The organism is Streptococcus sp. 27098_8_75, from assembly GCF_041432475.1.
Classification (GTDB): Bacteria; Bacillota; Bacilli; order Lactobacillales; family Streptococcaceae; genus Streptococcus; species Streptococcus gordonii.
Genome location: NZ_JAPVZR010000003.1, coordinates 1 through 115,343, shown reverse-complemented (window position 1 = coordinate 115,343; position 115,343 = coordinate 1). Strand labels below are relative to the sequence as shown.

The 115,343-nt window shown below is 41.1% G+C and carries 108 protein-coding genes, 1 tRNA gene and 1 riboswitch (1 of these 110 running past the window's edge); of the genes, 12 read left to right on the top strand and 97 right to left on the bottom strand.

Features of this window, described 5'->3' with window-relative positions; all coding sequences use genetic code 11:
- The 13 genes from cas5c to O3640_RS05955 form a co-directional block, all read right to left on the bottom strand.
- Positions 1–300 carry the 5' portion of a type I-C CRISPR-associated protein Cas5c gene (cas5c, locus tag O3640_RS06015; RefSeq protein ID WP_227221381.1) on the bottom strand. Its footprint begins 429 nt before the window's first position, so only the first 300 of its 729 coding nucleotides appear in the window; the start codon lies at positions 298–300; its stop codon lies off the left edge, out of view.
- Between the two features lie 244 nt (positions 301–544).
- The gene (gene cas3, locus O3640_RS06010; RefSeq protein ID WP_227221382.1) at positions 545–2,956 is read right to left on the bottom strand and encodes a CRISPR-associated helicase Cas3'; all 2,412 of its coding nucleotides are present in this window, start codon (positions 2,954–2,956) and stop codon (positions 545–547) included.
- Positions 2,957–3,196: 240 nt separating this feature from the next.
- On the bottom strand, positions 3,197–3,913 hold the full coding sequence (locus O3640_RS06005; protein ID WP_227221383.1) for an alpha/beta hydrolase: 717 nt from the start codon (positions 3,911–3,913) through the stop codon (positions 3,197–3,199).
- A 49-nt stretch (positions 3,914–3,962) separates the two neighbouring features.
- Positions 3,963–4,034: transfer RNA gene (locus O3640_RS06000), tRNA-Arg, on the bottom strand.
- 39 nt (positions 4,035–4,073) lie between these two features.
- Positions 4,074–4,421, bottom strand: coding sequence for a 50S ribosomal protein L19 (gene rplS / locus O3640_RS05995; protein WP_008809321.1), 348 nt, complete (start codon positions 4,419–4,421; stop codon positions 4,074–4,076).
- A gap of 115 nt (positions 4,422–4,536) precedes the next feature.
- Complete coding sequence (gene crcB / locus O3640_RS05990; RefSeq protein ID WP_061594515.1) at positions 4,537–4,863, bottom strand: fluoride efflux transporter CrcB; 327 nt, start codon at positions 4,861–4,863, stop codon at positions 4,537–4,539.
- On the bottom strand, positions 4,860–5,234 hold the full coding sequence (gene crcB, locus O3640_RS05985; protein ID WP_371586798.1) for a fluoride efflux transporter CrcB: 375 nt from the start codon (positions 5,232–5,234) through the stop codon (positions 4,860–4,862). The genes crcB (O3640_RS05990) and crcB (O3640_RS05985) overlap by 4 nt, the downstream gene beginning before the upstream one ends.
- Positions 5,231–5,497, bottom strand: a complete 267-nt coding sequence (locus tag O3640_RS05980) for a chorismate mutase (protein ID WP_371586797.1) — start codon at positions 5,495–5,497, stop codon at positions 5,231–5,233. The genes crcB (O3640_RS05985) and O3640_RS05980 overlap by 4 nt, the downstream gene beginning before the upstream one ends.
- Before the next feature lie 387 nt (positions 5,498–5,884).
- A complete protein-coding gene (gene sufB, locus O3640_RS05975; RefSeq protein ID WP_045635193.1) occupies positions 5,885–7,267 on the bottom strand; it encodes a Fe-S cluster assembly protein SufB in 1,383 nt (460 codons plus the stop codon).
- A 189-nt stretch (positions 7,268–7,456) separates the two neighbouring features.
- Positions 7,457–9,754 (bottom strand): type I pullulanase, encoded by a 2,298-nt coding sequence (gene pulA / locus O3640_RS05970; protein ID WP_371586796.1) that lies wholly within the window; start codon positions 9,752–9,754, stop codon positions 7,457–7,459.
- An 18-nt stretch (positions 9,755–9,772) separates the two neighbouring features.
- Positions 9,773–10,729: a diacylglycerol kinase family lipid kinase gene (locus O3640_RS05965; RefSeq protein ID WP_008809327.1), complete on the bottom strand. Its 957-nt coding sequence runs from the start codon at positions 10,727–10,729 to the stop codon at positions 9,773–9,775.
- Positions 10,730–10,738: 9 nt separating this feature from the next.
- Positions 10,739–12,697, bottom strand: coding sequence for an NAD-dependent DNA ligase LigA (gene ligA / locus O3640_RS05960; protein WP_061584893.1), 1,959 nt, complete (start codon positions 12,695–12,697; stop codon positions 10,739–10,741).
- 146 nt (positions 12,698–12,843) lie between these two features.
- Positions 12,844–13,353 carry a QueT transporter family protein gene (locus O3640_RS05955; protein ID WP_045635190.1) on the bottom strand — a complete coding sequence of 170 codons (510 nt, stop codon included), beginning with the start codon at positions 13,351–13,353 and terminating at the stop codon, positions 12,844–12,846.
- A riboswitch (PreQ1 riboswitch) is annotated at positions 13,351–13,485 on the bottom strand. It overlaps the preceding gene by 3 nt.
- Positions 13,486–13,513: 28 nt before the next feature.
- Here O3640_RS05955 and O3640_RS05950 point away from each other — a divergent pair.
- Positions 13,514–13,951 (top strand): GtrA family protein, encoded by a 438-nt coding sequence (locus O3640_RS05950; RefSeq protein ID WP_371586795.1) that lies wholly within the window; start codon positions 13,514–13,516, stop codon positions 13,949–13,951.
- Between the two features lie 31 nt (positions 13,952–13,982).
- On the top strand, positions 13,983–14,405 hold the full coding sequence (locus O3640_RS05945) for a GNAT family N-acetyltransferase (protein ID WP_371586794.1): 423 nt from the start codon (positions 13,983–13,985) through the stop codon (positions 14,403–14,405).
- A 96-nt stretch (positions 14,406–14,501) separates the two neighbouring features.
- On the opposite strand, the gene O3640_RS05940 is transcribed toward O3640_RS05945, so the two are convergent.
- The 29 genes from O3640_RS05940 to O3640_RS05800 form a co-directional block, all read right to left on the bottom strand.
- Positions 14,502–15,209, bottom strand: a complete 708-nt coding sequence (locus tag O3640_RS05940) for a B3/4 domain-containing protein (RefSeq protein ID WP_096755123.1) — start codon at positions 15,207–15,209, stop codon at positions 14,502–14,504.
- 17 nt (positions 15,210–15,226) lie between these two features.
- Positions 15,227–15,676 (bottom strand): MarR family winged helix-turn-helix transcriptional regulator, encoded by a 450-nt coding sequence (locus O3640_RS05935; RefSeq protein WP_061584895.1) that lies wholly within the window; start codon positions 15,674–15,676, stop codon positions 15,227–15,229.
- A 238-nt stretch (positions 15,677–15,914) separates the two neighbouring features.
- Entirely contained in the window at positions 15,915–16,808 is an 894-nt protein-coding gene (locus O3640_RS05930; RefSeq protein ID WP_096755122.1) for a YihY/virulence factor BrkB family protein, read from the bottom strand.
- Positions 16,809–16,956: 148 nt separating this feature from the next.
- Positions 16,957–17,814 carry a methionyl aminopeptidase gene (locus O3640_RS05925; protein ID WP_268723222.1) on the bottom strand — a complete coding sequence of 286 codons (858 nt, stop codon included), beginning with the start codon at positions 17,812–17,814 and terminating at the stop codon, positions 16,957–16,959.
- A 21-nt stretch (positions 17,815–17,835) separates the two neighbouring features.
- The gene (spxR, locus tag O3640_RS05920) at positions 17,836–19,113 is read right to left on the bottom strand and encodes a CBS-HotDog domain-containing transcription factor SpxR (protein ID WP_008809336.1); all 1,278 of its coding nucleotides are present in this window, start codon (positions 19,111–19,113) and stop codon (positions 17,836–17,838) included.
- Positions 19,106–19,657: a GNAT family N-acetyltransferase gene (locus O3640_RS05915; RefSeq protein ID WP_046165386.1), complete on the bottom strand. Its 552-nt coding sequence runs from the start codon at positions 19,655–19,657 to the stop codon at positions 19,106–19,108. The genes spxR and O3640_RS05915 overlap by 8 nt, the downstream gene beginning before the upstream one ends.
- A gap of 47 nt (positions 19,658–19,704) precedes the next feature.
- Positions 19,705–20,967, bottom strand: coding sequence for a UDP-N-acetylglucosamine 1-carboxyvinyltransferase (locus O3640_RS05910; protein WP_371586793.1), 1,263 nt, complete (start codon positions 20,965–20,967; stop codon positions 19,705–19,707).
- A gap of 212 nt (positions 20,968–21,179) precedes the next feature.
- Positions 21,180–21,929: a PHP domain-containing protein gene (locus O3640_RS05905; RefSeq protein ID WP_111723865.1), complete on the bottom strand. Its 750-nt coding sequence runs from the start codon at positions 21,927–21,929 to the stop codon at positions 21,180–21,182.
- A gap of 33 nt (positions 21,930–21,962) precedes the next feature.
- Positions 21,963–22,277: a phosphoribosyl-ATP diphosphatase gene (gene hisE / locus O3640_RS05900; protein WP_227955632.1), complete on the bottom strand. Its 315-nt coding sequence runs from the start codon at positions 22,275–22,277 to the stop codon at positions 21,963–21,965.
- 112 nt (positions 22,278–22,389) lie between these two features.
- Complete coding sequence (hisI, locus tag O3640_RS05895; RefSeq protein ID WP_111723867.1) at positions 22,390–22,734, bottom strand: phosphoribosyl-AMP cyclohydrolase; 345 nt, start codon at positions 22,732–22,734, stop codon at positions 22,390–22,392.
- A complete protein-coding gene (hisF, locus tag O3640_RS05890) occupies positions 22,734–23,492 on the bottom strand; it encodes an imidazole glycerol phosphate synthase subunit HisF (RefSeq protein ID WP_223349894.1) in 759 nt (252 codons plus the stop codon). Before hisF ends, hisI begins: the two co-directional genes overlap by 1 nt.
- Before the next feature lie 2 nt (positions 23,493–23,494).
- Positions 23,495–24,217, bottom strand: a complete 723-nt coding sequence (gene hisA / locus O3640_RS05885) for a 1-(5-phosphoribosyl)-5-[(5-phosphoribosylamino)methylideneamino]imidazole-4-carboxamide isomerase (RefSeq protein WP_223349893.1) — start codon at positions 24,215–24,217, stop codon at positions 23,495–23,497.
- Positions 24,195–24,818, bottom strand: a complete 624-nt coding sequence (gene hisH / locus O3640_RS05880) for an imidazole glycerol phosphate synthase subunit HisH (protein ID WP_223349892.1) — start codon at positions 24,816–24,818, stop codon at positions 24,195–24,197. Before hisH ends, hisA begins: the two co-directional genes overlap by 23 nt.
- Before the next feature lie 34 nt (positions 24,819–24,852).
- The gene (gene hisB / locus O3640_RS05875) at positions 24,853–25,437 is read right to left on the bottom strand and encodes an imidazoleglycerol-phosphate dehydratase HisB (RefSeq protein ID WP_223349891.1); all 585 of its coding nucleotides are present in this window, start codon (positions 25,435–25,437) and stop codon (positions 24,853–24,855) included.
- Positions 25,438–25,448: 11 nt separating this feature from the next.
- A complete protein-coding gene (gene hisD, locus O3640_RS05870) occupies positions 25,449–26,741 on the bottom strand; it encodes a histidinol dehydrogenase (protein ID WP_223349890.1) in 1,293 nt (430 codons plus the stop codon).
- Entirely contained in the window at positions 26,738–27,382 is a 645-nt protein-coding gene (gene hisG, locus O3640_RS05865; protein WP_223349889.1) for an ATP phosphoribosyltransferase, read from the bottom strand. The genes hisD and hisG overlap by 4 nt, the downstream gene beginning before the upstream one ends.
- Positions 27,379–28,368, bottom strand: coding sequence for an ATP phosphoribosyltransferase regulatory subunit (locus tag O3640_RS05860; protein ID WP_223349888.1), 990 nt, complete (start codon positions 28,366–28,368; stop codon positions 27,379–27,381). The genes hisG and O3640_RS05860 overlap by 4 nt, the downstream gene beginning before the upstream one ends.
- 55 nt (positions 28,369–28,423) lie before the next feature.
- Complete coding sequence (gene hisC, locus O3640_RS05855) at positions 28,424–29,482, bottom strand: histidinol-phosphate transaminase (protein WP_268723224.1); 1,059 nt, start codon at positions 29,480–29,482, stop codon at positions 28,424–28,426.
- Between the two features lie 473 nt (positions 29,483–29,955).
- Positions 29,956–30,261 (bottom strand): DUF4298 domain-containing protein, encoded by a 306-nt coding sequence (locus tag O3640_RS05850; protein WP_061601354.1) that lies wholly within the window; start codon positions 30,259–30,261, stop codon positions 29,956–29,958.
- Positions 30,262–30,294: 33 nt separating this feature from the next.
- Positions 30,295–33,945 (bottom strand): helicase-exonuclease AddAB subunit AddA, encoded by a 3,651-nt coding sequence (gene addA, locus O3640_RS05845; protein WP_223349886.1) that lies wholly within the window; start codon positions 33,943–33,945, stop codon positions 30,295–30,297.
- Entirely contained in the window at positions 33,942–37,223 is a 3,282-nt protein-coding gene (gene rexB / locus O3640_RS05840; protein ID WP_268709748.1) for an ATP-dependent nuclease subunit B, read from the bottom strand. Before rexB ends, addA begins: the two co-directional genes overlap by 4 nt.
- A gap of 394 nt (positions 37,224–37,617) precedes the next feature.
- Positions 37,618–39,717 carry a CocE/NonD family hydrolase gene (locus tag O3640_RS05835; protein ID WP_268709749.1) on the bottom strand — a complete coding sequence of 700 codons (2,100 nt, stop codon included), beginning with the start codon at positions 39,715–39,717 and terminating at the stop codon, positions 37,618–37,620.
- 1 nt (position 39,718) lies between these two features.
- Positions 39,719–40,786 (bottom strand): hypothetical protein, encoded by a 1,068-nt coding sequence (locus tag O3640_RS05830; RefSeq protein ID WP_268709750.1) that lies wholly within the window; start codon positions 40,784–40,786, stop codon positions 39,719–39,721.
- Positions 40,787–41,424: 638 nt separating this feature from the next.
- Positions 41,425–42,786: a HAMP domain-containing sensor histidine kinase gene (locus O3640_RS05825; RefSeq protein ID WP_061596816.1), complete on the bottom strand. Its 1,362-nt coding sequence runs from the start codon at positions 42,784–42,786 to the stop codon at positions 41,425–41,427.
- The gene (locus O3640_RS05820) at positions 42,783–43,439 is read right to left on the bottom strand and encodes a response regulator transcription factor (protein WP_008809355.1); all 657 of its coding nucleotides are present in this window, start codon (positions 43,437–43,439) and stop codon (positions 42,783–42,785) included. Before O3640_RS05820 ends, O3640_RS05825 begins: the two co-directional genes overlap by 4 nt.
- An 18-nt stretch (positions 43,440–43,457) precedes the next feature.
- Entirely contained in the window at positions 43,458–44,675 is a 1,218-nt protein-coding gene (locus tag O3640_RS05815; protein WP_061596813.1) for an ABC transporter permease, read from the bottom strand.
- Positions 44,676–44,682: 7 nt separating this feature from the next.
- Positions 44,683–45,363 carry an ABC transporter ATP-binding protein gene (locus O3640_RS05810; RefSeq protein WP_061596811.1) on the bottom strand — a complete coding sequence of 227 codons (681 nt, stop codon included), beginning with the start codon at positions 45,361–45,363 and terminating at the stop codon, positions 44,683–44,685.
- Entirely contained in the window at positions 45,350–46,603 is a 1,254-nt protein-coding gene (locus O3640_RS05805; protein WP_061582989.1) for an efflux RND transporter periplasmic adaptor subunit, read from the bottom strand. The genes O3640_RS05810 and O3640_RS05805 overlap by 14 nt, the downstream gene beginning before the upstream one ends.
- A 30-nt stretch (positions 46,604–46,633) precedes the next feature.
- Positions 46,634–46,897, bottom strand: a complete 264-nt coding sequence (locus O3640_RS05800; RefSeq protein ID WP_061593287.1) for a hypothetical protein — start codon at positions 46,895–46,897, stop codon at positions 46,634–46,636.
- 275 nt (positions 46,898–47,172) lie between these two features.
- Between O3640_RS05800 and O3640_RS05795 the strand changes: the two genes are divergently transcribed.
- Together O3640_RS05795 and O3640_RS05790 are read left to right on the top strand one after the other, a co-directional pair.
- Positions 47,173–48,183, top strand: coding sequence for a lactonase family protein (locus tag O3640_RS05795; RefSeq protein ID WP_061593288.1), 1,011 nt, complete (start codon positions 47,173–47,175; stop codon positions 48,181–48,183).
- Between the two features lie 73 nt (positions 48,184–48,256).
- A complete protein-coding gene (locus O3640_RS05790) occupies positions 48,257–48,442 on the top strand; it encodes a hypothetical protein (protein ID WP_045503673.1) in 186 nt (61 codons plus the stop codon).
- 120 nt (positions 48,443–48,562) lie between these two features.
- Here O3640_RS05790 and O3640_RS05785 read toward each other — a convergent pair whose 3' ends face one another.
- The 3 genes from O3640_RS05785 to eno all read right to left on the bottom strand — a co-directional run bounded on the left by O3640_RS05785 (position 48,563) and on the right by eno (position 51,042).
- On the bottom strand, positions 48,563–48,967 hold the full coding sequence (locus O3640_RS05785) for a PaaI family thioesterase (protein ID WP_045503675.1): 405 nt from the start codon (positions 48,965–48,967) through the stop codon (positions 48,563–48,565).
- Between the two features lie 99 nt (positions 48,968–49,066).
- On the bottom strand, positions 49,067–49,657 hold the full coding sequence (locus O3640_RS05780) for a hypothetical protein (protein ID WP_371586792.1): 591 nt from the start codon (positions 49,655–49,657) through the stop codon (positions 49,067–49,069).
- An 80-nt stretch (positions 49,658–49,737) separates the two neighbouring features.
- The gene (gene eno, locus O3640_RS05775; RefSeq protein WP_045503682.1) at positions 49,738–51,042 is read right to left on the bottom strand and encodes a surface-displayed alpha-enolase; all 1,305 of its coding nucleotides are present in this window, start codon (positions 51,040–51,042) and stop codon (positions 49,738–49,740) included.
- Between the two features lie 204 nt (positions 51,043–51,246).
- Between eno and O3640_RS05770 the strand changes: the two genes are divergently transcribed.
- Positions 51,247–51,696: a YueI family protein gene (locus tag O3640_RS05770; protein ID WP_061596953.1), complete on the top strand. Its 450-nt coding sequence runs from the start codon at positions 51,247–51,249 to the stop codon at positions 51,694–51,696.
- A gap of 1 nt (position 51,697) precedes the next feature.
- Positions 51,698–52,036: a nuclear transport factor 2 family protein gene (locus tag O3640_RS05765; protein WP_061599438.1), complete on the top strand. Its 339-nt coding sequence runs from the start codon at positions 51,698–51,700 to the stop codon at positions 52,034–52,036.
- On the opposite strand, the gene O3640_RS05760 is transcribed toward O3640_RS05765, so the two are convergent.
- From O3640_RS05760 to O3640_RS05720, 9 genes are all read right to left on the bottom strand, one after another.
- Positions 52,033–53,151 (bottom strand): glycerate kinase, encoded by a 1,119-nt coding sequence (locus tag O3640_RS05760; RefSeq protein ID WP_268709752.1) that lies wholly within the window; start codon positions 53,149–53,151, stop codon positions 52,033–52,035. The genes O3640_RS05765 and O3640_RS05760 overlap by 4 nt on opposite strands.
- Before the next feature lie 9 nt (positions 53,152–53,160).
- Positions 53,161–53,808: a phosphoserine phosphatase SerB gene (serB, locus tag O3640_RS05755; RefSeq protein ID WP_223349880.1), complete on the bottom strand. Its 648-nt coding sequence runs from the start codon at positions 53,806–53,808 to the stop codon at positions 53,161–53,163.
- A 292-nt stretch (positions 53,809–54,100) separates the two neighbouring features.
- A complete protein-coding gene (ezrA, locus tag O3640_RS05750; RefSeq protein WP_125392421.1) occupies positions 54,101–55,825 on the bottom strand; it encodes a septation ring formation regulator EzrA in 1,725 nt (574 codons plus the stop codon).
- Positions 55,826–55,910: 85 nt separating this feature from the next.
- Positions 55,911–57,860: a DNA topoisomerase (ATP-hydrolyzing) subunit B gene (gyrB, locus tag O3640_RS05745; RefSeq protein WP_082307532.1), complete on the bottom strand. Its 1,950-nt coding sequence runs from the start codon at positions 57,858–57,860 to the stop codon at positions 55,911–55,913.
- 1 nt (position 57,861) lies between these two features.
- Positions 57,862–58,440, bottom strand: coding sequence for an HAD-IA family hydrolase (locus O3640_RS05740; RefSeq protein WP_048779846.1), 579 nt, complete (start codon positions 58,438–58,440; stop codon positions 57,862–57,864).
- Positions 58,441–58,592: 152 nt separating this feature from the next.
- Positions 58,593–59,141, bottom strand: a complete 549-nt coding sequence (locus O3640_RS05735; protein WP_227955644.1) for a DJ-1 family glyoxalase III — start codon at positions 59,139–59,141, stop codon at positions 58,593–58,595.
- A gap of 13 nt (positions 59,142–59,154) precedes the next feature.
- A complete protein-coding gene (locus tag O3640_RS05730; protein ID WP_045503701.1) occupies positions 59,155–60,387 on the bottom strand; it encodes an FtsW/RodA/SpoVE family cell cycle protein in 1,233 nt (410 codons plus the stop codon).
- A gap of 12 nt (positions 60,388–60,399) precedes the next feature.
- Positions 60,400–61,377 carry a YeiH family protein gene (locus tag O3640_RS05725; protein ID WP_082307529.1) on the bottom strand — a complete coding sequence of 326 codons (978 nt, stop codon included), beginning with the start codon at positions 61,375–61,377 and terminating at the stop codon, positions 60,400–60,402.
- A 111-nt stretch (positions 61,378–61,488) separates the two neighbouring features.
- On the bottom strand, positions 61,489–63,963 hold the full coding sequence (locus O3640_RS05720; protein ID WP_105165130.1) for a bifunctional DnaQ family exonuclease/ATP-dependent helicase: 2,475 nt from the start codon (positions 63,961–63,963) through the stop codon (positions 61,489–61,491).
- 188 nt (positions 63,964–64,151) lie between these two features.
- On the opposite strand from O3640_RS05720, the gene O3640_RS05715 reads away from it, so the two are divergent.
- Positions 64,152–64,787, top strand: a complete 636-nt coding sequence (locus O3640_RS05715) for an MBL fold metallo-hydrolase (RefSeq protein WP_125376873.1) — start codon at positions 64,152–64,154, stop codon at positions 64,785–64,787.
- 41 nt (positions 64,788–64,828) lie between these two features.
- Here the strand turns inward: O3640_RS05715 and ftsX are convergent, their stop codons facing one another.
- From ftsX to prfB, 3 genes are all read right to left on the bottom strand, one after another.
- Positions 64,829–65,755, bottom strand: a complete 927-nt coding sequence (gene ftsX / locus O3640_RS05710; protein WP_020992596.1) for a permease-like cell division protein FtsX — start codon at positions 65,753–65,755, stop codon at positions 64,829–64,831.
- Positions 65,748–66,440 (bottom strand): cell division ATP-binding protein FtsE, encoded by a 693-nt coding sequence (gene ftsE, locus O3640_RS05705; RefSeq protein ID WP_008809379.1) that lies wholly within the window; start codon positions 66,438–66,440, stop codon positions 65,748–65,750. Before ftsE ends, ftsX begins: the two co-directional genes overlap by 8 nt.
- A gap of 22 nt (positions 66,441–66,462) precedes the next feature.
- Positions 66,463–67,558 (bottom strand): peptide chain release factor 2 gene (prfB, locus tag O3640_RS05700; protein WP_012130522.1). Its coding sequence is split into 2 segments (ribosomal slippage): positions 66,463–67,485 and positions 67,487–67,558, totalling 1,095 coding nucleotides; the frame shifts between segments, so codons are not numbered across the junction.
- 294 nt (positions 67,559–67,852) lie between these two features.
- Between prfB and O3640_RS05695 the strand changes: the two genes are divergently transcribed.
- Complete coding sequence (locus O3640_RS05695; protein WP_268723226.1) at positions 67,853–68,716, top strand: metallophosphoesterase; 864 nt, start codon at positions 67,853–67,855, stop codon at positions 68,714–68,716.
- Positions 68,717–68,785: 69 nt separating this feature from the next.
- Here O3640_RS05695 and O3640_RS05690 read toward each other — a convergent pair whose 3' ends face one another.
- From O3640_RS05690 to rplK, 14 genes are all read right to left on the bottom strand, one after another.
- Positions 68,786–69,481: a TIGR02206 family membrane protein gene (locus O3640_RS05690; RefSeq protein ID WP_045773219.1), complete on the bottom strand. Its 696-nt coding sequence runs from the start codon at positions 69,479–69,481 to the stop codon at positions 68,786–68,788.
- Between the two features lies 1 nt (position 69,482).
- Positions 69,483–70,193 (bottom strand): TIGR02206 family membrane protein, encoded by a 711-nt coding sequence (locus tag O3640_RS05685; RefSeq protein WP_045773218.1) that lies wholly within the window; start codon positions 70,191–70,193, stop codon positions 69,483–69,485.
- A 56-nt stretch (positions 70,194–70,249) separates the two neighbouring features.
- A complete protein-coding gene (locus tag O3640_RS05680; RefSeq protein WP_268723227.1) occupies positions 70,250–70,861 on the bottom strand; it encodes an NUDIX hydrolase N-terminal domain-containing protein in 612 nt (203 codons plus the stop codon).
- On the bottom strand, positions 70,851–72,221 hold the full coding sequence (murF, locus tag O3640_RS05675) for a UDP-N-acetylmuramoyl-tripeptide--D-alanyl-D-alanine ligase (protein WP_268723228.1): 1,371 nt from the start codon (positions 72,219–72,221) through the stop codon (positions 70,851–70,853). The genes O3640_RS05680 and murF overlap by 11 nt, the downstream gene beginning before the upstream one ends.
- 75 nt (positions 72,222–72,296) lie before the next feature.
- Positions 72,297–73,343, bottom strand: coding sequence for a D-alanine--D-alanine ligase (locus O3640_RS05670; protein ID WP_045773216.1), 1,047 nt, complete (start codon positions 73,341–73,343; stop codon positions 72,297–72,299).
- Between the two features lie 128 nt (positions 73,344–73,471).
- Entirely contained in the window at positions 73,472–74,068 is a 597-nt protein-coding gene (recR, locus tag O3640_RS05665; protein ID WP_008809387.1) for a recombination mediator RecR, read from the bottom strand.
- 10 nt (positions 74,069–74,078) lie between these two features.
- Entirely contained in the window at positions 74,079–76,145 is a 2,067-nt protein-coding gene (pbp2b, locus tag O3640_RS05660) for a penicillin-binding protein PBP2B (RefSeq protein ID WP_061584928.1), read from the bottom strand.
- Between the two features lie 164 nt (positions 76,146–76,309).
- Positions 76,310–77,164, bottom strand: coding sequence for an RNA-binding virulence regulatory protein CvfB (cvfB, locus tag O3640_RS05655; RefSeq protein WP_061584929.1), 855 nt, complete (start codon positions 77,162–77,164; stop codon positions 76,310–76,312).
- A 99-nt stretch (positions 77,165–77,263) separates the two neighbouring features.
- A complete protein-coding gene (gene frr, locus O3640_RS05650) occupies positions 77,264–77,821 on the bottom strand; it encodes a ribosome recycling factor (RefSeq protein ID WP_008809390.1) in 558 nt (185 codons plus the stop codon).
- Positions 77,822–77,842: 21 nt separating this feature from the next.
- A complete protein-coding gene (pyrH, locus tag O3640_RS05645; RefSeq protein ID WP_008809391.1) occupies positions 77,843–78,568 on the bottom strand; it encodes a UMP kinase in 726 nt (241 codons plus the stop codon).
- Between the two features lie 190 nt (positions 78,569–78,758).
- A complete protein-coding gene (locus tag O3640_RS05640) occupies positions 78,759–79,964 on the bottom strand; it encodes a glycosyltransferase family 8 protein (RefSeq protein ID WP_268723229.1) in 1,206 nt (401 codons plus the stop codon).
- 266 nt (positions 79,965–80,230) lie between these two features.
- A complete protein-coding gene (locus O3640_RS05635) occupies positions 80,231–81,697 on the bottom strand; it encodes an APC family permease (RefSeq protein ID WP_008809393.1) in 1,467 nt (488 codons plus the stop codon).
- A 237-nt stretch (positions 81,698–81,934) separates the two neighbouring features.
- Entirely contained in the window at positions 81,935–82,624 is a 690-nt protein-coding gene (rplA, locus tag O3640_RS05630) for a 50S ribosomal protein L1 (RefSeq protein WP_008809394.1), read from the bottom strand.
- A gap of 97 nt (positions 82,625–82,721) precedes the next feature.
- Entirely contained in the window at positions 82,722–83,147 is a 426-nt protein-coding gene (rplK, locus tag O3640_RS05625; RefSeq protein ID WP_082307522.1) for a 50S ribosomal protein L11, read from the bottom strand.
- Positions 83,148–83,311: 164 nt separating this feature from the next.
- On the opposite strand from rplK, the gene O3640_RS05620 reads away from it, so the two are divergent.
- Positions 83,312–83,665, top strand: a complete 354-nt coding sequence (locus O3640_RS05620; RefSeq protein WP_008809396.1) for a DUF3397 domain-containing protein — start codon at positions 83,312–83,314, stop codon at positions 83,663–83,665.
- Between the two features lie 27 nt (positions 83,666–83,692).
- Here O3640_RS05620 and O3640_RS05615 read toward each other — a convergent pair whose 3' ends face one another.
- From O3640_RS05615 to O3640_RS05600, 4 genes are all read right to left on the bottom strand, one after another.
- Positions 83,693–86,035, bottom strand: coding sequence for an HAD-IC family P-type ATPase (locus O3640_RS05615; RefSeq protein WP_227955645.1), 2,343 nt, complete (start codon positions 86,033–86,035; stop codon positions 83,693–83,695).
- A 118-nt stretch (positions 86,036–86,153) separates the two neighbouring features.
- A complete protein-coding gene (locus O3640_RS05610) occupies positions 86,154–86,540 on the bottom strand; it encodes a VOC family protein (protein WP_045773210.1) in 387 nt (128 codons plus the stop codon).
- A 107-nt stretch (positions 86,541–86,647) separates the two neighbouring features.
- Positions 86,648–88,951 (bottom strand): DNA translocase FtsK, encoded by a 2,304-nt coding sequence (locus O3640_RS05605; protein WP_371586791.1) that lies wholly within the window; start codon positions 88,949–88,951, stop codon positions 86,648–86,650.
- Positions 88,952–89,094: 143 nt separating this feature from the next.
- Positions 89,095–89,292 carry a PspC domain-containing protein gene (locus O3640_RS05600; RefSeq protein WP_045773208.1) on the bottom strand — a complete coding sequence of 66 codons (198 nt, stop codon included), beginning with the start codon at positions 89,290–89,292 and terminating at the stop codon, positions 89,095–89,097.
- A gap of 332 nt (positions 89,293–89,624) precedes the next feature.
- Here O3640_RS05600 and O3640_RS05595 point away from each other — a divergent pair, with 332 nt between their 5' ends.
- From O3640_RS05595 to O3640_RS05585, 3 genes are read left to right on the top strand one after another with little or no spacing between them, the layout of a single operon-like run.
- Positions 89,625–90,041 carry an NUDIX domain-containing protein gene (locus tag O3640_RS05595; RefSeq protein WP_371586790.1) on the top strand — a complete coding sequence of 139 codons (417 nt, stop codon included), beginning with the start codon at positions 89,625–89,627 and terminating at the stop codon, positions 90,039–90,041.
- Between the two features lie 46 nt (positions 90,042–90,087).
- A complete protein-coding gene (locus tag O3640_RS05590; protein WP_118105847.1) occupies positions 90,088–90,891 on the top strand; it encodes a peptidylprolyl isomerase in 804 nt (267 codons plus the stop codon).
- Positions 90,892–90,925: 34 nt separating this feature from the next.
- Entirely contained in the window at positions 90,926–91,162 is a 237-nt protein-coding gene (locus O3640_RS05585) for a zinc-ribbon domain-containing protein (protein WP_008809403.1), read from the top strand.
- Positions 91,163–91,247: 85 nt separating this feature from the next.
- On the opposite strand, the gene O3640_RS05580 is transcribed toward O3640_RS05585, so the two are convergent.
- The 22 genes from O3640_RS05580 to O3640_RS05475 all read right to left on the bottom strand — a co-directional run.
- Complete coding sequence (locus O3640_RS05580) at positions 91,248–92,789, bottom strand: ABC-F family ATP-binding cassette domain-containing protein (RefSeq protein WP_227955647.1); 1,542 nt, start codon at positions 92,787–92,789, stop codon at positions 91,248–91,250.
- 97 nt (positions 92,790–92,886) lie between these two features.
- Positions 92,887–93,579: a 5'-methylthioadenosine/adenosylhomocysteine nucleosidase gene (locus O3640_RS05575; protein ID WP_082307516.1), complete on the bottom strand. Its 693-nt coding sequence runs from the start codon at positions 93,577–93,579 to the stop codon at positions 92,887–92,889.
- A gap of 51 nt (positions 93,580–93,630) precedes the next feature.
- Positions 93,631–93,939: a cell wall synthase accessory phosphoprotein MacP gene (gene macP, locus O3640_RS05570; RefSeq protein ID WP_020992595.1), complete on the bottom strand. Its 309-nt coding sequence runs from the start codon at positions 93,937–93,939 to the stop codon at positions 93,631–93,633.
- Between the two features lie 11 nt (positions 93,940–93,950).
- Positions 93,951–94,502 (bottom strand): NUDIX hydrolase, encoded by a 552-nt coding sequence (locus O3640_RS05565; protein ID WP_061583010.1) that lies wholly within the window; start codon positions 94,500–94,502, stop codon positions 93,951–93,953.
- Positions 94,503–94,510: 8 nt separating this feature from the next.
- Positions 94,511–95,890 (bottom strand): bifunctional UDP-N-acetylglucosamine diphosphorylase/glucosamine-1-phosphate N-acetyltransferase GlmU, encoded by a 1,380-nt coding sequence (glmU, locus tag O3640_RS05560; protein WP_061599364.1) that lies wholly within the window; start codon positions 95,888–95,890, stop codon positions 94,511–94,513.
- 86 nt (positions 95,891–95,976) lie between these two features.
- On the bottom strand, positions 95,977–96,426 hold the full coding sequence (locus O3640_RS05555) for an ASCH domain-containing protein (protein WP_227955648.1): 450 nt from the start codon (positions 96,424–96,426) through the stop codon (positions 95,977–95,979).
- Between the two features lie 68 nt (positions 96,427–96,494).
- Complete coding sequence (locus tag O3640_RS05550; protein ID WP_061603794.1) at positions 96,495–96,824, bottom strand: hypothetical protein; 330 nt, start codon at positions 96,822–96,824, stop codon at positions 96,495–96,497.
- Positions 96,821–97,579, bottom strand: a complete 759-nt coding sequence (locus O3640_RS05545) for a GNAT family N-acetyltransferase (protein WP_061603795.1) — start codon at positions 97,577–97,579, stop codon at positions 96,821–96,823. The genes O3640_RS05550 and O3640_RS05545 overlap by 4 nt, the downstream gene beginning before the upstream one ends.
- Positions 97,580–97,583: 4 nt before the next feature.
- Positions 97,584–98,282, bottom strand: a complete 699-nt coding sequence (locus O3640_RS05540; RefSeq protein WP_061603796.1) for a 3-oxoacyl-ACP reductase — start codon at positions 98,280–98,282, stop codon at positions 97,584–97,586.
- On the bottom strand, positions 98,275–98,511 hold the full coding sequence (locus O3640_RS05535; protein WP_002899859.1) for a DUF2829 domain-containing protein: 237 nt from the start codon (positions 98,509–98,511) through the stop codon (positions 98,275–98,277). The genes O3640_RS05540 and O3640_RS05535 overlap by 8 nt, the downstream gene beginning before the upstream one ends.
- A 134-nt stretch (positions 98,512–98,645) precedes the next feature.
- Entirely contained in the window at positions 98,646–99,602 is a 957-nt protein-coding gene (locus O3640_RS05530) for a hypothetical protein (protein WP_061603797.1), read from the bottom strand.
- 121 nt (positions 99,603–99,723) lie between these two features.
- Positions 99,724–100,179, bottom strand: a complete 456-nt coding sequence (locus O3640_RS05525; RefSeq protein WP_371586789.1) for a GNAT family N-acetyltransferase — start codon at positions 100,177–100,179, stop codon at positions 99,724–99,726.
- 18 nt (positions 100,180–100,197) lie between these two features.
- Complete coding sequence (locus O3640_RS05520; protein WP_061601315.1) at positions 100,198–100,623, bottom strand: GNAT family N-acetyltransferase; 426 nt, start codon at positions 100,621–100,623, stop codon at positions 100,198–100,200.
- Between the two features lie 199 nt (positions 100,624–100,822).
- Positions 100,823–102,220: an amino acid permease gene (locus O3640_RS05515; RefSeq protein WP_371586788.1), complete on the bottom strand. Its 1,398-nt coding sequence runs from the start codon at positions 102,218–102,220 to the stop codon at positions 100,823–100,825.
- A 66-nt stretch (positions 102,221–102,286) separates the two neighbouring features.
- Entirely contained in the window at positions 102,287–103,111 is an 825-nt protein-coding gene (locus tag O3640_RS05510) for a hypothetical protein (RefSeq protein ID WP_048774618.1), read from the bottom strand.
- Positions 103,108–103,431 carry a PadR family transcriptional regulator gene (locus O3640_RS05505; protein WP_048774617.1) on the bottom strand — a complete coding sequence of 108 codons (324 nt, stop codon included), beginning with the start codon at positions 103,429–103,431 and terminating at the stop codon, positions 103,108–103,110. Before O3640_RS05505 ends, O3640_RS05510 begins: the two co-directional genes overlap by 4 nt.
- A 158-nt stretch (positions 103,432–103,589) precedes the next feature.
- A complete protein-coding gene (locus O3640_RS05500) occupies positions 103,590–105,578 on the bottom strand; it encodes an ABC transporter permease (RefSeq protein ID WP_048774616.1) in 1,989 nt (662 codons plus the stop codon).
- Positions 105,571–106,338: an ABC transporter ATP-binding protein gene (locus tag O3640_RS05495; protein ID WP_020992593.1), complete on the bottom strand. Its 768-nt coding sequence runs from the start codon at positions 106,336–106,338 to the stop codon at positions 105,571–105,573. Before O3640_RS05495 ends, O3640_RS05500 begins: the two co-directional genes overlap by 8 nt.
- A gap of 10 nt (positions 106,339–106,348) precedes the next feature.
- Entirely contained in the window at positions 106,349–106,477 is a 129-nt protein-coding gene (locus O3640_RS05490) for a hypothetical protein (protein ID WP_260470079.1), read from the bottom strand.
- Between the two features lie 176 nt (positions 106,478–106,653).
- On the bottom strand, positions 106,654–106,785 hold the full coding sequence (locus tag O3640_RS05485; RefSeq protein WP_008809422.1) for a hypothetical protein: 132 nt from the start codon (positions 106,783–106,785) through the stop codon (positions 106,654–106,656).
- Positions 106,786–107,073: 288 nt separating this feature from the next.
- A complete protein-coding gene (bgaA, locus tag O3640_RS05480; protein ID WP_268709756.1) occupies positions 107,074–114,126 on the bottom strand; it encodes an LPXTG-anchored adhesin/beta-galactosidase BgaA in 7,053 nt (2,350 codons plus the stop codon).
- Positions 114,127–114,400: 274 nt separating this feature from the next.
- Positions 114,401–115,343 (bottom strand): SpaA isopeptide-forming pilin-related protein (locus O3640_RS05475; protein ID WP_371586787.1); only part of this gene is annotated, 943 nt, incomplete at its 5' end.

Here is a 115,343-nt window from a genome sequence, read left to right as displayed (position 1 = left end):
GTGGAATTTAACTAGATACTCCACATCACTTAAATATGAAACATAGCTCAAGTCTGCACTGTAATCATGTAACAAAGCACGAACGCCATGCAGCTCTGTCTGAATTTGATTGACGACCTTAACTTCAGTCACAACATTTGTGAAAGTCGGCTTGTAGTACACAGCATCAATTATTCCTTGGAGAGCTTGTCGAGTAGGAACAGAATATGATGATCTCTCTCCACCACCTTTAGTTGCAGGGTTTGTAAATAGAGCCATCTGTCCACTCACCCTTGCATAAAAATTTCTTGATCTGTACAAGGTTAAAACCTCCTTCTGTGATTTTATAAACCTATATTAGCACTTGAAACTTCAAAAGTCAATTATTCTATTTCTATATTTAGTGTTTATAAAAAGCTGTTGATTATATGAATCAATTTTGATATAATCCAAATATCATAGTCGTATCTATGTGGATTGAAATTATATTTAGTGGTTATTTATACTGAATTACAGGTCAACGAAGTCCTCCACTGACTCTCGTTGACCTGTTTTCATTTAACTTCTACATCAGGAAACTTCCTGACTCTATGATAACCCCCTTTTTCTCATCATAATAACCATCTGATAATATCAGAATTTGCCCATTCAGATACGATTTTGTTGCTTCAAGTACTTGGTCGTGCTGACGAACATTTACCGTATAAGGCTGCAATTCCTTTAAAAGTGCTTTTATTGTTTGATAGTCTTCGACAGATGGGTAATCATATTCACACAATTCTTCTAAAACCAACAACTTTTCAATAGCTTCTCCATACGGAACCAACACCCCTATTGTGTCATTGTTTATTAAATTCATCTTCAAACCGGCAGTTTTAAAGGCTTGTTTTAACTTTCCTTTAAAATCCTTTCTATCTTGATATGAATTTATACCTAAATAATCGTAAACTGATTCACCATGCGATAAAGGATAATCCATCGAACCTTGATTATTAGCATAATAATATTCAAAAAAATCCCGATTTAAAAGTGACATTTCAATAGGCGATGAGATTTTATGGATAATATGCTCTGTAGCGTCTTTCTTAGCTTTAATTTCTTTCAAGCGTGATAGATTTTCCTCTTCAGACGTAAGATTAACTAAGGTAACTTGACCTTTATCACGTTTACCTTCACGATTGCATCGTCCACTAGCTTGCACAATCGAATCAACTCCTGCATAAGATCTGATGACGCGATTAAAATCAATGTCAACTCCAGCTTCAATTAGTTGCGTACTAATACAAATAATAGGTATTCCTTTTTTAAGATGTTGTTTAATTTCCGATATAATGTCTAATCTGTGCTGAGCACACATATTAGTCGAAAGTTGATAAATAGGTCTATCAGTCAATCCTTCCAGCATCATATAGAATTTATCAACTGTCTTCTTGGTGTTAAAAATCGCAAGAATAGACTCGTCATTTTCCAGTACAAAATCTACTAAATCTGACAGGTTCGAATATCGATTTTTTTCATCAAATTTTCTAAGTTCTGTTCTTGTAAAGACTTCTTTTTCGTCATGAGTTAACTCGACTATATCAGTAGCTTCACCATATTTCCCACCATAAGAAAGTTTATGTTTGATAGAAGCGGAATCATAAGCAGGCTGTGTAGCCGTACATAAGATAATAGTCGTGTTCATAATTTTGTTTAAGAAATTCATGGTTAAATTAAATAAAGTTGTCACCTCAATAGGTAATGATTGCACTTCATCTAAAATCAAAACACTATTCGCTAAACTAGAAAAACGACGAATATTTGCCGATTTAGTTTTAAATAAAGTTTGAAAAAATTGAACCATTGATGTTAAAACGACTGGACTATCCCAACTTTCTATCAGGTACTCTGGTAATAAGCTCTCTTTTTCGTCTCCCTTATCCTCGTTCTCTTGTTTGTTCTGTACAACATTTGAATGATGCTCTAGTACCCCATCTTCTCCAATAACTTTTTTAATAGCTGTCGCATTTTGTTCTAAAACAGATAAAAAAGGCGTAATATAGAAAAATCTTGATTTATTTTGGTCAACTAATTGATGAAAGGCGTATCTCATACTCAGATTCGTTTTCCCAGCACCGGTAGGAAGATCTAAGCGATATATTCCCGTCGAATCCTTCTCCCCTCTACTCTTAACTCGTTCACCAATTTGTGTGCGAATTTCGTTAAGTCTTGTAGTAGGATGACTAAAGCTATCATATTTTTGCTCAATAGCTTCAAGATAAAACTCATTTAGCCTTCGTTTTTCTTCGTCTTTTATGGGTTCAATAAGTAAGCCATAAGCATTAATAGTATCTAATATATCCGCATTTTTCAAATAAGATAAATACATCCGAATAAAGCTGCCACTGTAATAATCTTTCTCACTTTCATCAGACCAACTAAGTTTAGACCAAGCATGCTGATAATTTTCAAAAGCTTTTTCGATTAAATCGTTTAAATCTCTATAACCATAGTTACTTAATTCATCTTCTAATTCTTGAGCAAAAGGTAGAATATCTTCTTGGTAGGCAAGATTATTCATACATTTTGTCATTCTATGTCTTAATTTATTGAATGCAAATTGCTCTGCTTGAACACCTTCATCCTCCAGAAAAATATTATACATACCATGGTGAGCTGAAATAACATAAGCACTGATCTCCTGAAAAAGTATCCTATCCTCCATTGGAATACTTGTTTTTTTAAAACATGCTTGTATACTCTGAAAGAGATAGATAGCTCCAGCAGATGAATGATCAACATGCTTATTAGATTGCATTTCCAATTTATCTTGAAAAGCTTTATTTGCCTTACCTAAATCATGATACAAGCCTAATAAAAATAAAATATCACCTTGCTTAATAATTTGTGCAATTTCCCTTGCTCGAACAGCAACGTTAAAAGAATGTTTTTCTAGAGATTGTTTATTCCCTCTGTTATCTTTATGTGCTAATATCATAAACTACCTTATCCACCCCAAAGAAAAAATTATTATATTAAATCCATTTTATAACCAAATCCAAAAAAACTCAACTAAAAATGTAACGCTTTCTTAATTATTTTCTAGGGAGTTATTTATTAGGCAGTAGAGGAGCAAGAATAGTTATTTCTATCTTAAGATTTAAAACACTAAACTAAATAATCCCTATCGAGAGACTTTCGACAGGGACTATTCTTTCTTTATTTTATACTCTAACCCTCAATCTAAAACAGACCTTACCATCTTAGCTAGCACCAAAGGATTGTCACCATAGATATTGTGTCCGCAATCTTTAACTTCTGCTAGTTGCACATAATCTGGAAGTTCTTGTAAAGCCTTAACTTTCCAACTAGGATCGGATTCAGATTGCTGAGGAATAATTAAATGGATTTGGCAGTCTCTAAGCTTAGATAAACATCCGTACATAAGTCGTCTCAGCGTCAGCAAATTCTTCACTATTTGCTGAGAAATTCCCAACTTCCATACCTGGGCCTTTTCATTAAAGACAAGATTGTCTTTAACAGCTTTGGAACAATTCTCTGACCAATGTTTTGCCTCGTATCGCTCCAATGAAACAGCTTCCTCAATACTGCTATAGGAAGTTTTCTCCAAATAGGTAAGAGCATCTGCTATTTCTTCTTCCAGATTACATATTTTGTCTAGGTTTAAGTAGCCACCATCCAGCAGAATTAATTTCTTAACAGAAGGAAAGACAGATGCCAAATAAACCGCGAAATCAGCTCCTAGGGAATGTGCAATCAGCGTCACTTCTTCAGTCAAATCAACCTGCAGAGCAAACCACTCTTCCAAGTCTGCTTCTTGGCGAATTTCTTGACCATATAAATCCAGATATACAATAGGAAGTTTTAGAGCTGTAAAAAAGTCTTGTGGGTAATAAACATTGCATCCCAGACCACCAATAAAATAATAAGTCATCACTTTCCCTCCTGAAAGTATAAAAAAAGCCTTAGACAGGCTTTTAGAATGTCCCCTGCCGGAATCGAACCAGCAACTACTCCTTAGGAGGGAGTTGTTATATCCATTGAACTAAGGGGACCTAGAGAAAAACTCTGCCATCTGACAGAGCTTTCTAAGATTAACGACGGATTTCTTTAATACGAGCCGCTTTACCTTGCAATGCACGAAGGTAGTACAATTTAGCGCGACGCACTTTACCGTAACGAACGACTTCAATCTTGTCAACACGTGGAGTGTGGATTGGGAAAGTACGTTCAACACCTACACCATTAGAAATTTTACGAACTGTGTAGTTTTCTGAGATGCCAGCACCCTTACGAGCGATAACGACACCTTCAAAGATCTGGATACGTTCGCGAGTTCCTTCGACAACTTTCGCGTGAACGCGGACAGTGTCACCAGGACGGAATGCAGGGATATCAGTACGAAGTTGACCTTCAGTCAAGCTTTGGATTAATGGATTCATTTTTTACTCCTATCTTACTAATCTTATGATTCATGACCAAAGCGGATTAGTCGTTTTTTTGTGCTCCATTTGCACAAAGAATATTATATCAAAATTCCGGTAAATGTAAAGATTTTTAGATAAAAATTCCTAAAATAATAGCTAAAAATCCTAAAAGATAAGTCAGCATCAGATAATGGATGAATTTCTTCTTATTAGAAAAAAGACCTACCAGCTCAGCATTAAAAGTAGACAGGGTCGTCAAGCCACCGCAAAAGCCAGTTGCTAGGATAGTATAAAGTTGCTTGTCTTGAACATGGTTATAGAAATACCCAATCAAAAAAGCTCCTAGTAAATTGGCCATCAAAGTCCCTACTGGCAAAACAGCTCTGCTATTGACCTTAGAAAGAAAATAACGGACGAGAGCCCCACCCCCGCAAGCTGTAAGCATAAGCCAAATCATAGGCCCACCTTCTTTCCAGCCCACAAGGCAATCCACAAACTACCGCCAATGCTCAAGACTAGATAGAGGATAAAGTCCGTGTATAGCCCTAGGTCCAGCAGTTTAATGGAGTCTAAAAGAAGACTTGAAAATGTAGTCAAACCACCACAAAAGCCTGTCGATATAGCCAGGATAAAACGTTTAGACACTTGCATGTTTGCTAGATAGCCCTTTACCAAATAAACCAGGATGAAGGTCCCCAGATAGTTGACCAAGAGTGTGGCTAAGGGAAAATGTCCAGTGAAGGTGACCAAGGAAGAGATTAAGTAACGAAGCCAGCCACCAAGCATAGCAGCTAAGCAGATGGCAAGAGAATTTTTCACTTCCTTCATGCTTTTTTCTGTTCCTGATAAGCACGGGAGTTCTTCAAGATATCCTTAAAGGTAGCAAGAATCGTATTTTTGTAGGCTGGATTTTCAACATGATCAGCCACTCGACACAAAATGACTTCTTCTCTCTTCGTGTCCAGCACTGCCTTGCCTGTCTCCTGCTTATAAGTAGCCACTTGGTTCACGAGTTTCATCCGTTTTTCCAGCAAGACTACGAGTTCATCGTCTATTTGATTGATTTCTTGTCTCAGTTCTTCTAGATTCATTCGTTACCTCCTTATATTTTACCTATCATATCAAAATTCTGGATGTTTTTCTAGTTTTCTTGGAAAGTGAGTCAAGTTTGGCAGTATTTTGTAAGAAAGAGGACCCTTAGCGCGAGCCCTCTTTTATCATCACAATTGATTCTTTTCACGCAAATTTCAAGGTTCCACGAACCTTAGATTAAAAAGGTCCACTGGACCTTGGATTAAGGGGAACTCGCTGGGGCGAGTTTTTATCTGCAACCTAAAAATACCCGTTAGGGTATTGTCTAGGTAAACCGACTACCGTCGGTTCTCATCCGCAACCTAAAACAGTCCCCTAGACCTTATTAAAGGGAACTCGCTTTTGCGAGTTCTCATAAGCAGATTAAAAAGGTCCAGTGGACCTTTTTAACCAACTGAGCCTTCCATGCTCATGTTGATGAGTTGGTTGAGTTCGACGGCATATTCCATTGGAAGTTCTTTGGTGATGGGTTCCATAAAACCATTGATAATCATAGCTGTGGCTTCTTCTTCACTGATACCGCGACTCATCAGATAGTAGAGCTGGTCCTCAGACACTTTGGAAACCTTGGCTTCATGCTCTAGGGCGACATTGGAATTATGGATTTCATTAAAAGGAATGGTGTCGGAACTGGACTCACCATCCATGAGAATGGTATCGCACTCAATATGCGACTTGGAGCCCGCACTATTCTTGCCAAAGCGAACCTGACCGCGATAATCAGTCTTTCCACCATCCTTGGCCACTGATTTGGAAATCAAGGTACTGGAAGTCTTGGGTGCATTATGAAAGACCTTACAGCCTGCATCCAAGTGCTGGCCATAGTTGGCAAAGGACATAGAGAGGACAGAAGTTCGTGCATTACGGCCGTTGAGAATACTGCAAGGATATTTCATGTTAACCTTGCTACCTAGATTGCCATCAATCCACTCCAAGGTACCACCTTCTTCGACAGTGCCCCGCTCCGTTACCAGATTATAGACATTATCCGACCAGTTTTGGATGGTCGTATAGCGGAAAAAAGCATCCTTTTTGACTATGATTTCAACAGTCGCAGCATGAAGACTATTGGTTGTATAGGTCGGTGCTGTACAACCCTCGATATACTGGATGGAGCCACCCTCCTCGATAATCATGAGGGAGCGCTCAAACTGGCCTGCGTTTTCTCCATTGATACGAAAATAGGTCTGAACAGGAATTTGACAGTGCACGTTTTTAGGAACATATATGAAGGTTCCACCTGACCAGACTGCTCCATTTAAGGCTGCAAACTTATGTTCAGCATTTGACACGACTGTCCCAAAATATTGCTTGACTAGCTCTGGATACTCTTGAACTGCTGTATCCGTGTCAGTAAAAATAATTCCTAACTTTTCGAATTCTTCCTTCATATTGTGGTAGACAACCTCAGATTCGTACTGGGCAACAGCACCAGATAGGAATTGCTTTTCCGCCTCGGGGATTCCCAAACGATCAAAGGTCCTTTTTATCTCTTCAGGAACATCATCCCAACTACGAGCTGGCTCACCGCTTAGTTTCTGGTAATAGATGACATCTTCAAAGCGAATACCTGACAAATCAGGACCAAAGTCCGGCATGGGCAATTTGTTAAATAGCTCTAAAGAGCGTAAGCGATAGTCTAGCATCCACTGGGGTTCCTTTTTGATTGCGGATATTTCACGAACAACTGCTTCTGTCAATCCTTTCCCAGTCGAATAAAGCGGTGCTATATCATCATGAAAACCGAAAGCATAATCACGTTGTGGCATAAAAGCCTCCTTTCTCCATACAGAAAGAATCACATGGGTTCCTACCCTTATTATACTCTTCTAGATTAGAATTGTCAGAAAATAAGAGCCGGTTGTTCCATTTGAAGTAGAAAAAAAGCAGAAGGGATCTAATTTTTCCCATTCTGCTTCAATGATTTTATAAAGTAAGGTCATCTAAAGTGAATCAACTCAAGCTAAGATTTCAAAAACGCTAGCAGTTAAGTTCTCAACTTCTGTATTAATCTTGCTTCGATTATTGCTGACGACTAGTTTGAGCTGGTCCGCATTTTCCAAGCGATAAGGTGTGCCACTAGCATTAAAGACGACTAAATAATGCTTCTTGTCCTTGACTTCAAAAATGATAAGACCACTATTTGTCTGTGCATGACGAACATAGACATGTTGGTATATTTCTTCGTAAGTCGAGTAAGAAAATTCTTTCCTGGTCGTTTTTAGTTGGATAATCTTGCGGATAAAATTGACACTGTCTTGATGTTTCGAAAGTAGATTCCAATCCACCTGGTTGACTTGGTCTGGCGCATTGTAGCTATTCATAGCTCTTTCTTTATCTGCTTGAGTCACCTGCCCATTTGGTCCTGTTGCCACCAACTTAGTTCGAGAAAACTCCTGCCCCAGCTCCATAAAGGCTAAGCCTTGCATGAGAATATTCATGGCAGTTGCCAGTTCAATCCGCTTGGTAAGCGTTTCTAGATCATCATGTGGATGGAATTCTTCTAGTAAGTCATGTAGATTATAATTATCATGAGCTTCGACATAATTGACGACCTGGTTTGGCATGAGGTAGCTACCTAATTCACTACTTCCTAAAATAGCCTTAGCAATAATATTTTCAGTCCCTTGTCCACTGACAAATCCAGCTTTCAAGGTTCCAAACACCTCAGCACCTTTGATGGCATCTCGCTCATTGTCGTTGAAAAATCCAATGTCTAGAAGCTGATAGGCATTGTCTTTCTTGGCCTTATCTTGAGGCAGGAGGCCTGTCCCCATATCCCATCCTTCTCCGTAAGTCAGGATACGTGGGTCTATCTTGTCCAACTCATCTCGAATGATCTGCATGGTCTCTACATCGTGGATCCCCATCAAATCAAACCGGAAACCATCCACATTATACTCTTTGACCCAATACAAAAGTGAATCAATCATATACTTACGGAACATCTCATGCTCGCTCGCGGTTTCACTCCCGACTCCAGTTCCATTCTGGAACGAGCCATCTGGATTCATTCGATAGTAATAATCGGGAACACTAGCTTGAAATGGGGAGTCAAAGGTAGAGTAACTGTGGTTATAGACTACATCAAGAATCACTCCGATACCAGCATCATGATAGGCTTGAATCAAGGTTTTTAAATCACGAATAGCCTGAGCTGGATCAGATGGGTTACTAGAAAGGCTAGTTTCTGGGGCATTATAGTTCTTCGGATCGTATCCCCAGTTATAGGTTACCTGCCCATTTTCATCATAGTCTTTATGGCGGTCTGAAATGGGCTGGAGCTGGACATAATTCACACCCAAGTCACGAATATGATCAAAGGTTGTCGCTTGACCATTGCCATTTGTCGTACCTGTTTGACAAGCACCGAGGAAGGTTCCGCGGTAAGCTGGTGTGACACCTGAGCTTTCTGACTGGCTTAGGTCACGGATATGCATCTCATAGATAACTGCTTGACAGGCATTCTTCACGCGCCAGTGGGCTTCTTGCCCTTGCTTAACCTGAAAACCAAGTGGATTTCGTTCTTGGTCTGTTACAATAGCTGTTCGTTTACCATCAGGACTAGTAGCCAGGCTATAAGGATCCCGAGTCAAGTATTCTTCGTGATCAAAGATCACACGATATTGGTAGGCACGCTTGGCTAAATCATCAGAAATGCTCCCTTGCCACACTCCAATTGTATTCTTTGTGTGATCTGTCGAAAAATCTCGGCCTCTCTTTAGAGAAATAGTTTTCCAAACGCTGGCTTGGTTGCTGGCATCTTTATAGATGACTACTTCAACCGCTTTTGCTGTCGGTGCCCAAAGTTTAAACTCAGTCTTATCAGCTTGGTAAAAGGCACCTAAACTTCCCTGATAGCCCCAATGGCGGTCAAATTCTTTGGAAGAAACTGCCATATCAAAAGCATGAGGATCTCTGTATTTGTAATAGTGGCTAGTGACTGCCGCCTGCCTAGAATAATAGACTTGATGGTCTCCCTCAAGAATCCAAACTTCTGTAACCAGGTGGGCTGGCAAGAGACGAATGGTATAATCAATGGTCTGGCTTGACCAGTCTGCTTTTTTTATAATCAAATGGACATAATCCAAGTTTGTCTCACTTTGGTAAGTAACAAGTCCACTTCGCCCAAAATAATCAAAATTAGAAAATGACGTTTCCTTTCCGATTTGGTTTTCCTGCCACTGCCATATATTGTACGAAAGGTAATCATCAGTGGGGTTGTGGTAATGGACTAAGACCTGGTAGTCTGGCATTTTTATCTCCTAGGTTCATCATGATTTTTCTGAACAAAGAGCATCATCGCTGATTTCATCGATATTGGCAAAAAATTCTAAGTGATTGTGGAAGACTTCTAATTCAACTGGGGTGTCTCCACCATATTCGCCATCAAGATTAAGCATAAATGGTTCTTTGCTGTCTAAAACTTCTAGTTTTAGTTTGCTTGTTTTTAAATATTCGACATTGACATCTGTCACGTGTTGGCCACCGTTAATGGCCTGAATCATTAGAGCTAACATTTCAAAAAGTTTGGCTGTTTTGACCAAGATCAAGGTAAAGTTGCCATCGTCTAATTTGGCATCAGGAGCGATTCGCTCAAAGCCTCCAATAGAATTGGTCAGTGCTGCAAACATGAGTGAAATCTTACCTTCAAAAACACCATGATCATGAGTAATACGCACCTTGCGGAATTTAGAACGTGGCAACATTTCCGCACCTTTGGCAACATAGGCAAAGTAGCCTAAGCGAGACTTGGCTTCACTTGGAACACGATAGGTCAGCTCACTTAAAGTACCGGCCGCTGCGATGTTAATGAAATATTTTTGCCCAAAGGCACGGCCGATATCCATTTTGATGGTCTGATTTTTAGCAATGATTCTCGCAGCTTCGACAGGTTTACCCATAGGAATCTTCAGCGCACGCGCATAGTCATTGGTTGTACCTGTCGGGATGAAGGCCAAGCGGGGCCGATTTTCCAAGGGGGCTACTCCGTTTACGACTTCATTGATGGTGCCGTCCCCTCCTGCTGCGATAATCAAATCAAAACCAGCTTTAGCAGCCCGCTCTGCTTCTTTTTGCGCAGAAAGAGGCTCTGGCGTCGTTTGATAAGCACTGGTTTCATAGCCTACGTCCTCTAAAACGTCCAGCACTTCCGCAATATTCTTTTTAATAATTTCCTGACCAGATGTCGGGTTGTAAATGAGTCTTGCTCTTTTTATTACATCTTTCATACAGTGCCTCTATAACTGTTCAAGCCATGCTTCATCTTGGATTTCGATTCCCAATTCTTGGGCCTTAGACAATTTACTACCTGCATCCGCTCCAGCAATAACCAAGTCCGTTTTCTTGGAAACACTGCCAGCAACATTGGCTCCTAAACGAAGAAGTTTTTCTTTAGCTTGTGTTCGTGTTAATGTTTCTAATTTTCCTGTTAAAACAACTGTTTTACCCGATAGGACTGCATCTGCAGCCACTTTTTCACCAAGGTAGGCCAGATTAACTCCTGCTTCTTCTAGCTCCTTCAGCAGGATCTGTGTTCCCTCTTGGGCAAAATAGCTGTGCAGGCTTTTTGCAATCACCATGCCAAGACTATCAATGCTGGCAATCTCTTCTTGCTCTGCCTGAGCAAGGCTTGGAATATCATGGAATTTCTCCAGTAAAATCCGACTAGCCTTGCTACCAACATGGCGAATACCTAAGCCAAACAAGAGTTTTTCAGCTGAGTTTGACTTAGAAGCCTGAATAGCATTATATAATTTATTAGCTGATTTTTCCTTAAAGTTCTCTAACTGGAGTAAATCTTCGATGTTTAAGCGGTAAATGCCTGCCACATCTCGAACCAAATCCTTATCAAAGAGCTTTTCCACCACTGCCGGCCCCAGGCCACTAATATTCATAGCATCACGACTAGCGAAGTGAGCCAAGCCTTCCATAATTTGGGCAGGACAGAGTGGATTGATACAACGCAAGGCAACCTCATCTTCAAAATGGAGCAAGTCCCCTTGACAGCTTGGACATTGGCTAGGAACTTCCAATGGTTCATCTGACGTACGCTTGCTCTCAACCACTCGCAAGACAGCTGGAATGATATCTCCAGCTTTATATACGATGACGGTATCCCCTTTGCGAATGTCCTTGTCCCTGATATAATCAACATTGTGTAGAGTCGCACGGCTAACAGTTGTCCCTGCCAACTGAACTGGTGTTAGATTAGCCGTAGGTGTTACTACTCCGGTCCGACCCACTGTCCAGTCTACAGATAAAATCTGGGCTTCCTTTTCCTCAGCTGGAAACTTATAAGCGATGGCCCACTTAGGCGCCTTAACAGTAAAACCAAGTTCTTCTTGCGCAGCCAAATGATTGACCTTGATAACGATTCCGTCGATTTCATATGGAAGCTTGTCCCGTTCCTGACCAACCTTTTCGATAAAGTCCCAGACTTGGTCTATAGTGCTAGCCAGTACCCGTTTTTCATTAACAGAAAAGCCAAGTTGACTCAGTTTTTCAAGGACATCTTCCTGAGTCGCTTCAGATGTTGGGCTGGCTTCCTGATAGAGAAATGTTGCTAGGTTACGCTTGGCCACAACTGATGTGTCTAGCTGTCTCAAGGTTCCTGCTGCAGCATTTCTTGGATTGGCAAATTCTGCCTCCCCATTTTCCTGACGAAGCTGGTTTACCGCATCAAAAGATGCCTTTGACATATAGCATTCCCCACGTACTGTAATAGTCAAGGGTTCTGGTAAGGTCAAAGGAATATCCTTGACGCGTTTGAGATTCTCCGTAATGTTCTCACCAATGGATCCGTCACCACGAGTCGCTCCTGCTACCAAAATACCATTTTCATATGCCAGTGAAATAGATAAACCATCAATTTTTAACTCGCATAAATAAGATACTTCAGGAAATTCTTTTCTTACTCGTTCATCAAAGGCAACTAATTCTGCACGTGAAAAAGCATCCTGCAAACTATAGAGAGGATACTGGTGTTGGTATTTTTCAAAACCATCTAAAACTTTTCCACCCACTCGGTGAGTCGGGCTCTCTGGTAAAATCTCGTCTGGATATTGCTCTTCCAATGAAACCAGTTCCCTGTAAAGCTGATCATACTCACTATCTGACACACTTGGCGCATCTTTTGTATAATATTCATGAGCATAACGATTGAGCAGGGAAACTAACTCAGACATTCTATCTTTCATACTCTTATTTTATCATAAATATCTCTATTCGCCCTATTTTTTCCCTTAAAAAGCGAAGAAAAAGGCCTATCAATCAAAGTTTCTCTTAGCTTTAACGACAAGAAAAAAGGCCTCAGATTTCACAAACCTAATAAGCCTTTTCGTTTTTATTGGGTTAGGTCAATGCGCTTACTGATTTTATCAATCAAGATAGCTCCGACAAGTAGAGATGCACATTCTCCAATAGCTGTTGTAAACCATGTAAGTAAGAATGGTGCTCCAGTAACAATATTCAATTCAATAGCAATTGTCACCATTGAAATCGAAAAGAAAATTGAGAATAAAAAGAAGTCTTTTCGAAGCCAACCGTTGAGCAGATAGCCCGGCTTAACTTTGCTGAATAGGACAACCCCAAGAGTTAGAAAAACTAAAGTTGAACCCCCTCCGACAAAAACATCTAAGATACCAAAGCTAAAGAAATTGGAAATCATACAACCGATTGTCACACCAATAATGTATTTACGATTATAAAAGGCCATAAAGTTCATCATTTCAGAAATTCTAAACTGATAAGCGCCAAAGCTAATCGCATTGAAGGGTGGTGTGATTGTAAGAGCAATGTAAATAGCTGCTACAAGAGCAATTTGCACCATATCACGGGCAGTTAATTTTTTCATTAAATTCTCCTTTAGCGGTTTTACCGCGTGTAATATGCTTGGCGAAAGAAGCTAAGCGCCAAGGGTTGCTAGAAATAAGAAGAAAGACAATCCTCTCCCTTACAAACTCGGCAACTCAACTAGTATAGCATAAATATTTGAAATATGATAGACTATCTTTATGAAATCCTTAATAAAAAAATTCTTTGATAATGAGATTCTATCCTATCTCTTCTTTGGTGTGGCAACAACTATCGTTTCTGTTGCCAGCAGGATGATCTGTTATGAATTAACTAGCAATGAAATCTTGGCAACCGTCATTGGTGATGTTCTTGGTATTCTCTTTGCCTTTGCAACCAATGACACCATCGTTTTTAAGCAAAAAAGAAAGGGCTGGCCTGCTAGATTAGTCAAGTTTTTCACAGCTCGATTGGCTACGATGGGTTTAAATTTACTCTTGACCTTTATCTTTGTGACTAGTTTTCCGCAGATTATTGGCCAGTTTGTTAATCATAATATCAAATTGGTCAATACCATTGAAACCCTTATCGCTCAGGTGCTTATTATTGTTCTCAACTACGTTTTCAGCAAACTCTTTGTCTTTGAGAAAAAGAACTAAAGACCTCGGAAAGAGCTCCATGGAGGCAGAAATGAACTTAAAATTTGAAAATGGTGACTCAGCTAAAAGAGAAGAACTGAGAAACTTACTCAGAACCTATAACCGCTCAAAAAGAGAACCGTCAGAAAGCCAAGCTCTGGACATTTATTTAGAGGATGAAGAAGGAAATCTCATAGCTGGCTTGACCGGAGAAACTTTTGGAAATTGGCTTGAAATCGAATATCTATTCGTGAAAGAAGACCTTCGTGGGCAAGGTATTGGATCAAAAATTTTGGATCAAGCTGAAAAAGAGGCTCGAGTCAGAAACTGTACCTATTCATTCGTCAATACCTATCAGTTTCAGGCGCCTGATTTTTATAAAAGACATGGATACCAAGAAGTATTTACCTTAAAAGAATATCCTTATAGCGGAAAGAGGTACTATTTTACGAAAGACTTAGGATCTGAGGACTAATGAGAAGGGGGGATTCTGGCAACTATTTATAAAAAAAGGATCCACCCTACATAAATTAATCTGGACCAGATAATTCTGATCCAGATTTTTTTATTTTTAAATTTCCAGATTGGGATGTTCAGCAGTCAGATGGGTGATTTCACCTTTGATGCCAAAATAGTCCTCAATCAAAGTTTGGAGTTCTGTCATAGCTGCTTGGGCACGCGTTGCCTGCTCTCCATTGATAGCCTCAATGACTAAGATGGCATCCTTGGTCTCCTCTGTTAACATAGTCCTCTGCGCTTCTCTCCAGTTAAGGCAACGGCAGACAGCTCCCTCTTTATCATAGTAAATGATTTCTTCTGGCAGTGCCGGTGCGTCACTCTCAGCACCCAATGGGAAAAAGGCTTCCCCACCCTTGGCTTTTCCTAAATAAAGACCTCCGACAATCTTATCCAAATCCTCACCGCCACATGGAACTGCATAAGAGAGCGAAACACTGTTGTAGATATCGACCAGAGGATTGATTGGCTGGAACTCTCGCCCCTGACTGACCCGCTTAAGCAGAGCTTCGATAGAGGATCGTGCTCCTTTCTTGGTCTTGAATTTGCTGAAGGCCTGCCGCCACTCTTGAATGACTTCATTTTGAGTGAAGTTCTCATCTAAGATAAAGTCCTCAGCTCGTTTCGCTCCCTTATCCAGCAGGGATTTGAAATATGGATCCTTACTTTCATCCACTCGATTATCCAGTCCTTTGACTACTAAAACACTAATCTGAGCTTCTGGAAATACTTGCCAAAATTCATGTTCAACTGTAACTTTCATGATGCACCTCTTTAATCTTAATAGTTTCTTTTTTGTCCTTTTTTGACTGCTTCCCAGTCACCTGTGATATTTTCACGCACTCGTACCAGCATTTTCTCCAAGGCTTTAACTTCCGCCTGAGAAAAGCCCTGCAGGGATGTCTCTTCAGAATAGTTATTCTCCGCTAGGATAAAAGGATAAAGTTTTTCTCCTTTTTCCGTCACAAACCATTCCTTGTTCTTCTTGTTGCCCTTGGCTGCCTTCTGCTGGACCAAGCCCTTGGCCTCTAGCTTCTTGACAGAGCGAGCAACCGTAGAGCGATCCACCTTGAGCAGCTCCGATAGCTCCTCTTGGATAATTCCTGGATTCTCCGCGATTCTTACCAAATAAAGATATTGCCCCCGCGCCAGCTCTATGTCACGGAACTCAATATTAGCAATGGAATCCAAAGCTCGGGCGATAATCCCAATTTCCCGCAATACTGACATATCCCCTCCTTTAAACTTTTATTTGAATCTATTATACCACCTTTTATTGCAAATGCAATAAAAAAGACTAAAAAAGAAAAGAGGAAAATTCCTCTTTAAAAAATCAATATCAAAATCCTTACAAGTAAAGGAGTTTCTTATTCTTATTAAGATTAGTAATGATACTAGAGAAAAATGCAGAATTCAATTCTTGACAGTAGCTAATATGTTCTTGAGTATCCTTTAGGTTGCCATTTAGCTAGTTCTTCTTTTTAAAGGAAAAACTTCCTATTCTGTCTAGTTGGAACTCCGACTCAGAACAACTTTGAATACTCGCATTGAGAATAGCACCGATAATCAATATTTTAGAAACAATGATAAACCATAACATAATGATGATCACAACTACTGATCCGAAAAAACGGACATTAATAAAGTGGTGCATGTACGCTTCTAAATAGGCACTAAATAAATTCAGTAGGCCAAAGAGAATTCCCACTACAAAGATGGTCCCTGGCAAGACGTACCGAAGTTTGTTTATCTTAACATTAGGCAAAAGATAATAGAGGGCAACTAAGGTTAGAAAGAGAACTAGGAAAACAAGTCCCTCAGTTATAGTACTGATTTGTCTATAGAAAGAGACATCTAAATCAAAAACATTGTAAACCACAGTTAGGATACTTCGACCAAAAACAGATAGAATCATGGAAAGGATCAAGAGTATCTGTAAACCAATACTCACTACAAAACTAAACAGGCGGTTTCGAAGCAGGCCATGGCCTTTTGTGACACCGTAAGCCTTATTAAATGCCTTTTGCAAAAATGAGATACATTTGGAAAAAGCCCAGAGAGCTGACAAGATGGAGAAACCTAGTAAACCAGAAGACGGCTGACCAAAAACGGCTCTTACAGCTTTAGCCACCATGGGGTAAAGCGAATCTGGTAGTATTTCGTTTAACAAATTCAAGAGGGCATCCGTTTGAACTTGAAAATAGGGTAAAATATTGGCTAAAACCAGCAATAAAGGAAGGGCCGAAATCAAAAAATAGTAGGCTACAGCTATACTGGTCATGCCTATCTCAGACTTATCATAAAAGCCAATAAAAGCCCGTAAAAACTGCTGTTGTTTCAGTTTTTCGACTATTTTTTTCATGAGCTTCCTTTCTAAAACTAGGGCAAAGGCCCATCATTTATTTCTCTTTGATTTTCTAGTAGCAAGGTTCATTTCTTGCTACTATTCTCATTCTATATCAGACAAAGTTAAGAGGCTAGGAACGCCTTATCCCAACCTCCTATGTTTTCTAATAAGTTCCTTCTTCACCCTGACTGGTCAAAATCACTGGACCGTCTTTGGTGATGACAAACTGGTGTTCGTATTGGCAAGACAAACCACCATCAAGAGTCTTATGGGCCCAGCCAGTTTTAAAATCTGTGTCAATTCCCCAAGTACCAGTATTGATCATAGGTTCGATGGTCAATACCATCCCTTCTCTTAGACGTAAACCACGTCCTGCTCGACCATAGTGGGGTACCATTGGTTCTTCGTGCATAGTCGGACCAACTCCATGACCAACCAAATCTCTCACAACACCATAACCATGACTTTCAGCGTATTCTTGAATCGCTGCACCAATATCGCCAATTCTATTACCAACTTGTGCTGCTTCAATTCCTCGGTAAAGACATTCTTTGGTCACATCCATGAGTTGCTGTGCTTCTGGACTGACTTTCCCAACTGCATAAGCCCAGCAAGAATCCGCAACACCGCCACGAAAACTTTCTGTGTATTTTTTAACTTCTGAGACCTTATTAAAATCCAGTTTTGAAACATCTAATTCAGCCTTATCAACCAATCCGACAACCATATCTACACAGATAATGTCACCTTCTACCAGCTTTTGATGACGGGGAAAAGCATGAGCCACTTCATCATTTAGAGAGCAGCAAGTAGCATACGGATAGTCCATGATGCTGCCTTCTACACCAATCTGTAAGGGCAAAGCATTTGCTTCTTTGCAGCGTTTGCGGACGTATTCTTCAATATCCCACATATCGATTCCTGGCTTAATCAAGTCTCTCAAACCTCGATGAATAGAAGCGAGAAACTCCCCACTTTTTGCCATTAAGTCAATTTCGCGTTGCGATTTTATTGTAATCATTCTTAGATTTTATTCCTCTTCTTAGTTTATTTTCACTGTCATAGTTGCCTTAGCTACTAATTGATGGTCTAAATAGACATCGTAATCTATAATTGCTGAACGTCTTGTTTCATGCACCACACGGGACGTCAAAGTCAAGTAGTCATCCAATTGAACAGCCTGTAAAAAGTATATCATCATCTGTTCAATAATTAAACTTCGTCCATTAGAAGCCACCAGCTGATGAGTTGCAGTATTTAAGATTTCTGTTAGAACTCCATGCGATAAAACCCCGTTATTTTCCAGCATAAAAGGCTCTACTGTAAAGGAGAAACCATTAGCGTTCTGGACTAACTTCTGAGCAATCTGGTCACTGAAGGTAGGTAGACTTGATACCTGCTCCCGACTCATTTTTTCCAAAATATCCCGCCGGGTAATGACTCCTAGCAAGGTTTGATTGCTTCGTATAACAGGAATCATCTCAAAATCTTCTGCAATCATCCTTTGACTAATATTGGCAATATTCGTCTTCAAACCTGTCATAAAAGGATTTTTTGTCATAATTTTATCCAGATTTGTATGGGGTGATTTATCTCCTGCATCCCGCATCGTCACTACTCCAACCACCATTTGATGCTGATTAATGACCGGAAAGCGACTGAAACGATTTTTACGCACCAGCTCCAAATAATCACGAACTGTATCCGTTTCCCTTAAAAAGCCATATTCATGACTAGAACGATAGACCTGTTCAACTGTTAAAATATCTGTTTTTATTTGAATATTGGAAAGCGCACGATTAATGATTGTCGCTACTGTATAGGTATCATGCTGGGTCCGCATGACCGGGATTCCCATCTGATCTGCAAGAGTTAAAATATCCTCTTCGACTCGAAATCCCCCTGTAACCAGGACAGCATTTTCATTCTTTAGCGCTAAGCGCTGAATCTCTGTCCGGTCTCCGACAATCAAGAGACCTCCTTCAGTCAGATAACGCATAATATTTTGCTCTGTCATGGCTCCGATAGAGAACTTACTGAATTCCTTATCTAAACCGGCCTGTCCAGCTAATACTTCTGAGCGAGTAATTTCAGCGATTTCATGATAGGTCAGATGCTCTAGAACAACTTTTTTAGATTTCACTCGAACAGTACCGCTACGAGGACGAGTCTCAACCAAGCCTCTGTTTTCAGCTTCCTTAATCGCTCGGTAGGCCGTTCCATCACTGACCCCTAGATAGTTCGAAATACTACGAACACTGACTCTTTTACCAATAGGAAGTTTCTCCAAATAAGCGATAATTTCCTGGTGTTTACTCATAAAAATCACCTCTTTCATAGCGAAATTCGATATAGTCTCTCATCTTGCGTGTATAGCGGTCACTTCCTTTAAATTGTCGACACATTTTAAAACCCGCCTTTTGAGCAACACGCTGACTAGCTAGATTTTCCTGATGAGTGACAATGCTTAGCCTTTTTAGGTCAAATTCGCTAAAAGATAGAAAGAGAATCTCTTTGACACATTCGGTCATTAGTCCCCTTCCCCAATAATCCTTTTTTAAAAAATAGCCCAGCTCAGCTTCTTGCTTAATTTCATCTAACTTCTCAAACTTGATAGAACCTATCATTTGCTGGCTTTCTTTATCACAGATTGCCCAAACACCAAGAGGATTCTTCATGAAAAAGTTAGCTACTACATACTGGCTCTCCTGCAGACTGGATTGACTTGGGAAGATGAACTCCAGATTCTGTGGATTAGACGCTATGGCATAGAAATCTTCTGCATCCTGGTAAGAGAAGGGTCTGAGTAGCAGGCGGTCTGTTTCAATAAAAGCAAATTCAGCTAGTTTTGTCCAAATATTCATAAGCTACCTTTAGACAATACTTTCGTATATATCCTATTCTTGTATCCTTACGCTTCTTCTACCAACTCAATATCGGCACCCAAATTTTTCAGCTTCTCAATAATATTAGAATAGCCACGAAGGATAAACTCAATATTGGTAATCTCCGTCCGGCCTTTAGCCATCAAACCTGCAATAACCAATGCCGCTCCCGCGCGTAAGTCAGTAGCTTTTACAGCAGCACCATGTAGTTGATTTGGTCCTTCATAGATAATTTGATGACTGGTTGATGAGATTTTAGCAGTCATTTTAGCAAGCTCAGGCACGTGATTAATTCTCTTCTCATAAATCGTATCCATTATTATCCCACGTCCTTTGGCTTTCAACAAAAGTGGAGTGATTGGCTGCTGTAAGTCAGTGGCAAACCCTGGATATGGAGCAGTTTTAATATTGATAGCTCTGAGTTCTCTTTGCTCTTCAACATAAATGCTGTCTTCTGAGACAGTCATTCTAACACCCATTTCTTCTAGCTTAGCGATAAAACCTTCCAAGTGCTCATACAAGACATTATTAATCTGAATCCCTTGGCCGACTGCTGCTGCCAGTGAAATGTAAGTCCCTGCTTCGATTCGATCTGGAATAACCTGATGACGAGTCCCATGAAGCTTATCTACACCTTCGATTGTGATAATATCCGTACCAGCACCACGAATATGGGCACCCATATTATTCAAAAGAGTAGCAACATCAATAATTTCAGGTTCACGGGCTGCATTTTCAATAACTGTCCGACCGGATGCTCGAACAGCAGCTAACATAGTATTAATCGTCGCACCAACACTTACTGTATCCATGTAAATGCTTGCTCCTCGCATGCGTCCAGTCTCGGCTTCCAGATGCATGGCATTGCCTTCTTGAGTCATCTGAGCTCCCATAGCTTCGAAAGCTTTCAAATGAAGGTCAATCGGACGCGGTCCAAGGTCACATCCGCCTGGAAGACCTACTGTTGCTTTTCCAAAGCGCCCTAAAAGACTTCCGTAGAAATAATAGGAAGCGCGGAGGCTGTTGATTTTACCATAAGGCATCGCCATACTTTGAACCTGACGTGGATCAATCTCAAGACTGTCTCCATCCCGCTTCACACTAGCTCCCATGGTTACCATGATATCAATCAAGCTATCAACGTCTGAAATAGCTGGCACTCCATCTAAAGTCACAATGCCATCTGCCAAAATAATAGCTGGAATTAAAGCTACAACACTATTTTTTGCACCACTAATCATAACCTCACCTTTTAAAGGACGGCCACCATTTATCACTATTTTTCTCATTTTATTTCTCTCTCAAGCTTTTTCATACATAGAATTCCTATCTATTATATCACAGATACCTGTTTTTGCCTATTCTTTTCGTAAGACAGAGATTTTAAAAAGAGAGAAGACTCTTTCTTCTCTCTTGAATAACAGTTAGGTAAACAGGCACTTTTTAGAACGTCCTATTTCATATTTTGTTTCTTTATTAGCATAGGCAGGTCTAACAGACGTTAGATGAGCTCATCTTCCCCAATTTCAAAGGCTTCCAAGATTTTCTGGATTTGATCAAAACCAAGTCTAAAATGCTCCAGCTTGTGGCCATCTGATCCCACTGAAAAGCGCTGGCCACCCAGCTCCTTGACTAGAGAAAGAGCGTAGATATAGAGTTCCTCATGGCCGTAAAGATACATGGACTTGCAGTTGAGCTCAAAGGCCAGATCGTGGTCAATCATCTTTTGAAAAAGATGTCGCAGCTCTGGTTCAAAAGTCTTTAACTCTTCTACGGTAAGCGCAAATTTTCGGAAACCATAGTCAAAATGAGCTAAGACATCTGCTGGTACAGCCTCAATAGCCTCTTCTAACTCTCTTAGGTAGCGGGGAATTAATTCCATCTTATCCAACTGCAGGACTGGCTCTTCCAGATAGTCAAAACTGCCATTGTGGTGGACAGATAGGAGTTTCAAATCGTAGTCCTTGTCCGCTAGGAAGGCTAGGATATCGTCCTTACGCGGAGCAAAATAGCCAATTTCAATGCCCTTTTTAATGCGATTGCCATATTGCTGGTTCAGCTCTGCTATTTTTGCTGAATAGGCCACATAGTCAGGCACATCATCGTGGGGCGAGGCAGCTTCGTAAGGGTAGGGATTAGACAAATCATAGTGCTCAGTGGTGACAATCTCGCCCTCGTAATGGTCCAGATAGTCACAGAAATCTGCCTCAGAATCATAGGAAAAATAGGTATGAAGATGGTTGTCGCGCATGCTGAACCGCCTTTCTGCAAATCTTGTGTCACTTTAGTATTGGTCAATTTCAGGTCGATCGTGAATCCGGCTCTGCTTGCCCTGACGGGCCTGGAGGACGGCTTCTACCTCTTTCAGACTGACACCAGTCTCGACGAGAGAGACCGCCAGATGGTAGAGCAAATCAGCTGTCTCATTGGCCATCTCGTCCTTGTCAGCATTTTTAGCCGCAATGACCACTTCTGTCGCTTCTTCACCGACTTTTTTGAGAATCTTGTCCAGCCCCTTGTCATAGAGATAGCTGGTATAGGAGCCTTCCTTGGGCTCTTTTTTGCGTTTGAGGGCTTCTTGATAGAGAGTTTTTAGCATAGTATCTCCTTGTTACTGTCCTTATTTTACTATAAAAAGCAATTCTTTCCAATGGCAGACTGATGTCGTAGTTTTATTTTTGCATTAACCAAGTACAAAAGTAAGGGAGCTTTTAGTCAGTTTTGCCGTCTTGTTCATTCCAGATTGTATGGAAAAAGCAGGATTTGGCACCGGTGTGGCAGGCTGCTCCCAGCTGGTCTACCTCGATCAGCAGGGTATCTTGGTCGCAATCAGTTGTGATTTTTTTGACAGTCTGATAGTGGCCGCTGGTGGCTCCCTTATGCCAAAGCTCCTGACGTGACCGGCTCCAGTACCACATCTGACCGCTGGTGCGGGTCAGATGGTAGGCTTCTTCATTGAGATAGGCCAGCATAAGGACTTCTTTGCTGGTGTGGTCTAGGATAATGGCAGGTATGAGACCGCCTTGCTTTTGAAAATCTAACTTTACTTCTGTCATCAGATGCGCACCTCCAATCCAGCTTCCCGCATGGCTTTTTTGGTCTCTGCGATGGAGACCTGACCATAATGGAAAATCGAAGCGGCCAAGGCACCTGTCGCTGCAGTCTTTTCAAAAACTTCTAGGATATGCTGGCTACTGCCAGCACCACCAGATGCGATGATAGGAACGGAAACCACTTGGGAGACGGCTTCCAGCATTGGCAAGTCAAAACCAGACTTGGTCCCGTCCTTGTCCATACTGGTCAAAAGAATTTCCCCCGCTCCAAGACTGACAGCTTCTTGGACCCAGTCTAACAGGTCGCGACCGCTGTCCTTGCGGCCGCCAGCCAGATAGACATGCCAGCTGCCATCCGCTTCTTTCTTAGCATCCACGGCCAGCACCACGCATTGACTGCCGAATTTCTCAGCGCAGTCAGCTAAAAGCTGAGGGTTTGCCAATGCTGATGAATTAACTGCAACCTTATCCGCCCCAGCCTGGAGCATCCGCTTCATGTCCTCAACCGTGCGAATGCCGCCCCCGACGGTAAAGGGAATGAAAACCTGCTCCGCCACGCGCCGGACCATCTCGACCGTCGTATCCCGCTCCTCATGGGTGGCGGTGATGTCCAGAAAGACCAACTCATCACAGCCGGCTTCATAGTAGGCCTTGGCCGCATCAACTGGATCGCCTACATCAGTCAGATTGACAAAGTTGATACCCTTGACCACCCGGCCGTCCTTGACATCCAGACAGGGAATGATTCGTTTTTTCAGCATGGCTAGCCCCTTTCTGCTTCCTTGATCTGCTCTAGGCTAATTCGTCCACTATAATAAGCCTTGCCCACAATGGCACCAGCCAAGCCCAGCTTTTTCAGCTCTTCTAAGTCATCCGCTGACTGAATACCACCTGAGGCAATGACTTGAGCATGCTTAAGGGACGCCAGCAATTTTTGATAATGCTGGATATTGGGGCCAGTCAGAGTCCCGTCTCTGTCCACATCTGTATAGACGAAGAGACGGACGCCGATTTTTTCCATGGCCAATGCCAGACTGATATAGTCCTGACTGCTGGTTTCCAGCCAGCCCTCAGTCGCAACCAGCCCCTCTTTCGCATCGATGCCAATCACGATTTTGTTGCTTCCGAAGCGCTCCAGCGCTTCCTTAACAAAATCAGGATTCTTAACAGCCATAGAGCCTATAATGACACGGTCAATGCCAACCGCTAGGTAATCTTCAATCTGCTCCAGACTGCGGATGCCACCCCCGACTTGGATAGCTAGGCCAGTCTGCGACTTAATCTGAGCAATCAAATCCCGATTGGCCGCCCGACCTTCTAAGGCTCCGTCCAAGTCAACCACATGAATCATGGTAACCCCGGCTTCTTTGAAAACTCGAGCTTGCTCCAAAACATCGGGATTGACTACCGTCTTCTGACTAAAATCCCCTTTAAAAAGGCGGACGGCCTGACCGTCTTTGATATCAATAGCGGGCAGTATTTTCATAGACATACTCCTTAAACTTCTCTAGGATACCGAGGCCTACAGCACCTGACTTTTCTGGGTGAAACTGACAGCCAAAGACCGATCCTCGGTGAATCATGGCTGGGATAGACAACCCATAATCAGCCGTCACATCCAAGTACTCCTTCGGAACATCTGTATAGTAGCTATGGACGAAATAGACTGACTGGCCCTCAAGACCAGCTGTCAAGACAGACGACTGACGGATTTGTAAGTCATTCCAGCCCATGTGAGGCACAGGCAGACCAGCCTGATCCGGAATCCGACGGCAAACACCGGGAATCAAACCCAGTCCAGAGCTTTGACCATTCTCCAATCCAGACTCCAGCAGGAGCTGCATGCCTAAGCAAATGCCCAAGAGAGGCTTGCCATCGGCCACAGCCTGCTGGATAACTGACACCAGCCCTCGTCTTTTCAACTCCTGCATGGCAGTAGGAAAAGCACCGACTCCTGGTAAAATCAATCCATCTGCGTCCAAAATTTCCTGCGGATTAGCTGACAGGCGCGCTTCTACTCCGACATGAGCCAGAGCACGGAGGACATTGGCAGTATTTCCCGCGTCGTAATCAATAACAATCATCATCTCTACATCAACTCCTTTCACTCAGAAGGACAAACTAGAGCAAGCCCTTGGTGGAGTTGACTCCATGAATCTCTGGATTTATGGTAATAGCCTCCCGCAAAGCTCGCCCAGTCGCTTTAAAGAGGCTTTCCGCCTTGTGATGGCTGTTCTTGCCATGAAGGATTTTCAGGTGCAAATTCATCTGCAGATTAAAGGCTAGGGCTTGGAAAAATTCCTCCACCAGCTCGGTATCAAAATTCCCTAGCTTGGGATTATCAAAATCCGCCTCAAAGACCAGATAGGAGCGACCGGATAGGTCCAGACTGGCCATGCCTAGCGTTTCGTCCATAGGCACAAAGCTAGTGCCGTAGCGGTTGATACCTGCCTTGTCTCCCAAAGCCTGACGCAGAGCCTGTCCTAATACGATGCCCACATCCTCAACCGTATGGTGGTTGTCCACCCATAGGTCGCCTTCAGCCTTAACCGTCAGAGAAATCCGACTGTGGCGGGCAAAAAGGGTCAGCATATGGTCAAAGAATCCGACACCAGTCTCAATGGCAACCGGCTCCTGTTGGTCGAGATTGACAGCCAGCTCAATATCGGTCTCCTGTGTTTTACGCTTGATTTCAGCTTGTCTCATGGCAACTCCTTCTATTTTTTCTGTCTGCGGGCTTCAATGGCCTTGGCATGTCCCTGCAGGCCTTCTGCATAGGCCAGACTGGTAATATCCTTGTCAGCCGCTCCTACAGCAGCACGGCTGTACTGGGTGTATTGGATGCGCTTGATAAAGTCATAAACTCCCAGCGCTGATGAAAAACGACTGGTGCTGGTTGTCGGCAAAACGTGATTGGCTCCCGCATAGTAGTCACCGATTGGCTCGCTAGTATAATGCCCCAGAAAGACAGAGCCAGCATTTTCAACCTGGTCCAGATAGCTGTAGGCATCATCCATGGCAATTTCCAAATGCTCAGGTGCCACCTGATTCATAAGCTCAAACATGGCTTCCTTGGAAGGCGCAAGGATAATGCGGCCGTTATTCTCAATCGAAGCACGCGCGATTTCCTCTCGCGGTAGCTCTTTCAGCTGTCTGTCCAGCTCTGCTTCGACTTGGTCCGCCAGCTCCTCTGAATCGGTCACCAGAATAGCCCGAGCCAGCTTGTCGTGCTCAGCTTGCGACAGAAGGTCGGCCGCCACATAGACTGGACTGGCTGAACGATCCGCAATGACTCCAATCTCCGAAGGACCAGCAATCATGTCAATTCCCACGACACCATAAACCATCTTCTTGGCTGTAGCCACAAAGATATTGCCCGGTCCAGTTATCTTATCCACCTTGGGAATGGTCTCAGTACCGTAGGCTAAAGCTGCTACACCTTGGGCTCCGCCAATTTGGAAAATCCGATCCACACCAGCTAGCTTGGCGGCTACCAAAATCGCTGGAGTAAAGTGCTCCTGGGGTGGTGTAATCATGATGATTTCTTTGACACCAGCAATCTTAGCTGGGATAACATTCATGAGAACGGAGGACGGATAGGCTGCGGTGCCGCCAGGTACATAGGTGCCGACCCGCTCAATCGGCCGAATCAACTGACCACGGATAACGCCCTCACTGGGACTGTCCTCAAAACCAGTCTCCAACTGCTGGCGGTGGTAGGATTCGATATTAGCTTGGGCATTTTTCAGGGCGACCAAGACCTCTGGGTCAATCTCCTCAAAGGCCTTGTCAATTAGCTCCTGCCCAATCTCAAAATCTGTCACCTCAACCTTATCAAAGAGCTTGGTATAGTCTCTTAAAGCTTGGTCACCGTCTTTTTTGACCCTTTCAATAATTTCAGCCACCGTTTCTTCCACATCTAAGTTCTGCTGACTAAGCTGCAACTGCTCTTCGTATAAAATCCGTGAAATTTCTTCGTTACTTCCGCTTAAACGTTTGATAATAGTCATTTAAAAGCTACCTCTCTTCTTCCTACTAGGGATTCAATCTTTGCCACAAAAGGCATGATATCCGGGTTATTTTTCAGGGAAGCCTGATTAGCAATGAGGCGGGCCGACACCCGGCAAATGTCTTCAAAAACCAGCAGACCGTTAGCTGACAGGGTATGCCCCGTCTCCACAATATCGACAATGGCATCCGCCAGACCCAACACCGGTGAAATCTCCACACTGCCTTGGATGGAGATGATTTCCACATCTTCTCCTTTTTGATTAAAATAATCAGTCGCTACCGTTGGGTACTTGGTCGCAATTCGCTTGCGCTTGTGATCATGGGGGTCATAGCTGGGTACTGAGGCCAGTGAGAATTTACAAAGGCCAAAGTTCAGATCCAGCAGCTCCAGATAGCCGGTCGGATGCTCAAAGAGAATGTCCTTGCCAACAATTCCTAGATCAGCAACTCCATGGCGCACATAGGTTGTCACATCAGGACCTTTGACCAAGAGAAAGCGAAAGCGACTGTCTGGGCTTTCAAAAATCAAGCTGCGCCCCTTGTCTGCCATGAAGGACATATCAAAGCCAGCCTGGGCCAAGAGCTTGACCGTATCTTCCTCGATCCGCCCCTTAGTCAGGGCAATAGTAATCTGACTCATCTGCCATCACCTTCCTTTCCGCCCTCGTCCGGCAGGTCATCATGAATGGCCTGATAGACACTGTCAATATCTAGGGACCAGCCGATAGCCGTCAGCTCTGTTGCCCCGAAGCGCTTGAAAAGCTGGTCATAGCGACCACCAGACAGAAAAGCATCTGGAACTCGGTCGCCAAAGACCTTGAAGGTCAGGCCAGTATAGTAAGGCATGGATGCTACCTGCCCCAAGTCCATGGTTGTCTGATCTAGCAAGTCTGACAGACTCTGCAAAACCTGCTCCACATCATCTAGAGCCGTCAATATCCGCTCGTTGTCAACTATCTCTCTAGCCCTAGCTAAAACCTGTTGGCTAGGTCCAAACAAATAGGGAAGTTCTTGTAAAAAATCATCAAATTCACTCGGTCTGGTCTGGGTGAATTCAAAGATCCCTGTCCTATTTTTCTTGCGAATATAATCTAGCAGCTGGGCCTCCTCCTGCGAACCCAAGGTCAAACTCTCTAGGATTGTCTGCAGGATTGCTGCATGGGAAAACTCAAACTGATAAGACTTAACCTGCGCCAAATCCAGCGACTGCTTGGCTGTCTTGATAGCCTCAAGCACTGCCTCGCGAGCTGGATAGCCGATAATCTCAATACCAGCTTGGCTGAGCTCGTTAGCAAGACCGCGCAGCTCTTCTTGATAGTGAAAGACCTTGCCCGAATAGGAAAACTTGGTCGGAGTATGCACCCTGGTCGAAGCAATAACCCGACCAATCTGGCTGGTCACATCTGGCCGTAGCACCAATAGCTCGCCTTTTTTATCGAAAAGATGATAATGATGGGGCTCCACATGGTCACTGAAGACCTCAAAGTGCTCCAAAGTCGGCGTGTCAATTCGATTGAAGCCCTGAGCCATCAGGAAATCACTGATGTCCCGTTCAATCTCATAAGTCACACGCGCCCTCTTGAAAAGCTTGTCGTGCATGCCAATCGGAAGGGTGATTTTATTCATAGGCTGCTTTCCTTTCTAGATCTATTTTTACACTAGCTGGCTTTGAGTCAAACTCTCAGCTGCTGCAACTGTCCTTGATAGCTTCTAGGACAGTTTCCATCTCCTCTCGCCGTCCGATAGAGATGCGCAGAAAGTCTTTGATTCGCTCTGCTTTTGGAAAATACCGTACATAAATCCGACGCTCCTCTAACTGCTGAAAAAGCTCTGCTGCAGAAATTCCACTAGGCTGGGCTAAGACAAAGTTGGTCTGACTAGGCAGGACTTGGAAATCCAGCACAGCCAATTCCCCAGCAAACCAATCTCGGGTCTCTTGGATGGCTCTGCCGGTCTCCAAATAATAATCCCAATCTTCCACCGCAGCAAGAGCCAAGCGCTCTGCCAACAGATCCACCGAGTAAGGATTAATGGAATCCTTGACAGCTTTCATGACAGCTATTAAGTCTGGATGACCGATACCGTAGCCCACTCGCAGACCAGCCAAAGCAGCATCCTTGGAAAAGGTCCGTGTAATAAAGAGGTTGGGATAGGTGTCTAGAAGAGGCAGGGCAGATTGACCGCCAAAGTTAATGTAAGCCTCATCCACCACCACTACTACATCCTGATTAGACGCCAGAATTTCCTCCAACTGATCCAGCGGCAGATAAATCCCTGTCGGAGCATTGGGATTGGCTAGGATAATGCCGCCATTGTCTCCAAAAAAATCTGACGGATGGACCTCAAAATCAGCTGACAGAGGGATTTCTCGAAAAGGCACTTGGTAGAGGTCCGCCCAGACCTTGTAAAAACCATAGGTCAAGTCTGGAAATAAGACCGACTCGCCACTGTTAAAGAAAGCCAGAAAAGCCATGGACAAGATGTCGTCACTCCCGTTGCCGATAATGAGCTGGTTGGGTGATACACCCAAATTTGCAGCCAAAGCCTGACAGAGCTCCGCCTGATCCAAACTGGAATACTTGCGCAACTCTTGGGCATCAAAGTTCTGCAGGGCCTCTGCCACCTTAGGACTTGGCCCATAAGCATTTTCATTGGTATTGAGCTTAATCATGTCTGGCTCATTGGGCTGCTTCCCCGCTACATAAGGATTGATTTGCCTGAGACCTTTTAGCTTAACCATTTTGCCACCTCTCTTTCACACACTAGCCATTATATGACTCTGATTATCTTTTAGAACTTCCAATAATTGAAAGACGAAATTTACCGCTTTGGTAAAGGAAAATAGGGGAATCTTCTGGTTTAGATATAATAAAAAGCCCTCGCAAAAAAACTTTGCAAGGACGTTGACACGTGGTTCCACCTTTATTCGGACCCCAGTCGCCTGAGGACCCTCTGGGAGTACGAGACTCCAGATTGATAACGGTAATCAGCCGTCGGACACTAGTCTCGGTCTACTGACAGATTTCGCACCCGCACTCAAGAATGTGTCGTCTAAGGATTGGATGCCGTCTCACCAATAGGCACTCTCTGTTTCTTGTCTTAGACTTTTTCTCTCATCGCTTTCAATTTATTGTTGAATATTCTACATGAATTTTAAATAAAAAGCAAGAGAAAAATGAAAATTATTAATTTTATTTGTATTTTTAAAACATACTATCGTTCTTTTAACATGGAACTGGACAAATCCAGCAGACTAATCGCTGTTTCAAAATGCTCCCCCATTAGGTCATAGACAGCATCTTCGCTTAAGACACCGCAAGCTATATTTTCAGGGAAATCCGGTCCATTCGAGAACTCTAAATCATCAAAAAATTTCTGACTAGTATAATAGTCCCTCAGCTGAATATATTCAGTTTGACAGCGCTCCAGTTGATCTAGAGCTTTCTGAGCATCTGCTAGGACTTGAGCATATTTATTCAGATGTCCTTCCATTTTTTGAATTCGTTCTAACTGCTCCATCTAATTCTTTCCTTTCTGAAATCAACCAACCAATCAATCCACCTGAACCACCTGAAGCTTCTCACCTCCCAACAGAATCAAATATTTTTCAATCTGAGAAATACCATATGAACGGCTGAGAGCTTGAGCATATAAGTCTAGCTGGCTTCGGTAGCGAGCAATCAACTCTGATGAATCCTTATATTTATCCGTCTTGTAGTCAAAGAGGATAATCCGATCCTCAAAGAGCAGATAGCCATCCAGAATCCCCCGAAGAACAAAGTCCTGACCACTGATTTCGTCCCTCTTGAGCATGGCAAATGGTGCTTCTCGATGCAACTTATCTGAATTAGCTAGCAAGATTTCACCAAGCTGAGTTTCAAAGAAACTTGCAATCTTGTTGAGGTCAATCTGTTTTTTCACAGACTCTTCTGCTTGGACCTGTTTTAGACTTGATTTTAAAACAGACAAGTCCGGCTTCTGATCTAAAGGAATCCTTTGCATAAGTTCATGAACAGCGCTACCGACTTGAGCCCCGGTCACCTTGGCTTTCCGGCCAAAATCAGGCAAGTCAAAGTTAGGCTGAGGCCGAAAAGCTACTCGCTCATCCATGATATCCAGGCCTTCCGTATCCATGATTGGCTCATAAAACTTCTTAATCTGGCTTGGCGTTCGAACACTAGGTAGCTCAATAGCAGAGCGGTATTGGCTATTTAGTCGATCTACACTTTCTAAGATATCCAGAGCCCTGCCGATATCATCGGACTGACGGTTGTCTGTCAAATCATCCGCATCAAAGGGATTTGAATGGTGGATCTGGCCAATCTTGTCAGCAGTCAAATCTTCGTCTCTGACAAATCTCAAATCAAAAGCAAGCTGATCTTCTGAAAAAACAGTCTGGATAGCATAAATCCAATCTTGGAAAGAAGTTAGCTGACTACGTATGGAAGTTGATAAACGTCCCTCTTCTACCTGTCCCCAGCTTCGTTTCTCAAGTTTTTCTTGACTACCTTTTCCAACTAAGTAAAGCTTGGTTTCAGCCCGTGTCATGGCTACATAAAGTAAGCGCATCTGCTCAGAAAGACTTGCTAGCTTGATCTCTTCTAAATTTTGCTGGTAGGGTAGCGTGTCCATTGACAAACGGATTGATCTTGGTTTTACTTCTTCTGGATATTCAACCTCTACATCAGCGATATATTTAATCCCAATCCCATTTTTACGACTCAAGATAATGCTAGAACTGGTATCTTGGCGGTTAAAGGCCTTGTCCATATTAAGCAGAAAGACATACTTGAACTCTAGTCCCTTACTCTTGTGAACTGTCATCAAATGAACCGCATCTTGCGGTGCGGCATAGGGAACGCTAGCCAAATCGTGCTGGTTCTCTAAAATCTTATTAATCATACTAATGAATCGAGACAACCCTTTAAAGCTTGATTTCTCGTAGTCATTAGCTCTGAGTGATAGGGCATAGAGATTGGCTTGACGCTGTGCTCCATTGGGCAAGGCACCAACATAGTCATAATAAAAGCGGTCTTGATAAATCTTCCAAATCAGATCGTACAGAGAATGAGTTTTAGCAAAGGTTCTCCACGATAAGAGCGTCTTTTTAAAGAGCTCTAGCTTCTTTTTAAGGTCTGGCAAGATTAAGTCTGGATGCAATCCTTGATTAGTCAAGGCATTTTCTAACTTCTCATAGAGATTTTCCTGCGATTTTTCCTGACTATTCTGAAGAGCTATTCGAGCCAGCTCATCTTCTCCAAAGTCAAACATTGCTGATTTGAGTAAGGCTGTCAAGGCATAGTCATTTAAGGGATTATTGATCGTTCGCAAAGTGTCCAACATAACCATGACTTCGACAGACTGGAGGTAATTGTCTTCTCCTCCATCTGGTACAAGAGGAATATTGTGCTTGGCAAACTCAGCCAAAATTATATCATTTCGAGTCCGAGAAGCCGTTAAAAGAGTAATGTCCTTAAAGGCAACCGCTTCTTCCTCATGCAGGCGAATGATTTCTTTGATAACTAGAGACACTTCTCCAGCTGAGATACTTTCCCCGCTTAGTTCCTCGCTTGCTACCGTCGAATCATAAAGGAGGAATTCAGCCCTATTTTTGGGGTTAGGTGATGCTTTCGTCGGATTTCCCGCCACCAAATAATGGGTCTCATCATAGTTGATTTCCCCGACCTGCTCATCCATCAGTCTCTTAAAGACATCATTGGTTGCTTCCAGTACCTCTACATGACTACGGAAATTCTCCTTGAGGACAATCAGTTTCCCTTGGCTTGGATCTGCTTGATAAAGCCGAAACTTATCATTGAAAATCTGAGGATCTGCTTGACGAAAACGATAGATGGATTGTTTGATATCCCCCACCATAAAGCGATTATGGCCGTTAGATAAGAGCTCCAACATTCGCTCCTGAGTGTGGTTGGTATCCTGATACTCATCGACCATGACTTCATGGTAACGCTCTTGATAGAAGCTTCTTACCTGTGGAAAGTCCTCTAAAATCTGTATCGCAAAATGGCTGATATCCCCAAACTCAAAAGCATTCTCTGTTTTTTTCCTCTCAAGATAAGTTCGAGTAAAATCACTCATGAAATCGCGCAACAAATCTAGGAGAGGCAGACTATCATCTTGATACTTCTCAAGGAACTCAAATTGATAGAGGCTGGACTCAAGAGCTCGCAAATGCTCGATTCGTTCTTTACGTCCTTGATTAAAGGTATCAGCCAGCTCTTTTAATTCTTCCTTGCGAGTAGTGATGGTCAAGGCTCGGCCACCGCTAGCCCGTGATAGAAGAACCACGTCTTTTAAAACACGGAAATAGTCTTGCTCAGAGGACAATTCCTGCAAACTCCCCAGTTTATCTAGCGCAAGCAACACATTTTCCTGGTATTTAGCTCCTGCAAATTCACGTCCCTCGTTATCCAAGTGAAAACGGAAATAATCTTCGAGGTCAAAAAGAGCACCTTTCACTTGCTGTAAAATTTTGTCTCTCTCACGCGAAAAATCTGTCTCCTCATAGCCTTTAAGGAAAAAGTCCCGCAACCATCTCTGAGGATTGCTGGTTGATTGGAGAAACTGGTAAATGGCGTAGACTTGCTGGCGAAAACCAGAGATGTTCTTTTTCTTGCCCGTGAAATTTTTGACTAACTTTTCAAAAATATCCTTCTGCTCACCAGAATAATATTGCTCAAAAAGCTGCTGAAAAACTTCATTTTTCAACATGGTCTGCTCGCTTGCAGATTGGAGAATACGAAAATTGGGAGCCAATCCAAGAAGATAGCCATACTTGTTGAGAACCTTTTGTGTGAAAGAGTCCATGGTCCCAATATCAGCCGTGGCAATAGCCGCTAACTGCTGGGCTAGGTGCTGTTTAAGTTCTTCATCCTGACTCTCTTTGAGGACTTTACTTAACTCTTTTTCTAGACGTTCCTTGAGTTCTCCTGCCGCTTTTACGGTAAAGGTTGAGATGAAGAGTTCCTGGATGGATACTCCACGGAGGATCTGGTCAATAATCCTCTGAACCATGACAAAGGTTTTCCCTGACCCAGCTGATGCAGAGACTAGGATGTTTTGACCTGAGGAATAAATAGCCTCAATCTGCTCAGCAGTCCGTTTTTGTTCTTTATTAGAAGTGGCTTCAAAATGCTGTAGCTGACTGATTTCTTCTGGACTTAAAAAAGACTTCTTCCTCATTTTTTCAACTCCTCCCTCATCTTTTCTATCCATGCTCGGCGCAGTTTCTCACCAACTGGACGTTTTTCAAATTTAGTCAAATCTAATTTATCTAACTGTCTAGCTTGGCCTAGGTGGCGATTGGCTTCAAAGCCTGTAATAGCCTTAAATTGATCGACGTAAGGTGCTATATTCCGGCCATTTTCTGTATAGGGATTGATCTCAAAGTGGCCAGCTAGAATGCCTTCAGCTACTTTTTTATAGAGAATTTCATTATAAGCTAGTAAAATAGCCAGTTCTTCTTGACTGAGACTATTAACCTTGCTCTTTTCATAAACAGGACCCAAAGAGACCAGCTTATCTGCTAAAAAGAGTCCCTTGTACTGCATGGTTTTCGCAACTTCCTTGACCGCATCTCCTAGCTCTTTGGTATCTTTAAGGGCAACAATAGGCTCTGTCATTTGCAAGTACATGGCACCGAAAAGATCTCTACCTTCCTGCTGACCTTGGAGTTCCTGGATAGCCGCTAGATAAGTCGGAAGCTGAGAATTCAGACCATTAAAAAATTTTTCATAGCTAAACTTAGTCTCACTGGACTTATAGTCCACGACTCCCAGACTCCCATCAGCTAGCAAACGGTCAATTCTATCCACCTTGCCTCGAACACTAACAGCTCTGCCATCTTCCAAGATAAGGAAAGGTTCTTTACTGTTCCCAAAGACTGTTTCTTCCCCAATCGTTTCAATATCAGCTGACTGAGCCAGAACTTGACCAGTTGACTTAGCAGTATCTAGCAGCAATTGACGAGTAAAGAGACTCTCGCTAGATTCATTGTATAGACTTTCAAATTCAGTCTCCCGCATAGTCTCGTCAATTGCCACTTCTAGTCGCTGGTCAAAGTCTCGACTAGTATCCTTCTGAAGTACTTTCTCAAAAATTCGATGCAGAAAATTCCCGTGGCTTCTATCATCCGGATGGATGGTCCACTCTTCCTGTAATCCTAGAATATATTTGATGAAATAGCCATATTGGTTTTTGAAGTATTCGTTTAAAGCAGAGGCGGAAAGTCGAAGGGGCTGATCTTTTGGATAAAGGGCTTGTAGAGTTTCCGGTTGCAGAGGCTCCGTTTTCAGTTCCTTGCTGATTTGTGGAATACTGATGCCTTCTGCTGCCAATTTCTTGCGGAGAACCCGCACAGCCACCGCCCAAAAAGTCTGCTCCTCTGCTGTCCACTCTCGGTCAATCTCCTCTTGGTTGAGTTCGATGATCTGAGACAAGAGAGCTCGGTAGCTACCAATATCGTCACTGGAAGCTTGAGGCTTTTTGACAATGATGGGCAAGGAAAGCGGAGCTGCAGTCAATTCCAGCAGATAGGTCGACATGCTGTCCTCTACTTCATTGACCAAGGCTGGCGCAGACAAGACCAGCTCTTCGGTAGCAGAATTTATCAGCGACAGCGCTGTGTAGCGATTCTTCTTGAGATTCTCAGAACTAGAAATCTGCAGTTCCGCCTGAGAATCCGTTGCGTCATTGATCCGAGCCCGATCTTCATCACTGAGCAAACTCTTGTTTTGCGCGATTTTAGGGAAACGCTCCTGGGTCAGTCCAATCGCATAGACATAAGGAGCTGCTAAAGGCTCTATCAGGTCATAAGACTGAACCTTGACCACATCTACTGTCGCTGGCACCGTCCGATAGTTGGACAAAAGCATACCCGACAGAATCAAGGCTAGAAAATCATCCAGTTTGACCTTGCTATCTGCAAAAACCTGAGCAAACTGCTCTAAGACATGGCTGAAAGCCTTCCAAACTTCCTCATGGCGCTCCTGCTCCTGCTGACTTGCTCCCTGTAGCAGAGCCGTCAAATTGTCCGACAAACGAGCTGCTTGGACGAACTCCGTAAACTTAGCTAAGAGTCCCGATGCCGTCTGACTGCGGGATTTGAAAAAGTCTTGCAGTGGAGCCATGACCCGGCGGCGAATGTGATTGAGACGGCCAAGGTCAAATTTTCCTTGGCTATTAGCCGTGAAATCCTTGGCTAGCTTGCCGGCTCCCTTAATGTCCGCAAAGCGCAGATATTGCTCAAAATGATCCAGCTCCTCCTGAGTCAAATCTCCGTAGAGACCTGTCTTTAAAAGATTGAGCAGGTCTTCCAATTGGAAGTTATAACGCTTGAGTCGCTCCAAGGACTCAACAAACTGAACCAGCGGATGCTGGGCCATCGACTCGCTCCTCCCAAGATAGTAGGGAATCTGATATTGGTCAAAAATGGTCTTGAGCTGAAGCTGGTAGGCTTCCACATCCCCCAAGAGTAGACGAATATCCTTATAACGCACACCATCATGAACCCGCTGCCGGATAGACTTAGCCACATACTCCAGCTCTTCTTTCTGATTCATAGTTGCCCAAATCTGAAGCTGCGAGCGGTCTGTCTCACTAAGACTCACCGTTGATTCTGAAAAGTCATAACGACTCTCCAAGATCTTGGAAATCCGTCCAAAGGCATCTTCTGCTTCCGCATGAGGGATATAGTCAGGCTTGACTTGATAGTCCTCGGCCAGCTTTCTCAGAAAATCCACGCTGGCCTGATAGAGATTGCCCTCACGAAAGGCTGCTCGATAGGCTTTTTGGCTGGCATAGGTTCCGATAATAATCTCCACACCTTTTCGATGCAAGAGACCGACTAGGTATTCCTCTTCAGCAGAAAAACGAGTGAAGCCGTCGATGACCAGAGCTAGATTCTCCAATTCCTCATCGGTATCGCCAGCCAGAATATGCTGGGCAAAAGCGGCAATCTGAGAAGACGAATCAAAATCGCCCTTATTCAGAGCAGCAGTCACCGCTGTAAAAATCTTGACCAGATCCTCCCGCTTCTCAGGCTCCTCAAGAAATTCCAAATCCGCAAAGGACATCTGGGCAGTCTGCAATTCATGGTAAAGATCCATCAGCTGCTGGATAAACTGGGGATCCTTCTTAATCCTACCATAGACCTTAAGCTCTCCATCATCTAACTCTGTCAAGGTCCGATAAATTAGCATTCCCAGACCAATATCGTCCAAACTTTGCCCTTTCCGTACATCATTGAGGACAAAATACCGAGCCATCTGGGCAAAGCGCGTCACCGTAATGGCAAAGGAAGCCTTGTTTTTCAGGCACTCCAAAACCGCCCGCTCCTTCTCAAAAGAAAGCGAATTTGGCGCAATATAAAAGACTCGCTTACCAGTTGCCACCAAACTCTCAGCCTCAGCCACTAAAACCTTGGTCAAAGAATGGCGAATATCTGTATAAAGTAATTTCATAGCCTGCCTTTTCCTCTAGAAAATATAGGTTTATTATATCATTTTTGCAGGAATTTGACTCCTAGCTTTACACATTCAACTACCCCATTTTCATTCTCTAACAACTAGCTGAGACATCTTGTATCTACTTATTTTTTCCTGATTTTTTCAAAAGCATAAACTTCAATTATTTTAAAATACTTCAAATTAAAACACCCCGAAGGTTAGATCATTTCTAACTTTCAGGGTGTGATTTATCGGCTAGACTGCTAAGAAAAATTTGCCTTTCTCAAGATGCTAGCTTCATAACACTAAAGGAGATACATTAGAGGTCAGTATTTCTTCTCCAGACTTTCAAGTTAATCCAGCAAGCAAGATGGGAAATGCCAAGTGTAAATAAAATGCTGAGATAGCATTATTTCTTTTCTTTACGTCCACCAATCACTTTCCATAATCCGGCTAAAAGTAAGCTTAGCATACCATAGATTGACCAAGAATTTTCTTTTTGACCAGTTTCAGGAAGTCTTGCTTCTCTTGAAAGAGCCACTTCTTTTGAAGAAGCATCATTTTCTTTGTGTTCAAGATTAGCGATTTCAACCTTTTGTTCCTTACGGAATTCCATAGAGTCCCGTCCTACTGGTGGTTGTTGATCCATTTGTCCTCCTGGCTTAAGATCAGAGCCACTTCCCTTGTCCTGCTGATTGTCCTTTTCTACCGCAGGGTTCTTTTTAGCAATTGCTAGGATGCGGTCTGCTAACTTAGCATACTCGGTATCTTTCTCATTTGGTTGGTAACGAAGTAAGAGAGATTGACTTTCTTCTACAATTGGTATCGTTGCAGAAATAGAATCTGTCTTAAACTTGACTTCGTATGGATCAGCATAATAAATGTAGTCTGGGTCAAAAGCATGTAAGGTTAGGACCAGACGATGACCCTTTTTAACAGTATACAAGTTTGGCTGCAAGTACATAGTATAGTTGTGGTACTCATTTTCTTTTAGATCGATTGAATGTCTAGAACTTGCAGAATTAAAACCTGAATCTGGGTTAGCCAAATTCATCCAGCCTCTAGAGATAACCACACTTTTCACTTTATGCGTCTTGTATTCTTTAACCGGAAGACTGTCTAGATTGCTACCATGCCAGTCCCCTTTTTCATCAACCGTTTCTTTTTCGAGTGTACGAGTACTATAACCGTCCTTATCATAAGTGATTTCTTCTTTGACAACATCAAATTCCTCATCAGATACATCCATCAAAGTCGCGCTGACATGGGCATGCTTCTTATCACCTTTCAAGAAGGCTGCACTAAAATGAAGAGGGATATGGCCTTTAATAGTAATATCACGATCAACTGGAGCCGCATATGAAGCACTGACAGCAGATGAATGAAAGGCTGCGTCTTGGTTTCTCGTAGTCCAATTTTCACCCGTGCCATAAAAATCACTAGATACAGTCACATCCTCTCTCTTGGAATAGGAACGAGCAGTGATTTTATTGCCTGTTTCCCATTTGTCAAATCGACGCCACTTGGTTGGATCTAGGTTGTCCTGAGCAGTCACCTGCGGAAGATGTTCAATGCCATTTTGAAGACCGAATAAATAATGACTATACCATTGATTCATTAAATCATTAAATGCTTGACCAGCCACTGTAGTTCCTGCCCAGCGAGTGGATGGATAAACGTGATTTCCTTGGTGGAGCAATACTTTTGGATCTATACCTGCCTTTTTATATGCTTCTAGCATTAATTCAAAATGTTTTGGTTTAACATTATCATCATTTAGACCTTGGATCAGCAAAGGAGCAGCTTTTAGATTGGCTGCATTTAAGGTATAGTCACGCTTAGCATATTCTTCATTATAATTATGACCATCCTTGTGTTGAAGCTCGTTGAGTTTTGTGATATAAGCAGCATAGTAGTCTTTAATTTTATCCCAGTCATCTTTGTCTAAGATCCTACCAGAGGTATAAACAGACAACCAAGATAGATCATTTGAGGCACCTGTATCAAGAGGAGAACCTTGACTATTAAAGTGATCATACCAACTGGCAATTCCCGCTGCCGGTACTATTGTTTTAAGACCTTCTACACCAGTAGATGCAACCCCAAAAGTAGTTGTTCCAGCCCAAGACAAACCAGTCATAGCAACATTGCCACTCGACCAATCCGCCTTGACCTCCCGATTGCTTGTTTTATCCGCATAGGCCTTGCGTTTGCCATTCAACCATTCGATAATACTCTTGTAGGCAGCAACTTCCAAATCAGAGCCAGTTGTATTGATTCCATCTGACCCTTTTGAGCCCAAGCCACTACTTGTTACAACCGCATAACCACGGACTAGGTAATAATTGTACCAGTTCAGGTTTTCATAATCATAATGAGTGTAATCTGCTGAACTTTCACGTGGATTGACATAGTACCAATCTTTAGGTTTAGTCGCTTTTGCAACCTCTTCTGTCGAAACTTCTTTGACTGCTTTTCTCTTGTCTGGCTTGGTATAGAGCTTAGCCATGTCAAATTTGCCACCCTCTTTGAGACCAAGCCCTTCTAGGGTACGTTCTTCTACCTGCAACGTATGGGCTAGCTTCAAAGATTGTCGGAGCTTTATAATCCCCTTTTACAGCAGCTTTCGGAACTTGGACGAAGGTCTTTACCAAGTCTGGTTTCCCATCTCCATCTGTATCATAGTCCGTTTCAACATAAACAACATAACGAACAATATCACTATTCTCATATGAATAATGTTCAGGATCATCACCACGAGTAAATGGGAAAATAGGCTGTGCTCTACCATTCATAAAGAGAGGTGTCTTGCGCTCTGCTCTGTAAGCAGCATGGAGTTTTTTAGCTGCAGCAACCATAGTAACAAGGTCTGTAACTGGATCGGATCCTTTCGCCTTTTGGTCAATCATTCCTAGACTCTTAGCAAAGGCTAAACGATCCTGGTCAGTTGAACCAACTTGTCCTTCTTTTGTCGATGCCCATTTCAAGAGTTGATTAACAGCTTCGCCAACTGTTGCTTCCTTCTTAGAATCTTCCTCAGTCCTTGCTTGACCAGTTACTTCTGACAAGTCTGCTAAGGTCGTCTTAGGTGGATTAGACACTCTAGTAGCACTTCTATCATTTCCTGGCTCTTTATTCGAAGTTACAGTTGCTGAATTGTTCTCTTCTCTTGGATCAACTTTCTTTTCAGTATCACTACCAGTATCTGCTACTGGCTTTTCAGGAACCGCTCCCTTGTCCGTAGCTGATTTATCTGATACATTTGAAGACTCAGAAACTGCTTTATCGAAATGATTTTCCTTCTCACCTATAGATTGATTGGAATCGATTGCTTCCTCAACGACCGCTTTTTGCCCTACATTTTCTGTAGAGCTTTCCTTAGACACTTCGGCATTCTCACTTGACGCTACTTGCTCAGATACCGATTTATCAGGACTAGACTCTTGATCCGTACTGGTCGCTAACACTGGCTCAACACTATTTGAGCCAACTTCGTCTGCTTGAACATAACGTGCCAAAACAAGAGGACTAATCAATAAACTTGCAGCTACAATCGAAACAATGGTTGATTTTTTCATAAAATGACTCCTTATACCATGTTTTCAAAATCAGCAGTCAAGGCTAGTAGATACAATTTCCTTCACTGCCGTTTGATAAACAAATAACGAAAAAATTTTTAAATACATTCAGGACTTTCAAAAGCTTGAAACGCTCCACCCCTCTTTCGCTTTATACAATGCCTCCTTTTAAAAAGGCAAGTTAACTACTTCTCTTTTTTGAAAATATCTACTCTATTTCTTAAACTTAAATAGAAAGCAAGATCATTAAAGAGGAGAAACAATTAGGAAATTAAACTATAATACACTATTTTAAAAGCCAATTAGTATCAGATACTGCAAAACATAAACTAGCAAATTACTGATAAATCAAGCCAAACTACTCATTATATTTTTCTAAGACTCACGTTTTACTGAAAACACCTCTTAATCAAATAAATCCTATTGGCGCAAATTTAACTACAGTCAAAGAGGCTTTCTGAGGGCCTCTTACTATTATTCTTCAGCAAACTACAGCTTCATTCTAGCACTATATGTAAGCGCTGTCAATCTATCTTTGTCTATTTTACACAAAATCAAAAAAAATAAGAACACCACATTGTTCTGTGGTGTTCTTATTAGATTGTAAAATCTATTCCTGCTTGTCTAAGAGTTTTCAATTAAAAGGAAATGCTAAATCGCATCCATTTACCATCAACAGCTTCAAACTTATAAGCAAACTGATGCTTATCTAAAATTTGCTGAACGATAAAGAGTCCCAGGCCAGTCCCTCCATCTTTCCGGTTTCGGCTATAATCCGGCCTGTAAAATGGTTGAAAGATCTGCTGGATCTGAGTCTCATCTAAAACACGCTCAGCCTGGTTTTCAATGACCAAGAGGTGTTCTTCAAGGCGGATTAAGATTTTCCCATTTTGAACAGTATAGTTAAAAGCATTATCAATGAGATTTTTGATCGCCTTGACCAAGTAGATCTTATTGCCCTTCATTTCAGCCTCTTCTAAACTCACTTGGAACTGATAGTGCTTCATGTCTGCCATCAGTTTGTAGGCGCCGAGATTTTCTTCTAGAACCTGCTTCAACGAAAAGACTTCCTCAGTCACCTCTGTTCCCATCTCCATTTTAGAGATAGCTAAGATGGACTGAACCAGAGCGGATTGCTCTTCTAAAATTTCTCGACATTTATGAAGGTAGGTATCTCGATCCTTGAATTCCCCTACGCCGTATATCATACCGTCAATCATTCCCATCATACTGGTTATTGGCGTCTTCAGCTCATGGGAAGTCATACGAAGGAACTCAGCCTTCTCTCTTTCACTCTCTGCAACCTTTTCATTTTCCACTCTCAACGCTTCCATACTTGTCATCAGGTTGGCATAAAGGTGATTGATATCCTGAGCGAGTTCAGCGATTTCATCTTTTCCTTTAGCTACACAAACAACATCCGGCGCTAAACTGGTCATCTGACGAGTTGCAGCCGATATATCCTTTATCCGCTGACTAGAGGTCCGGCTGTAAAGATAGGCAGAAAGTCCTCCTAGGCTAAGGGATACGACTAAAACAAAAGGATAGAGATTGAGCAAAATATGACTGGCATCACTGACGGGCTGCAGAGAATATTCTCCCTGCAGGGTCAAGATTTTTCCATCTGATGTTTTAAGCTTCTTACTGATACTTTTATGCTTAGCTGTTCCATCAGCCATGGTAGGAAGGATTGTTAGTTGTAAGGAATCTTGGGTTTCACTTACTTCAACAGTCGGGTAAATGACCTGATCTTTGGCGTCTGTCAAATTAAACCAGATTCGATTATTTTTATGACTATAATCAGTGAGAAGAGATTTCATTTCGTCAATCGACTTTCCCTTCATTTGCTGAGTCACTTGTTCAAATTCATGATTAGCTTCTCTACTCTTTACTTGCTCATAATAGATTGGCATAGCAAAATAGAGACTAGCAAGCACTACTGTGACAACGACAAAGATAATCGAACTGGTCAGCAGGAAATTCTTTTTTACAATCTTCACGCCTGATCTCCACCCAATTGATAGCCCATACCAGTAATGGTTGACAAAGGAATTCCAGGAACTTTCTTGCGAATATTCTTAATATGATTGTCCAAGACACGACTATCTAGCTCACTATAGCCCCAAATAGTATTCATAAGCTGGTCTCTTGTCACTAAATGGCCCTTACGTTTAGCAAGAACTTCTAGAATTTCATACTCCTTCTTGGTCAGAGCTAGCTTTTCTCCTTGCCAGAAAATCGTACAATCTTCTAAAACCACGCGCAAGTCACCGATGACAATTTCAGAATAAACGGCAGTTCGACGTAAAATATTTTCTATTCTTTTCACCAAAATGAGGGGTGAAAAAGGCTTAGTCACGTAATCGCTGATTAAGTGATTAAAACTCACTAGCTGGGTATATTCATCATCTAGAGCAGTTAAAATCATGACTGGGATCTGCGATGTCTTACGGATTTCCTTTAGGACATCTAAACCACTAACGGATGGCAACATCATATCTAAAATGACTAAATCAAAAGTCTCTTCTTCAAACTGACGTAGAGCCTCTGCCCCATCATAAACCGGTGTAACACTGTAGTTACTTTCCTTTAAAAATTCACATATGACTTGGTTGATAGTAGTATCATCTTCTACGACCAAAATCTTATACATAACGACTCCTTATTACTTCTATTCAAAGCGCAAAGCTTCGATTGGATCAAGCTTGGACGCTTTGACGGCTGGTAGCAATCCAAATACTACCCCTATTATACAACAAAATAGCAAACTTACAAAGACTGAGAAGAGGGAAAGAATGTAAGGATAAGCCAGTGACTGAGTAATAGCAAAACCAGATAGGATTCCAGCCACTACTCCTATAAATCCACCCATCAAGGTCAAGATAACTGCTTCAATTAAAAACTGCTTGAGAATGATTTTTCGTCTTGCTCCCAAAGCCTTCTTAATACCAATTTCACGAGTCCTTTCTGTAACAGAGACTAGCATGATGTTCATAACACCAATCCCTCCGACCAGAAGGGAAATACTGGCAATCCCTGCCAAAAGTACAAAGTTTGATTGGTTCAAATTATCCAATTGACGTTCAAATTCCTGTAAATTTAGCACCCCAAACATATAATCAGAACTAGGGACTTGTTGATTGAGATAATCTCCAACTTTTTTTGCCACCTTCTTCAGGTCATCTGCTTTATAGGTTTGAACTGTCACCTCTGGATTAACATTCAACTCCTCAAAAAGTCTGTGCCATTGTTGGAGTGGAATATAGGCAACCCGATCAGCTCCCGCTGTCAAGCCACTTTGTTCCGTAGACTCAAAAACACCAATTACCTTGAAAGGACTTCCCTTGACTTCAATGTATTTTCCAATACCATTTCCATTTGGGAAGAGACTATCATAGAGAGATTTTTCCAGATAAGTAACCTGCTCTTGGTTTTGGAAAGCAGGATCCGAAAAATCTGCACCCTCTATGGTCCGCATTTTCTTGATTTCTGCAATATTTTGAGAAACAGCCTGTACCTTACCAGATGTTTTTTGTTCCAGATGGTAAATCTTGTCATCCGTTCCATAGGTTAAAAGAGCATTTTTAACACCAGGAATTTCTCGAATCTTATTCAGTATATCTTCACCCATGAAAGGGATGTAGCCAGGTTTTTTTGCCTGAGCCTTTTCAGGTATACTAGGGTCAATCACATTCTTCTTGTCATAGACCACTTTGATGGTATTATTACTGCCACCGATCAACTGTCTCTTGGTATTTTCTGTATTTCCTTCGATAATTGAAAAGATAGCAATGATGGCACCGATCCCAATGATAATTCCCAGCATGGTCAGCATTGAGCGCATTTTATGCGATAAAATGGAATTTAGAGCTACAAAAATATCTTCCATAAATGTCTTAATTCCTTTCTACCTCTTTGTGTTCAATATTTCCATCACGTAAAACAACTGTTTTCTTGCACATTTGAGCCACTTCTGGTTCATGGGTAATAATCACGATTGTCTTTCCAGCTTCATTAAACTGCTTAAAAAGTTCCATGATTTGTACGCTGGTCTTGGTATCCAAGGCCCCAGTCGGTTCATCTCCAAGAATAAAACTTGGGTTAGTAACCAAAGCGCGGGCAATGGCTACCCGCTGCTTTTGTCCCCCTGATAATTCCATTGGCTTAAATTCGCTTCGCTCTTCTAAGCCTACCAAACGTAACATTTTCATTGCCCGTTCCCGTCTTTCCTTTTTGGGAATCTTCATATAGGTTAAAGGCAATTCCACATTTTGACAAGCTGTTAACTTTGGCATCAGATTGAAGTTCTGAAATACAAAACCAATTTTTTGATTTCGTAAATCTGACAATTGATTGTCTGATAGATTGGATACATCTGTACCTTCAATATGATAACTTCCAGCATTAGCCTTGTCCAAGCACCCTATGATATTCATCAGAGTTGATTTACCAGAACCTGACGGTCCCATAATCGCTAGAAAATCACCCTCTTTCACATGAAGATCGATTCCTTTTAGAATAGGAAATTCCTGACTGCCCTGTTGGTAAGATTTATGAATTTCTTTAAGCTTTAACATCTGCTCCTACCTCCATGCCCTCTTTCATGCCGTCCTTAACACTAGAGATACTGTCTTCCATCTTCAAACCTTCTGTGATTTCAACAAGCGAACCCTTAAGAGCCTTGGTCTTGACTTCTTGTTTTTTGATCTTTTTGTTTTCTACTTTCCAAACATAAGATTTACCGTTTTCTGTGAACACATAAGATTTATTCACGACAACCTTGCCAGCTTCAGGCGCATTTTCAATAACATTGACATAAGTATGAGAACCAATCAAAGGCATATTTTCGGCTTGGTCTAACTCTACTTTATATGGGTATTTAGCTTGATTTGGATTTTCCTGTTGTTGTTTGTTACCATTTGCTGCTGCATCCGCTGTAAGAGTACCGACTTGAGTTACTGTGCCTGTCCATTTTTTCTTAGGGTTTTTACGATCAACTACTTCAACTTTTTGTCCAACTTGTAATTTCTCACGATCAAATTCACTAACGTTCCCTTTTACAAAAGTCTTGGACTTGTCCATGATTTCGATAAAGTTTTCTTCTTCTTTCTTAGCTTTTGATTGAGTCGGTAAGTCTTCATTCATAGAAGTGATAGTGCCCGCTGTATCTGCTGTTACTGTATCATATTTCATTCGGTCTGATTCAGTTTGAGCAGTAGCCTGAGCTTTTTCTGCTTCTATCTGAGCATTTTTTACTTCATTATCAGCTGAATTCGCATCGCTTAAACTTTGTGCAACTTCATCTTCCGCAGATTTGATCTGATCTAGTAGGGACTCATCGTTATTCGCATTATATTTTTCACGCAAACTGTTCAAATTTGCTAATTTACGATTATAAGTCTCCCACTTAATTGAAGCATTACTTTGCGCCGTACTAATACTATTAGACTTAGCCTGAGCATCATATTGAGCTGATTGAGCTGTCAGCTCTTGGGAAGTTACATAGGAAAAGAGAGGTTGTCCCTGTGTGACAGTGTCGCCATTTTTGACGAATACTTCCTTGACCTCACCTTTTGATGGATCGATCTTAACCTTACTGCTATTATTCGGTGCAACTTCACCAGATAAAACCAAGCTTTTCTTCTTGGCTTCATCCACAGCTTCTTGAACTGTTTTAGAGTCAACTTTATTGTTGACAACAACAGATTGATTTTGACCTGGCTGCAAAAGGAAGTACCCTCCCACAGCTACACAAGTCAATAAAGCTACACTACTGATTAAAATAATTTTAGAATTTTTCTTTTTTCCTCGTAACATACTGCCTCCAAGTCTCACGACCACTCATTATTATTCTGCGCTTGAATCTGCTGTATCTGTATCTTCTTCATTATCAACCGGAATTTGAACAATATTTCCATCTGGCATAGTATATTCTGTCACTTCTTTCCCATCAACTACTTTGTTTTTCTTATCTACAGCATCCTTCTTGTAATCAATTGGCTTGCCATCTAAGGTCTCTGTTTTTTGCTTATCCTTATTTCCACAAGCTGCTAAAAATATAATTGAGAGTCCTAAGACAGTGATAAGAGTAGCTAATTTTTTAAAGTTCATGATGTTCTCCTTTTTAGTAAGTTATTGGGTTAAAATCTGTTGTAAATGTTTTTATCAACAAACATAAACAGCTTTTTAACCTTTTTGTTTTGTTTGAACAAATCTATTCTAACAAAGCTATCTAAGACCCTCCTACCTGCCATCTGTTTTTTTTGTGTTTTTTAAACTGATACTATTCTTTTGAATTTTTTGCATATCCTATCATGAAAACCAATCCAAGCTATTTTATGATATAATGACAATATCTTTAATAAACACCAATACGAGGTAAGATTATGACACAAACAGTTTACTTTGGTACCTATACCCGACGGGAGTCAAAAGGTCTTTACAAGGCAGATTTTGACTCAAATAATGGAATTTTGTCAAACTTAGCGCTAGTGGCCGAAGAAGCCAGTCCGACCTATCTTGCATTTGACGCTGCTGATCATCTTTATACTGTGGGGGCTGAAAATGGGCAAGGAGGAATCGCTGCATTTGATAAGGATTTCAAACTTTTAAATCATGTCGTTGAAGAAGGAGCTCCTCTATGCTATGTTGCAGTAGATGAAAAGCGTGATTTGGTATATGGAGCCAACTATCATAAGGGGCAAGTCCTAGTCTACAAACGTTTATCTGATGGCAGTCTGGAGCTAGCAGATTCAGACACGCATGAAGGATCTGGTCCACATGAGAATCAAGCTTCTGCTCATGTTCACTTCACTGACTTAACACCTGATCAATACCTAGTTACATGTGATTTAGGAACTGACCAAGTGGTAACCTATGACCTTTCAGAAGATGGGAAACTAAAAAAATTAGATACATACACTTGCTCGCCTGGTGCTGGAGCACGCCATCTAGTCTTCCATAATTATTACAAAATGGCTTATCTCATTTGTGAACTAAACTCAACGATTGAAGTTCTTATCTATGATGGTGTTGGCCAATTTGAACACCTACAAACTATCTCGACCCTACCTGAAGACTTCACTGGAGCAAATGGTACTGCTGCTATCAGACTTTCTGCAGATGGCAAATTTCTCTATGGATCCAATCGTGGGCATGATTCAATCGCCGTCTATAAAATTCTCAAGGATGGTAGTTTGGAGTTGGTCGAAATTACACCAACCAATGGAAAGAATCCACGAGATTTTAATATCACACCTGATCAAAACTACATTATCGCAGTTCACCAAGACTCTGACAATGCGACAGTTTTCAAACGTGATATAGAAAGCGGTAAATTAACAGAAGTCTCTCATGACTTTTATGTTCCTGAATCTGTCTGTGTCACCTTTAAATAAGCAGATTCCTTGCTTTCTATTTAAAAGTTTGATTAAATTATTACCGTATGAAAAAATGACTAAGGAGCCTATTATGAATCCCCTAGATTTATTTAACCAAGTAAAAGAAATGATCGAAAAGAAAGATTTCGATGCAGCTAAAAAGTTTGTTGAAGATAATAAAGACAAACTTGGCGAATACCTAGACCAAGCCAAAAAGTTAGTAGCTGGAAATGAAATGGCCAGTGACGCTATCGATAAAATCAAAGGTTTGTTTTAAGCAAACTAAAAAAAGCATCCTCATTGAGAGATGCTTTTTTATATATACTAAATTTCAGATACTGGCTAGGCATTTTAAAAAATAGGTCCCAGTTTCTAGTTAAAAACTGGGACTTAAGTACTAAATATTAATCTGACTTTCTTCTTTTCTTTGCCCTGTAACAAACATGGTAAATGTTGCCTTGCAGACATTTTCTTTTTCTTGATTGCTAATAACCACATCTACTACTCTCGTTTTACGTCCTGGATGAACACAGTTCCCTGAGATAGTAAGCTTATCACCTGCATGTCCTGCTCGCAGGTAGTTAATTGAAGACTGGAGCGTTACTCCATCTAAACCTTGTGATATCAAGACTAGACCAGAAATCTGATCACAGAGAGTAAAAAGGTAGCCACCGTGAGCATTACCATAATAGTTTAGAGAAGACGTCACCACTTCGGTCGTAACAATGACTTGGCCATCCTCCATTTTTTCAATTTCGTAGTTCTCAAATGCTGAAATCGCATCAAAGTGAAAATCTTTCATTTATTTCTCCTCACAATCTGTGTCTTATCATACTACTTTTCATCGATTCAAGCAAGGAAAGTTCCCAACAAATCTATAAAAAATCTGCTTCTAGCTAATCTATTTTCTTTGCTGATTTCTTTTATTAATAAAGTCTTTTAATTCTTCCAATCGTTCTCTTGTTAGCGATTGAGCAAGAAAACCATCTTCGTTAACATCTTTGCCTTCATTAAATTCATGCATAGGAACATTATCATACTGCTTTACATTTACTGGTATAAGCTTCCCTTCGCCATAAGTTATAATCTCTATATTACTATCACTAAAAAAAGCTCCATAGTAGTCTTCTCGAACTACTACTGTCTGCCCTTTTTCCTCAAGATAGGCATAATGGCTTACTGGAACATAAATTGTAAAAAGAAAGCCAATTATAGGAGAAACTGCCAACAGCAACAAACCTAAAGCAAGAGCAGGATAAAGAACCCATTTATATCTTTCAATCAATAAATAGAAAGCGAGGAATAAAAAGAGAAAAGCAAGCCACGGACTCAACTGAGGTTTCCACAATATACTGGTGACCAAAAAGAATAAAAGAACCGCTAAAAGTGCCAGATTCCTAGGCTTCCATCGATGAGCTACAAGAAGTCCAACAATCAAGAGAATAAGAGCTGGCCACTCTCTACTTAGAATATATAGAAGAAAATAAATCATCTCCCGAGTCTCCCTTTACTTTATTCAAAAATCCCTCAAGTCAAGCTTGAGGGATCCTTACTTCATTCAATCTGAATGAATTATTTTTTCAAGTTGTAGAAAGATTGAAGACCTTTGTATTGAGCAACTTCACCAAGTTGATCTTCGATACGAAGCAATTGGTTGTATTTAGCAATACGGTCTGTACGTGAAAGTGAACCAGTCTTGATTTGACCTGCGTTAGTTGCAACTGCGATGTCAGCGATTGTTGAATCTTCAGTTTCACCTGAACGGTGTGATACAACTGCAGTGTAACCAGCTTCTTTAGCCATTTCAATCGCTTCAAAAGTTTCAGTAAGAGTACCGATTTGGTTAACTTTGATAAGGATTGAGTTAGCAGCACCTTCTTTGATACCACGTGCAAGGTAGTCAGTGTTTGTTACGAAGAAGTCGTCACCAACAAGTTGTACTTTCTTACCAAGACGTTCAGTAAGAGCTTTCCAACCATCCCAGTCATTTTCATCCATACCATCTTCGATAGTGATGATTGGGTATTTGTTAACCAATTCTTCAAGGTAGTCGATTTGTTCTGCAGATGTACGAACAGCAGCGCCTTCACCTTCAAATTTAGTGTAGTCGTAAACTTTACGTTCTTTATCGTAGAATTCTGATGATGCACAGTCAAATCCGATAAATACATCTTTACCTGGAACATAACCAGCAGCTTCGATAGCAGCGATGATAGTTTCTACACCATCTTCAGTTCCTTCAAAACGAGGAGCGAATCCACCTTCGTCACCAACGGCAGTTTCCAAACCACGAGATTTAAGGATTTTCTTAAGAGCGTGGAAGATTTCAGCACCGTAACGAAGAGCTTCTTTGAATGTTGGAGCACCAACTGGCAAGATCATGAACTCTTGGAATGCGATTGGAGCATCTGAGTGAGATCCACCATTGATGATGTTCATCATTGGAGTTGGAAGTACTTTAGTGTTGAATCCACCAAGGTAGCTGTAAAGAGGGATTTCAAGGTAGTCAGCAGCAGCACGAGCTACAGCGATAGACACACCAAGGATTGCGTTTGCACCCAATTTACCTTTGTTAGGAGTACCGTCAAGAGCGATCATTGCACGGTCAATAGCTTGTTGGTCACGAACATCGTAACCGATGATAGCTTCAGCGATAACATTGTTTACGTTATCAACTGCTTTTTGTGTACCAAGACCACCGTAACGAGATTTGTCGCCATCACGAAGTTCAACTGCTTCGTGTTCACCTGTAGAAGCTCCTGAAGGAACCATTCCACGTCCGAATGCACCTGATTCAGTATAAACTTCTACTTCAAGTGTTGGGTTACCGCGTGAGTCTAGGACTTCGCGAGCGTAAACATCAGTAATAATTGACATTTCTTACTCTCCTTTGAGTTTTTTTATTTACTCTTCTATCATACTCTAAATAAGCGTTTTTTTCAAGAAAAAATCGTCTCTTAACCTTAAAAAATCTAGATTTATCAAGCAACCGCTTACACATTGCATACTTTTTCTATTTTGATGAAATATTATGAAATAAGTATTTTTGCAGCCCCTATGACTTTATGCTATACTAAACCTATGACAGATATTAATAAAGTAATCATGGAGAAAGCCCAAGGCGGTGCCAAACTTAAGCCTGATGAGCAACGTAAATTTTTAGGAACTTTTGAGGAACGAGTACTGGTCTCCTGCTCTGTTGAGCAAGCAAATGGCTCTCTCGTTCGTAGTCACTTCAAAGAAGTGCTCAGCAAAATTGTAGAAGAATATCAGCCTGTCCTAGTCAAAATTTCACCAGAAGTGGAGTCTAGCAATCAAATCTTTTATTTAAAAATATCTAAAGATCTTAGTTGTGAGGCAACAATTGTTTCTAGTGATTGCCAAACTTCTCCATTTGGCCTCATTATCCACAGTGACCATCTAGTCCAAGTGGATGATAAGGACATGTTCCAACAGTTTGCTAGTCTTTTTCAGCCAACAGAAAAGCCTACAAAAGAAAAGCAATCTATCTGGAAAAAGTGGTTTGGATAAGATGACTAATATAGAGAAACTTTTTGCTTTTTTTGATGCAGAAAATCAGCGAGATTGGCAAACCTATCAGACTTTTCTTTCTGATCAAGTAAGCTGGGAATTACAGGGTGATACAATCGAAATCATCAAAGGCAAGGCGGACTATCTAACTAAAATTCAAAAAGTCTACCAAAACAACCCCGTCCAATTTGCTTGCACTTATTATCAGCTTAGTCCCGACCAGAATCGGATTGTGACCCTTTTAGAAAATGACTTTGGGGACCTATCTTGTGATATCTTCTTCTTTGAAAAGGGCTTGATAGTTAAAGAAATTGAATACCTACTAAAAAAGGCGGACTAACCGCTTTTTTTCATTTTTAGTACATTGCCAATATTTCTCGCTGTGCGAATCAAATTTTGCTCAGCCTGTTCTAGTATCTTATCTAAACTATCTGCTCGCGCAATAATCGGAAATGCTGCTTGGATATTTTCAGCTGGAAAATCTGGTAAATCATCAGCCAGACTACCACAAATAGCCAGTACAGGTATTCCTTCTGGTGTTCGTCTTGCGATCCCAACTGGTGCCTTACCCGCCAAAGACTGACGGTCCATCCGCCCCTCGCCCACTATGACCAAGTCCGCTTTTTTTACTCTTTCATCAAAATCCAGTAAATCTAGACAGGTTTCAATACCCGAAACGATTTTTCCACCAGCAAAAGCGACCAGTCCTGCAGCCATTCCGCCTCCGGCTCCAGCTCCATCCATATCAATCACCTGAGGATCAACCAACTGATAGAAATCTGCCATGGCTTGATCCACTTGAGAGAATAATAAGGGAGCTAGACCTTTCTGACCTCCGAAAACAATTGTCGCACCTCGCTCTCCGCATAGAGGATTGTCAACATCAGTTAAAATCTCAATCTTAACTTCTTTCAAGAAAGCAGGAACCTGCTCAGCTGATATTCGAGCGACCTTTCCCAAAGACGAGCCAATGGGGCGCAATCTATGATTGTCCACATCGAAAAATTCATAGCCCAATCCAGCTGCCAATCCAATCCCACCGTCGTTACTGGCCGAGCCCCCAACACCCACTAAAATTTTTCTGACGCCGTCTTTAGCCAGTTGCAAAATCAATTCTCCCAATCCTTTGGTCTCTGTGGCCAAGGGATTTCGTTTTTCATGAGGAATAGAGGCGAGTCCGACCAAGTCAGCCATCTCAAACAGTGCTTGCTGACCGTTCCTAGCATAAGGCATATTTACTGGCTTGCCAAAAGGACCAGTCACAGTGTGGTAAAATTCAGTCCAGCCCAAGGCTGATGTCAGCGCAGCCATTGTCCCCTCGCCCCCGTCACCGACCGGCAGCAAGTCAAAGCTAGCATCTGGCAAGGCCTGAGAAAATCCGTTCTGCAGAGCCTGAGCAACCTGAGGAGCTGATAAACTTTCCTTGAAAGAATCTGGTGCAATTAGGATATGCATACTTCTCTCCTATTCTTTTCTATTATCCAAAAGATCAATGACCCGATAGAGATTGCATTCTTGAATCTGATAAGGAGCCTGCTCGCGCACGATTGGCTTGGCCATAAAGGCAATTCCCATCCCTGCCACCTGAATCATAGGTAGATCATTGGCGCCATCTCCCATAGCAATCGTTTGATTTAATTCCAACTTATTTTCAGCTGCCCATGATTTTAACATGGCAAGCTTGGTATCCTTAGTGACAATCTCTCCTAAAACTTGGCCTGTCAAAAAGCCCTGCTCAATTTCCAAACGATTTGCCTTGACGTAGTCAATTCCAAGTTGCTCAGCCAGTCTGTCCACCGTCTCATGAAAACCACCTGACACCAAGCCTACTTTATAGCCACGCTTATGCAGCTCCTTGACCAAGTCCTCGGCTCCTGGCGTGAAGTGGATCTTTTCTGCAATTCGAGCAAAAATATCCTCCGGCAGGCCTTTTAAAAGGGCAACCCGCTCACGTAAAGCAGCTTCAAAGTCCAACTCTCCTCGCATGGCACGTTCGGTAATAGCTGCAACCTGAGATCCCACACCCGCTTCTTCTCCTAGCAGGTCAATACCTTCTTCCATGATTAAGGTGCTATCTACATCCATGACTAAGAGACCTTTTATTTGCTCCATTCTTTCACCTCATTATATGCTTACTTCCTTTTATAATTTACTCCATTAATCAGGAAGTTTCTTCCCATTTTGTTCACATAAGATTTTTCCTACAGAAAAACTTTCTGCCTTTCAGGACATTCTTTTCTCAATCTTGAAGTCTATTGCTTAAAATGTAAGATATTCAAGAGCAAAAGCTTTTTGTTAAAGAGTCAACTAATGGGGAAAATCTTCAGCAAAGACCATCCTTACCCCCATTATAACATAAGAAAATGGAGAGAATAAAAATAAAAAAGTTCCCTTAGGAACTCTTTTAAAATCGAATATTTTCACGAGTTTTCTCATAAGATGTAACAAAACGACTTGTTACGCCAGGCTCAACAACCTCGAGAGCTTGAGAAATCACTTCGAATGAACTTTCGTAATCGAATTGATTTTCAAAGATATCCAAAGCTTTATTAAAAGCTTCCTGAATACTTTGATCAAAGGAACGATAACGATTAGAATACTGAAGAAGCTGTTCTGTCAAAGTTGCGTACTGAACAATCTGATAGGTTTCGGTTTCCAAATCATGAATGTCATTTGTAACATTTTCAAGTAACAAATTAACATTGTCAATATTTACTCGCAATTGCTCCAACTCTGTAAGCAAGGCCTCTGTATGGTCACTGGCTGTAAAGAAGAGACTTAAGAAACTCTTTGGAATTCCTGGTAAATTGCGTTTTTCCATATAGCGCTTAATTGTGTGAAGCTTGTTGATGTAGATGTTGACTTTTTGACGAGCATTGTCATCATCTTTTTCAATTCTCTCTAGACGCTCACCAAGAGTGATTTGTTCGTCTTCAATTTCTTTCAAGCGCTCTTGAGTTGCTTCAAGTGCTTCCTGAGTTAACGAATAAGCTTGTTTATTTTCAGCTGAGTCTTCTACAGTAGCTAAAACAACTGCCTCTAATGCAGACAATTCACTTTGTAAATTACGAACTTTCTCATCTTCTTCATCAGATAGAAGATACATCTTAGACAAACGATCCAACTCACTTTGAAGGTGTTGGTTGTTTTCTTTTGTGTGTTTCAAATAAGCTGGTAAGTTTTCTTGTAATTTTTCAACAACTTTCTGAGCAGCAATCTCTCGCGTAAAGATGTCATACAAAGCATTGATTTCTTCTTGAATTTGAGTATTTTCATATTGGGCATTATCCAACTCCAAAGCAGCAATATTCTCATAGTTTTGAGTGATATTAGAATGGAGTTGCGAGAAGCGAGACTCGATATCCGTTTCAACAAAATGATATCCAGCTTCCACCAATTTCCGATAACCAGATTCAAGATCTTCCAGCTGGTCTGGTAAAACTTCTCTTAGTTCAGTGACAATACTTGGCACTTTATCAACAATATGAGTTAAAGCAAGGATATGGTTCTCGGTTTTATCCAAAATATCCGCAGCTTCTACTGGGTCCCCAGAAGAATTAAGGGTAACAAATTGGGAGAACTCAGATTCAATATTTTGCAACTGTTTTTGAATCTCTTGAACTGCTGGTCCATACTTTTCTGTGTCTTCAGCTACTTTAACTTGTAGATTTTCAAACAATTCCAAAGCATGAAGAACACGTCCACTATTTTTTGCTTCTTGCTTTTCTAAGTCTGCTAAGGCCTCACGGATTAACTCAATATCTTCTTCAACCAGATTAATCTGACTTTCAATGTTATCAATCGCATGCTTTGCCTTTAGAAAGCGAAAGGAATTGTTATAACCTTCTGCTTCAAAGATATTATTTTCAATATCTGCAAAAGAATTAAGGGAAAGATCGACCCATTTTTGATTCCACTCACGGAAAGTCACCTGACTTTGACCGATGAGATGCATATTCTTAATCGCCTCTACTTCATCATTCACAGGAAGATTATATAGTTTCTCTTTACGTTCTTCCAAACTATCAAGTAGAGTCTCATTTCTCTTTCTTAGGACAACAGCAGCTACATAAGCAAGAATTAAAGCTACTGCAATCACTATGATTAGAATAATTAGTCCGTTAGACATATAAAACTCCTTCGTATTATTACTTGAGAATAAACATAATGATTATATCATAATTTCATTAGTCTTGTATACAATTTCTTCATTTCTATACATCTAATGTACTGTAAACAGCATTTTCTTCGATAAATTCGCGACGTGGTTCTACCCGATCTCCCATCAGCATATCAAAGATTTTGTCTGCTTCTGCAGCATCGTCAACTGAAACACGCGCCATCAAGCGGTGTTCTGGATCCATAGTTGTTTCCCACAGTTGGTGATCATCCATTTCTCCCAAACCTTTATAACGCTGAATTGTAGGCTTAGAGCGGCCTTCACTATACCTAGCTAAGGCTTCTTGAAGTTTTATTTCTTGATCAGCACCTGGCTGAATATATTCTTTTACTTCGCTTCCAACTTTAACACCATAGATAGGTGGCTGAGCGATGTAAACATAGCCTGCTTCCAAGACTGGCTTCATATAGCGATAAATCAAAGTCAAAAGCAAGGTACGAATATGAGCTCCATCGACATCGGCATCGGTCATGATAACCAATTTTTGGTAACGACACTTGCTAATATCAAAATCAGCACCAAAACCAGTTCCCATAGCCGTGAAAAGGCTACGGATTTCTTCGTTGGCCAAAATTTTATCCATGCTGGCCTTCTCAACATTGAGAATCTTACCTCGAATTGGCAAGATTGCCTGAAATTCACGGTTCCGTCCTGACTTAGCTGAACCTCCAGCTGAGTCTCCCTCTACGATAAAGAGTTCTGTTTCAGCAGGATTATTTGACGAACAATCCGCCAGTTTACCTGGCAAATTCGAAATTTCCAGACCAGATTTTTTACGGGTGACTTCTCTCGCTCTTTTTGCAGCTATTCTAGCTTTTGAAGCCAAAATTCCTTTTTCAACAATCTTCTTAGCAACTGCAGGATTTTCTAAAAGAAAATCTGAGAACGCTTCGCTAAATAGACGGTTGGTAATTTTAACAACTTCGCTATTTCCCAGTTTGGTCTTGGTTTGTCCTTCAAACTGAGGATTCGGGTGTTTAACAGAGATAACTGCAGTCAGGCCTTCTCGAACGTCTTCACCTGTAAGGTTATCTTCGTTTTCTTTGAGAAGTTTATTCTTCTTAGCATAATCATTGATGACTCGAGTTAGGGCTGTACGGAAACCTTGCTCATGTGTCCCACCTTCATGTGTGTGGATATTATTAGCAAAACTCATCACCGTTTCATGGTAGCCTGTCGTATACTGCATAGCTACTTCCACGGTTATATCTTCCATTTCTCCATCTGTATAAATAGGATTGTCGAAGATTACTTCCTTATTTTCATTGATGTACTGGACATAACTAGCAATCCCACCTTCGTAATGGTAGTCTTTACTTTGTTCCATACCATCTCGTTTATCAGTAATCGAGATAGACAAGCCTCGGTTGAGAAAGGCAAGTTCTTGGATCCGTTTATTGAGTTTTTCAAAATCAAATTCAACAGTCTCGGTGAAGATTTCTGGGTCTGGCGTAAAATGAACCGTTGTACCTGTCCGATCTGTTTCACCGATCACTTTCAAATCAGCCACGACCTGACCACGAGTGTATTCTTGGAAGTGAATTTGACCATTTTTATATACCTTAACATCTAGTTGGGTAGATAAAGCATTTACAACAGAAGAACCTACACCGTGAAGACCTCCTGAAACCTTGTAGCCGCCACCGCCAAATTTCCCTCCAGCGTGAAGGACCGTAAAGACAGTTTCAACAGCAGGACGACCTGTTTTTTCCTGAATATCAACCGGAATACCACGTCCATCATCAACAACTGTGATAGAATTGTCTTTTTCAATAAAGACTTGAATATGACTAGCAAAACCAGCCAAGGCTTCGTCGATCGAGTTATCAACGATTTCCCATACCAAATGGTGCAGACCTTCTTTAGAAGTTGATCCGATATACATACCCGGACGCATACGAACTGCTTCAAGTCCTTCAAGGACCTGAATCTGGCTGGCATCATATTCTTGAGATTGGATGTCTTGTTGCTTTTCTTCTGTCATTTTATTCCTTTTCTGTATTTAAATGTAAATAATTCTTTAGATGTTCCATGCTATCAAAAAGATAAGTATCAAAACCTGCGGCTTGACCAGCCTCTATATCTATCGGGCGATCACCAATAACTAAACAGGAGCTAATCTTGTACTTTTCCTTGAGATAATTCATGGATTCTGGGTCAGGTTTTCTCTTAAAACCATTATCAGCTGTGACAATTTCCGTAAAGAGGGAATCAATTCCTGTTTTAGAGATAATTTCTAAAACCTGATTGTCCCGATGGGAGACTAAAAAGTTTCTGCCACCTTGCTTAATTATGGTTGCTAATAGCTCTTTTGCTCCGTTAAATAAAACAGGATGCTGAAGTTCCTTAGCTTCATTGGCCTTGTAAGATCTCAAAAAATCTTTCACTCCCGGTGCAAACTGCTGCACTGCATGGTCCGTTGAAACTTTTAAAGCTTGATATACTTCATCATGGCTAGCTTCTATGCCTAATGACGCTAAAGTTCGTACAAATGCAGCTGTGGAAGTTTCATAATTATCGAGAAGCGTACCGCCTAAATCCCAGATATAATCTTGATAATCCATAGCTTTTATTATACCATATTTTTCCTGAAAAAGCTCTAATATTGGTAAAATATACTGATAAGAATCCTTTTAAACCAAATAAAAATAAAGTATAGATTTCTCATTTATATGAATAAATAAAAACCCACTTATTGATAAATGGGTTTCCTGGTTTATTCTCCAAAAACATCTGTATATAGCATGCCCTGGCGTAAGGAATCCGCGTCACCGCCTAGCTTCTCCACTATAGTATAAGCAAAAGCAAGCGCAGTTGAGGGACCCCGACTTGTAATAAGTTTACCATCAGTAACCACCGTTTCCTTCAGGTAATTCCCGCTCTTAATGCTCTCCTCAACGCCATTATAACAGGTGAATTTTTTATTCTCCAGTACTCCTGCTTTTTCAAGTGCTATGGGAGCGGCACAGATTGCAGCAATCCACTTATCTTCTACCTGCATCTTAGCTAGAGCTTTCATTAGGTCCTGATCATCTCTAAGATTAGCAGATCCAGGCATTCCACCCGGCAAAACAACCATGTCATAATCATCTAAATTTCCTTGCCACAATCGGTCAGCTTGAACACTGATTCCATGAGAACCTGTCACTACTTGCTCAAATCCAAGAATATGACAGGCAATATTGGCTCGACGCAAAACATCCACAACTGTGAGTGCTTCTATTTCTTCAAAACCATTAGCCAGTATAACAGCAACTTTCGCCATGTATCCTATCCTCCTATTTTAATTTTTTCAGAATAATTTTCTTTCGTCTTCTAGAATATCCTGTCTGTTGCTCTTCTAAAAGATTATTTTGATAACTAACAGAAAGCAAGAGACCTACTCCAATTAGGTTACTGATAATAGAGGAGCCTCCTTGGGAAATAAAGGGCAGGGGAATTCCTGTTAAAGGAAGTAAGCCCGTCACAGCTCCAATATTTTCAAAAATATGAAAAATCAGCATCATAGTGAGCCCAGTAGAAATGTAGGTATAAAATTGATTGTTCGATTTCAGAGTAATCCTTAACATGCGATAAATAAGCAAAAGGTAGAGGGCAATCAGAAAGATAGAGCCCATAAAACCAAAGTCTTCCGCAATTACCGTAAAGATCATATCACTTTCTCGCACCGGCACTAATAAATTGGATACATTAAAACCTTGCCCCCAGATTCCACCGCTACCGATAGCAATCTGGCCCTGAGCTTGTTGATAAGTAGTTGTTTGGGCATATTCAAAAGGATGAAGCCATGCTAAAATCCGATTAATTTGGTAAGTAGGCATGCCTAGATTGTGAAGAAATGCCCTACCACCTTCCCAGGTAAAAATTAGCATAAAAGCTAGAAAAAGTGAAACGCCCGTTAGAAATATAGGAAGAATAATTTTCCAAGAGACTCCAGATAAGAGAACAATTCCTGAAAAAATGGCCATAAAAACAAGAGCCGTCCCCAAGTCACTCTGTAAGGTCAGCAAAATCAAGACTGGCACAGTATAGAGAAAGAGCTCTAAAATCAATAGCCAATCCATTTTGATCGTCCTAATCTTGTCTTTATTTCGTTGGCTGAATTGAACAACTGAACGCGATAAGATCAGAATATAAGAGATTTTCATAAACTCTGACGGCTGGAAGAGAGTCGTACCACCAATAGTTACCCAGTTTTTAGCTCCTGTCGAAGCAACAAGAGACGGGCTATAAAAGACCAGGGGTAGAACCATGAGACCTAAACCGAAAACGTAGAGAAGGGGAGTGATCTTCCAAAGAAATTTGGTGTTAAAAAACATAACGACAAAACTAATCACAATCCCTAAAGCTATCCAAGCAATTTGCTGTCCAACTATTGCCCAGGCACTAGCAGGGTAGTCATGATTCACTGCTATATAAATGGCCATGATGCCAAAAATCAATAAACAAATAACTGGTAAAATTAAACTATAATCCACTCGAGAATCAATCGAGGGTTTAAAATAAGACATACTCACTCCTATCTAGAAAAAATACTGAATAATCAAGCTAGATACTGCAACAACAAACCAAGCAAAGGCACCAGTTAAAAGTGGAGCTGCTCCCGCTTGTTTAAACTGGGCAAAAGAGACCCGAGAGCCTATTCCTGCCAAGGCCATTGCCATCAGCCATTGAGATAGAATTTTTGTAAAGGAAATAAAGGAAGCAGGTAAAACACCCGTACTACTAATCAGAGATGCACAGACAAACCATAAAATAAACCAAGGGAAAATTTTCTTTAAATCTACTTTTTGTTTAGATGACTGGGACTTAATATAGCGAACACCTGCAAAAATGAGACAAGCTGGCACAATCATCAGAGCTCGACTTAATTTAACAATAGTTGCCAAATCACCAGCAGTCTGTCCATAGGTATAACCAGCAGCTACTACAGACGAAGTATCATTGATAGCTGTCCCTGCCCAGGTTCCAAAGGTTTCGGCCGACATCTGCATGACATGCCCAAGAAAAGGGAAAATGAAAACTGCCAAAATATTGAAGAAGAAAATAGTTGAAATCGAAAGAGCAATCTCTTCTTCTTTAGCTTCTAAAATAGGTGAAGCTGCCGCAATAGCAGAACCCCCACAAATAGCCGTTCCAAATCCAATCAACAAGGTTAAGACTCGTCCCATTTCCAAAAAACGGCCTATAAGATAAGCGGATAAAAAGGCTAGTAAAATCGTAAGAATACTGATTTTTAAAGATGATAAGCCTGTTTCAGAAACTTTTGAAATAGACAAACTAAAACCTAGCAAGATAATAGAATACTGTAAGAGTTTCTTACCCGAAAAAACCAAGCCAGAATGAAATTTCTGAGGAATTTTCCAAAAATGATTCAACAGAATACCAAGTAAAATTGCAAATACACTGGAGCCAAACAAAGGAAAAGCTTTGCCCAAAAAAGTAGCAAGCGCAGCTATGGCTAAAGATAAACCCAAACCTGGAATGTATTTTTTAAACATGATTAATCAGAACCTTCTTTTTTTTCAATGTTTCTATTATAGCAAAATTTAGAAACTTGAGTTGAGTGAGTGTTAAAAGTTTTTAAATATTCTTTGATCTCCAAACACAAGTTACTCGTTTTTCTTTTTTACAATCTTTTTCTTAAAATAAAGTCCTATATCTTGTCGAATTTGATGAAAAGAAGACTGCTCAATTGGTGCTGTCTTAGATAAGACTCCTCTGATCTGGCGACTATATCGCTTGGTATAGACACGATTATCCAAGATAAGAACAGCAGATTGCTGTTTGCGATGGCGAACCGTCCGTCCCAAAGCTTGTTTCAAACGTAGAATCGCAACCGGCAAACTATAATCATAAAAGGGGTTCTGCCCTTCTTGTCGAAGTCGTCGATTCATCTTTTGCGTGAAAACATTTTGCGGATTGTCAAAAGGTAGACGTGTAATGATTTGAATCATTTTGTCCTGACTAGAAAAATCCGTTCCTTCCCAGAAACTACCTGTACCTAGTAATATTTGGGCTTCTCCTCGATCAAAACGACGTTTAATGTTACTAGCATCACCATTTTTATACTGAGCTAGATGCTGCAAAGACAAATTTTCTGATACTTCCAACAAGAGCTCCTTAGAAGTAAAGAGAACTAAAATCGGAAGGTTTAGATCATATAAACTTTCAATCCTCTCAAAAATCAATTGGGCATGGTGGGGAAGTGGCAAATCAGCCAAATCTGGAAAGTCTTTATCGACCCAAATTCTCTGCTGGTGATAATTCTTAGCTGGCAAATGATAAAACTGATAGGCTTGAAAGCCAAGTAGCTGAGCTAGATTCACCTTTCGGCTGATTTCTAAGGTTGCAGATATGAAAAAGAGCTGGACCCTTTCAGGCAGAAAATCCTGAAAATTCATTAAAGATAATCTAGCTGCATGAAGACTAGTTACTCGATGTTGTTCGAAATATTCATCTTCCAACCAAAATTGTTCATACCTTTGATCCAAAATCTCGCGCAATTCCGGAAGATAGTGAGCTGGAAGCTCAGACAGATCCTGTCTCAGCTTAAGCAAGGTTTTCTCCCTTACTTCACTCACTCTTTCGTTATGAAAAACTTCCACTAGCTGTGCTAACTCAAACTGCAGACTTTCAAGTAGACGTTGTTCCAGCAGGGAATCCACACGAAGAATTTCTTGCTGAATTGTCTGCAGTAGCTGATTCATCTTGAGAGCTTTCTGAGAAAAGCTTTCTAAAGCCAAAAAGAGCTTCTGAGCTTCATCTACTACTAAAATACGTCCTTCAATCAAACTTTTATCATCTTCTAAACGAGTGAGGAGGTAAGCGTGATTAGTCAATAATACTCTACTCTCCCTTGCTTTTTCCTGTCCAATCTGCCAAAAATCTACACCGTAAAACAAAGATTTTTTGCTCAATTGGCCGTCATGTCCAATCTCCTCAAAAAAAGCTTGATAACGATGAGCTTGACCAATTTCTTCTAAGTCTCCTGTTTTAGTTTCAGTAAGCCAAACTAAAAGCTGCATCTTGCAACGGTTAAGCAAGCGATTATAATCCAAGCGCTCTAAACTCTGGTAAAAAGCATCCAACTTGATATAGGATTTTGGACTTTTTAAACTATGAAAAGCTACTTGAAAAACCTCTTCAATCGCTCTTCCTTCTCCAGTTGCAATTTGATCCTGCAAAATTTTAGTCGGTACACTGACTACGATCTTTTCCTGACAATGTGCCAAAAGAGGTAGCAGATAACCATAGGTCTTTCCTAAGCCAGCCTGGGCTTGTAAGAAATTAGGCAAAGGGTTTTTCATAGCCTCTTCTATGAGAGAAGCAAACTTTTGCTGTTCAGGTCTTTCTTCTAGTCCAAGCAAAGAAATATTTTTAGCAAAATCACTAGATAGACATCTTTCTTTACCAATCTTAGTCTGCTTTCTTAAATAAATGCCGTGACAATCAAACCAATCATCTGCTCTTCCATCTGGCATCTTCTCAAAACAGTCTTCCAGCACCAAGCGAGACTCATAAATCAAGCTATCAGACAAAACAAGAAGGCGTTCTAGTAAGGGCTTGGGTAAACTTTGAATTTTTTCTTGGATTTTTAAAAATAGCAGGGCTGTCGCCATAGCATCTGAAATAGCGGTATGGGCTTGTTCCAAAGGAATTTCTAGTAGTTCACAGAGACTGGATAGCCCATATTTTTCATAAGTTGGAAACACGACTTGAGCCAACTCTACAGTATCGACACGAGGAGACAATAAGTCAAAACCTTCCCAAAAAAGGGATTCTGCTAATAAATTTGCATCGAATTTAACATTATGGGCTACAAAAACTGCATCTTCAATTAGTTCATAGATCTCACGCGCCACCTGAGAAAAATCAGGCGCCTGGCTCAAGCGTTGATCAGACAAACCTGTTAGCTGTTTGATATGTTCTTCTAAAGCCTCATGAGGATTAATATCTGTTTGATAGGTCTGCTTAATCTCTCCATTTTCTAGAATGACAATTCCTACTTGAATAATTTTTGCGGTGCTACCTGTTCCTGTCGCTTCCAAATCGACAATAGCATACTTCATATTTTTTCGTTTCATCTTATCAAAATTATACCATGTTTGCAGTCAAGATGCGAGACTAGAATAATGAAAGCCAGAGAGTACTTAGATGATTTCTAGATTAGGCAATCTAGCTTTAACAAGAGATAGATATTCCATTATTGAGCTTCATTTCTGCTAAAACTTAATTTTTTTGATACACTCATCATAGATAGAGAGGAAAAATCATGAAAGTACATAAAACATTAAATCCTTTAGCTTACGAAAATACCTATTATATAGAAAATGATAGTCATCTGATCCTAGTTGATCCCGGTAGTAACTTTCAAGCAATCCAAAAGAAAATCACTGAAATCGGAAAGCCTATTTCAGCAATTTTACTAACCCATACCCATTATGACCATATCATGAGCCTAGATTTGGTTCGAGAATCATTTGGATATCCTCCAGTCTATGTAGCTGAAAGCGAAGCCAGCTGGCTCTATACACCTGAGTTGAATCTTTCTGGACTCGATCGCCATAACGATATCGAAACACTTGTCTTGAAACCAGCTGAGCATTTCTTTAGTTATCATCAAAATTATGAATTAGATGGTTTTAAATTTTATGTCCTCCCCACTCCGGGGCACTCTATCGGAGGGGTCTCACTTGTTTTCCCTGAAGGTCATTTTGTTCTGTCCGGAGATGCTCTCTTTAGAGAATCTATTGGACGCACAGACCTTCCAACTGGAAATTTTGACCAGCTGATTGCTGGTATCAAACAAGAATTGCTTCATTTGCCGAAAGAATATGATGTCTATCCAGGACACGGACCTGCTACAACAATTGCCCATGAAAAAATGTTCAATCCATTTTTAAAATAAACGAACAGAATGAAAAGGATTAGCTAAGCTAATCCTTTTGTTTATATCTTCAAGAAACGTCTCATTGAGAAGACAGATCCAATTGAGCCAATAATGATTCCCAAAACAAAGAGAGAGGCAATCATGATTGGAATAAATAATTTAGGTGCAATCATTGAGAGATTTTGTGCCACTAAACCTTTATTGACTGATCGATAGGCAATGTTATATGCAAAATAAACCAGGGCTGCTGGCATAACAGCTCCAAGTAGACCAATCCAGGCACCTTCTAACAAGAAAGGTCCGCGGATATAACTATTTTTTGCTCCTACCAATCGCATAATTTGAATCTCCCGACTCCGAGAAATAATGGTAATCCGAATAGTATTGGAAATCAAGAAGATAGCAATGAATATCAACATACCAGCCAAGATTAAGCCCCAAGTCTGAATAAAGTCAGCCAAAGAGAAAATCCGCTTGGTGTTTGCTCCACCATCTTGTACATCTGAGACCCCGTCGATTTTCTGGGCTTCTTCCTTTACTGAAGAAACATATTTTGGATCGGTTGTCTCAACGATGTAGGCATCATATAGGGGATTTGCGTCACCATCAAAGATTTTCCAATCGCTTCCCATAGTCTCTGTCAATTTTTCGTATTGCTCTTGCTTACTTGAAAAAGTGATTTTTTCAATATGGTCAATTTTTTTCAAAGCATCATAGACTTTATGATAATTTTCATTATCAACAGTCTGACCTTCTTTAACAACCGTCATACTATTGTCTTCAATGTCTTTACGAACATAAACCATCACTCGAACATTGTTTTTCAAGTCATTGGCTAATTTTGTCGTATTCAAAATAACCGAAACAAAAATAGCAACCAAACTAAGAGTAATCATTACCGTACTGATTGCGGCTACCGTCATCCAACCATTTCGCTTCAAACTTTTTAGCGACTCTATCAAATGACGGAAAAATCTACTAATCATCGTATCCGTATTCTCCTTCCGCTTCATCACGTACCACACGGCCATTTTCAATCGCAATGACGCGATGGCGTAAAGTATTTACAATTTGGCTATTGTGGGTCGCCATTAGAACTGTTGTACCTTGCAGGTTAATCCGCTCTAATAAGTTCATAATTTCCCAAGAGTTATCTGGGTCCAAGTTCCCAGTTGGCTCGTCAGCAATCAAAACCTTAGGGTTATTGACAATTGCACGAGCGATAGCAATCCGCTGTTGCTCTCCCCCAGAAAGTTCGTTAGGGAAAGAACGGACCTTATGCTTAAGTCCTACTAGGTCTAATACTTCCATAACCCGTTTCTTAATGTGACTTCTGCGTTCACCAATTACTTCCATGGCATAAGCAATATTTTCATATACTGTCTTCTTTGGAAGCAGTTTATAGTCTTGGAAGACTACTCCTACTTTACGGCGAAGCATTGGTACGTCACGTTTTTTTATCTTAGCCAAATTGAAGCCTGCTACTGTCAACGCACCCTTATCAAGTGCAACTTCACGATAGAGCAAGCGAATAAAGGTAGATTTACCTGCCCCTGAGGGTCCTACAATATAGGCAAACTCCCCTGGCTCTACTTTTACCGTCACACCTCGCAAGGCTGTTGTTCCGTTGTCGTATTTTTTGACAACATCTCTCATTTCAATAATAGACATTTATTACTAAAATTCCCTTCTGTTAGTTGAGACGCCATTTTAAATAAGCATCGATGAAGCCATCTAAATCGCCGTCCATTACCTTATCAACCTGGGCCACTTCATAACTGGTCCGGTGGTCTTTAACCATAGTATAAGGTGTAAAGACGTAAGAGCGAATTTGGCTTCCCCACGAAATTTCTTTTTTATCGCCCTTTAATGAGTCAACTTCAGCTGCTTTTTTCTCTTGTTCAAGTTGATACAGCTTAGCCTGAAGCATCTTCATTGCACGATCACGGTTCCCATACTGAGTCCGATCAACAGTAGACTGCACCACAATTCCAGTAGGAATATGCGTCAGTCGCACACCAGTAGAAACCTTATTGACGTTCTGACCACCAGCTCCGCCCGAACGGAAGGTGTCCATCTTAATATCGTCTTCTCGAATTTCTACTTCAATGGTATCATCCAATTCAGGCATAACCTCTACGGAAGTAAAGGACGTATGGCGACGTTTAGCTGAGTCAAATGGAGAAATTCGAACTAAACGGTGAACTCCCATTTCCGACTTAAGCAGACCATAGGCATGCGGCCCCTCAAAAGAAAGAGTGACTGATTTAATACCAGCTTCATCACCTGCCTGATAGTCTAGAACCTCTACCTTGAAGCCCTTGGCATTGCCAAAACGTGTATACATACGGAGCAGCATGTCTCCCCAATCCTGAGCTTCTGTACCTCCAGAGCCCGGATGAATCTCAAGAATAGCATTATTATTATCATATGGTTCAGACAAAAGCAAAGTCATTTCATAGCTGGTCATCATTTTCTCGAGTTCTGCCAGCTTTTCCTCTAATTCCTCTTGAACCGAATCATCCTCAGCTAGAAAATCAAGCAAAATTTCTGATTCATCAAAAAGATCCGTCATCTGATGGAAATTTTCATAGGTTTGTTTGAGTTCATTGAGTTCTTGAGATGTCTTTTGAGCGGCAATATTATCATCCCAAAAGTCAGGTTCTGTCATCTTATTTTCTAAGATGGCGATTTCTTCTTCCAGACCTTCTAAGTCAAAGAGACCCCCTGAAAGAAGCTAATTTTTCACGATTTGCGTCAATCTTTTGACGAATTTCTGAAATATCCATAACTACCTCTTTTCACATATCGTTTAATTATACCATACTTATACACGTTTGACTATTTTTTGAAATAAAATTCAAGAAGTCCAGAATCCAGTGTATGATACTTTTTAATGAATAGCAAGTCAAGGGACTCCTTGTTACAAAATTGTTAGAAAAGTAAATTTCACGACATGAAAAAGGTCTACTCTTTTCCTAATATCTTAACCACTCTTCGTTAAATATCCCTTAAAATCTGCTCTGCGCAACTAATTAAACTTATATATGTTCATGTAAACAATTTTGTGCTAGACTAAAACCATGACAAGAATCGGATTTATGAGCGACCTCCATCTGGACTCCAATCAGTTTGGACACTTTGAACTAAAGACACTTAAGGAGGTTTTAAAAAAAGAGAGAATTGACCATCTTCACATTGCAGGAGATCTATCTAATGACCTAACCAATATTAGTTTGCCCTTTATTGAAGACTTGGTGCAAGAACTTCCCACCTCTTTTAATCTCGGCAACCACGATATGCTGGGACTTTCTGAACAAGAGATTTCTAACTATGATTTTCAGGTCCAACAGTTTGGTCAGACCAAACTCGTCAGCTTTTCTGGATGGTATGATTACAGCTTTGTTCCAGAAAAAAGCAAGGAAGAGCATCTAAGAACCAAAAACAACTTCTGGTTTGATCGTAGATTAGATAGGGAACTGGACGATCCTAGCCTTACAGCTCATAGCCTCCTCCAGCTAGAAAAACTACTTGCTTCTTTGGATGGTCCCATTATTATTGCTCTACATTTTGTCCCCCATCAAGAATTTCTTTATGACCACCCATATTTCCAACGCTTCAACGCCTTCCTAGGTAGCCAAGCTTTTCACCAGCTCTTTGTCAAATATGGGGTGAAAGATGTCGTTTTTGGCCATCTTCATCATCGTCACCATAGCCGAGTCATTGATGGTGTTCGCTATCACATGCGTCCTTTGGGCTATGTTCGTGAATGGAAACTGACTCAAAACTTTTTTAATGACTTTCCTCAGTATAAGATTTCACAGATGTATCGTCTTCACAAGCGATATAACACTATTAAAGATTTAGAAGAATTTCTTGACTATAAGAAAAATCACCTGGCAGATGAACTGCGAGATGCTCTTATAATTCTTGATACCAAATCATAAAGACTTAAACAAAAGCAGCCCTTGAAGTGCTGCTTTTAATATTAGAAACCTGCTTATTTTCAAGCCCTCTTAAACCGACCTTTTTCTTCTAAAAAGTTTTCTTTTGAAAATATTTCTTTTAAATAATTCGTCAAACAGAAGCAAGGCCAGAATCAGAATAAAAGAAACCAAAGAATAGTTGATCAAGAGGTTGTCACCACTGATAAACGGAGGTCTAGCTAGAAGGCCATAATTTCCTCCTGTCACTTGATTGACCCCTATCAAGAAGAGATTCAACATCAAGGTATAGGCAATAATCTCGGACTTTTTTAGTAAACGTTTATCATAATGATTAAATAGATAAATCAAAGAATTAACTAAAAGTGCATAATGACCAATCAAAAATGAAAAGCTTGTAATATGTGGAAAGTCATAAGGATCAAATACAGGATAACCCAAGGCAAAAATAGCACCACTAGCTCCAAGTAAAGCAAAATACTGCTTTATCTTCCATTTATCTGGTAAGAAAATCATGGCAAACATGGCTAGTCTACAATGATAAAGAGGAAGACTGTTGGCCAAAGGAAGACGGAAGCCTATATACCAAGCATAAAGAGCCAAAAGCTGAACAAACTGAATCCACTTAAACGCTTTAACAAAGCCTGGATTGTCATGATATTTAACTGCACCATAAATGGATAAGACAACAAGGGAAATCATTAAAGCATAGGCAAGAGCCGAGATCAAAGGCGGAGCTGTCTGATTTGTCGTTAAAAATGGAATCATTTCATTCTCTCCAATCTTTTAAAAGGAATATTCTGTTTTCCTGAGCTTCTTTTAAGCGTTTAAAAAGAAGGGAAAAACCACACAGAGCTACAACTAATACTGTAGATACTAAGAGGAAATTTCCTAACATACCATAGTCACCAACTAAAGGAGGATTTTTGAGGAATCCATAGTCTCCACCAGTTAGCTGATTCACAAGGAAAATGCCAGCATTCATGCCAAAAGTTATTTCAATAATCCGACGATTGGATAAAATTTTATAATCGAACTCATTCATCAAATAAACAATGGAGTTTCCCAAAAGAGCCAAATGCCCAACTAAATAAGAAAATAAGGTAATATGCGGAAGCGGGTAAGGATCAAAAATGGGGTGAAGCAAGGCACAAATCGGTCCAAATACCCCCAATAAGGCAAAGTATTGTTTATAAGATGTTCTCCTTGGCAAGAGCAAGACTGCAAACATAGCAATCCGACAATGGTAGAAAGGCAAACTCTCAGTCAAGGGAGCCTGAGTAGCCATGTACCAACCATACAAAAGAACCAATTGGACAATCTGCAGTCCTTGAAAAATTCTTTGAAAGCTTTTTTGTTTGTAAAATCTACTTGCGCTATAGATCACAATAAATAAAGCAAGTAGCATGAGCACTAATCCCAAAGGTGTTAATACGGGCGGTTCTGTTTTTTGACTTGTAAAAAAATCTCCCATTCTCATCTCCTATTTTTAAAATTAATAATAAAGTATTTAATAGTCTTTGACTAATTTTTCAACTAATCCAAATACTGTTCTCTATCTCCTTGATAAATTTCCCAAAGGATTTCCAACTGCTCTTTTGTAGTCCGCTTAGAAGATAATTCTGGTAAAGATTGGATATCAAAAAAAGCTAACTCTTCTATTTCTGTATTAGGCTGAAAATCTCCATCCTCTATCTGACACTCGAAGACCAGTTTAGCATATTGCTTACTCTGAAATTGAAATTTATTAGTATCAAAAATTGCAAGCAGACGAGAAACTGAAACATTAAATCCCGTTTCTTCTTGGACTTCCTTGACGATATTTTCCTTAGGAGATAGGCCGACTTCACAAAAGCCGCCAGGTAAAGCCCAAGTATTCTCATTTTTCCCCTTGACCAAACAGACTTTTCCGTCTCGAACCAGTACAGCTCGGACATCAATCAAGGGAGTGGCATAAAAATCCGTTGGGCGCAACAGCTCTGTCAATTCTTTCCCATCCAAATCTGACCAATCAGCCAGGAGGTGTCCCAAAAGCTGACGGAGTTCTAAGTAACGCTCTCGATCAAATTCATCACGACTAAATGCCAGTCCAGTCTCTGTAATAGAAAGGAGACGTTGAATGGTTTTTGCAGCTTCTTTAGTTTCCATCTTCCAAATCCTCTACCAGCTTCGCCAGATTCATGGAATTGCTGCCTTTGAGAAGGATTTGGTCGGCAGGGGTCAGCTTCTCTCTGACAGCTTTGGTCATCTGTTCAAACTGGTCTTTCTCGTTATTTTTGATAAAGTAATGGACTCTTCCTGGCGGGTAGATCTCCTTGGCATAGTCATAGAGGGCTTCCATGTCTTGTCCATAAAGGAAAAGGTCGGTCACAATTTCTGGATTGAGACTGGTAATCATCGAGCCGTGCATGGACTTAGAGTCCGCTCCCAGCTCTTTCATATCTGCCAGCACCGCCAATTTTCGTCCACCTGGATTAGCCGGAATGGTCGAGAAAGTCTCAAGAATCAAGCGCATAGCTGTTGGATTGGCATTGTAGACATCCGATAAAATATCTGCGCCATTAGCAGCTTTCTTCCATTCTGTTCGATTGCGGGTCAGCTCCAGCTTAGAAAAAGCCTGAGCAATAGCTGTCTCAGATACACCCTCCTGCAGAGCTGCATAGGCCGCAATCATGGCGTTGGTTGCATTGTACTTACCAGTCACAGGCAGGTCAATCCTCTGCTCTAAAAAGTTACATTCAAAGCTCAAACTATCCTTGCGCTCTTCCAGACGCGTCAGGAAGATATCCGCATCAGGACCAAAGCGAACTAGCTTGCAGTCTGCTGGCAGAAATTCATTGACAATCTTATCCGCCGGAACAATCAAGAGACCATCTTTTCTCAAGCCGTCCGCAATCTGCATCTTGCCTTGGGCAATCTCAGCTCGGCTACCGAAAAATTCCAGATGGGCTTCTCCGACCAGAGTCACAATGCCCGTCTTAGGTTTGGCAAGTTCAGACAGGAGATGGATATCACCCAAGTGATCCTGCCCCATTTCTAAGACAAGTTTCTCTGTATCCTCAGGCATGTGAAGAACTGTGTAGGGCAGACCGATTTCGTTATTGTAATTACCTTGTGTCTTATAGGTCTTGTAGCTGGTTGCTAGTAGCTGAGCCAGCATATCCTTGGTTGTCGTTTTACCATTGGAACCTGTCACCGCCAGCACATCCACCTGCATCTTTTCCAGATAGTATTTGGCCAAGCACTGGAAGGCCTTCAGGACATCGTCAACTAAGATATAAGCCCCCTCTGCCACTGGACGCTCAGATAGGGTGGCAACAGCTCCCTGAGCAAAGGCTGTTGCGATAAAGTCATGGCCGTCACGCGCTCCCTTGAGGGGCACAAAAAGGTCACCTGACTCAATCAAACGGCTGTCAAACTCAGCATTTCTAAGTGCGACATTTTCAAACTGAGTCACATCATTTTTCGCAGATAGGACTTCTGCGATTTCATATAAATCTAATTTCATACTTCTTCCTCGTTTTTCGGTTTGCTCGCAAAAAGAAAGGACCGAAAATTTTCAGCCCCTCTATTATATCATATTTTAGATAAGATGCGCCTCTCTCTTAGCAAACGCCTCTTCAGCAAGTCTGACTAACTTCTCAATCAAGTCAGGATAGGCCAGCCCCATATTTTCCCAGAGCAGTGGATACATAGACCACTGGGTGAAACCTGGCATGGTATTGAGCTCATTTAGAAAGACCCGACCGTCTTCTGTATAGAAGAAATCACAACGAGATAGTCCTAAACCACCAATAGCACGAAAAGCTGTCTCAGCATTCTGACGCATGGTATTCACCACACCTTCAGGAAGCTGAGCCGGGATTGCCATGGTGATTTTATTGTCAATGTATTTGGCTTGATAGTCATAGAAAGCCACGTCCTTAACAACTTCCCCTGGAAGACTACTTTTGACATCAGCGTTACCAAGAAGCCCGACCTCAATCTCACGAGCTGTTACACCTTGCTCGACTAGTACCCGACTATCATATTTGAAAGCCAGTTCCAGAGAAACACGCAGTTCTTCCTGATTATCAGATTTTGAAATGCCGACACTGGAGCCCATATTAGAAGGTTTGGTGAAGACGGGATAGGACAATTTCTCTTCGATTTCCTGGATTTTTTGCTCTAGATCCTCACCATCAACCACCGCTACATAAGGTACTTGAGCAATACCTGCTGATTCCAGAACTCGCTTGGTCGTAATTTTATCCATGGCCAGGCTAGAAGATAGAATATTACAGCCGACATAAGGCATTTTGAGTACTTCTAGGAAGCCTTGAATTGAGCCATCTTCGCCCATGGGACCATGCAGGACTGGAAAGACCACTGCTCCATCTTCGTAAATATCGCTAGGCTTAATCTTCCGAGTCATGTCCACTGTGGCATTGGTCATCAGCTTCTCATCAGCCGCTGGCTTTGCTTCAAATTCCTGAGTCTTGATAAAGTCGCCCTCTTTCGTGATGAAGTATGTTTTTACAGAAAATAGATCATAATTGATAGCCCGCATAACGCTTTCTGCCGACAAGACTGATACTTCCCGCTCTGCACTACGACCACCGTACAACAAAATTAAACTTTTCTTTGCCATCTCGTCTATCCTATTCTTTAAAGATTTTATACTTGAGATTGATTCTCTTTAGACCGTTTTAGTATATCATAATTCCGATTTTTTTTGAATAGAAAAAAGATTCTTCAAGAATAGAAGAATCCTTATTTTTATAATTCTGTACGATTTTCGATTGCACGAATCAAGGTTACCTCATCCGCATACTCAATGTCGGAGCCAACTGCTAAACCACGCGCTAGTCGAGTAACTTTAATACCAGCAGGTTTCAAGACCCTTGAGATATACATAGAGGTTGCCTCTCCGTCTGCTGTCGCATTGGTCGCAACAATAACTTCTGTCACCTCACTATCCATCAGACGAGTAATCAAGCTTTTAAGATTGATATCATCCGGTCCAATACCGTTCATAGGTGAAATCAAGCCATGCAGGACATGATAAAGCCCGTGGTATTCTTGAATATTTTCCATGGCTGAGACATCTCTACTATCCTCAACAATTAAGATTGTAGATTGATCACGCGATTCGTCTCGACAAATAGCGCAGGGATCTTCATCCGTCAGATTACCACAAATTGAGCAGTAACTTAGTTCACGCTTAGCTGCCAAAAGATTTTTAGCAAATTCGTTGACATCATCATCACTCATTCCAATGGTGTAAAAGGCTAAACGTGTAGCTGTCTTGATACCGATACCAGGCAGTTTTGAGAAACTATCAATGAGCTTAGCAATAGGGGTTGGATATAACATAGCATCCTTTCTAATTCATAGGGTGTAGTTGATTATATAGATTGATAATATCCCGAGTAACGCTGTGGCTAACCGTTGATGATAGATTGGTATTATGTGGGAAAACAACCGCCACTGCGATCTTAGGATTATCACTTGGTGCATAGGCTACAACATTAGTGTTGATAGCCTGCTGACCATTATTAACAAAGGTTTCAGCCGTTCCTGTCTTAGCACTGATTGGAACTGACTCACCTTGAGAAATGGTTCTTCCTGTCGTAAAACCACTTCCCCCGTGAACCACTTGGTAGAAACCTTCCTTGATCAATTTCATATTCTCTTCAGAAATGTTCACTTGATTCAAAACCTTGGTTTCTTTCTTTTCAATCAAGTCTCCTAGGCCACCATTTTTGTCGTTAGCATAAATACCTTCAACTAAATGCGGGGCAACCCGTTTACCATTATTCGCGACTGTAGCTGCATACTGGGCTAATTGCAAAGGTGTGTAGTTATCAAACTGACCAAAAGCATTGGTCAAGTAATTAGCAAAAGTGAACTCTTTAGGAGTATAACCTTGAGATTCTGTCGGAAGGTCCACTCCCGTTTTAGCACCCAAGCCATATTCTGCAAAAGTCTCTCTCAATTTTTCCATGGAAGAGTCTAAATTCTTCAAATCCACTCCCATATTCGGAGTATAAGGTGTTCCCATCATCTTGAGGGCAACTTGCACCATATAAGTATTTGACGAATACTCTAAGGCTTCCACAGCTGTAATATCCCGATTCCCATAACTAGTAAACCATGATGTAATTGATGACGAATCCTGACCGAAGACTATTGGTTGGTCCGTCAACGTCTGGTTGCCTGAGATAGCATTATTAGCCCAGCCTGCTGTCAAAGTGGCTGCCTTAACTACTGATCCTGGTACCACGATATCTGTCACAGTTCCCAAAGAGTTCGAGCTAACATTTCCTGATTTCAAATCATGCTTAACTCCGGCCATAGCAAGAATAGCTCCAGTTTCTGGGTTCATGACAACAGCATAGGCTCCTTCAGAATAAGTGGCATTCCCTGCTGTTAATTCCGCGACAAAAGCGTTTTTTAGAATCTCATCTACACCATTTTGAAAAGCCATTTCCACAGTCAGCTTGAGATTTTTTCCCTTGCTTCCTTCAGAAATTGTGTCGATACTTTCCATATTCCCGTTCTTGTCCAGGTGGATTTCCTTAATCGCCCGTTCTCCTTGCAGGACCGACTCATATTCTTTTTCAAGATAGGAGGTTCCCACACGGTCTTTCAAAGAATAGCCCTTCTTCAAATAGGCATCTACTTCCTCAGCGGGAATACCTGCTTTTTCACTTGAAACACTACCAATAATAGAAGCTAATGGAGTGTCCAAAACCTTGCGCTCCCAGGCAGTTGAAATACTAATTCCAGTTAATTCCTTGCTACTAGACGCAATTAGAGCCACTTGTTCTGTTGATAAATCGTCCGTACGAATATTTCCCGTCTCGAAATTAGCAATCTCATTCATCTGACTAAAGAGAAAAATAGCCTTTTTTTCCTGATCACTATAGTTAAGACTAGATACATCCACACTTTCTACAGCATTATTGTAAATTTTTGATTCAGATAAGCGATTTCCATCTGAGTCAAACTTCTTCTTCTTCGGTAGCTTGGCAACTACCTCTTGGTAAACCTCTGGATCCGCTAGATAATAATCAGCAATCTGGCGTTTTTTTAAGTCTACATCTGTCACATCCACATAATCCAGTAACTTATTGGCAGTCTCTTTGATATCGGCAGCAGTCATCTTATTACTGCGAGTGAAGGAAACAACTTGTTTGGTCGCATTTTCAACCAAAGGCTTCCCAGATGCGTCATAAATTTGCCCACGAACCGAGCTTAGTTTTATCTTTGTTTGGCTAGCAGTTGCTAATTTTTTAGTATAAAAATCTTGGTTGAGGACTTGCATATAAGCCAGACGGCCAATCAAAGTCACAAATAATATAATCACCATTCCAAATAGGAGATTTAAGCGTCTCGGAATAGAATGGCTATCAAATTTTCTTTCTTTCTTAGGCATAATTTCTCTCATTCTAGTAAAAGTCTCTTCTATTCTACCACAAAAAGATAAAAAATAATCTGGGAAAGAAGCCCAGATTATAAGAGGAATGTCTCCTGATGGAGGAGAATCTTATCATTGGAAAAGGGGTAAATTCTCTTGGCTTCTTTCCAAATTCATAAGTTTTAAATGATTCCTCAAAGTAGCTCAGTGCCAGTCGGATCTTGCTTAATTTTTCCTGCCTTCATCAGACCACCCAGAGCTTTTTTGAACTGTCCCTTAGAAATACCAAAAGTGGCCTTGATATCTTCTGGAGAGGATTTATCGTTTAAGGTCATAAAGCCACCGTTGCTTTCTAGGTAGGTCAGAATCATCTGGGCATCATTTTCCAGCATCTCAAAAGAGCGAGGTTTAAGAGAAAGATTAAGAGTACGGTCTACTTCACGGAAACCAATGACCCGCGCATCTAAGACCTGCCCCAAACGTGGCTCTGTATAACGCTCACTTGGATGGATAAAACCCAGCATATTATTCTCCGGAAGGTAAACAAAGGTACCTGAAAGCTTCAGGCGATAGACAATAGCTGGCCAATTTTGATTTTGCATATTGTTATAGGCCGGACGAGCCAAACGTTGAAAGTCTTCCTGATAGGCCAGATTCCCCCAGATTCGGTCTTTCTTGTCTACACTCAGGCGTACATAGAGCTTATCACCCTTTTTGGGCCAAAGCTCCTTCAACTCAGGTAAAACATCCAGCGATACAACAATTTCCTTATCAGGAAGTCCAGTATCGACAAAGACACCCAAGTCCTTACGCACTTCAGTCACTGTTCCCCAGCCAAAGCTTTCTTGAGTTGCTGTTACATCTAGTGTTGTCAGGCGTAATTTTTGCTTCATATCAGTGTAGGCAAATCCCTTAACGGACTCGCCCAACTGATGCTCGCCTTCTTCCTTAGCTAGGGCGTAGGTCTGACCATCCTTCTGGACAAAGTAAAAACGATCGTTTTCATCTGTAACCAAACCCACAATAAAATTAGCAAGATTTGTATTCATTGATTCCTTCTTCTACCTTGCATTTTTTGAAGGGCAAGGATGTTTATGTTAAAACAACTCAGTCAGCAGTGCCAACTGAGTGTTCATTTTGATAAAATTTTAAACTTCTAAGAGTTCTTTTTCTTTGTGCGCAGTCATTTCATCAATATGCTTGACAGCGTCATCTGTTACTTTTTGAATATCTTTTTCTAAAGTCTTCAATTCGTCTTCAGTGATTTCTTTTGCTTTTTCTTGCTTCTTAGCTTCATCCATAGCATCACGACGGATATTTCGAATCGCAATCTTAGCGTTTTCGCCAATTTTTTTCACTTCTTTAGCTAGGTCGCGACGAGTTTCCTCAGTCAAAGCCGGGATAACCAAACGGATAACAGATCCATCGCTGGCTGGCGTAATACCAAGATCAGACGCATTGATAGCACGTTCGATATCTTTGAGAGAAGACTTATCAAAAGGTGTCACCAAAAGAACACGAGCTTCAGGAATAGTAATTGAAGCAATTTGGTTGAGCGGAGTCTCTACACCATAGTATTCAACACTGATACGGTCTAACAAACTTGCGTTTGCACGACCCGCACGGACAGCTCCAAATTCACGCGCCAAACTTTGATGCGAATGACTCATTCTTTCTTTTGCTTTTTCTACAATTGCATTTGCCATAAGTTTTTCATCTCCAATTTCTTATAAATTATTTGATACTGTTGTCCCGATTTGCTCTCCAAAGACAACACGTTTGATATTTCCGGCTTCATTCATGTTAAAGACAACCAAATCGATATCGTTGTCCATAGAAAGAGTAGAAGCTGTAGAATCCATGATTCGCAATCCCTTGCTGATGACATCGCGGTGGGTCAATTCGTCAAACTTAACAGCAGTCTTATCTTTCTTAGGATCCGCATTGTAGACCCCATCAACACCATTCTTAGCCATCAAAATTGCATCTGCTTCAATTTCTGCAGCACGAAGGGCGGCTGTTGTATCGGTTGAAAAGTAGGGTGACCCAATACCAGCTCCAAAAATAACAATACGTCCCTTTTGTAAATGACGGAGTGCACGACCTCGAATGTACGGCTCTGCAACTTGTTGCATAGCAATTGCAGTCTGAACGCGAGTATCAACCCCAACTCTCTGTAGAGAATCAGCCATGACCAAAGCATTCATAACAGTCCCCAACATACCAGTATAGTCAGCTTGTACACGATCCATTCCAGCTTCGGCAGCTGGTTCTCCACGCCAGAGATTGCCACCACCGATAACAAGGGCAATTTCAATTCCTAAATCGTGAACTTCCTTGATCTCTTCAGCCATTTTTTGAACGGTCTGAATATTGATACCAACACCTTTGTCACCAGCAAGAGCTTCGCCGGACAACTTGATTAGAATACGTTTATACTTGGGTTCTACCATTTTTACACTCCTTATTTTATCTGTACTATTTTACCACATTTTATGATTTTTATATAGTTAAATCTTTTAAAATTTTCTTTTTTGATAAATCGATATTCTGCTCCATCGGTAGCAAAGAAAAAGCAGCCTTGTCAGAGGATAAGACTAGCTTAATTCAAGAGATAAACAAATATGTTGGATGATTTTTTCCTTAAGACGGATATCGGCGAATAGCTTCTATCATTTCTTGGTACTTGTCAGTAGCAAAAAACCTTTCCGTAATTCCTTCTGTCTGAGTAGTCTCAAAAGCAAAAATCGGCTTTCCTTGTTTTTCGATCATCTCCAAAAAATCTAGAAACTTGTGGCCATGATTAATGTCTAGATAAAGATCGCAAGCCACACCTAACTGCTTCAACGGAATCGGTAGAACCAAACGATGCAGGCGAACATTCTCGTAAGACAAAAGACTGATCAATCGATCTGACATATCTGAGTAAGCAGCGATATGGAAAAGACAATCTGGTAAAGCTTGAATCAATTCTTTGATGCACTCCAAAGAATCACTGTTGGTCAAGGTCAATAATTCTTTCTTGTAGACTTGGACCAGGTCTTGGCCTTGATTTTCTACACCTTTCAGTACCTTGCTCGCAATGATAGCTGTCCAATCAAGGTCATTATAAAACCACCAAACTTCCCTCAGTCTCATATTTGTTAGAAGATTCCATGGTTTTAGAGCGGAAATATAGTGAATAATAGCTGGCAGAGGAGACAGAGGAATGTCGAAGACAAAATCATGTCCATACTGAGCAGCTCCCATATCAAAACCGATTTGGAAATTATAGCTATCCTCTAGCTCTAAGTACTGTCCCTCAAAGAGCATATTTAAAATACTCTGATCTCCTTCCAAGACCCTTTCAATTTCCCTGTCAGTCAACTCAACTAATTGCTGAGAAATATTTTCCCTCCGCCAACGTTCGTTATTTATAAGCATGACTCCAGAATTAAAGCCAATCCCCAAACCAAAGGTAGCTCTTACTGCTGCGATATAGTAATCTTCCAGATCCAAATCAAATAAGTGATCCAAGTTTTGAGTGACAACCAAGTCGCAATCAAGGTAAAGAGCTCGATCAGCCTTCACATACTCTGGAATAAAATAACGAGCATAGGCCATGTAGTTAATATGAGAGTAGGTTGATTCTTCCCACTTCATCCTTAAATCATCTCGTAAAAGCTTGATATCAAGTAAATTATTTCCTGTCCCTTTTACTTTTTTTCGAGTATTAATGAACCATTCTTGTGGTATATCTTGATTAAAAACATAGATAAGCAGATCTTCATGGTAGCAACATAAAGATTTTATAGTTGTCTCAATTTGACGAATATAACCATAATCTCCTGCTAAAACAATACTTTTCATCTAATTCATCATTCCCCTATTTGCTAGTCTTATTATAGTATCTACATTATAGCGAATTCGCTTGTTTAATTCAAACACTCCATAAGTACACGGAGCTTTCAACAAATTTTGCCTTGATTGAAGTAAGATACCTCAACAACCTTTCTATTCATCCTAATTTAAGTATGAAATCTTCACTACTCTCCTTCACGTCTCGATTATCAACTATCTGCCTCTATTAAAATCAGCCCTATCATCAGATAGGGCCGATTTATCTATTACTTAATTTATTTTTCAGCGATTTCTTGCCGACGGGCTTGTCTTTTCTCACGCTTAGCTAGTAAAGGTAAAATAATTCCCAAACTAATCAGAACAAGAGGAGTCAAAACATTAGTCAAGAGAGAGAATTTCCAACCAGCTGGATCTTGAGCATAATCCACTTTTGGAACCATCCCCAGAATACAAGCGAAAGCTGTAAAGAGGAAGCACCAAGCTCCAATAACAAAGCCAACTTTAGGATTTTTTGTTAATTTATACTCCGCATTTTTGTACTTCTTCCAAGCCTTGTTTAACAACATATAGGCAAGGAAAACCCAGAGATAACGCATTGGCATAACGATAGAGTTAAGATTGGTCATCCATTTAACCAAACCATCAATTTCTTTTATTCCAAAGATTGGCAGGATAATCAAGAGACTCACCAAAATCCCTGTTAAGATATAACCATTAATCAATACACCTTTTGAAGTGCGTTTACGCAACCAGCTTGGAACAAATTCAGCATCAGCATTATTAAGTAAAATCTGCAGAGGTGCATCGATAGAGAATGCCAGGGCAGCAATTTGTCCGACCATATTTGTCAAGGCGTAAATTACAACCAAAAGATTACCTACACCCCAGTAATTTCCAAGTTTTTGGAAGGCTTGGTAAGCACCATTACGCATCAAATCGTCTGGAATATTACTTCCATCAAATAGCATCCCCATAGCTAGAGACCCTAAAATAGCAGAAGCTCCAACCATAACAGCCATGACAATCATCCCCTTTGGAAATTCCTTTGCGGGATTGCGGGTTTGGTTAACATAAGGGGAAATTTTCTCAGCTCCACCAACCGCAAAGACCAAGAGGGAAATTGTAGTAAAATATGAAAAGTCAAAATTAGGAATATAGGTACTAAGCTTATCCATATTAGCCGTTGCAAATTGCATATCAGGCTTGATAAAAGGCGCACCTACAGCTAAAAGAACAAAAAGGATAGACATGATGAGCATAGCACTTCCTGCTAGACCACCAATTACCTTGAGGGTTGACAGTCCCTTGGTAGACAAGTAGAGAAAGGCTCCGAAAATTAGCAAACTCAAAATCACGATCCAATGAATGTCGAGATTACTTAAAAAATTACCATTCCCTTGAAGAGCCCAACCAAGTGGGATCAAAACTCCTTGAGGCTTTTGCGCCAAGTAGGGAATATGCACTACCCAATAGGTCCAGGCAGCAAAATAAGCCAAGCGCTTGGTAGAAGTCTTCTCAACCCAGTCACTGACACCTCCCCCACTTTCCTTAAATGTAGAACCCAGTTGTCCTACAATCAGTGCATAAGGAATGAAGTATAGAGCTAGGATAAGAATCCAGGAAACAATAACAGAGATTCCTTGCTGGGAATAGTTATTGACGACATTTCCAAGCCCCCAAACCATATTAAAGGCAATCAGGGACACCATCAGCCAAGTAAGCTGATTCTGATCTTTTTTCATCGCATCGTCTCCTTTTTATATAAATAAATTGTTTCACCATATTATATCATGTTTATCTGGACTTGTAACTAGGCTTATTGGGAGAACAGCCAGTTTTAGCATGATATTTCTTAGCCTCTCTTATACATTTAGTCTGCTAACATTGTTAAAATTTGAATAAACTTTCATGCACCAAGTAAAATATTTTGATTTTTCTCTAGAAAAAAACTCTGGTAAAACCAGAGTTTTTTATTATTTTTAAAGTGAGTTTACATCAACCTTGATACCAGGTCCTTGAGTAGTTGTGATTGTCAAGCTAGTTACGTAAGTTCCTTTAGCTGTAGCAGGTTTTGCTTTTTGGATAACTTCGTTGAAAGCTTTGAAGTTTTCAGCCAATTTATCAGCGTCAAATGAAACTTTACCGATGATAGCTTGTACGATACCTGCACGGTCCGCACGGTAAGTGATTTTACCACCTTTAGACTCTTCAACTGCTTTAGCAACATCCATAGTTACAGTACCAGTTTTAGGGTTTGGCATCAAGTTACGAGGTCCTAGGACACGTCCAAGACGTCCAACAAGAGCCATCATGTCAGGTGTAGCGATAACTACATCGAAGTCCAACCAACCGTCGTTGATTTTAGCAACGAGGTCATCTTCACCAACGAAGTCTGCACCAGCAGCTTTTGCTTCTTCTGCTTTAGCACCACGTGCGAAAACAAGAACGCGAGCTGTTTTACCAGTACCGTTTGGCAATACCATTGCACCACGGATTTGTTGGTCAGCTTTTTTAACGTCAATGTTCAAGTTGTATGCAACTTCTACAGTTGCGTCAAATTTTGCAAAGTTAGTTTCTTTTGCAAGAGCTACAGCTTCTTCTACGCTGTATGCTTTTGTGCTGTCGATTTTTTCAAGAGCAGCACGAAGTTGTTTGCTTTTTTTAGCCATTTTATCTTTCTCCTTGTAATGTGGTCATATCGATTTTCATCTCCCACGTCACTCGTCTCATGATCAAGTGTATTGCGGGCAAATAGGATTATTACTATTAGTCAGTAACAGTGAATCCCATAGAACGAGCAGTACCTTCGATCATACGCATTGCAGACTCAATGTTTGCTGCGTTCAAATCTGGCATCTTAGTTTCAGCAATTTCTTGTACTTGTGCACGAGTAACAGTTGCAACTTTTGTTTTGTTAGGTGTACCTGAACCTTTTTCAACACCTGCAGCTTTTTTCAAAAGAACAGCAGCTGGTGGAGTTTTAGTAACGAAAGTAAATGATTTGTCTTCGTATACTGAGATAACAACTGGGATGATCATACCAGCTTGATCAGCTGTACGAGCGTTGAACTCTTTAGTGAATCCCATGATGTTGATACCGGCTTGACCAAGCGCAGGACCAACTGGTGGAGCTGGAGTAGCTTTACCAGCAGGGATTTGCAATTTTACAAGTTTTTCGACTTTTTTAGCCATTTTAAATCCTCCTTTGTGGTTAGGCGGTAGAATTTACTCAATAAAACTTGAGCATTACCTCCCACAAGCATGCTTATCGCATACCTTTCTATTATACACTAAAGAATTGAAAATGCAAGGATAATTCTCTTCTTTTTTAACTTTTTTTGTGATAAAATATAGCTATGATGTTATTAAGAATTGCTTCCGTTTTATTTATTTTTTTAACTATTGCTTTATCTATTATTTTAATAAAATTTTTACGATTAAAACGCTTTGGTCTTAACTTTGCAGATCTAGCCTTCCCAATGTTCTTTTTGGAATTCTATATTATTTCTGACCGAGCATACTACCATAGCATGTTGCCACAGCTGGTACTGGCTTTATCTGCCTTGGCGATCGGAATTACGGTCTATTTTCTCAAGAAAAAGCAGACTTTCTACTATCCAAAATTCTTAAAATTTTTTTGGCGGGCTGGCTTTATGTTGACATTCTTTTTATACCTGGCAATGGTCATTGGCCTCTTTTTATCAAAATAAATGAAGTTGGAAAATCCCAACTTCATTTTATTTACGTTTTTTGCATAGAGCTACTGCCTTGTTAGTTAGAAATTGAAAGAACCATATCAGTCTTTCCAAAAGTAATGAAAGCAAGACAGTCATTAGAATTGCTTCGATTGAAAGGCCACTTAAATTGAAGATGCGAGGTAAAAGCAAAGCAGCAAGACTCATCCCTGTAATATTCAGGAGCATAATGCCAATCTTAATGCGATTAAGAGGTCGAATAAGCTTGTACATTATGATAAAGCCTACCACTGCGAGAAGAATAATCGAACTTGTACTGATTTCCTTAGGAGAGAGTCCAAGCCAATGACCACAATATACTGCCACTAAAACCGCTAGATAATCTACAATTGCAGCTGGCAAGGCATTTTTCAAAACCGTCTCTAAAAAACGTCCTCTAATCCGTGCCTTATTGGGTTCTAAAGCCAGCAAGAATCCGGGTATCCCAATTGTAAAACCACTGATCAAGGACATCTGCGAAGCTTGCAAAGGATATGTGAAAGCAAATATGGTCGAAGTCAGGGCTAGTAAGATAGAAAATATATTTTTAACTAGAAAAAGACTGGCCGATCTCTGAATATTATTAACTACACGCCGTCCTTCTGCAACGATGTGGGGCATATGTGAGAAATCTGAGTCCAGCAAGACCACTTGCGCTATCCGCTTGGTTGCATCATTCCCAGATTCCATCGCGATACTACAATCAGCCTTTTTCATGGCAAGAATGTCATTGACACCGTCGCCTGTCATGGCAACATTATGCCCATGACCTTGTAATGCCTGAATCAATTTTTGCTTCTGTTCTGGACTAACTCGACCAAAGACCGTATACGTTTCTGCAGCTTGAATGATCTTTTGATCCGAATCCAAACTTCTAGCATCGACATAGTTTGCTGCATGTGGAATATTTGCCTTCTTAGCAACTGCGGCTACTGTAATAGGATTATCTCCTGAGATGACCTTAACTGTCACACCTTGTCTTTCAAAATATGAAAAAGTCTCTGTAGCATTCTCTCGGACAGGATTTTCCAAAAGGATAAACAGAAGCGGGCTAACAGGCGCCTCCAAGCTAGCTTCCAAGTTTGAGCCCTCATAGAGACCAAACACTAGCACTCGGCTCCCTTCTTCTGCTGCATCCTGAAAATATGATTGATAATTTTCTAAATCTTGTCGAAGGACATACTCTGGAGCTCCTAAAACAAAGGTCCCTTGGTCAAACGATACTGCTGCGTATTTGTTTTTAGAGCTAAAAGGGTACTGCCGTTTAATAGACCAGGCTTGTCCACTTTTTTCAATCCTAGGACAAGCACGCAAGGTTTCAATTGTATCGTTGGTGTCCTGACTAGCCTCAAGATAGTGACTCAGTGCTTCCAAGGCAACTTCTTTTTGATCCCCTACTGGAATCAACTGACTTACTGTCATGCTATTTTCTGTGATGGTCCCCGTCTTATCTACACAAAGGACATCTACACGCGACAGAGTCTCAATTCCCTTCATACTGTTTAGAAGAACCTGCTGTTTTGCTAGGCGAACAGCCCCTAGAACTAGGGCAAGTGTCATCAGTAGATAGAGTCCCTCCGGAATCATTCCCACAATAGCACCGACTGTTGAGGTCACACTGACTTGCAAAGTTTCTTGATTACTGATAAAACTGCGGAAGAAAAGCAAGAGTCCTAAAGGAATAATCAATATCCCAATGATCTGCACTAGGCGATTGACAGCATGAACCATCTTGGATTCTTCTACACCGCTTATTTCTTTGGCTTCTTTAGCTAGCTGGTTTATGTAAGCCTGGTCTCCTACTTTGTCCAGTCGAGCATAGGCTTGACCAGCAACTACGAAGCTACCAGACAGGACCTCATCTCCCGGATTTTTTTCAATTTCATCAGCCTCACCCGTCAGCTGGGATTCATTTACTTTCAAACTTCCTGATAGAATCTGTCCATCGGCGTAAATCTGATTTCCAGCAGAAAATTTAACAATATCATCTTGAACAAGTTCTTCGACAGAGAGCACCTGCTCTTCTCCATCTCGAATCACATTGGCTGAGAAAGTGTGTAAGAGTTTCATTTGGTTAAGAACTTTTCTAGCCCTAAATTCCTGAAAAATCCCAATCAAGGAATTAATGACAACGATGGGAACAAAGAGGAGATTATTCCATGACTGAACTAGGACCAAGAGAATGGCCAGTACAAGAAAAATAAAATTAAAATAGGTAAAAATATTGGACCGAACAATCTGCCAGGTCGTTCTTTCTGTAGAGATGGTAACCTGATTAGTCAGACCTTTTTGGCGACGTTCTTCAACTTGTGCTTGACTAAGTCCTTGAAATTGATTCTGATGCATAGAGTTTTCCTTATTGAATTCGCTTTACTTATTGTAGCAAAAACAGGGCAACATTTCTTCAGACTTTAGGCTGAAGTATGGATATTTAAAATTGCCCTTGTAAAATAGAATTACATTTTCATTCGTGAATTTCCAGAGGTAGGCCATCCGGATCAAAGAAGAAAGCCATCTTACGACCGTCGAAGTCGTCATAGCGCAACTCTGTATGAGGAATCTCCAAACGGTCAAATTCCGCTAAGTATTCTTCGACATTTGTCACTCGGAAGGCCAGGTGTCGCAGACCTGTATGCTCAGGATGCGGCAAGGCTGGCCGCTTGGGTGCTTCTTTCTTGATGAAAATCTCTAGAGTTAGATTTCCCTTGCGGACATTAAAGAGAATATCCTGCTTATCTGGCCGGTGGTGCTCATCCAGCTGCTCAAAGCCCAGCTTGTCTACATAAAACTCTCTGGTCTTGGCATAATCATGACCGATAATAGCTATGTGGTGAATAGTGTCCAGTTTCATACCTTCTTTCCTTTCCGTTGAGTGAGTAGAGAAAATCTGCCGGCTGGTTGCTGGCAGATTTATTTTTATAGAATGATTTTCTTGCTAACAGACTAGTGAAATTAGAATCAATTCGTCTGCAAAACCTTTCTCGGCTTGGTTCCTTCGGCCGGTCCGATAACACCAGCTGCTTCTAGCTCTTCCATGAGTCGAGTAGCCCGGTTAAAGCCGACCGAGAGTCGACGCTGAATCATAGAAGCGCTGGCCTTCTGAGTCTCGATGACCAAGGCCTTGGCTTCTTCAAAGAGCGGATCGCCTCCATCATCGCCCCCACCAGACTCCATATCGCTTTCAGATACTTCGCCTGGATCAAAGCTATCGTCATAGTCAGCTTCAGCTTGATTCTTGACAAAGGCTACAATTCGCTCCACATCTTCATCTGAGATAAAGGAGCCCTGCAAACGAACCGGATGGTTTTCATCAATTGGCTTAAAGAGCATATCTCCTCGACCCAAGAGCTTTTCTGCTCCATTTTCATCCAGAATGGTCCGGCTGTCTGTCCCGCTAGACACGGCAAAGGCAATCCGAGATGGCACATTAGCCTTGATCAGACCCGAAATAACGTCTACTGATGGTCGCTGGGTAGCCAAAATCATGTGAATTCCAGCGGCACGCGCCTTTTGTCCCAGACGAATAATAGCGTCTTCTACTTCCTTGCTGGCTACCATCATAAGGTCAGCTAGCTCATCCACGATGACAACGATTAAAGGCAGAGGCACCTGCTTGTACTCCGACTGAGCATTGTACTCGGCTACTTTAGCATTGTAGCCGGCAATATTACGAGCACCAACTTTGGAGAAGAGTTCATAGCGGTTTTCCATCTCATCCACGACCTTTTGCAATGCGCGGCTAGCCTTGCGAGGGTTGGTCACAACGGGGATAAGCAAGTGGGGAATGTCATTATAAACGGACAGCTCCACCATCTTAGGATCCACCATCATAAACTTGACTTCATCCGGTCTGGCCTTCATGAGAATGCTGGCTATAATACCGTTAACAGCTACTGATTTACCAGATCCAGTAGAACCCGCTACCAAGAGGTGAGGCATCTTAGCCAAGTCAAAGGAGCGAACAGATCCGTTGACAGCCTTACCAAGTGGGATTTCCAGGAGCTTGCTGGCATCCGTCTTCGACTGTTCCCAGAGCTCTCGGAAGGTTACAGTTGCAATTTCAGAGTTGGGCACTTCGATTCCGACAAGAGATTTTCCAGGAATCGGCGCCTCAATCCGCACATCCTTAGCAGCCAAAGCTAGAGCTAAGTCATCAGCCAGATTGGAAATCCGATTGACCCTGACACCAACAGCTGGCTTAACCTCGTACTTGGTGACGGAAGGGCCGATTTCAGCCCGCTCAACAGTAGCCTTGATGCCAAAACTCGCAAAAGTTTCTTCCAAGATCTTGATGTTTTCACGAACAATCCGCTTCTCTTTAGACTGGTTTTTAGGTTTATCGGGCGCAAAGAGGTTGATGGTCGGTAGCTTATAATCCAAACTTTCTTTGGCTGTGAAGTCTACCTCAACATCTGTGTCCGCGTCTGCTTCTTCTGACTCCTGTTTAATTTTGAAATCTTGAGTATCTTCAAGTTCAAATTCTCCCAAATCTTCATATTCCTCTGTTTCAATGGCAACAGGAGTTCTTGCCTGATTTTCATCATCCAAAATTTCCCCTGTTCCCAAATCGATTTCAGGCCCTTCTTGCTCCACTTCAATCGCCTGCATTGCTTCTAAAGCAGCCTGTTCTTCTTTTTCAATAAAACGCTGTTGTCGCTTTTCTTCACGTTTTTCACTAAGATGGTGGAATGTTTCAACCAGCTTTTCAGAAATATCGTAAATGGTCCAAGGACTGATTAGTAGAGCACCTACTAAAATAAAGAGAATACCAATAAAGTAAGAACCAAAATTTGAAAAGAGAAAAGAGATGGGTAAGTGTAAGAGTGATCCTAATAAACCACCACCAGCAAATGAACTAACTTTAAATGCAGTTAAATCAGAAAAAATTCTGGCTAAAGTGCTGGACAAGACTTGACCTTTGAGTGATAAGACATCTACAAAGTAAGCTTGATAGATTAGAAGTAAACCAACAAAAATGCTAATAAAACCTGAAATCAGACCTTCGCGCTTGCTTAACCATTTGAAAAAGAAAAGATAAATCAAAGTCGCTACAATTGCTAAGTACGCTAAGCTACCAACTACTAATCGAATCAGATTGTAAATAGTCACCCCAAAAACACCTAGTTTTAAGGCAGCAAAAAGAAGAATGAAGGCCAAGCCAAAACTCAGTAACATCCTTTTAATAGCTCTTTGTCTTTCTAATTCTGCTTTTGTTGGCCGACGTGTTGTTCGGCCTTTTTTCGTATTTTTACTATTTGCCATAACCTTTATTATACCACAATAACTATTGACAAGAAACGATAAATTTTACGCTTTGACACACTTAATCTTCACCTTTAATACTTCTTACGAAAAGAAAAAAACCAGCTTAGCTGGCTTTGGATTTTAAAAGATCAAGTCTTCTTTTAGTCTTGGGTTGCTCCCTCTTCTGGCATAACGAACCAGCAAACTGCATAAGCAAGAACCCCTGTTCCAAGAGCACACACTGAAATAATCCACAGTACGCGAACAAGTGTAGGATCTATGTTAAAATATTTAGCTAAACCAGCACAAACACCAGCAATTTTTTGATTCTTAGTATCTCGTGTAAGTCTTTTCTCCATGGAAAGTGCTCCTATTAATTTTTATTTTTTTCATTTTACCATAATCTTCTTGTATGCACAACCTCTCAGGTAAAGATAGGAACTAGCATCACATCGCCTTACATTAGATTCTAATTAGACTCTTACCCCTGTCATCAAAAATCTCACACTCTCCTTCCCTAAATAGCGTCAGAAAGATTTTAGGAATAAAACAAAAATAATGACCAACTAAATAAAAGTCCTAGTGATTAGCTGGATTTCACAATCGTAATTTTTCGATAATATGTTTCCAATCTAGTATTCTAAACATTATTTTGTTAAACTTGATGAATAAAAAGATAAAGGAGTTGCTTATGAGAGCTGGCATACTTATCTATCATCCCAAACTAAATAGCATTCTGACCATTTATCGATATAAAAATGGACAATGCTACTATGTCCTTCAAGGTGGGCAAATTGAAGAGAGTGAGAGTCCAATCGAAGCGGCTATAAGAGAAATCAAAGAAGAAGTCCAGCTTACGTTTAAGCCAGAAGACCTAAAACCTGCCTTCTCTTATGACTCTGACGATAATCAACACATTTATTTCTGGACAATCTATACGGGCTTAGAAAACTTAACGATAAGTGGTGAGGAAAAGGAACGCAGTCATTCTCAAAACCTATATGAAGCTAGGTGGATCAGTCTTTCTGACTTTCCCCATCTCCCATTCAGACCAAAAGACTTGCAAGTAAGAATTCTCTCTTTTTTCACAAGATTTGAAAATCGTTGATCTTTATAGTAAAATGTGAGTAGTTTCTATTTCAGAAAGGATCATGATGAAAAAATTATTAATTTTGGGTCTTTCAGCTAGTCTTTTGTTAGCAGGCTGTACTAGTATCCAACGCGTCTTGCGGGGCGATGAATATGTAGACTCTAGTTTAGCAGCTAGTGCAAGCAGTGCTGAAGCTAGCAAAAAAGAAGCTGAAACCAAGGAAGCATTGACAAATAAGAATGCCAGCTTCCCTCAACTATCAACCAAAGTTGCCAAAGATGAAGCGAAAGTTAAAATCGTAACGACAGCTGGTGATATCACTCTCAAACTCTTTCCCAAATATGCACCTCTAGCAGTTGAAAATTTTCTAACTCATGCTAAAGAAGGCTATTATGATGGAGTTATCTTCCATCGCGTCATCAAGGGATTCATGATTCAAGGTGGTGACCCTAAAGGAAACGGTACAGGTGGGGAGTCAATATGGTATGGAAAGAACAAACAAATTGACTCAGGAAAGGGCTTTAAGAATGAAACTTCTGCCTACCTATACAACCTCCGCGGGGCTCTATCTATGGCCAATGCAGCATCTGATAATACTAACGGCAGTCAATTCTTTATCAACCAAAACCAGACAGACAGCTCAAGCAAATTATCTAAAAGCAAATATCCAGAACAAATTATTAAAGCTTATAAGAAAGGTGGAAATCCATCTTTAGATGGTGATTATACAGTCTTTGGCCAAGTTATAGACGGCATGGATATTGTTGATAAGATTGCTGAAAGCGAAACTGATGAAAACAATAAACCTAAAAACGAGATCAAGATTCAAAAGATCGAAGTGATCAAGGATTACAACTTTAAAAAATAATCCTCTAGTTTAACAAAGAAAGGAATAAATTCATATGATTATTTGGGGTTACAAAGGCTATAAAAAAGAACTAGGACATACTCAGTCTGCTATCCAATGTGGAAACTGTCAACAAACTGCTCCTTGGGATCTTATTGAAACAGGTCGGAAGTTTTCCCTCTACTGGATTCCTCTCATCCCTTATGGAAGAAAATATTATGTACTCTGCCCTGTCTGCGAATATGGCAAAGAGATTGAAAAACAAGATATTAATGAATATTTAAATTATTAAGTTCAAAAAGAGGTTGGTCAGTATATGACCAGCCTCTTTCTCTTTTATCTAAAAAACAAAATACTTTTTCTACAGAAAAAAATCTTTATGTCAATTGATTGAAGTCCCAAATCTGATCCATCCAACCTTCGTAGAAATCAGGCTCATGGCAGACCATGAGGATGCTTCCCTTGTATTCTTTCAGAGCTCGTTTTAGTTCCTCCTTGGCATCAACATCTAGGTGATTGGTCGGCTCGTCAAGCACCAGAACATTATTTTCTCGATTCATGAGGAGACAAAGGCGGACCTTAGCTTGCTCCCCACCTGAAAGAACCTGAATCTGGCTCTCGATGTGCTTAGAAGTCAAGCCACATCTAGCTAGAGCCGCTCGCACTTCAGCCTGATTGAGGGACGGAAAAGCGTTCCAGACTGCTTCCAGCGGTGTCTGACGATTGCCACCTTCAACTTCCTGCTCGAAATAGCCCAACTCCAGATAGTCCCCGCGCTCAACTTGACCTGCGATAGGTGGGATAATACCAAGCAGACTCTTGAGTAGGGTTGTTTTCCCAATCCCGTTTGCCCCGATAATCGCTACCTTCTGATTGCGTTCAAAAGTCAGATTAAGGGGCTGAGTTAGCGGACGGTCGTAACCAATCTGCAAATCCTTGGCTTGGAAGATAAAGCGACCAGGTGTCCGGGCAGGTTTGAAGTCAAAGGAAGGCTTAGGCTTTTCACTTTGCAGCTCAATAATGTCCATCTTATCCAGCTTTTTCTGGCGGGACATCGCCATATTACGGGTTGCCACGCGAGCTTTATTACGGGCCACAAAGTCCTTGAGGTCCGCAATTTCCTTCTGCTGGCGCTCGTAGGCTGCTTCCAGCTGAGATTTTTTCATCTCATAGACCTCTAGGAACTGGTAATAATCACCAGAATAACGGGTCAGTTGCTGATTTTCTACATGATAGACGATATTGATCACGTCATTCAGGAAAGGAATATCATGCGAGATGAGAACAAAGGCATTTTCATAGTTTTGGAGATAGCGCTTAAGCCAGTCAATATGCTCCGCATCCAGATAGTTGGTCGGCTCGTCCAAAAGCAGGATATCAGGTTTTTCCAGAAGTAGCTTAGCCAAGAGAACCTTGGTACGTTGCCCACCAGATAGCTCCGTCACATCACTCTCCATACCATAGTCCATAACACCTAGTGCCCGCGCAACTTCGTCAATCTTAGCATCTAGGGTATAGAAATCTCGACTCTCCAAGCGGTCCTGCAGCTCACCCACTTCTTCCATAAGGGCATCAACATCGGCTCCTTCTTCTGCCATGCTCATATAGATTTCATTGATGCGGCTTTCTGTCTTGAAAAGTTCGTCAAAGGCTGTGCGCAAAACATCACGGACAGTCTGACCTTTTTCTAGAACAGCATGCTGATCCAGATAGCCAGCAGTCACATACTTGGACCACTCGACCTTACCTTCGTCCGGTAGCATTTTACCCGTCACAATGCTCATAAAGGTTGATTTCCCCTCGCCATTAGCACCAACAAGGCCAATGTGCTCACCCTTGAGCAAGCGGAAAGATACATCCTCAAAAATAGCCCGGTCACCAAAACCGTGGCTAAGATTTTTTACTTCTAAAATACTCATCTTTTTCTCCTCTATCATTGATTGCAACTTCTTGATTATACCATCAAAAGGGATTTTTTGGCAAGAATAGAAAAAGACCGACTAGGTCGATCTTACTCTAGATTAACTCTTTTAAAAACTGAATCAGGGTTTCTGCCGAGCGTTTACCAGCTTCAAGAATAAATTCATCAAAAGTGACATTTGCATCATGACTAGCCGTGTCGCTCATTGCCCGTATGACCATAAAAGGCAGGCCAATCGAATGTGTGGCTTGAGCAATAGCTGCACCTTCCATCTCGACAGCCAAGACATCTGGAAAATGTTCCTTGATACGATCAATCTTTTCTTGACCAGCAACAAAGCTATCACCTGTCGCAATCAAACCTACCCTTGCCTTTTGATGGGTCTTGTCTAAAATTTTCTTCATTTCAGAGACCAGATAGCGACTAGCCTCAAAATAGAGTGGCTGGCGAGCCATCTGACCATAGTCATAGCCGAAGGCTGTCACGTCCACATCATGGTAGACCAGACGATCTGCGACCACCACATCACCGATAGCCAGACCTTCAGCCACCGCTCCAGCTGAGCCTGTATTAATGACAGCAGTAACCTTGAAATCATTGACCAGAACAGCCACACTCATTGCAGACATGACCTTTCCAATTCCGCTCTCAACCAAGACTACTTCATGACGGCCGATAGAACCCGTATGATAGACATGTCCCAATCGAAGATGCTTTTCTGGATTTTCTAAATGCTCCAGCAATACTTTTAACTCTTCGGGCATAGCCGCGATAATTCCAATTTTCATTATTTCCAACCTTTTCTAAAAAAGCGAAAGCCTTAGGCTTATCGCTTATTTTTATAGCCAAATAATGGCTGCAATCAAAACCACCAACAGGAGAATAATCCACAACAAAATTTTATTGAGTTTAGCTTGAAAGACCCCTCGCTTCTGATTTTCAATGCGTCGGCTTTTCACAACTTCCCGATCAACTTCAATTTGCATGGTGTCCTGATTAAACTCTCCTTGCGGTGTAGCATAACCAAATCTTCCTTGATCAGTTCTAATTATCTTAGTTTCCTCATCATCCACGAGAGGAGGATCCGATATGACTTCACCACGGTTAGCCCGCTCGATGATTTCATCAGTTAATAAAGGTCTTCCCATAGGTTTTCCCCCTATCTTTGATTTTCCTGCATTTCCCAATATTGAAGAGCCATGATGGTCTTGGCATCGCAGATGTCACCGTTTTGCAGCAACTGATGTGCCTCCTCCAGACTGACTTCAAAAAGTTGCAAGGTTTCATCTTCGTCCTGAGGACGAGGATTTTCTACTTTTGTCAATTGGCTAGCTTTATATAGCTTAATCTTTTCATTGCAAAAACCAATAGCAGAATAAAAATCATAAACTAGCTCTAGCTGACCCGTGTAACCAGTTTCTTCTTCTAATTCTCGCAGGGCAGCTGCATGCGGATCAGCATTTTCTCCCACTTCTAGCTTACCAGCTGGAATTTCATAAGAAGTTGCCTCAATGGCCTTGCGATACTGCTTAACGAGAATCAACTTGTTTTCTGGAGTAAGGGCAATCACAGCCACTGCTCCGTTATGAAAAATCAAATCCCGTTGGGCTTGGCCTTTCCCTTCTGGTAGCTCTACCTGGTCCTGAACCACTTTAAAAATCGGTCCCTGATAAATCTCCGTCCGTTGGACAGTTTTTTCTTCAAATTCCATGACTAAACCTACTTATTTTGAGGGTGATGAGGAAGACGCTTAGCATAATCTTCCTTATTGATCTGACGGCCACGTCCCAGAGCAATGGCATCTGCTGGCACATCCTTCGTGATAGTAGAACCCGCACCAACCAATGAGTTGTCACCCAGCTCAACTGGGGCGATAATGGTCGAGTTGGAACCAACAAAGACATTATCACCGATGATAGTCTTGTATTTCTTCTGACCATCATAATTAACCGTAATCGTACCTGCACCAAAGTTTACATTAGCACCAACTTCAGAGTTTCCAATGTAGGTCAAATGACCAGCCTTGGTATTTTCTCCAATTGACGATCCTTTAACTTCTACAAAGTTGCCAACATGGACATCCTTGGCCAGACTAGAACCTGGACGAATGTGAGCGTAAGGCCCGACCGTCACTCCATCTGCCACACTTGACTCCTCAATCATAGAGCTGGTAATAACGGTCCGTTCTCCAATAACAGAGTCCACGATATAGGTACCATTAGTCAGAATAGTCTCTGCCCCAATTTTGGTTTGACCTTTCAGGGTCACATTTGCTTCAACTTGAACCTCTGGCGCGATTTCCACATCCACATCGATATAGGTCGCATCTGGATTGACAAAGCTGACACCGTTGACCATATGCTGCTGGTTAATCCGACGGCGCATAACACTCTCAGCTGTAGCAAGGGCCACGCGGTCATTAACCCCTAGACTTTCATCAAAGTCTTTGAGCGTATAAGCACCGACTTTTTCACCATTTTCACGGAAAATACCAATCACATCTGTGATATAGTATTCGCCCTGAGCATTATTAGTATTGATATTTTTGAGGGCTTCAAAGAGTCGAGCATTGTCAAAGACGTAAGTCCCAGTATTGATTTCCTTGATCTGCTGCTCAAAGTCAGAAGCGTCCTTCTGCTCAACAATTTTCAAGACTTCTCCGTGCTGGTTGCGAACGATACGGCCGTAGCCAAAAGGATTGTCTGCTTCTGCTGTCAAAATGGTCGCAACATTCTTGTGGTTGATATGGAAGTCAATCAGGTTTTTCAAGCTTTCTCCTGTAATCAGGGGAGTGTCGCCAGCAATGACTAGCGTCTGACCCGTCAGATTTTCCAAAACAGGCTCTGCCATCATAACGGCATGTCCCGTTCCCAGTTGCTCAGTCTGACGAACAAACTCAGTCTGACCTGCCAAGACTTGCTCCACCAGCTCGGCCTTGTGACCGATAACTGTCACGGTCTTTTCTGGATTAATGGCATTGACACTGCGGAAAACGTGCTCTAGCATAGAAATTCCTGCCACCTTGTGCAGTACCTTTGGTAAATCCGACTTCATGCGAGTACCTTTACCCGCAGCCAAAATAATCGCGTAATTTGTCATAAAACAACTCTTTTCTGTAAGATAGTACCATTATTATACCACTAAAAGAAAATTTTTAAAAATACTATGCGAATTCAAAATAAACACTACTCTTCATTCAAGGGATAGACCTTGCGAAATTCTTCTAAGACGACACCTGTTTCTTGAGAAAACTCTAAGCCAGCTTCCGCCAGGCACTCTGTGAAGAATGCCTCATGGACTTGTTGCCAGTAGGCCAAGGATTTGTCTCCTTCTCCTTCCTTAAAGGCATGATCAGCTGAAACCTCATTAAAAGGCAGCACAGAGACTTTGGTGATTTCAACGATACAGACTGCCCTATCCTGACTGTCTAAAATGACATCAAAGCTTCCTGCCTGTGGCAAGGGCTCATTTTCAAGCTTATAGAGCTCATAAGCCGATGCAGTCGCTGTCTTCTCACCACGTAGCACTAAGTCGGCAAGCTCATCTGCCATTGCACCGAAGGACCAGGCGTCAATCACATCTCCAATCTCTGGATTGATTTTCTTGTATGCCTGCCACATTGCTTTTGGGGTCATCTTTTTTCCTGACTTTCTAAAATGAAAATTATTGTTTATAAAAAATCCTCCTATAAAACTGCATTTTATCAAAAATCCATAAAGTCATCATGCTCATAATAGTAAAGTAGAGCCTTTAAACACTCTTGATCAGTCGCTTCTGCTTTCTGCTCCATGACTGATAAGAGAACATCTACAAGATCTTCACCATAATAAACCAGCTCCAGCTCTTGCTCCCTTACTTGTCTAGGATAAACATCCTTATTGTCCACTACTTGAGGATAATCAGCAAGCAAGTAGCTGTCCTGAAAATTCAGTTCTCCATTTTCCTTAGCATATAAACAGAAATCATCATCTAGCTCTTCTGATTTTACAGCCTCCATGATATCTTTTAAGAAATAGGTTTGGTTTTTCTTCATTGGTCAAAAGTCCCTTTCCATTCATAAGCCGGATAAGCGCCTAGACACTGATAGCCCAAGCTTTCTGCGACCTTCTTGGAAGCTTCATTATGCGCATCCCAGAGAGGAAAGAGTGAACGGTTTTGGGCTTCTAAAATCATCTGGGCGCCCAAGATTTTGGCCAAGCACTGCCTTTGGTAGCCTGGCTTGGTAGCAATTTCAATCTCAAGAGCTCCATGATAGACCAATCCTGTCGATACAGCAGCGATGATTTCCTCTCCTGAATATACTAAAAAACCAAAGCCACACGACGCTTGAAAATGGTCAAAATCGGAAAAGTCCCCCTGCAAATCCTGAGACCAGACTTCCCCAGCAAAACACTCATAACTTTCCTTATCAATCGGACAAAGGTAGTAGTTTGCAGGTAGCCTGCGCAGCCATTTCTCCAAGGCCTCTGTGTCAAAGTCTGCCCTGTCCGCAAAAGCATAGCGAGTAAACTTACCCAGCTCACTCTGATCATCCAGAAACTCCTGCCAGCTGGGCTCCTCGGAGATAATGACCTTGTCAGCTAAACTATATTTTTTGCTATATTCACGCCACAAATCCGGATCCACCTGACCAGCCGGAAAGATGAAATTTCCTAGTTGGTAAAGGCAGGATGTCTCAGGCGCGTTCATAAAGAACTGTCCTAGACCAGCAGATAAGCCATAGTGAACCATGTTTTTGGTCCAGGATTGGAAAAGATTCTTAACTTTTTCATTGTTCGCATTCTTCATTCACTTACTTCAAACTCCAGCCGCCGTCAATTTTGATAATCTCGCCTTGCATAGCAGCTGCCTTGCCACTGGCTAGAAAGAGGCTGACGTCAGCTACTTCCTGAGGAACCAGCCAGCGCTTAATCGGCGTTTCCTCAGCAACCCAGTCTGCCAGTCCGCCTGGCTCAAAATCTGTGGCAGTCATGGCTGTCTTGACTGCGCCTGGCGCTAAGCCAAACACTTGGATATTTTTATCCGCATAGTCTAAGGCTATCTGCTTGGTCAGGCCAGCCAGAGCATGCTTAGAGGTCGTATAGGCAGCACCGCCTCCGCCAGCCAAAAAGCTAGCAATTGAACACATATTAATGACGACACCAGACTTTTTCTCCAGCATTTTCTGCAGGTAAAAGCGAGTGATTTTCATGGTAGCGGTCAGATTAAGCGCAAGAATCTGCTCCCAGTCCTCGTCACTTGTCTCGTGCAGAGGACGATAACCGTCCAAGATTCCTGCTGTATTGCAGAGAATATCCACCTCGGGTAAGCTGGTGAAGAGCGGCTTCAAATCCCCTGTCAAATCCATCTTGATAAAACGTAGTTCATTGAGAAAACCTGGGTTTTCATCCTTGTCCACCCCATAAACACGGTAGCCATTTTCCAAAAAGGTCAGAGCCTGAGCTCGGCCAATGCCAGAGCTAGCTCCCGTAACTAGTACCGTCTTAGTCATCTACTTCCACCCAATCTGTCGCCAGCACATCACAAGGAGTCGGACTCCACATGGAGAAGCCCTCCCCTTCGCCTGAAACATTGATAAGGAAATAAGGTGTCACCTCGAGAGCCACCCCATTCTGCTCAATCGTATCAAAGAGCTGGACGTAGTTTTCCGCCCCGCCCCAGCCTGTACGCACATATTTTTTCTTGGCCTTAAGGCCTGGTAAAATTTCTTCAAATGTCATGGTTTCCTCCTTTTATCTATTGATATTTACTTATAATTTATTACTGGGCATTAGTAGTGAGTTTAGCCGATGATGGCTCTTGTGTAGTTTAGTTCTCTGCTTAGGATATGGAATGTTGCTCAAGATTATACTCATTACTCTGACACCAACTTGCCATTATAATATTTTTGAATATCTTCGTAACTCGTGATTTTTGTATCCTGCCCTTCAGTACTCCACTTACCCGGCAAGTATAAACCATCATAAACAGATACTCCAGTTTTCAGGAATTCTGTCTCAAGATTGATGAGCTCCTTACTGTTTATAATAATCCCATTCTCCGAATTAATTACTTTATAAGCAAAACCATTCTTTTTAGAAAAAAGCGTGAAAGCTGACGAGTTTGAACGTTTTAAATTGATGCCCCCTTTATAATCTTCTGATTTCCAAAATCCATTATCAAAAGGTTCCACACCTGCTCTAAGAGCTTCTTTTGTGTACAACATGACATCAATTTTATTTCTCTGATTCAACTCTTGCTCAGTTTTCTCTGCGTCTATTTTTAGAGTTCTAAGATTTAGTAAAAAGTATCGATATTTTTTCTGTTCGGTTATCGAGAGAACAACATAATCATTGTTACCTATTCTTCTAAGAGTTGGTAGCGTACCATGTAACTCTATTTGATCATTTTTCAAATAATTTACCATTAATTTCCAAACATCTATTTCTTTTTTAGGGGCTTTTTTATTAGTTAAATCAAAGATGTCGAGATAGGCAAATTCATCTGACTTCATTTCTTTACTAGCAGTCGCTCGTCTTAATTTTTGGCGCTCTCTAACAAGAAAATTTGGATTTACTCTAATCCAATCAGAGGAATTAATAGCTTTCGCCACCTTGTTATTTTCAAAATCCCACTCAACAATAATACCGTTTTTATTATTAATAAATTCAACATTTTGAATATCTGCATTAGCATTATAAATTGTATATTGATATGATTCCTTTTTGTTACTTGACTTCTCATTTTTCTCTTGTGAAGAACAAGCTGAAATAAACAATATAAATATTAAACAAATGATAATTTTACATATGTCTTTTAGAATTTTTGTCATCTAGTGTACCCCTCCTGCTTAACAAATCATTTTCCTCACATTCAATCACCGTGGTTTCCATCGATTACTATAATCAGAAAGTTCAATTTTATCTTATCCTGCCTCTGCAATTAATCTAAAATTAAATGCCCTTCTTCATCTCCACAAAGAGATGGATATCACCATTGCTTTCTTGCGGAATGCGCCTCACCACTTCAAAGCCCATGTTGAGATAAAGCTGCTGGGCTCGGTGATTGAAGTCAGCCACTGATAGACTTATGACTTGGGGCTCAAAATTTTCTATGATAAAGTCCAGAATTTCCTGCAAAAATGTAGCGCCCTGACCTTTTCCACAATGCTCCGGCTTCATGCCCAAACCAAGCTCCAAATTTCGCTCTCCTTTCTGCTCCAAGCAGAAAAATCCATAAAGTTCTCCTTCTCTAAGGACTTGATAATAACGGTCTCCACGCGCTTCTGGGGAGACTATTTCTTCATAATCTTCCAAATCATTTTTCATATCATAAAAATCATAGGGCGCCTCGTAATGCCAGTCATTAGCAATTTCTAAAGCATGCTGCTGAGATAGTGGTTCAATCATTATCTACTCCTCTTTTCTCTAAAACTCCCAATAAAATCGTTTCTGGTCTGCTTTTTCGCTACAGCCAAGGCTACGATAAAAATCATGGGCTGATGTGCGGGAAATGCCTGAATTAATCCGAATTCCTGTGTAACCTGCCGCTTTTGCCTCGTCACGCAATGCTTGCATTAGCGCTCTGCCATGTCCCTGCCCTTGAAAATCCTGAGCGACGGCCAAAGCCAAGAGATTGAGCAAGGACGGGAAATAAAGACAGTCGTAGCTAGCCGCATGAGCGTAACCTATGACCTGTCCATCTTCTTCAGCTACCAAAATCAAATGCTGGTCATTCTCTAGCAGCCTCTTCAGTTGAGCCTCCGTCGCTTTCCTATCAAAGTCATAGCCCAGGCACTCAGCATTAAGTCGCTGAATGGCTGCGGCATCACTTAGTTTTACTTTACGAATCATTTGTCACCTCGTTTTACATTTTATTATATCAGAAAAGAAGCCTTTCCTGCTGCTTTCAGTCGACCATTCACTTTCCTTTCGGCCTTCTTTAGTTAAAAGGTTCTTTTTGGAAAGCTTATGCTTTTTCATATCAATCTGATTTTTTTCTTAAAAAAGACAGAGCTACAAACAGCTCTGTCTAATATTTCTGCGATAAAATTTAATGATCTGCATAAATTTCAGAATGCTTGTAGCCATATCCAAAATAAATAAGACTCCCCACCAGTAAAGCAATACCGAAAGCTTGCCAGGTTTCCCTAGTATACTGGGTCATAAAGGACAGGCAGATGATAATAGATAAAAATGGCAAGACCGGAACCAAAGGAGTTTTGAACTCACCTGGTTGGGGCATACCTTTATCTTTTCGTAATTTCAAAATAGCAAGAGCCAATAAAATTAGATAGGCCAAGGTACAGATATTGAGGAAAGATGCGATACTAGCCAAGGGGAAAATACCCGCACAAACAGCTGACGCAAGCCCCACCAAAATCGTTGCATTCTTTGGTACCCGACTTGTCTCGGTCAACTGTCTAAATGATCGAGGTAAGAGACCATCACGCGCAATACTGTAGATCATTCGAGACAGGGCAAAGGTCATGGAAATGCAAACGGTAATCAAGGTCAGAATCGCCACAACTGAAACGTAATTTGCCGCCCAGCCAAGTCCAATACTGCGAAGAGCAAAGGCTACCGCATCTGAAACATTAAGCTTAGTATAGTGAACAATCCCTGTCAGGACCAAGGTCACCAAAATATAAAGAACGGTCACAATAGTCAAAGACAGGACAATCCCACGCGGAACATTCTTTTGAGGTTCCTTGATTTCGTCGACCGCCATAGAAATGGACTCAAAGCCTAGAAAGGCAAAGAACATGAGCGAAGCCCCAGCCATAATACCGACCTTCCCGCCATAAATCTCACCAAAACCAAAAGGAGCAAAGTTAGACCAATTTTCTGGCTTGATAAAGAAAAGACCTGCAATAACGAAAAGTGCTAAAGCTGAAAATTTCAGGACTACCAAGGCTGAGTTAAAGCGCAGAGCTGCTTTAGAATTTAATAAGACAACTGCAGTGACAAAAAGTAAAACCAAGATAGGCAAGAGATCTACATAAGTCCCCTCTTTAGGATTAAAGGTGCCATTTAAGGCCGTAGGGAGCTGGATGCCAAAGCCACTCAATAGCCCCTTTAAATAGGATCCCCAGCCAGAAGCAACACCTGAGATAGCAGTCATAAACTCCATGATGGTCAGCCAACCAGCCAACCAAGCCGGAAACTCACCAAAGACAGCATAGATATAGCTATAAGCCCCACCATTAGCCGGAATGCGAGAAGCAAATTCAGCGTAAAAAAGAGCTGAAATGCTCACACATAGCGCTGAAATAATAATTGAAATAATCAAGGACGGACCAGCATAATTGGCTGCTCCAATCCCTGTAATGGTGAAAATCCCTGTTCCCACCATGGCTCCAATTCCTAATAAAATCAAATCGTGAATCTTTAGATGTCTTTTCATCCCAGTCCTTGACTTGCTGACATCTTTTTTACGAAATATATCCATCATCATCTCCTCAAAAATATAGACGGTTCATTATATCACAAGTTCTGGCATTTAGAAACTGCAAAATTATTTCCGATCTTGCTTCCAGCTATAAAAATAGAAAATAAGAAGCGATAGACAAATTAGCCCGATCGGCAGGGCCACTGTCCATAAAGGATCTGTAATCTGCATTCTGTCTGACCAACGTTTAAGTAATCCAACTAGAAAAAGAGCAACAATCGGAATAAGCATCATTCGAAATAGAGCTTCTTTTTTGCTTAGAAAGATGGAAATGAGACTAACTAGGCTACCTAAAAGAATGACATCCCAGGGCCAAGAGATGACAAAACCACTTACTCCCACCAAACTAGTTTCTGCTCCATATCTAAGCAAGACAGCTAGTATGATTGTTAAAGCACTAGCCAGCCATAATTGCCACTTTTTCCAATCTTCATAAATAGTCTTAGCCACTAAATAAAAAATCACATTTACAACTACCAGCCCTAAAACTGTATCACTAAGGTAAACTAGCGGAGCGATTTGCAAATAAGATTTACTGGCAAAACTACTGAGGAGACGGAAGAAGACCAAAATGGCCCCCACCATCAAACTGATTTCGAATACTTGTCGCTTACTGATCTTAGGACTATCTCTAACTAGTTCATCTGCTATTGCTTGAGGATTTTCACCGAAAAATTCTTGAGCAGTGATTCCATCCTTCTCAGCATCCGAAAAATCCAGTACCATCTGATATAACTGTTCACGAATAGCCTCTTCGTCATGAAACAAAGAGGACGAAGCCATATAAACAATTAAATCATCAAAGTAGGCTTGATTTTCAGATTTTAAGCTCTGGACTGAGTCATTTGTTTTTTGAATGAGTTCCTGAATATTGTTTTTTTCCTGTTTCATTTATTTTTTCCTCCTCTGACATTTGCGACATTAGTCAACAGCCCTTCCCACTGTTGCCAGAAAATTTGCAGATAGAGTCGTCCTTCCTTGGTCAGCGAAAAGTACTTCCTATCTGGTCCTTCTGGTGATGCTTTGAGCCTACTCCTAATATAGTTTTTTTTCTCTAATTTCTGAAGTAAGGGATAGACTGTCCCGGCTACGATATTAAATCCTTTTTCATTTAATATTTGAATCAATTCATAACCATAGATTTCTCTTTGCGAAATGATTTCCAAGACACAGCCCTCCAAGATTCCTTTTAACAGTTGCGTTTGCTCCATCCTCTCTCCTTTCATCTAATTTCACATTCCTCTGTGAGAATTGACATCCACTAATATGCAATACATACTAGCTTTCTTACACATAGTATAACACTTTCCTGCTACTTTGTAAAGCATAATAGCTGTATAAAAATAGAAGTTGGGAAATTCCCAACTTCTTACATTGAAATGATTTTGCGATAGCTACGTGATGTAATCGCAAAGACAATAATATAGCTGATAAAGAAGATTGCACAGACTCCCAAGGTTACTGCTAACATTAAGCTTGCATTGAGTACTCCAAGAGCTGATAAGATGAGGCTTAGCATATGGTAAGCAAAGGCTAGATGGATAAAGGCAAAGGCCAACGGTAGGAAGAAAACTATCAAGATCTGTCTACGAATGGTTTGCTTGATTTGTTTTTCATCCAAACCCACCTTTTGCAGGATCACAAAGCGATCCCGATCTTCATAACCTTCAGATATCTGCTTGTAATAGATGATGAGTACAGTTCCAAGCATAAAGACGACAGATAAGAAGATTCCGATAAAGAACATACCTCCCAGCATTCCCTTGATTTCTTGCTTATCAGAAGTCGATATTGATCCATAGACCGCATGATTTTCAGGCAGGGTTGTATTATAGGCACTGAGCTTTTCTTGATAGGCGTCTCTCAATTTACTTTGCTGGTCTTTTGGCAGATCCAGATTCAGACCTCCGTAATAGTTGCTATTGACAGCATATTTTTCCATCATGCTAGCGAAGGTCTTACTTGGATCTTTCACCACCATATAGATCTTCCCAGGAACAATCATATTCATCTGATCTGGTAAATGACCAAAAATAAAGTCTTCTTTTAACACTTTCTTGATTTTCAAAGTTTGGTCAGCGATTGTCAGCGTTTCTTGATTTTTCAGTTTCAAACCTTGTTGGAATACTGCTACTTCATTTTCTTCAAGATTAAGCGATTTTCCAGTCATATCCTGATAATCTGCTTCAGAGATAGCCAAGATATAGATATTAGGTGCTACTGCCTTTTGAGCACTTGGGTATAAGTCCAGCTGATTGCCATTTAGACTTTTGACTCCCATAGTATAGTACTGATAGACAGCTTTTTTAGTCACTGGTAAGTTCTGCTCTTGAGAAAACTCCGTCAAGACTTGATCTATTTGCTGACCATTCACACCCTTTCCTTGTAGACTGATATCATGAGGGAACATGGCATTTTGCATATATTCTCCACCAGCATAGATATTAGCACCGCCAGACAAGGTTACCAGAACCATGGTTGACAAGATTGTAATTGTTGCCAGACCAACAGCATTTTTTTTCATTCGGAAGATCAAGTTGGACACCGAAATCATATTATTGGGCTGATAATAATAGTTTTTTCTCTTTTGTAAGAAATGTAAAAATTTCGTGATTCCAGCATTGAAGAGAAGATACGTTCCTAAAATGACAAAGAGAACTGCAACAAAGAACACTAGGATTGCTGCTATTGGACTGGTTACTCCTGATGCTAAGTAATAACCATAAATAAGAGATGCTAAACCTAAAATGGTTTGCAGTCCTAGGAAACGACTTTTCTTTTCACCACTATTTTTTTCCTTGACAAGCTGGAGTGCATCTAATTTTCTCAAATACAAGCCATTTTTAATCATCAAGAAGAAAAATACAAAGCCGTAGAAGAAAGTGACTAAGAACAGTACAAGAGGCTGAAAAGTTGAAGCCAAAACCACCTTCAGATCCATGATTTTCAGCAGTAAAGCGTAAATCAACTGGTCAAATAAGAGACCTATCCCCAAACCAATTAGGAGTGTCACCAGCCCAAAGACTATCAACTCTATGACCACCATGATAAAGAGATGAAACCTATTCAGCCCCAACATACTATAGAGCCCTAATTCTTTGGACCGGTTCTTGATGACAAAACTATTGGCATAAAAAACAATAATAGATGTGGTAATACTAACAATAATTAATCCTAGAGCCAAGACCATGGAAACGGCACTCGCTCCAACCATTTCTGCCAGATGAGGATTGAAGGTCAGAGAGAAAAAGATGTAGGAAATAGCTACTGCCAGACAGGTCGCGAGGGCAAAGGGATAATAGAGCTTACGATTTTTCACCAAATTGGAAAGCGCAAGCTTACCGGTTAATCTAATCATGAGCACCCACCTCACTTGCCATGACAGTCAAAGTATCTGAAATCTCCTGGAACATCTGACGTTCTGTCTTGTCACCTCGGAAAATCTGATTGTAAAGGATGCCATCCTTGATAAAGAGCACCCGCTTGGCCCGGCTGGCAGCTGATGTCGAGTGGGTCACCATCAGAATAGTCTGACCCCGATCGTTAATATCGTCAAAAACATCTAATAGTGCAGCCGATGACTTGGAATCCAGTGCTCCTGTTGGCTCATCTGCCAGCAAAATCTCTGGCTCAGTGATGATAGCACGCGCCACTGCAACCCGCTGCTTCTGACCACCGGAAATCTCGTATGGATACTTTTCTTGTAGCTGATTAATTCCTAATTCAGTACAAGTGCTGACCAATTTTTGCATCATCTCTGTGATGGGACGTCGAGAAAGCACTAAAGGCAAGAGGATATTGTCCTTAACTGACAAGGTATCCAGCAGGTTAAAGTCCTGAAAGACAAAGCCTAGCTTTTCTCTGCGGAAGCTGGATGCTTGGCTGTTTTTGATAGTCGCTGTATCTGTTCCATTCAGAAAGACTTGGCCTTCTGTTGGCTTATCTAGCATGGCCAAGATATTGAGGAGTGTTGACTTACCTGAGCCGGACTCTCCCATGATGGCCACATAGTCGCCCTCATCCACTGTGAAGTGGATATCCTTCAGTGCTTCTACTTGATTGCCCTGAAAACGGGTCTTGTAAATCTTTTTTACGTGTTGTACATCTAATAAACTCATAACTTCTCCTTTAAAATCCTAAGTACATTTCTTGAGCCGCCTGATTGGCTTGGCATCCGAATTTCGTCCATTCAATTTCTTTTTGACTTGGCCGAATGGAATATTTATCTTTCTTATGACTTATTTTAAATAATTTCATTCTAAACACTTCTTTCTTTTGATAATCTTATTCTACCGAATTTGCACTCGGCTTTCCATAACCTAACCTTACAATCTTACTTCTAATCTTACATTTTTGTCATCTTTGATTTTTAATCGTATAAAGAGAAAGTTTTGATAAACTTTCTCTTTATAGAAGCTGGAACTTAATATTCCTTAATGACTATACTGCAACCAGAAGTAATATTGACTAGAGGCACAGCCTAAGCGAGTCTTCTCGATTTCTTCTTTAGAAATCTTTTGTGCTTTTAGAGGACGTTTGTCTTGGTTAAAAAGTTTCGTTTTCATAGTGGGCCTCCTTTATAACATTTGCTTTTATCAAGAGAAACTTTCTTTCCCTTTCCTTTACACTTATAAGGATACAGCTTTTTTAAACTCGCTTCCATAACTTAACCTTTCATTTGGGCTTTTAAAGCTTACAATTTTGTCATCTTTCAACACAAGGAGTCAATGTGAACCTTATCTTGCTAGACTCAGCTTACTAGAAGTGCTGTAGTTACATAAAAAAGATCAGGGATAATTCCCTGATCTCTTCGTCTAGTTCAACGGATTGTCCTCTTACCTAATCATTAAATCTCAGTCTTCTTTTCTACGTTTCCTTGCAGCAAGACCAGCGCCTAAGCCCAAGAGAGCTAAGCCCGTGGTTATCGTAGCTTGATCTGACTGACTTCCTGTATTCGGTAAGTAACCTTTTTCGGTTGATTTGACTTTTTCTGCTTGAAGCTGCACTGCTTCAGATTTAGCTTTTTTATGCTCTTCTTTCACAGCTTTGGTGCCTTGAACTTTTTCTTCTAGACTCTGATCTTTGCCTTGCCCAGAAGTTTGTGAATAAGCTTTATAAGTATCTTGTGACTTTGTTTTCTCTTCTGAAAGGGCTGTTCCCACTTCTAGAATCTGATCTTGTGCTTCTAATTTATTGTAGCTTTCTTTAAGAGTGCGCTTGCCATTTTCAAGTTCGACTAAGTTCACACGAATACCTTTACGGCCTTCTTGGATGATACGCGTTTGACCAGCTGGAAGCATATGATTCTTTCGCTCTTGCACTTGGAAATCAACCTCTTCTTCCTCTATCAGAAGCTCTGGTCTATAGAGAACCAAATCTTTGATATCATCTTCTGGAAGAGCTGTTCCTTTCTTAGTGCCGACAAGCAGGACACGATTGATAGGATCTTGAACTACTTCTCGTAGTTTTTCTGCTCGCTGACCATCTGGAGCAACTTCAGTAAAGATTCTTTCCTTACCATTTTGCCCCTCTTCTTCTACACGGGTTTCCCCAAGGTAGAGATTGGCATCTTCTTTTTCAATTGTCTGATAAGGAAGTTCTTTTTCTTCGACTTCTAGACGTGGAAGTTCTTCTTGAACTGCGGCTACTACCTTACCAGCAGTAGCTTTTTCTTCCGTCAATTGAATACGGTATTCCTTAACCTGCTTACCACTCTCAGACAGAAGTCGAACCAAGACTGGCAAACGATTATCTCCACTATCTACAACAGTTGAAGCCACTTGGTCATTTTCTTCTACTGTCACTTTAGGACGTTGACCACTGTAGGACACTTGATATTCCAAGCGTTCTGCAGAGAAGTCTGGAAGTTCTTTGCCATTAAGTAAGATTTTTGATTTTGTACTTTCTTTAGGCAATTCACTTGGTGCCAAGAAAGTCATCTCAATCAAGGCAACTCCATTCTTATCTGCTTTTCTATCCATTCTCCATCTCATAGCCTTGGATTTCACAGCATTAAAGGTTGCTGTCAATTCTGTACCAGCCTGGATATCTTGATTCATATTATAAGGAACGGACTCCCAGTTATCAGGATTGTTAAACAAGTGGTTTGATTCATAAGCTCGATAGTTTGAATAATAGGTTGGAACATCAAAGTCTGGGCCAACATAACGCTCTAAGACTAGTTTAGACGGAGCATCTGTACCGCTATCAGCAAAGAAGTGCAGTTTGGCTTGATTGACTGTTCGTTCGATAATTTTACCGTTTTCTTTGAAGATAACACCTACCGAAACATCTGGATTCGCTGATGGTGTCGCTGACCAATTTGTCCAACGGCGGCTCTCATTGAGGTCCCCGTCGTTGATATAATCCACTCGATCATGAGAATCTGGATCAGCATCATTTGTCTCAGATGCAAAAGCCTGATTGCTATTTTCATCATAGTAAGGATTGTCTGATACAGATTCGCCTAACTTATCAGTCACTCGGACTCTTAGCTCGACAGGTAAGTCGCTTCCAACCAGACGACCATGAACAGTAAACTGCCCAGCTTTTGATAAGCTTTCAGCTGGAACAGGTTCCCATTCGACAGCCAAATCTTTCACTTCATAGTCTTTTTCCCCTGTAAAGTAAACAGGGACCTTGCTTGGTAGCTCTAGATTTTGACCTAGTTGGAGCAGGCGAGCTTGTTTTACTGTCGCTATTGGTTTACGTGCCAATAGATCTTTATCATTTGTAAAGTGGATGCGATACTCACCTAGAATATCTCCATTTTCAGCCTTGACGATAACGCGAACAGGATCTCCCTCGCGGACACTTGGTACGACAGTTGCCAGACCATTATTGCTGACACTTGCGGTTACTGCATCCGCCTTTCCATCCTTAGCTTCTAAATAGTAGTCTGTTAAGTCTGGATGAAAGTTTGGCAAATCTTGGCCAGCCACCTGTATCCTAGTTTGTGCTTGCTTAGCTGGAGCAACTTGTTTCGAGAAGATTTGAACTTCTGTGATAGAGGTTCCAAGTTTGTCATCTGCTCTTACCATACGAATACGAACAGCATAGGTATCTACCTTATCAAAGTTAAAGTGATTCATTTCACCTGCTTTTAGCTGATCTGGAGCTTTCAGATTAGTCACAGGTTTCCAATTGCTATCATCATTAAAGACATGTTCTTCGCTCTCTACAAAGCTAGGATTTTTTGGAGCTGTTGGCGTAGCTTGCCCAACATAATATTCAATCACATAAGACTTAGGTGCCCCTACCCCGTGATCTTCATGGAAGGCAACATTTAGATTGTCTACTGACCGTTTAGTCAAGATACCAGAATCTCCAAAGAGAACCCCTACCGAATCTTCTTCACGACGGTTCCAGTTAGTCCAGCGGTTGGCTGGCTGATCCGTATAAGAAATCACTTTATCATTAATATTAGATACTAAATCGCTAGGGTTAGAATCTGAAGCAAAAGCAAGTGGCAATTCTGAACCTGTCCATTGATCAGAGATGTTAGCACCATTTTCTGTTTGAGCTGATACTCGTACATGAAGCTTGGTTGGTAAAGAACTTCCTTCCACCTGTCCTGACACAGTAAAGACGCCTTCTTTTTGATATTGACTAGGTGCAATAGGCTCCCAAGTAACTTTTGCTGACGAAACCTGACCATTTGAGTGGTAAGTTCGTACACTCTCTGGCAAGTGTGGAACTTCTGCAATCGGTGTCGTAACACTGACTTCTTCTACTGCAATGATCCCTTCAACAGAGACTTTAGCAATGGCTTTTTGATCAATACCTTCGACCTTTCCTACTACTTCAAAAGTATGGTAGCGATCAAGATCCTCCTTAGCCACTGCTTGCCAAGAAACTTTATGAACTTTAGGGAATCCTTTGTCGTACTCAACAGTAACAGTGGTTGGAAGATTTGGTTCTTGATGCAAATCAGTTACCACACTAACAGGACGAACGGATTGAACCGTTTTATTTTCTGTATTAGCCTGAATCGTCAAGTTTACTTGGCCTTCTGCTCCCTCGTATTCAGCTTTAAGTGTGACAATTCCAGGCTTGTGTAATTCAAGCATTCCTTTACGAACAGCAACCTCTCCCTCGCCTAATGTAGAGAAGGCAACCTTATCAGCCTGTAAGACAGCCTGAGTACCGTCTTGATAATGGGCCAAAACAGTTAATGGAACAGTCTGATCCTCTTTTAAATGATTCGCTTGCTCAACTTGTAAGCTCAAACGTTCAATTTTAGGAGCTTCTTCTAAGAACTGAACGGCATAGGTCTGTAGGGCACCGCCATCCTTAGGTTGAACATAAATGCTGGCCCGCAACCCATTTGCAACACTAGCTTGAACAACTGTGACATCTGCATTTTCAGCTGTCGCAGCTACTAAAGGAAGTTGAGATCCGTAGGCTAGACTATGGTAATGAACTGGTTTCTGACTGGTTAGACCTGTTACAGAATCACCGTCAAGAGTTACAGCTGGATTCACAGGTGCTTCTGCTTCACTATCTGTCACCAGTAAGGTTGCTGAGACCTTTGTACCTGCAAGTTGCCCAGTCATTTGAATGCGGGAACCTGGAACAGAAAGTTTTTCCTTATCTTCTGGTGCAATTTCCCATTTATCCACATCATAATGTTCTAGACTACCATCAGTTAAGGCAAGAGCAACTGACTTATCTACAGTACTCAAATCTGTCCCTGGTGCTACTCGTTTGATAACTGGCAATTCTCTTTCAACGGCTAATACTTCAACACGCGCTTCTACCTGACGGCCTTCTGACTCTCCTTTGACAGTTACAATGCCTGAATGACTAACATCTGCTTGTGACCAAGTCACAGGCCGTTCAGTCCGACTTCCGTCACTGTAAACAAAAGGAACCGTCGCTGGCAAGCTTGGAGCTTGTCCCAAAACTGTACGAACTTTTGGCACTTCCGTTCCTAACACTGTCTTTTCTTTCTGATCATCCTTTCCAGTGAAAATAGTCACCTGGTCCGATTTTAATAAATCAGAATGAGCCGTTAAGGTGAATTTCCCTGCCTGGTCTGTTGATTTGACAATGGCAACCCCTTTCCCGTTAAAGGCTTTGCGAACCCAAGAGCCGTCCGCTTGTTCCTTGTAACGTTCACGGCTAGCCTGCTCGCCATTATCTACTCCGACAAGCTGACCTTGCCCATGCAACTGGAAGCGAACGAGGTTATTAGCAGTTGGCACGACATTGCCATCACGATCTACGATTTCATAGTAGATATAGGTCAAGTCTTTTCCATCTGCTGCAATAGCGTGCTCTTCCTTAACCAAGCGCACACCTGCAGGTTGGCCTGCTGTTACAATCTTGTCTCGGGCAATTTCTTTACCTTGATCATCACGAGCTACTGCTTCCAGAGTCCCTGGCTGATATGCCACTTTCCACTCAAGGTAAAGTTCTTGAGGATTGGCCCCTTCTTGGTAACTACGGCCATCACTTGTCTCTTTTTTATTAAATTTCTTGAGTCCCAAAGATTGGTTGTTCAAGAATAATTCAACACTAGCAGCATTGGAGTATGCACGAACTGGTATTTTATTTTCAGCATCTGCAACATTGTCTGCTAATTCCTGATCTTCCCAATTCCAGTGAGGAAGCAGGTGAACCATTGGTTTCTTCTTAGCAGAAACCCACTGACTTTGGTAAAGGTAATAGTCGTTTTTAGGAATACCGGCTGTATCCACTATTCCAAAGTAAGAGCTCTTTACAGGAGTACTGTTTTGGTTGTGCCAAGGAGTTGGTTCACCGATATAGTCTGTTCCTGTCCAGATAAATTGTCCTGCGTAACCAGCATTATCTCGATCAAAAGTCCAAGAAGCTGTTGCCGTTTTACCCCAGCCAACTCGGTCATTTCCATAGTCCGATTGTTCATAGTTTCGCCAAGACTGATTGCTTCCAACCCATTCTTGCTCTGGATGGAAATAGCTACCACGTGTACGAGTCGCAGAAGACGTTTCAGAACCATAAATCAACCAATTTGGATGTTTAGCACGCAATGTTTTGTAATTTTCTTCTGAATAGTTAAAACCAACTGCATCTAGCTCATCAGCAATTTTTTCGTGACCACCACTACCATCACCGAAGCGGAATTTGTCTGCCCCCATCGTCACATAGCGGGTTTTATCAACTGACTTGATAACCTTGACCAGACGTTTAACAGTCGCTAAAGAATGAGCATCTCCATTAGCCTCACCGATTTCATTTCCGATAGACCACATGACGATAGCTGGGTTATTTTTACCTCTTTCTACCATTGTCCGCAAGTCATAATCAGACCATTTTTCGCCCTTTTTGGCCTCTGGGTGAGTGGCGTCTTTTTCAAAGAAACGACCGTAATCGTAAGGCTTCTTACCTCCATACCAAGTATCAAAAGCCTCTTCTTGGACTAGCAATCCCAACTCTGCCGCAATCTGCAAAGTCTGTTCACTAGCAGGATTATGGGTCGTACGAATCGAATTGACCCCCATTTCCTTCATTTGCTTGAGACGACGGTACTCAGCCTTATAGTTTTCTTCTGCTCCTAGGGCTCCGTGATCATGGTGCAAGGAAACCCCGTGAAATTTGATTCTCTGACCATTCAAAGAAAAACCTTCATTAGGAGTCCAGTTATAATAGCGATAACCAAACAAGTCTTTCTTAGCGTCAACAAGCTGACCATCACGATAAATCCGTGTCACTAGCTCATATAAGGCAGGCTTATCATTCAACACCGTCCACAGTTCTGGCCTTTCAACTTGTAGACTTGTCTGAATTGTACTAGTCTCATGAGCTTTCAGTTTTTGACTGGCAGTACGAACCACTTCTGTTACCGCTTCACCGCCTCGTCTCACAATTTGATATTCAGCTGTGATTTCATGATCTTTATCATCAGTATTAGCAATCTTACTGCTGACAAGAGTGTCTACCTTTCCATCTTTTTGATTTTCCAACTGAGGAGTCAAGATGGTTGTTCCATTCTTTTGGACATGAACCTTATCCCTAATAAGAAGAGAAACATCACGGTAGATTCCGCTTCCTGAATACCAACGACTACTTGGTTGCTTGTTAATTACATGTACAGCAATGATATTTTCCCGGCCATCTTTGTGAAGATAGTTTGTAATATCGTATGAAAATTGATTATAGCCATTTGGATAATGACCGACCAGCTGGCCATTCACATAGACTTGCGAATCCATATAGACCCCATCAAAGGTCAGGCGAACATTTTTATCTAAATCTTTTTCATCTAATTTAAGGGGCTTGCGATACCAAGCATCTCCACCATTAAGCTGCCCACCTTCATTTTGTGCAGGAGAGTCATGATCAAAGTCAAAGTGGATACTCCAGTCATGAGGTAAGTCTAATTTTTTCCATGAAGTCACATCAGCTTCTTCTTTTACTGCTTCCTTAGCATTAGCGTTTAATTTAAAGTGCCAGTTCTGATTAAAATTGACCTTTCTATCCTCAATCATTTGACTCACTTCCTCCTCAGTAGCAGATTTCACCTTATCCTTTTCTGATCCTTCTTGGGCAGAGGACTCGCTTATTTCTTTCACTTCATTTTTTACTGATTCAGAAAACTCTTTTTCTACCTTAGGACTAGGTGAATTCTCTTCTGTTTTCTCTGGAAAAGTTTCCTGTGTTGAAAGAGCTGGACTAGCATCTGCAGTCTCAGATGATTCACTAGTGGCAACTGCCTTATCAGAGTGCTCTTCCTCAATCTTTCCTTCTTCTTTGACGCTTTCAGCACTAGCGTTAACGGCCACTTCTTCCGCATAAACAGGGTTTCCTGCAGAAAGACTAGCTCCAAACAAAACTGCACAAGTTCCAATAAGTACTGAGCATGCACCAACAGTAAATTTTCGGATGCTATAGACTCTTTTACGATTCCAATATCCTTTTTCCATAAGGCCCTCCACCAAGTAATCGCTTCCATTTTTATAGAAGCAAGCTATTCCTATAGTTTTCTTCACCTTATTTTATAAAACAAGTTGCATAATCTCAATACGAATGAAGCCGTTTTCATATTTATGAGTGATTTTTCTAAAATTAGGAGAATCATAGAATTTTCTTCAGTTATCAGCAATTTTTATCTGTTCAGTTCTGTCACTTATTTCTGATAAAAAAAGTAAAAGACATAAAAAAACAAGCGTCAATTTTCATTGACACTTGTTTCTTGTTTTAGTTTTTAAAACGAGTCCCGTAGTAAACTCCCCATCCAACAATCATAGTTAAACCAAGGGCAAGAAGTGTAAAGCTAAGCTCTGTACCTGTTAATGGTAAAGTATTCTTAGTCTTATCTTTTTCTTGTGGTTTTTCTGAATCTTTTGGATTTGTCTTACCAGGATCTTTAGGATTTTTCTTATCCGGATCCTTTGGTTTTCCATTGCCTGGATCTTTAGGATCTTTATTACCTGGCTTATCAGGTTTATTTGGTTTGTTTGGTTTGTTTGGTTTATTTGGTTTATTTGGGACACTTGGAATTGTTGGAATACTTTGGTCTGTTACTACTAACTTCCCATCCTTGTACTCTACTGTGTTTCCATTAGCGTTCAAAATTGTTATCGTTCCGTCGAAGTTCACTTGGAAAGTGATGTCTTTAACAGCTAGGTAACCAGCTGGGGCTGTCGCTTCATGGAAAGTATATACTCCAGGAGCTAATTCTAAATCATGTGATTTGTTTACTTCTGAAGTCCATTCTGCTACAGGATTACCAGTTGCCTCGTTGCCTCGGAAAATTTGAATTTGTGCACTACCAATTTCGGTACCGTATTGGTTGATCTTACTGAAAGTTACCTTACGTGGAAGATCGTCGTCTTTATCGGTTACAGTTACTTTGGAACCATCGGTTACGACCTTGTTGTCTTCACCTTTAGAGTCTTTTTCGCCAACATTGGTCACTTCCACTGTGCCGTCATGTTTGACTTGGAAAGTGATGTCAGTTACTTTGAGGTAACCGGTTGGAGCTGCTTCCTCATGGAAGGTGTAAGTGCCTGGTGCCAAGTTGAGGTCTTTAGACTTACCAGCTTCTGAAGTCCAGTTTTCTACTGCATCTCCTTCAGCTTTCTCGCCCTTGTAGATCTTAATTTGAGCACCTGCGATTTCTTCTCCACCAAGGCTAACC

Coding starts and splice junctions, on each gene's coding strand:
- O3640_RS05955 (WP_045635190.1), bottom strand. CDS start 13,353: ATGAAAAAATTAACTGCCCGTGATATGGTGCAAATTGCTCTTGTAGCA.
- O3640_RS05680 (WP_268723227.1), bottom strand. CDS start 70,861: ATGGAAACTAAAGAAGCTGCAAAAACCATTCAACGTCTCCTTTCTATT.
- O3640_RS05620 (WP_008809396.1), top strand. CDS start 83,312: ATGATGTTATTAAGAATTGCTTCCGTTTTATTTATTTTTTTAACTATT.
- O3640_RS05670 (WP_045773216.1), bottom strand. CDS start 73,343: ATGGCAAAGAAAAGTTTAATTTTGTTGTACGGTGGTCGTAGTGCAGAG.
- O3640_RS05610 (WP_045773210.1), bottom strand. CDS start 86,540: ATGAAACTGGACACTATTCACCACATAGCTATTATCGGTCATGATTAT.
- O3640_RS05695 (WP_268723226.1), top strand. CDS start 67,853: ATGACAAGAATCGGATTTATGAGCGACCTCCATCTGGACTCCAATCAG.
- bgaA (WP_268709756.1), bottom strand. CDS start 114,126: ATGGAAAAAGGATATTGGAATCGTAAAAGAGTCTATAGCATCCGAAAA.
- serB (WP_223349880.1), bottom strand. CDS start 53,808: ATGGAGCAAATAAAAGGTCTCTTAGTCATGGATGTAGATAGCACCTTA.
- O3640_RS05515 (WP_371586788.1), bottom strand. CDS start 102,220: ATGGATATATTTCGTAAAAAAGATGTCAGCAAGTCAAGGACTGGGATG.
- O3640_RS05575 (WP_082307516.1), bottom strand. CDS start 93,579: ATGAAAATTGGAATTATCGCGGCTATGCCCGAAGAGTTAAAAGTATTG.
- O3640_RS05935 (WP_061584895.1), bottom strand. CDS start 15,676: ATGTCAGTATTGCGGGAAATTGGGATTATCGCCCGAGCTTTGGATTCC.
- O3640_RS05505 (WP_048774617.1), bottom strand. CDS start 103,431: ATGGAGCAAACGCAACTGTTAAAAGGAATCTTGGAGGGCTGTGTCTTG.
- O3640_RS05485 (WP_008809422.1), bottom strand. CDS start 106,785: ATGAAAACGAAACTTTTTAACCAAGACAAACGTCCTCTAAAAGCACAA.
- O3640_RS05580 (WP_227955647.1), bottom strand. CDS start 92,789: ATGAGTATTTTAGAAGTAAAAAATCTTAGCCACGGTTTTGGTGACCGG.
- O3640_RS05830 (WP_268709750.1), bottom strand. CDS start 40,786: ATGAAAAAATCAACCATTGTTTCGATTGTAGCTGCAAGTTTATTGATT.
- pbp2b (WP_061584928.1), bottom strand. CDS start 76,145: ATGAGAGAAATTATGCCTAAGAAAGAAAGAAAATTTGATAGCCATTCT.
- pyrH (WP_008809391.1), bottom strand. CDS start 78,568: ATGGTAGAACCCAAGTATAAACGTATTCTAATCAAGTTGTCCGGCGAA.
- O3640_RS05720 (WP_105165130.1), bottom strand. CDS start 63,963: ATGAAACGAAAAAATATGAAGTATGCTATTGTCGATTTGGAAGCGACA.
- hisC (WP_268723224.1), bottom strand. CDS start 29,482: ATGGTTAAGCTAAAAGGTCTCAGGCAAATCAATCCTTATGTAGCGGGG.
- O3640_RS05590 (WP_118105847.1), top strand. CDS start 90,088: ATGAAAAAATTATTAATTTTGGGTCTTTCAGCTAGTCTTTTGTTAGCA.
- O3640_RS05690 (WP_045773219.1), bottom strand. CDS start 69,481: ATGATTCCATTTTTAACGACAAATCAGACAGCTCCGCCTTTGATCTCG.
- O3640_RS05980 (WP_371586797.1), bottom strand. CDS start 5,497: ATGAATCTAGAAGAACTGAGACAAGAAATCAATCAAATAGACGATGAA.
- O3640_RS05915 (WP_046165386.1), bottom strand. CDS start 19,657: ATGAATATTTGGACAAAACTAGCTGAATTTGCTTTTATTGAAACAGAC.
- rexB (WP_268709748.1), bottom strand. CDS start 37,223: ATGAAATTACTTTATACAGATATTCGCCATTCTTTGACCAAGGTTTTA.
- O3640_RS05530 (WP_061603797.1), bottom strand. CDS start 99,602: ATGACAAAAATTCTAAAAGACATATGTAAAATTATCATTTGTTTAATA.
- O3640_RS05765 (WP_061599438.1), top strand. CDS start 51,698: ATGACTAATATAGAGAAACTTTTTGCTTTTTTTGATGCAGAAAATCAG.
- addA (WP_223349886.1), bottom strand. CDS start 33,945: ATGAGGAAGAAGTCTTTTTTAAGTCCAGAAGAAATCAGTCAGCTACAG.
- O3640_RS05905 (WP_111723865.1), bottom strand. CDS start 21,929: ATGCGCGACAACCATCTTCATACCTATTTTTCCTATGATTCTGAGGCA.
- rplK (WP_082307522.1), bottom strand. CDS start 83,147: ATGGCTAAAAAAGTCGAAAAACTTGTAAAATTGCAAATCCCTGCTGGT.
- cvfB (WP_061584929.1), bottom strand. CDS start 77,164: ATGAATACAAATCTTGCTAATTTTATTGTGGGTTTGGTTACAGATGAA.
- O3640_RS05615 (WP_227955645.1), bottom strand. CDS start 86,035: ATGCATCAGAATCAATTTCAAGGACTTAGTCAAGCACAAGTTGAAGAA.
- O3640_RS05850 (WP_061601354.1), bottom strand. CDS start 30,261: ATGGAGCAGTTAGAACGAATTCAAAAAATGGAAGGACATCTGAATAAA.
- O3640_RS05715 (WP_125376873.1), top strand. CDS start 64,152: ATGAAAGTACATAAAACATTAAATCCTTTAGCTTACGAAAATACCTAT.
- O3640_RS05795 (WP_061593288.1), top strand. CDS start 47,173: ATGACACAAACAGTTTACTTTGGTACCTATACCCGACGGGAGTCAAAA.
- O3640_RS05770 (WP_061596953.1), top strand. CDS start 51,247: ATGACAGATATTAATAAAGTAATCATGGAGAAAGCCCAAGGCGGTGCC.
- O3640_RS05545 (WP_061603795.1), bottom strand. CDS start 97,579: ATGAAGAATGCGAACAATGAAAAAGTTAAGAATCTTTTCCAATCCTGG.
- hisF (WP_223349894.1), bottom strand. CDS start 23,492: ATGCTGAAAAAACGAATCATTCCCTGTCTGGATGTCAAGGACGGCCGG.
- O3640_RS05945 (WP_371586794.1), top strand. CDS start 13,983: ATGAACTTAAAATTTGAAAATGGTGACTCAGCTAAAAGAGAAGAACTG.
- crcB (WP_061594515.1), bottom strand. CDS start 4,863: ATGATTTGGCTTATGCTTACAGCTTGCGGGGGTGGGGCTCTCGTCCGT.
- murF (WP_268723228.1), bottom strand. CDS start 72,221: ATGAAATTAGATTTATATGAAATCGCAGAAGTCCTATCTGCGAAAAAT.
- hisA (WP_223349893.1), bottom strand. CDS start 24,217: ATGAAAATACTGCCCGCTATTGATATCAAAGACGGTCAGGCCGTCCGC.
- O3640_RS05740 (WP_048779846.1), bottom strand. CDS start 58,440: ATGGATTATCAAGATTATATCTGGGATTTAGGCGGTACGCTTCTCGAT.
- O3640_RS05640 (WP_268723229.1), bottom strand. CDS start 79,964: ATGAAAAGTATTGTTTTAGCAGGAGATTATGGTTATATTCGTCAAATT.
- ezrA (WP_125392421.1), bottom strand. CDS start 55,825: ATGTCTAACGGACTAATTATTCTAATCATAGTGATTGCAGTAGCTTTA.
- O3640_RS05550 (WP_061603794.1), bottom strand. CDS start 96,824: ATGAAGAAAAACCAAACCTATTTCTTAAAAGATATCATGGAGGCTGTA.
- O3640_RS05595 (WP_371586790.1), top strand. CDS start 89,625: ATGAGAGCTGGCATACTTATCTATCATCCCAAACTAAATAGCATTCTG.
- O3640_RS05535 (WP_002899859.1), bottom strand. CDS start 98,511: ATGACATTTGAAGAAATTTTACCAGGCCTTAAGGCCAAGAAAAAATAT.
- spxR (WP_008809336.1), bottom strand. CDS start 19,113: ATGAGTAAACACCAGGAAATTATCGCTTATTTGGAGAAACTTCCTATT.
- sufB (WP_045635193.1), bottom strand. CDS start 7,267: ATGCCACAACGTGATTATGCTTTCGGTTTTCATGATGATATAGCACCG.
- ligA (WP_061584893.1), bottom strand. CDS start 12,697: ATGAAAGATAGAATGTCTGAGTTAGTTTCCCTGCTCAATCGTTATGCT.
- O3640_RS05600 (WP_045773208.1), bottom strand. CDS start 89,292: ATGGAGAAAAGACTTACACGAGATACTAAGAATCAAAAAATTGCTGGT.
- O3640_RS05685 (WP_045773218.1), bottom strand. CDS start 70,193: ATGAGAATGGGAGATTTTTTTACAAGTCAAAAAACAGAACCGCCCGTA.
- O3640_RS05495 (WP_020992593.1), bottom strand. CDS start 106,338: ATGAGTTTATTAGATGTACAACACGTAAAAAAGATTTACAAGACCCGT.
- O3640_RS05925 (WP_268723222.1), bottom strand. CDS start 17,814: ATGATTACAATAAAATCGCAACGCGAAATTGACTTAATGGCAAAAAGT.
- O3640_RS05520 (WP_061601315.1), bottom strand. CDS start 100,623: ATGATTCGTAAAGTAAAACTAAGTGATGCCGCAGCCATTCAGCGACTT.
- O3640_RS05810 (WP_061596811.1), bottom strand. CDS start 45,363: ATGTTAAAGCTTAAAGAAATTCATAAATCTTACCAACAGGGCAGTCAG.
- O3640_RS05820 (WP_008809355.1), bottom strand. CDS start 43,439: ATGTATAAGATTTTGGTCGTAGAAGATGATACTACTATCAACCAAGTC.
- hisG (WP_223349889.1), bottom strand. CDS start 27,382: ATGAGTCAGATTACTATTGCCCTGACTAAGGGGCGGATCGAGGAAGAT.
- cas3 (WP_227221382.1), bottom strand. CDS start 2,956: ATGATATTAGCACATAAAGATAACAGAGGGAATAAACAATCTCTAGAA.
- hisE (WP_227955632.1), bottom strand. CDS start 22,277: ATGCTAAAAACTCTCTATCAAGAAGCCCTCAAACGCAAAAAAGAGCCC.
- O3640_RS05730 (WP_045503701.1), bottom strand. CDS start 60,387: ATGTCTTATTTTAAACCCTCGATTGATTCTCGAGTGGATTATAGTTTA.
- recR (WP_008809387.1), bottom strand. CDS start 74,068: ATGTTATATCCAACCCCTATTGCTAAGCTCATTGATAGTTTCTCAAAA.
- O3640_RS05790 (WP_045503673.1), top strand. CDS start 48,257: ATGAATCCCCTAGATTTATTTAACCAAGTAAAAGAAATGATCGAAAAG.
- O3640_RS05605 (WP_371586791.1), bottom strand. CDS start 88,951: ATGGCAAATAGTAAAAATACGAAAAAAGGCCGAACAACACGTCGGCCA.
- glmU (WP_061599364.1), bottom strand. CDS start 95,890: ATGACAAATTACGCGATTATTTTGGCTGCGGGTAAAGGTACTCGCATG.
- O3640_RS05800 (WP_061593287.1), bottom strand. CDS start 46,897: ATGAACTTTAAAAAATTAGCTACTCTTATCACTGTCTTAGGACTCTCA.
- O3640_RS05815 (WP_061596813.1), bottom strand. CDS start 44,675: ATGGAAGATATTTTTGTAGCTCTAAATTCCATTTTATCGCATAAAATG.
- O3640_RS05860 (WP_223349888.1), bottom strand. CDS start 28,368: ATGAATAAAATCACCCTTCCGATTGGCATGCACGACAAGCTTTTCAAG.
- frr (WP_008809390.1), bottom strand. CDS start 77,821: ATGGCAAATGCAATTGTAGAAAAAGCAAAAGAAAGAATGAGTCATTCG.
- O3640_RS05805 (WP_061582989.1), bottom strand. CDS start 46,603: ATGTTACGAGGAAAAAAGAAAAATTCTAAAATTATTTTAATCAGTAGT.
- O3640_RS05835 (WP_268709749.1), bottom strand. CDS start 39,717: ATGGCTAAGCTCTATACCAAGCCAGACAAGAGAAAAGCAGTCAAAGAA.
- O3640_RS05940 (WP_096755123.1), bottom strand. CDS start 15,209: ATGAAAGTTACAGTTGAACATGAATTTTGGCAAGTATTTCCAGAAGCT.
- O3640_RS05725 (WP_082307529.1), bottom strand. CDS start 61,377: ATGTTTAAAAAATACATTCCAGGTTTGGGTTTATCTTTAGCCATAGCT.
- ftsE (WP_008809379.1), bottom strand. CDS start 66,440: ATGTCTATTATTGAAATGAGAGATGTTGTCAAAAAATACGACAACGGA.
- O3640_RS05510 (WP_048774618.1), bottom strand. CDS start 103,111: ATGAAACAGGAAAAAAACAATATTCAGGAACTCATTCAAAAAACAAAT.
- O3640_RS05540 (WP_061603796.1), bottom strand. CDS start 98,282: ATGACTAAGACGGTACTAGTTACGGGAGCTAGCTCTGGCATTGGCCGA.
- hisB (WP_223349891.1), bottom strand. CDS start 25,437: ATGAGACAAGCTGAAATCAAGCGTAAAACACAGGAGACCGATATTGAG.
- gyrB (WP_082307532.1), bottom strand. CDS start 57,860: ATGACAGAAGAAAAGCAACAAGACATCCAATCTCAAGAATATGATGCC.
- macP (WP_020992595.1), bottom strand. CDS start 93,939: ATGGGAAGACCTTTATTAACTGATGAAATCATCGAGCGGGCTAACCGT.
- O3640_RS05780 (WP_371586792.1), bottom strand. CDS start 49,657: ATGATTTATTTTCTTCTATATATTCTAAGTAGAGAGTGGCCAGCTCTT.
- rplS (WP_008809321.1), bottom strand. CDS start 4,421: ATGAATCCATTAATCCAAAGCTTGACTGAAGGTCAACTTCGTACTGAT.
- O3640_RS05735 (WP_227955644.1), bottom strand. CDS start 59,141: ATGGCGAAAGTTGCTGTTATACTGGCTAATGGTTTTGAAGAAATAGAA.
- hisH (WP_223349892.1), bottom strand. CDS start 24,818: ATGATGATTGTTATTGATTACGACGCGGGAAATACTGCCAATGTCCTC.
- O3640_RS05500 (WP_048774616.1), bottom strand. CDS start 105,578: ATGATTAGATTAACCGGTAAGCTTGCGCTTTCCAATTTGGTGAAAAAT.
- O3640_RS05785 (WP_045503675.1), bottom strand. CDS start 48,967: ATGAAAGATTTTCACTTTGATGCGATTTCAGCATTTGAGAACTACGAA.
- O3640_RS05965 (WP_008809327.1), bottom strand. CDS start 10,729: ATGAAAGATGTAATAAAAAGAGCAAGACTCATTTACAACCCGACATCT.
- ftsX (WP_020992596.1), bottom strand. CDS start 65,755: ATGATTAGTAGATTTTTCCGTCATTTGATAGAGTCGCTAAAAAGTTTG.
- O3640_RS05555 (WP_227955648.1), bottom strand. CDS start 96,426: ATGACCCCAAAAGCAATGTGGCAGGCATACAAGAAAATCAATCCAGAG.
- O3640_RS05585 (WP_008809403.1), top strand. CDS start 90,926: ATGATTATTTGGGGTTACAAAGGCTATAAAAAAGAACTAGGACATACT.
- hisI (WP_111723867.1), bottom strand. CDS start 22,734: ATGACAGAAGTAAAGTTAGATTTTCAAAAGCAAGGCGGTCTCATACCT.
- O3640_RS05930 (WP_096755122.1), bottom strand. CDS start 16,808: ATGAAAAAAATAGTCGAAAAACTGAAACAACAGCAGTTTTTACGGGCT.
- O3640_RS05760 (WP_268709752.1), bottom strand. CDS start 53,151: ATGCATATCCTAATTGCACCAGATTCTTTCAAGGAAAGTTTATCAGCT.
- O3640_RS05910 (WP_371586793.1), bottom strand. CDS start 20,967: ATGAGAAAAATAGTGATAAATGGTGGCCGTCCTTTAAAAGGTGAGGTT.
- O3640_RS06005 (WP_227221383.1), bottom strand. CDS start 3,913: ATGACTTATTATTTTATTGGTGGTCTGGGATGCAATGTTTATTACCCA.
- crcB (WP_371586798.1), bottom strand. CDS start 5,234: ATGAAGGAAGTGAAAAATTCTCTTGCCATCTGCTTAGCTGCTATGCTT.
- O3640_RS05565 (WP_061583010.1), bottom strand. CDS start 94,502: ATGGAATTTGAAGAAAAAACTGTCCAACGGACGGAGATTTATCAGGGA.
- O3640_RS05635 (WP_008809393.1), bottom strand. CDS start 81,697: ATGAAAAAAGATCAGAATCAGCTTACTTGGCTGATGGTGTCCCTGATT.
- pulA (WP_371586796.1), bottom strand. CDS start 9,754: ATGCCAGACTACCAGGTCTTAGTCCATTACCACAACCCCACTGATGAT.
- hisD (WP_223349890.1), bottom strand. CDS start 26,741: ATGACTATTATCAAACGTTTAAGCGGAAGTAACGAAGAAATTTCACGG.
- O3640_RS05490 (WP_260470079.1), bottom strand. CDS start 106,477: ATGAAATTATTTAAAATAAGTCATAAGAAAGATAAATATTCCATTCGG.
- eno (WP_045503682.1), bottom strand. CDS start 51,042: ATGTCAATTATTACTGATGTTTACGCTCGCGAAGTCCTAGACTCACGC.
- rplA (WP_008809394.1), bottom strand. CDS start 82,624: ATGGCTAAAAAAAGCAAACAACTTCGTGCTGCTCTTGAAAAAATCGAC.
- O3640_RS05950 (WP_371586795.1), top strand. CDS start 13,514: ATGAAATCCTTAATAAAAAAATTCTTTGATAATGAGATTCTATCCTAT.
- O3640_RS05525 (WP_371586789.1), bottom strand. CDS start 100,179: ATGATTGAACCACTATCTCAGCAGCATGCTTTAGAAATTGCTAATGAC.